Below are 115,343 nucleotides of genomic sequence, written 5' to 3'. Positions count from 1 at the left end.
CCACGAGTGGACAATGGCCGGCCTAGGAACGTTCCCTGTCACCGGGCCCCTCGTCACTTTTATAGGCGACGAAAGCGGGCGGAATGGCGGCTATCGCTCCAAAATTGATAAAACAACCGAAGAGGCTCCATTGGGATATTATAAAGCCGATCTCACGGATTACGATATCCGCGCCGAGTTAACGGCATTAACCCGCAGTAGCTTTCAGCGATATACGTACAATCAGGGTGACACGGGCCGGGTTATGATCGATCTGAAGATTCCGGCCGAATATAACTACGATCTGCAGCGGGTGAAGATTACCAAAGTCACGGACACCCGAATTGAGGGAATGAGCGAACAGCTGTCAAAAAATGTATGGTCTGGCGGAGTGAATCAAGACTACATTATCCATTTCGTAATGGAATTTGATCAGCCAATCATTAACTACGGATCTTGGTTGAATAATCAAGTACGGATCAAACAAAACCTAGAGGCAGACAGTGCCAAAAACGCGGGCTTGTTTGTCGAGTTCGACCTTAGCAAAAATAGAACGGTTCAGCTCCGTACCGGCATATCGTATGTAAGTGTCGAAAATGCGGCGTTAAATTTAAAGGAAGAAATATCCAACCCCTTTGGCTGGTCGTTCGACGCAGTCGTTGCTCAAAACAAGTCTACGTGGAATGCGTTGCTTGGCCGGATAGAAATCAGCAGTAACGACTATCTCAAGAAAGAAAAGTTTTATACCAACATGTACCGGGCACTGGCTAGTCGCAACATTTTCAGCGATGTAGATGGAAGTTGGCGGTCCGCAGACGAAAAGATACGGAGATTCGCTCACCCAGAAGACGTGGCGTTGGGATGTGATGCGTTTTGGAATACGTTCTGGAACCTGAACCAGTTCTGGAACCTCGTTACGCCGGAGTGGAGCAACCGGTGGGTACGTTCGCAGCTAGCGATGTATGATGCGAACGGCTGGCTCGCAAAAGGCCCTGCCGGCATGGAGTACATTCCGGTGATGGTCGCAGAACATGAAATTCCGCTTATCGTAGGAGCCTATCAAATGGGAATACGTGACTACGACGTGGACAAAGCCTTTGAAGCGGTCAAAAAAATGCAGACGACGATGCCCGCCGTTGTAGCGGGAGGCTTCGCCGGGAACCGCGACCTAGCAACCTATCTGAAACATCAATATGTGCCGTACGACGAGGGGAGATTTTCCAATTCACTCGAATATAGTTTCGACGACTGGACAGTCGGACAGTTTGCAAAAGCATTGGGAAAAACGGAGGATTATGCGGTCTTCAATAAAAGGGGGCAGTGGTGGAAGAATGCTATCGACCCAGAGACCGGTTATGCCCGTATGCGGGACTCAAAGGGCAATTGGCTTGCAGATTTTGATCCGTTCAAGTTGGGCGCGAATAAACACTACGTCGAGGGCAATGCCTGGCAGCTGACTTTCTTTGTGCCTCAGGATGTCGTCGGCCTTGCAGAACTGATCGGCCGCGATAAAATGCTGGATCGCCTTGAATGGGGTTTTGAGGAAAGCAACAAATGGCGCTACAACGGGCCCAACGACCAGTATTGGGATTATCCCGTCGTGCAGGGCAATCAGCAGTCCATGCATTTTGCATATCTTTTTAACTGGCTCGGAAAGCCTTGGGCGACACAAAAATGGAGCCGCTCCATTGGCGAACGCTATTACGGATCGGGCGTGTCGAATGCTTACCTAGGCGACGAAGATCAAGGGCAGATGAGTGCGTGGTATCTGATGAATGCCTTGGGGCTGTTTCAGGTAGACGGAGGCACCCGGGTAGATCCGGTGTACGAAATAGGCAGCCCGATTTTTGAGAAAGTTACCATAAGCCTTGGCGGCCGCTACAACCGGGGGGAGAGCTTTACCATTGAGGCTAAAAATACAAGCAGGGCCAATCTATATGTGCAAAAGGCAACGCTTAACGGGAAACCGCTGTACGACTTTAAATTTCCGGCCAGCGAGCTTCTAAAAGGGGGCAGTTTAGTGCTGGAGATGGGGCCGGAGCCAAATAAACATTGGGGTAGGGGAAATCTTCGATAACGCCATTTCCTTAGGTGCGTGCACCTATTAGTTGACAGATAAATTATAAATCCTAACGTTAAATTATGATACGATGAAACAAAAATTAACCAAAAAACTCAAAATCATTCGGTGGTACCTATGCCTCATTTTGCTGGGTATCCAAATGCTTTCAGCGCATGCGCAAGAAAGCCGACATTCCGTCGGGGGTGTCGTGGTCAATACTTCCGGCGCGGCTGTTTCCGGTGCGTCCATAAGAGAGCTTGGAGGGACAAATGCGACACGAACCGACGCCGAAGGCCGCTTCACGTTAGATGTCTCCACGCCCGATGCGACGTTGCAGGTATCCTATGTGGGCTATGTTGCACAAGAGGTTCCGGTAGGCGGAAGGTCTGACCTGCGTATAACGCTTGTTGAAACGCTCGAGGAGCTTGACGAAGTTGTCGTCGTCGGCTACGGTACCCAACGGAAAGCTAATGTAACGGGCGCAATTTCTTCGGTCAATATGAAAGAGCTGGAAAGCAGACCTGTCGTCAATGTGGTAGAGGCGCTTCAGGGCACTACGCCGGGACTAACAATCCAACAGAGCAATTCGCAGCCTGGGAGCCGACCTGCCATCAATATACGGGGTATAAACACGTTGAACAACAACGATCCGATGGTGATCATTGATGGTATATTGGGCGATATCCAAAATGTGAATATGGCGGATATAGAAAGTATTTCCGTATTAAAAGACGCTGCGTCGGCAGCAATCTACGGTTCGCGTGCCTCGAACGGAGTGATTCTTATTACCACCAAGAAGGGGAGCAAAGGCGTCTCGCGTGTGTCGTACGACTATATTTTTGCCGAGCAGACGCCTACGTTTATGCCGCAGATTGTCGATTCATGGGTGTATGCGGAACTACGGAACGAAGCGTTGATCAACTCGGGACGCCCAACGCAGTTCTTGGCCGAACAAATAGCGGGGTTCCGGGCAAATGGCCCCAATACAAATTGGATGAAGGAAATATACCGGGAAGCAGCGCCACAGCAGTCGCACAACCTATCCCTTTCGGGCGGCAGTGAGAAAACGACTTACCTGATTTCGGCGGCGTATCTGGATCAGGAAAGTATGTTCAGAGGGCTAGGATACGGACTGGAGCGATTTAATTTTCGTACGAACGTTGAAACGGATGTATCCGACCGCTTCAAGGTAGGCGTGCGGGCAGCGTACGCGCGAAATACGCTGAAAGACCATGCCTATTGGACAGAGTGGCTCATCGAGCAGGCGACCCGTATGCCGTCTATATATCCAATCCGCAACGCCGAGGGTGGATACAACTATCCAAGCGGCAGCAACTCCAATTCGTTGGCCCGACTCGAGCAAGGGGGGCTGCGGAGAAGTGCGAACGACGATTTATCGGGAATACTGAATGCGGAATATAAGTTGTGGGATGGACTGAAGTTGCGGGGAATGGTCGGTGCGCAACTGTATTACAACCGGATGAAAGAAAACCGCAAAGCGATACCGGGCTCGGGAGATCAGGAGAATCGGATGACGAACGGGTCGCAACGTATACAAAATATAACGACTAATCTTATCCTATCCTATGATAAGACCTGGGGGGACCATACGGTGAACGCCCTGGCCGGCTATTCGTATGAAGGGTCGACAGACAACCGGTTCGAAACGTTCCGGATCATGGAAGAATCGAATTACGATATCATGGGCGGTCTGCAGACGGTGAATACCGGTAATCAGGAGTGGCAGCATGAATGGTCTATTTATTCGGCCTTTCTGCGTATGAACTACAATTTCGCGAATAAGTATCTCTTTGAGTTTAACCTACGGGATGATATATCTTCCAAGTTCAGGAGAGGCAATCGATCGGCGTGGTTTCCTTCGATGTCTGCCGGATGGGTTATATCGGAAGAGGGCTTTTTTCCCGAAGGTTTGAAGAACATTATGCCTTCTGCTAAAATCAGGTCTTCTTGGGGGTTGGTCGGAAACAACCGCATCGCGGACTACCAGTATCAAGCTAATGTGAATATTGCCCAAGGCTATAATTTTGGTAATACCATGTATCCGGTTGCCTCGTTTGACGCGGTGAATCCGGATTTAAGGTGGGAGACAACGCAAATGTTCAATATCGGAGCTGATCTGGGGTTCTTAAACAACGCGTTGACGTTTTCCGGCGAATACTATGTAAACGATACCTACGACATCCTAATCGCTATTCCTGTGCCGGGGTTATTTGGTGGCGGGACGCCGATACAGAACGCGGGTCGGGTGCGCAATAAAGGCTGGGAGATTGCCGCGCGTTACCAATTTAATACGGGCGCGGTGAACCACACGGTATCGGGAAATTTATCGGATAGCAAAAATAAAGTAATTGATACGAAAGGAACAGAGTGGATCAACGGGTCTGACGTGAACACGATCGTTCGTGAAGGGTATCCTATAGATTCGTACTATGCTTACCGTTGGGACGGATACTTTCAAACCGCGGAGGAGGTGGCTCAAGGCCCCCGTTTAGACGGGATCACGCCGAAGCCGGGCGATCTCCGCTATTTGGATAAGAATGGCGACGGCATCGTCAGGGAAGATGACGACCGGTTTGTGTTGGGGAATAGATTTCCCCGGTTCTTATACGGCTTCAATTATGCAGCGGGTTGGAAAGGTCTTGATTTCTCGATGTTCTGGCAAGGGGTGGGGCAACGGCAGGTTTGGTTACGGGGAGAGTCTGTCGAAGCTTTTCACAACAACAACGAAGGTCCAGTGTTTGACTTTCATATCGATCGTTGGACGCCAGCGAATCCAGATGCTACATATCCTCGCCTTACCGTTGGAGCAGAATCTGCAAACAATGCCGCAAAATCAAATTTCTGGATAGAGGATGCCGCTTACTTGCGCCTTAAGAATGTGCAGTTAGGCTACACATTTCCGCAGCACTGGACTAATCGTATTTCAGTAAGTCGCCTTCGCATTTATACCAGTATACAGAACGCCTTGACGTTCGCCAATATGAAGGGTGGATGGGATCCTGAGACGGCCGACGGCGGTGGACGTATCTATCCGGTAAACCGGACCTTTTCCGTAGGGTTGAATCTTAACTTTTAAACGTTAAATTATGAAAAAATACATACAACGATATCGCGTGGCAATCGCTATCACATGTCTGCTTCTGGGGGCGTGCCACAAGCTTGACCTCACTCCGCACGATAGAGAAACGGATACAGAGTATTGGAACAAACCTGAGTCGGCAGCATATATGATCAATAAGTGTTATCAGGGGATGAACAATGCTGAGGAAGTGCTCTACGCCGATGCGATGACCGACAATGCTTACACGAAAGTCAATAGTAGCCACAACCAAGCGATCGGCAACGGTTCGTATTCTACAGCAGATAATTACGTGCGGTCTGTCTGGGGCTATCGGTACAGTGGTATACATCAGTGTAACCAACTTCTTGATAATATAGATCGCGTCCCTGGATTAAGCGACGAGCTGCGCAACCGTTATCGCGGAGAGGCTATTTTTATTCGGGCATACCACTACTTTGAGCTTTATTCGAAGTTTGGCGACGTTCCTTTTTTTACGACGGTTATTTCTATTGACGAATCGAGAACGGTTGGCCGTACAGCCAAGTCTGAAATCGTCACTAGCCTGCTCGAGCAACTGTCTGAGGTTATTGATAACAACTATCTCCCGGCGTCGTACGATGCGGAAAATACCGGACGTATAACGCGCTGGGCGGCCATGGGGCTGAAAGCGCGAATGCTATTGTTTGAAGGAGCTGGCCGATACAATGAAGTGATTCCTATCACAAACAGGATTATAAACGAAGGAGGGTTTTCCTTGCATGGCGACTACGAAGACCTGTTTACCATTGCGCATGAAAATAATGCCGAGGTACTGCTGGACGTACAGTACAAGCCTGTAGATCGCGAACACTCGGTACAATATCATTTTCTTCCACCGTCGTTGGGTGGTTATTCGCAGCTTTCTCCGCTGCAGGAGCTAGTTGATAGCTACATCACATTGGATGGATATCCAATAGCAGAAGCACCGTCATCGAGCTACGATCCCGCGAATCCTTTTTCTAATCGGGATCCAAGATTGGCGGCAACCATTGCGTATACCGGCAATTCGTATAAGCTGGCTGACGGCTCCGAGCATGTTGTCGATAGCAGGAAAGGGGCAGCGCTCGATGGATTCGATTTCTCCTCCGATGCATCGGCTACCGGCTACTATATCAAAAAGTACTGGGATAACACCTACCGGTCTAATCTCATGTCGGGGCTCAATATTATCTTAATGCGTTATGCCGATATTCTATTGATGCACGCCGAGGCACTGGCCGAACAAGACCAGCTTACAGCAGCAGAATGGAATCGAACGATACGACCACTTCGCGTCCGTGCCGGATTTTCGGAACCGAGGGCTCTAGAGTACCCAGCGGGGGGCAACCTCAAAGAGATTGTTCGGCGGGAGCGCCGTAGTGAGTTGGCGCTCGAAGGATTGCGTCATAAAGATATTATCCGCTGGCGGATTGCCGAACATGTGCTGAACGGCTGGAACCATGGTTTATATACCGGAGAGGCCGTCGGGACTGACAATGGATATGTCCGGGTCGAAAACCGGCGGTTCGATGCAGGGAAGCACTATTTGTGGCCTATTCCGCAGAGCGAGCGGGACCTGAATAACAGTCTTACTCAAAATCCACAGTGGTAACCTTAGACAATGAATATCATGAAAAACCTTTTTTTAATTATAGGTCCCCTTCTCCTCCTATTGGGGAGCTGCGGGAAAGAATATACGCTTTCCACCGACTTTACAGTGCCTACTGAGCTCGTCTCGCCAGCGAAGGTGGTGCTCGACGTAACGTCGGGCGAGCATATTGTCCTCTCGTGGAATGGAGGAGGCGCTGACGATGGGTCGTATGTTTTATACGAAGTTGTTTTCGCTAAGAAAGGGGCGGATCTATCCTCCCCAGTAGAACGGATTAAAAGCGATTTCGGTGCCCAGCCAAAACTGACGCTTACCCATGCCACGCTTAATGCGATCGCGCGCAAGGCAGGCATCGCGCCGGGCGAAACGGGAGAGATCTCCTGGTCGGTACTGACTTCCAAGGGTGGCGAGGTGAAGGCGACGGATGGAAGAAACGACATCGAAGTAACACGTGGTGATGGTATAGATAACATGCCTGATAACCTCTATTTGTATGGCGAGGGAAATGAAAGTAACGGGGCCGAAGGTTCTTTATTCCGCAAAGCGGCGGATGGCATTTATGTCCTTTATTCCAAAGTCTCTGGCAATGGCGAGTTGGAGTTAGAAGGAAAAGTTGGGGAGGAAGAATTTGGCTATTATCTCGACGGCGGCAAGCTTAGAGAGGGTACAGGAACAATTCAGATAGCAGCAAATACGAATCCATATCGTATTACGGTCGATTTTAATACGCTAACCATCAAAACCGAAGTTATATCAAACGTCAGGTGCATCTGGGGGGCAACATACGATGTCATCGGTCAGCTGGACTATGTAGGCGGGGGCAGATTTGTTGCCGCTAGCCGGCCGATCCGTTTTATCGACCCGAGCAAGCCGGAAACCAATCCGCCCAGCTGGCTCAGCTGGATTGAGGAGCGGTATTATTTTATTGCCAACGTAAATGGTGTGGACAAATGCTGGGGACGGATGGATGGAGTCAGCAGTGAGCGCCCCACAGGGAATGAGCCTTTATCATTTTACGAAATTGGCGAGTTCAATTGGAGCCAATGGGATCATCTTTGGAAGATGAAAGGGGATCTCGATTCCAAAAGAGCGACCATTACGATTCATACCAACAAGGACAATCTGATGATACATGAATTTTCGAATATTAGCAATTTATAGATTTATAAAAAATGAAGAAGATATTATATATTTTATGGATCGGATTTATTATCGCAGGATGTGATGATGGTTCGGAGCCATACGTGAAGCCCGACGGGAAAGGGCCGATACCGACAGAGACCGTGGATGCCGCTGCCAGGGCGAAAGAAATATTCGACCTGATCAACCAGTACTATAAAGCAGGCAGCCTGTTTAAAGAAAATTACCCCGCACAGCCCGGGGATGGCACTTATTCGTATGCGTGGCCCTATGACGCGGTGGTCAGCGGTGCCTCTCAGCTGCACCAGTTAGGCTATGACGTGCGGTATCACGAGGTCGTAAATGGATTTGAAAAGTATTATACGCAGGGTGCTCACGGAAACAATATTGGTGGCTATGGGTCGTCTACTAACGGCACTACGGGTGGGGGGACACGCTTTTACGACGACAATTCCATTATCGGGATCAACTTACTGGAAGCATATCATATTACACAGGACCAAACGTACATTGAAAGGGCGGCCCGGATATTGCCTTTTCTGAAAAACGGGATCGACGACCGGCTGGGAGGGGCGTTGTGGTGGAATGAAGATTACCGGTACGATCCCTCGTCTGCCGATGCCAATAAGCCGACATGCTCCAACGGATATGCGGCGCTTTTTCTGCTCATGTATTACGAGGTCTGTCCCGTTGCGGAGCGGCCGGATGTGCTGGCGTTGGCGACAGAGCTGTATAGTTGGCTAAGGAATAACCTTTATGATCCGGATACGAAATGCTATTGGAACGATAAACAGGCGAACGGTACGATCAATACGCGCCTATGGACGTACAATGCTGCGGTAATGGTGCAAAATGGTATCCGGTTGGCGGAGATCACAGGGAATAGTCAATACCTCGAAGAAGCCAAAGCGACGGCGCAGGGGGCGTATGATTATTTTGTCAAGATCCGTAACGGCGTTTTATCATATACCGATACTGATCCCTGGTTCAACACCAAGCTGTTGCGTGCATATATTGATTTGGCAAAACATGATGAACGCGCCAAAACCTATATCGATACGTATTATAATTTTATAAACAACGGTTATACGAAGGCACGTACAGATCTGGGTTTTTTCTTTGAAGATTGGACAGGGGGAAGTCAGGGAAGGTACTACTCCCTACTTATGCAGGGTGCGGTGGTTGAGTCTTATGGCGCCTTAGCGATTTACCGTCGGGAGGCGGAAGAATAATGGGGATGAGAAAAGAGTTTTTATTACTGGTGGTGATGTATTTGCTGGGGTCTGTGGCACAGGCTCAGCCAAAAGATATCTATCTCCAGCGTGCTAAAGAAACGTTTCACCTTGTATGGGCCAAATATCGTGTGCCTGAACACGGTCTATTCGCCGAGTATTATCCTAATAGCCATAAGCCGGATCTGACGTACTTTCAGGAGAGCGGGCATAAAGCGCAGGAAGTATCTTATCTCTGGCCGATGAGTGGTGTCTTCTCGTCGGTCAACATACTCATGGAACTGGACCCGAAAGCGTATAAACCTTACCTGGACTCCATGTTGGTTGCGGTAGAACAATATCTGGATAAAACGCGTACACCACACGGATATCAGGCGTACCCCTCAAAATTCGAGCGGGTCGACCGTTATTACGATGATAACGGACTGGTAGGTATCGATTATATGGATGCCTATGTCGTTACTGCTGATAAATCGTACTTAGCAAAGGCCAAGGCGGTCATGAGCTTCATCGAGAGTGGATGGACGCAGGATTTTGGGGGCGGCGTGCCATGGCTGGAAGGAGTACGCGACCAGAAGCCTGCCTGCAGCAATGGTAAGGCGACGGTACTGGCGTTAAAGTTGTATCAGGCAACACGCGACGAGGCGTATCTTCGGTATGCTATAAAATCGTATGATTGGATGCTGAATACCCTTCGTGATGACAGCCTGAACATTATTTGGAATTCGTTACTCATTCCAGATGGTACAGCGGCAGAACGTAAGGACGCGGAAGTGCAGAAACATGCGTATACGTATAATACGGGAACCATGATTCAGTCGGCTGTACGGCTCTATAAGATTACCGGAAAGAAGAGCTATCTCAACGACGCGCGGGCGTTGGCGGAGGGCTCTTACAAATACTATTTTGGTCATACGGACGACGGTGTTCCTTATGTGAAGGACATCCCATGGTTTACGGTGGTGCTGTTCAGGGGCTATCAGGAGCTGTACGAAATCGATCGAAATCCGAGGTATGTGGAAGCGGTGATTGAACGGGCCGAGTGGGCATGGGTGCATGCGCGCGATGAAGAGGGGTTGCCCTATGCGGACTGGACAGGACGAAAAGATGAGAATAAAAAGCCAAAATGGCTACTTGATTCGTCGTGTATGGCAGAATTATATGCACGTATCGCGCTGATCAAAGCGATGACCAGGGAAAAAGAATTGTCAATAAAGTAGATATGAAAAACAAAAATTTATTAATACTGTTAACAGCGCTGAGCATGGGGTTTTTGTCCTGTGCAGGAAAAAAAGAAGCAGCAGAACGATGGACAGGCTATGTAAACCCCAACATTGGCACCGTACATAGCCGGTGGTTTTTTTATACGCCAGCTGCCGTGCCGTTTGGAATGGCCAAGCTGGGACCGTCTACGAACGGTTCCTATGGAAATGCCAACGGCTGGGAAGCTGTCGGTTATGAAGACGGCCACCGTTCTATCGAAGGCTTTGCATGCTTTCATGAATTTCAGATTGGCGGTGTCATGATGATGCCCGTCGTAGGAAGTCTAAAAACTGTTCCCGGAACGCTCGAAGACCCTGCGAACGGTTATCGTTCGCCTTTCAAAAAAGAGAATGAACATGCCACAGCCGGCTACTATAGCGTCCTTTTGGATAAATATCAAACGAAAGTTGAACTTACGGCTACAGATCGGGTAGGCTATCAGCGTTATACGTTTCCGGAGTCGGAAGCGTCCTATATCTTATTCGATATCGGCAACAAGCTGGGGGAGAGCGGCGCCGTGGCCGACGCTTATGTTAAAGCGGTTGATGAAACAACCATCGAAGGATACGTTGTCACGAAACCCGAATACGTCAAAAAATATCAGCCGGAAGCAACGGTGAACATGTATTTTTATGCTAAATTGAGTAAGCCCTTCAAGGATGTCAAGACGTTCGTGCGCGGCGGTTCGGTTGGCGGATCGAAGGAAATCAAAGGAGTGGGAGCTTGTCTGGCCGTACAATACCAGACCTCGGCCGAAGAACAGATTACGGTGAAGGTCGGCCAATCCTATACATCGATCGAAAACGCAAGGTTGAATTATGAAAGGGAGGCCTCCGGGCAGCACTTTGACGCGACCAGGGAAAAGGCGTCGTCGCGCTGGAATGAGATGCTTGGACGTATAAAGGTAGAGGGAGGACGTGAGGAGGATAAAATCAAGTTTTATACCGGCCTTTACCATGCCCTGTTGGGAAGGGGGCTGGCCAACGATGTCAACGGCGCGTATCCGAAAAACGACGGGACAGTAGGCCATCTGGAGGTCGACAGCGATCAAGAGCCAACATTTAATTACTACAATACAGATGCTATTTGGGGCGGATATTGGAACCTTACCCAGCTATGGGCCTTGGCTTATCCCGAGTATTATTCAGATTGGGTACAGAGCCAGTTGCTGGTGTACAAAGAAACGGGGTGGCTGGGCGATGGTATCGCTAACAGTAAATATGTTTCCGGCGTGGGAACGAACTTTACCGGCCTCGCCATTGCTGCTGCATACAATTGTGGAATACGGGATTTCGATTATCAACTGGGATATGAAGCGGCACTGAAGAATGAAGTGGACGGCGAAAACCGGCCGGCCGGCGCAGGCAAACTGGATGTTTCGGCGTTTGTTAAGCGCGGTTATTGTCCCTATATCCCAAGCGATGATTATTTTATTACCAAACAGGACGAAGGTTCGGTATTTGGCGCTTCCCATACCATGGAGTATTCGTTCAGTAGCTATGCTGTTGCACAATTCGCGAAGAGCTTAAACAAAGAAGCAGACTATCAACGTCTTTCCAAAATGGCATCGAATTGGGAGAATCTCTTTGATACCGAAAGTGAACTTATCCGTCCACGTACACTGGATGGAAAGTTTTTACAGCCATTTGACCCGATGGCGGCGTGGGCAGGGTTCCAGGAGGGAAATGCGATTCAGTATACGTTCTACGTGCCGCACGAGCCTGAGAAGCTGGTTGCGAGGGTCGGGAAAGATGTGTTTAACGGGCGCTTGGACAGTATCTTTGTGGAATCTCGGAAAAATACGTTCGGAGGCGGCAGAACGGTGGACGCTTTTGCAGGAGTACATGCTCTTTACAATCACGGTAATCAACCAAATCTGCACGTATCCTGGCTGTTTAATTTTTCTGGGAAGCCCCATTTGACCCAAAAGTGGGTGCGCACCATCTGCGACGAATTTTATGGGGTTGACGGTCTTCATGGCTATGGGTACGGTCAGGATGAGGATCAGGGACAGTTGGGCGCATGGTATGTAATGGCTGGCATGGGGCTGTTTGACGTAAAAGGTCTAACACAGATCAACCCTCATTTCCAAATTGGTAGCCCATTGTTTGACCGCATCGAGGTAACGTTGAACAAAGACTATTACACAGGCGATAAGTTTATTATTGACGTGGAAAATAATGGTCCGGAAAACATGTACATACAAGCGGTAAGTAAAAACGGGAAATCCCAACCATCGGTATCAATACCCTTTGCCGATGTCGTTGGCGGGGGTGTGCTGAAATTGCAGATGGGGCAGAAACCTAACCTCGACTTGCAGCGATAGTTGCCAGAGCGTTCTGCCCGATCAGTCAAGGCCGTTATTTTATAAGTTTAAAGTAACGGCCTTGACCGTTTGTAACGGCATGAGGCTAATTTTCTAGATGCCGGCTGGCGGAGCGGAGGCTTCTGCCGGCGGAAATGGAGACCAGTGTATACAATATACGGCAATCCATAATTAACGCAAATAAAAACCTTATCTTTATGTCCTATTTCAGATGAAGATATGCGGCAACGTAAGCGAATATTGTTTGTTATTAACCCAATTTCCGGAGGAAAAAAGAAAACTGCATTCAATAAGCAGGTGCTGGAAGTGCTGGATCTCGAGAAATTTGACCCGACCTTTAAAATTACAGATCACCCTAATCATGCCTTTGAACTCGGGAAAGAAGCCATCGTCGAGGGTTATGATGCCGTCGTGGCAGTGGGCGGAGACGGGACAATTAACGAACTGGGTTCAGCAATTTTGGGAACGGGAATGCCACTGGGAATTATCCCCGAAGGGTCAGGAAACGGCTTAGCCCTTTATTTGGGCATCCCGCTCAACGAGTCGGCAGCGATTCGGCGCATCAATCGTTTTGAGTCTGTCGAGGTCGATACCGGCGCAATCAATGGCCGTTATTTTTTTAACATTGCGGGCTTGGGTTTCGATGCTTCCGTCAGTGACCACTTTGCAGCCGAAAATGTTCGGGGACCTATCGGTTACCTTCGCTCGGTTGTTAACGTGATCAGCAAATTCAATCCTAGCCGCTATAAGCTTATCATTGATGGTAAGACATACGAAAAAGAGGCTTTTATGATCAGCGTGGCCAACTCGCCGCAATATGGCAACAATGCTTATATTGCGCCGCAGGCGTCGATTACGGACGGTGTTTTGGATGTGTGTGTGGTACATCAATTTCCGCTGTATCTGTTGCCAAAGATGATCTTTCATCTGTTCACGAAAAGTGCAGATCAGTCCGAGTATGTAGAAATCATCCCCGGCAAGGAAATTACCATTATCCGTGACGATAACGGTCCGGTACATGTGGACGGCGAGCCGGTCGATATGGGAGGGAGGTTGGACATCACGATCAAACCGAGGTCATTAAAGGTTATTTGTTAAGGAGGTTAATAAGGATAAGAGGTTAATAAGGATAAGAGGTTAATAAGGTTAATAAGGATAAGAGGTTAATAAGGATAATAAGGATAAGAGGTTAATAAGGTTAATAAGGATAAGAGGTTAATAAGGATAAGAGGTTAATAAGGTTAATAAGGATAAGAGGTTTATAAGGTTAACAACTTTATCAACCCTATGAACATTATAAACCTTATCAACTTAATTACGTTCAACAAGCAAAAGATGAAAAATAAAAAGCAACGTTTTGAAGGTATTGTATACTCTACGGCTGAGGACTTCGCTTATACAGAGAGCGATCCGGAGACGGAGCAGGAAACATTGCCGCCGGCGAAGCAGAAATTAAAGGTACTATTAGATCGGAAATCCCGAAAAGGGAAAGTTGTTACAATCGTGCAGGGCTTCGTGGGAACCGACAGCGACTTAAATGATTTAGCAAAAAAGCTGAAGCAACGGTGCGGCGTCGGCGGGGCAGCCAAGGACGGAGAAATCCTGATCCAGGGAGACTTCAAAGCAAAGATAGCAGAGTTATTGCAAATAGATGGGTACGGCGTGAAAACGGTTGGCGGTTAGTCAGTTACAATCGGTTGCATAACCCGTTCTTTTGACATGCCCGTCGATTGGACAATTAAGAGGTCTGCGATATTCGATATATGGAGCGGCAAAATAGCCGGATTTGTTGTGAGTGAACACTTACTTATTTTTTTGTGTTAATGATTTTTTAATTTGCATAAACCAAAAAAAATAGTTTTCATTGTAAAATATATCGCATTAAACAGCGTTAAACCATGAGTAATGGGCGTATTAGCACGGAAGGAAACCGCTGATGGTTCACTGATACGGACGCGCTTGAAAGATGTATAAATTAATGCTCGGAAAATTTTATTTTTAATACAAAATGGTATATTTGTTTTGCTTTAAGGCAAGATAAATGGCTTTAGATTGCACAAATTGAATTAAACATTATATTAAACAACAGTAAAAATCTAAAAATTAGTAAAAATGGCAAACGCACCAAAAACTACTGCTCCTGCTAAAAAACAAGAAAGCGGAAAATCAGGTAATTTATTTGCGAGTTTAGCAATTATCATTTGTTTTGCGATAGGTATTATCGTATACAAATTCGTAATGGGTAACCCTTCAAACTTTATCGACAACAATCCAGAAAACCAGCCACTTCCTGGTAACTACCTAGGAATGGTTTACCATGCGGGTGTGGTAGTACCTGTCCTTTTGGGATTATTCTTAATGGTATGGGTATTCTCTATCGAGCGTTTCATTGTTATCGGCAGAGCTGCTGGTACAGGTAACGTAGGTAACTTCGTTCGTAAAATCCAAGCCTTAATTAACGGTGGTAACATCGATTCGGCTATCGCTGAGTGCGACAAGCAAAAAGGATCGGTTGCAAACGTGGTAAAAGCTGGATTGTTGAAATACAAAGACGTGTCTGCAAACACAGGATTAGATGCAGAGAAGTCTGTCGTAGCTATTCAGAAAGAAATCGAGGAAACAACAGCATTGGAGATGCCAATGTTAGAGAAAAACATGAACGTTATCGCGACGTTGGTTTCTATCGGTACGTTAACTGGTCTATTAGGTACGGTAACAGGTATGATCCGCGCGTTCTCGGCGTTAGCAACAGGTGGAGCTCCAGACTCTGCAAAATTGGCGAACGGTATCTCTGAGGCCTTGATCAATACAGCGACTGGTATTGCGACGTCTACATTCGCGATCGTTATGTACAACATCTTAACGGCAAAAATTGATAACTTAACTTATTCTATTGACGAGGCTGGTTTCTCTATCGTACAAACGTACGCGGCGAACCACAAGTAAGAAAATGTGATTTTTTCAAATTCTTTTATGGAATTTGTGCGCCAAGATCATCATTAAATTAAAGAATAAGAATAGTTAATCAAAGAAGTAAAGAAAATGGGTAAAGCAAAAGTAAAAAGAGCCAGTACCTCCATCGACATGACGGCGATGTGTGATGTCTCGTTCTTACTTCTTACATTCTTCGTATTAACGGCGACGGCCCGTCAACCAGAGGTTTTGGTTGTGGATACGCCAGCGTCAACAACACCGGATAAGTTGCCAGACGATAACGTGGGGATTATTTCGGTTGCGAAAGGCAAGATATTTTTCGGCGTGAAAAATCCTAATGTTCGGGAGATCACATTGAAGAACATGTCGCAGAAATACAATATTGCCTTCTCTGCGGAAGATTATGAGAAGTTTAAACAATTGGACGAATTTGGTGTTCCGATTAAGAACCTGCGTCAACTGCTTTCATTGCCGAATGAGCAACGTAAGGAGGAGATTCAGCCGGGTATCCCTGTAGATAGTACGGAGACTGCATCCAACGAGTTATATTCTTGGGTACAAGAAGCGCGGAAAGCAACGATCGAGTTTAACCGCTCGCGGGAAGGCGAAAGAGATTTTGTCGATCCAGGACCGATGAAGGTTGCAATCAAAGCTGATGCAGAAGAGAAATATCCAACCGTTAACTTAATTATTGAAACGTTGCGTAACCAGAAGCAGAACAAATTTAGTTTTGTTACCGGTTTAAGAGCGGAGCAATAGTTGTAATACGAACAAAAGAAAATGGCAGAATTAAATCAAGATAGTGGTAAAGGCGACAAAGGCGGGAAGGTAAGAGCCAAGAAAGCCGGCGGTAAAGTCGATTTAACAGCGATGGTAGACTTAGCGTTCTTGTTAATCACCTTCTTCATGTTGACCACGTCATTAAATAAACCACAAGCGATGGATGTCGCGATGCCCGACAAGAACAAGATCGATGCAAACGATAATTTAGAGATTGCAGACAACCGTTCTATTACGCTTTTGTTAGGGTCGGACAACAAGATCTCTTGGTATTATGGACAGCTGTCAAATCCAATCTATCCACCTACTACGGTAGCGTACGGTAAAGATGGGATTCGTCAAGTGCTGCTGAGAATGCAAAAAGAGGTTCCTGCCCGCGCAGGTGGTAAAGATTTGATCGTCGTTATCAGACCTAGCGAGAAATCGGTACAACGTAATCTTGTCGATATTTTAGATGAGATGAAGATTGTAGACGTGAAGCGTTACATGATTTCGAAGATCAATAATGACGAAATAGAGTTATTAAAACGCGAAGGTCTTTTTAACGACTAATCGCATAATCAAGTAAAATATGTTTGGTTCTAAATTAGATATATTCAAAAAAGAATGGCTTGATGTCGTTTTTGCGAATAGAAATAAAGAGTATGGAGCCTATGATCTGCGCAAATTCGCGCCGAAGGCAACCAACATCGGTCTATTCTCAATAACAGTAGCTGTTTTTGTTTTGAGTGCTCCAAAAATGTTTAATATTAAAGTTTTTCCAGACAAGCCTGTAGAGGAAGCTCCCGTTATCACGGAAGTTACGTTGGAAGACTTAGACATACCGGAGCCAGAAGAAGAAGAAGAGCCTCTTCCACAAGAAGAAGAACCGCCTCAACGTATCGCCCAAGAGCCGCCTGCGGAAGATTTGGTGCGCTTTCCTGAGCCTAAGGTCGTACCTCAGAATCAAGTGAAGGAAGAGGTTGTTTCTCAGGAAGAGATAAAAAAGGAGAATAAAACACCAGCCCGTATCACGCTAAAAGGTACGAAAGGGGCCGCTGGGGTGCCGACGGGTGAATTTGGTCCTAAGAAAGTCGAAGGACAGATCACCGGTAGCGCAACAGGGGATCCTGACGGAAATGCGGATGTAGACAAGATCTTTACCGCGGTTGAGGTTAACCCTGAACCAATCGGCGGCCTAAACGCTTTCCGTAAGTGGGTAGGAGACAACTACAGCTATCCGCAGGGAGCAATTGACGCGGGAGTGAAAGGGCAGGTGGTCGTTTCTTTCGTTGTAGAGAGAGATGGTAGCTTGACCGACATTAAAGTGGTGAAAGACTTGTCGTACGGTACAGGACAAGCAGCGGTTAATGTATTGAAAAAAGCGAAAAAATGGAAGCCGGGTATTCAGAACGGTCGTCCGGTACGGGTAGCTTATACATTGCCTATCACCTTAAACCTTCAACAATAATATGAGTGGTTTGCGTAAAAGCACAAATAAATTTAGTCAGAAATCGCCGACCCAGCGATTTCTGTCTATTTTAGGCCTAGCGATGTTTGGCTTCTACTTTGTGTTGGGAATGTTGATCATTTTCTGGGACAACTTCCCGCTGGAGATAAACCCGACATATAGGACGTTTTTCGGCATCTTGCTTATCGTCTATTCGTTTATGCGTTTTGCGAGACTATGGCAAAATAATTTTAACCGTTAGCAGCCCGTCATTAAACTTTTGTTAAACATAAGTACTCTAATTAGTAATGGTAGTAAGAACAAACATAAAACAGCTATTGTATATCGTTTTTCTTCTCGGAATGTTGCCGCTGATGTTTGCCTGTTCCCGTAAGAAAAATACGGACGGCAACTCCCAGGACAGCGTTTCGCAGACGAAGGCTGCCAGAGAAGATATCCTTGTCGGCACATTATATGTGGCGATAGATGAGTCGGTTTATCCGTTGCTGAAGGAACAGGAGGAGGTTTTTCTTTCTGCTTATCCAAACGCGAAGCTTCAGTTTATAGCTAAACCAGAGCTGTTTGCTATCCGTGAGTTATTGGCAGATAAGGCCGGCGTAGCCGTGCTTGCCCGCGAACTGAATGAGACGGAAGCCGCTTATTTTGATAAGCGTTCGATATCGCCGCGGGTATTTCCGGTTTGCACAGATGGAATAGTGGTCATCAACAATACTAAAGCGGCCGATACCAGCGTTACTATGGAGTATTTAACAGAGGCGATGAGGGGCGTGAGCACCGACAGGAAAAAAATAGTCTTCGACAATATTAATTCAAGTACGTTTAGACATTTGCAGGAGATCGGAAAAATCGAAAAGGTAGCCTCTAATTTTGTGGAGGCCGGCAATGGCGCAGCTGGGGTGTTACAGGCGGTGGCAAGCAGCACGGAAAAAGTCGGTGTATTGGGCTATAACCAGTATCTAGATTTAATAGCAACGTTTCCAGATAAAAATAATATTCGTATCTTGAGCGTGCAGAATACGCAGGGAGAGCAGGCTGATCGAAAGTTTTATAAGCCGAGTCAATCTACACTTGCTGCGGGACAGTATCCTTTGCGACGCACTTTTTATGTGCTGAACTATCAACCCAATATGGGGCTAGGGATCGGTTTCTCGGCGTTTTTGACAGGTGATAGAGGGCAGCGGATCGTCCTGCGGTCAGGTCTTGTACCTGCCACCATGCCCGGACGCGAGATTATTGTTAGGGATAATATTTAATAAAGAGAATAAAAAGTAGAACACGATAAATTATGACACACAGCAAATTATTTTTAAGTCTATTATTGGCTGGAACAATAGGTTCTGCGGGTGCACAAAGCTTGAAAGATGCAAAAGCAGCTTTAACTGCTGAGCAGTATGACAAGGCGAAGGGTATCCTTCAGAACTTGGTGGAGAAGAAAGCGAAGGACGGCGAGAACTACTTCTATCTAGGAAAAATTCATTTAATCAACGATAAAGTAGACTCAGCAGCTTACGTATTCAACCAAGGGTTGACAAACGCTCCAAAAGAACAATTAAACAATGTAGGTCTAGGTATTGTTGACCTCATGAATGGCAACCAAAGTGCAGCAGAATCGAAGTTCTCGACAGCGGTTGCGGGATTAGGTAAGAAAGATTATTTGCCGCTTCTATATATCGGAGAGGCTTATATAGACGCACCTAAGCCAGACTATACGAAAGCTATAGAGTACTTAACGCAGGCAAAGGCGAAAAACGAGAAAGATCCTTCTATTTTAGTGGCGTTAGGTGATGCTTACGCAGGTATGGGCGAAAGTAGCCAGGCGTTCGTAAATTACCGCGATGCAGAATATATGGATCCTAATCTGTTGGCACCGAAAATCGGGCAGGCGGTGATCTCGAGACGTGCGCAGGCTTACGATGTCGTTATTGAGCAGCTAACAGCGTTGACACAGGAACATCCGGATTATGCGCCGTTATACCGCGAGCTGGCGGAGACTTATTACTTATCGTCTTTGAAAGCTCCGGAAGAGCAGTACCGTGAGATCAACCAAAAGGGTGTAGAAAACTACAAGAAATATCTAAGCTTAACCGGTGATAACTCCGTAGAAGCGAAGACACGTTATGCAGACTTTTTGGTGTACTCCGGTAACTATGAGGAGTTGAAGACCGTTGCAGAAGAATTGGCGAATGCGCCTGGTGTAGACGCGAAAGTATACCGCTATTTAGGATATATCGCATACAACCAAGATAAGGACTATGCCAAAGCAACGGAGTACATGAATACCTTATTTTCAAAAGTGCAGCCTGAGCGTTTAATCCCACGTGACTACCTGTACGCTGGTTTGGCAAACTTGAGCGCCGGCGATGAAGCGAAAGGTATGGACTTGCTTAAGCAAGCTATGGAGAAGCAGACTGAAGAGGATAACTTAGAGACAGAAATCGCTGAAACGGCATTTGCGAAATATCAAGACGGCGACGTAGAAAATGCTGTAAAGATCTTCCGTTTGCCAGCTTCCATGCCGGAGTCTGACTACTACTACGATGCAAACTATTACTTAGGCTTAGGTCAGTACAGTAAAGGTTCGAAGATCGTCTCTCCTGCTGAGGGCGAGGAGGTAACACCAGAGCTTGGACAGCAAAAGCTGCAGGAAGGTAAGCCGATCTTGGACGAAGCAGTTAAGGCCTTTGGTATTGTAGTGGCAACAGACAAAGAGGATGTGAAGAAAAAATATCTGATCAACTCCCTTTACTACAAGGGATTGTCAGAGCTGGCTTTGGATGGTGTAATGTACGATCCGGAGAAAGCGCAAGGTCTATTTGTAGATTCATTTACGAAGTTATTAGAAGCGGTTAAGAGCATAGAGTCGGATGACGCGAACCTAAATTCGTACATCACAGACGCGAACAACTACCTTGGCTATTTCTATTACTTAAAAGGAGATAACGCAAAAGCGAAAACATATTTCCAGGAGACAATCAAGGTTGATCCGGAGAATGAGTTTGCTGGACAGTTCGTTGATCAACTCTAAAATTAAAATAACATTAAAATATAAAGGGACTGCTAGCGGTCCCTTTTTTTATTGGGAAAAAATGATATATTTGTTAGAGAGAACAGATAATAAACTGATATTATGGAAAGTGTAAACCTAAGTAGCACTCCAGTAGATTACATCCCTATTTTAATACAGCTAGGTGTAGCTGTAAGTTTCGGCGTGCTGACAATTATCGGCACACATTTGATAGGCCCCAAAGTTCGGACGGAGAACAAGCTGGGTGCTTTCGAATCGGGGGTGCAGGTCATCGGAAATGCCAGGCAGCGCTTTTCCATCAAATATTTCTTAGTAGCTATCTTGTTCGTCATATTTGATGTGGAGGTCATATTCATGTATCCGTGGGCCGTCAATTTCCGTGAGTTTGGGGTTGAAGGTCTGATAGAGATGTTCATTTTCATGGGCTTTCTTCTGTTAGGGTTCATCTATGTGATTAAGAAGCGGGCTTTAGACTGGGATTAACTGCTTCCGGCCGCAAGCCGACCGGAAGTATTCTATTGCATATACGCGGCATAACTTGAATGCGCAGGTGCTATCCGGAAATCGTGGGATCATTGACATCCGTCTACCTACCTCCACCAAATAAACTTATGTGTAAACCAAAAAAACGATAGTCATGAGTAAAGTGACATTGGCAGAAGCGCCCCCAGGGGTTGAAGGAGCAGGATTTTTTGCGACGACGTTGGATAAAGCTATCGGTCTTGCGCGGGCAAATTCGTTATGGCCATTGCCGTTCGCAACCTCGTGTTGCGGGATAGAGTTTATGGCGACCATGGGGTCGACGTATGACCTCGCGCGGTTTGGAGCGGAACGCCCGAGTTTTTCGCCGAGGCAGGCTGATATGCTCCTGGTGATGGGGACTATCGCTAAAAAGATGGCCCCCGTATTGAAGCAGGTATATATACAGATGGCGGAGCCCCGCTGGGTGATTGCCGTCGGCGCCTGCGCATCAAGCGGCGGAATTTTCGATACGTATTCCGTTTTGCAGGGGATCGACGAGATTATCCCGGTAGACGTATACGTCCCCGGTTGTCCGCCGCGTCCTGAAGCTATTTTAGATGGCGTTTTGAAGCTGCAGGAGATTGTGAAGAATGAGTCGTTAAACCGCCGTAATACGCCGGAATACAAGGCTTTGCTGGAGAAATATGGGATAGTAACGGATAACGGAAATGGATAAACTCGATAACCAGAAAATTATTACCCGGCTGCAGGATCGCTATGGCGAGGGGCTGGCCGTGATCGGAGAGCCGCACGGCTTGCTGACTGTCGCTGTAAATGTGGAGACGATCATTGACGTGCTGCAGTTTGTTAAAGAGGATCCGGAGCTCCGGATGAATTATCTGACAGATATCACGGCCGTGCATTATCCCAGGCAGGAGCAGGAGTTCTGCGTCGTCTACCACGTGTACAATATGCTTCAGGATGTAAGGCTGCGGATTAAGGTATTTGTGTCCGGCCCTATTCCGACCGTACCTACTGCTACAACAATATGGCATGGGGCAAACTGGATGGAGCGCGAGACGTACGATTTCTTCGGGATAATCTTTGAAGGCCATCCGGACCTGCGGCGGATCTTGAATATGGACGAACTGGATGTTTTTCCGATGCGCAAGGAGTATCCCCTGGAAGATCCAAACCGGGTAGACAAAAAAGATTTTTATTTTGGACGATAATAACCGAAATTAAGATGAGTAAACCAGTAACCAAGATAACACCGAATGCCGCCGTATTTTTCGATAACGATCCACAGGACGAGCTGATCACATTAAACATCGGCCCGACGCACCCGGCTACGCATGGGGTGTTCCAGAACGTTGTGCAGATCGACGGGGAACGCATCGTGAGCGGTGTATCCACCATAGGTTATATACATCGGGCGTTTGAGAAGATCGCGGAACATCGTCCGTTTTATCAGATAACGCCACTTACGGACCGCCTGAACTACTGTTCAGCCCCGATAAACAACATGGGGTGGCATATGACTGTCGAGAAGCTGCTGCAGATCGATATCCCCAAACGCGTTCAATACATGCGTGTTATCGTGATGGAACTGGCTCGCATAGCCGACCATATCATCTGCAATGGAATCCTGGGTGTTGATACTGGAGCATTTTCCGGTTTTCTATATGTCATGCAGGAGCGCGAGTTTATTTACGAAATCTTTGAGGAAATCTGTGGCGCGCGCTTAACAACCAATATAGGACGTATAGGAGGTTTTGAGCGGGATTTCAATGAAGTCGCATTCCGTAAGATAGAGGAATTTATCAAGCGGTTCCCGCCGGTGTTGAAGGAATTCGAAAACCTGTTCGTACGCAATCGGATTTTTATCGAGCGGACGTCAGGCGTAGCAGCGGTAACACCGGAGCAGGCGTTGAGTTATAGCTGGTCTGGTCCTATATTGCGCGCAACAGGCGTTGACTACGATGTGCGTGCGGTGTCGCCGTATAGTTCGTATGAGGAGTTTGATTTCGACATCCCGGTAGGTACCACGGGAGATGTGTACGACCGCTTTATGGTGCGCAACGATGAAATGTGGCAATCCCTGCGCATTATAGAACAGGCATTAGACAAAATTAAGAAGGAACCTGTCGGCGTATTCCATGCCGACGTGCCCGAATTTTATCTGCCGCCAAAAGAACAGGTGTATACCAATATGGAGGCGTTGATCTACCATTTCAAGATCGTCATGGGAGAATGGGAGACGCCGCAGTCAGAAGTATACCACGCCGTGGAAGGTGCGAACGGAGAGCTTGGATTTTACCTTATTCACGACGGAGGCCGCTCGCCCTATCGTCTACACTTCCGTAGGCCATCATTTATCAATTATCAGATGTTTGCTCCAATGAGCAGCGGAATGCTGATCTCGGATGCTATTATCAATATGAGTAGTTTAAATATTATTGCAGGAGAACTAGATGCTTAAGGTTCAGGAAAATATGATCGTCGAGTTTTCTGCCCCGTTGCTTGAGCGGTTTGCAGAAGTCGTGGCCCGGTATCCCGAAGGCCGCCACAAGTCGGCATTACTGCCGATTTTGCACTTGGTGCAGGCCGAATACGGGTGGCTAAGCGTCGACGCCATGGATAAGGTTGCTGCTTATCTAGGGATTCAGCCCATTGAGGTGTACGAAGTGGCAACATTCTACACGATGTTCTTTTTACAGCCGAAAGGAAAGTATGTACTGGAAGTATGCCGTACCGGCCCCTGCTGTCTGGTGGGCGCGGAACGCATCATGAAGCATATCGAAACAAGGCTGGGTGTTAAAGAAGGCGAGGTAACCGCAGACGGTATGTTTTCATGGCGCGGTGTGGAGTGTATTGCGGCCTGCGGCTTCGGACCGGTGCTGCAGATAGGGCCCGAATATACATTCTATGAAAACCTGACAGAGAACAGCGTGGACAAACTTATAGAGGAATTGAGGCATAAAGCAGAAACAAATTAATATGGCACGTAAGTTATTATTAAACCATGTGGATGTTCCGGGGATAAACGGCTTTGATGTGTACCGTCAGTATGGCGGCTACCGCGCAGTAGAAAAAGCGTTGAGAACCATGTCTCCGGACGATGTTGTGGAAGAGGTGAAAAAATCTGGTTTAAGGGGCCGCGGCGGAGCAGGCTTCCCCACAGGTATGAAGTGGGGGTTTCTGGCAAAGCCAGAAGGCGTGCCGAGATACCTTGTATGCAACGGCGACGAATCCGAACCGGGGACTTTTAAAGACCGGTATCTGATGACTAAAATCCCCCATGCGCTGGTAGAAGGTATGATTGTATCGAGCTACGCTTTAGGAGCCAATACGTCCTATATCTATATCCGCGGCGAGATGATGCCGCAGATCCGTATTGTGGAAAGGGCTATCGCAGAGGCTAAGGCCGCAGGGTTCCTCGGCAAAAATATATTGGGAACGGGGTATGACCTGGAAATTTACGTGCAGCCCGGCGGCGGCGCCTACATATGCGGCGAGGAAACAGCGCTGCTCGAATCCCTCGAAGGTAAACGTGGAAACCCGCGTATAAAACCCCCTTTCCCTGCCGTGGCAGGCCTCTATGGTTGCCCCACGGTTGTTAACAATGTAGAATCTATTGCTGCTACCGTGCCGATCATCAACGAGGGAGGCGAGGAATATGCGAAAATAGGTATCGAGCGAAGCACCGGCACCAAACTCATATCAGCCTCCGGCAATATTGTGCGTCCGGGTGTCTACGAGATCGAGCTTGGCTTGCCTGTGGAAGAATTTATCTACTCGGACGAATATTGTGGCGGTATCGCCAATGGAAAGCGATTAAAAGCTGTGGTGGCTGGTGGATCATCAGTCCCTATCCTGCCGGCAAACCTGGCGTTGAAAACGGCCAAGGGCGATGCGCGGCTCATGACGTACGAGTCGTTGGCTGACGGCGGATTTGTGACCGGGACTGCCATGGGATCGGGCGGCTTTATTGCTTTTGACGAGGATCAATGTATCGTACGCAACACATTGAACTTTACACGCTTTTATCATCATGAAAGTTGCGGACAATGTTCTCCTTGCCGCGAAGGCACAGGATGGATGGAAAAAGTGCTGCATAAGATAGAGTATGGTCATGGCGACCTTTCCGACATCGACCTGCTGTGGGATATACAGCGGAAAATCGATGGAAACACGATATGCCCATTGGGAGACGCCTCCGCATGGCCGGTGGCAAGTGCCATCCGGCATTTCCGCGACGAGTTTGAATGGCATATTTTCCATCCGGAAGAAGCGCAGACAAGGAATTATGGCCTGGCGCATTACGCCGACCCGCTGATCATGGCGGAGTAATGGGGGGGCATAAGGGCCAGGGCTGGTGAACCTGCGCCGGCGGAGGTTGTGGCTAAGTAGGCGGAGAATGAATGTCGTTGAACCGTTCGGAGTTCGAAAATTAGGGAAAATTGACAATTAGGGAATTTGAGGATTTGGAATTGAGACGATTTAAATGGTTTAAGGCTTGCTCACTTCCGACTTCTTAATTTCAGACTTTATATATAAGCACTATGGCTGAAGAAGGAAAATTTAAAGTAACCATAGACGGTATATCGATAGACGTTGCGCCGGGGACGACGATTTTAAACGCTGCCCGTCAGATAGGAGGCGATATTGTCCCTCCTGCGATGTGCTACTATTCCAAGCTGGAAGGCAGTGGAGGCAAGTGCCGCACATGCCTGGTAAAGGTCTCAAAGGGGTCTGAGAAAGATCCACGGCCAATGCCGAAGCTGGTAGCATCGTGCCGGACGACGGTGATGGACGGTATGGAGGTACAGAACATCACTTCTCCGGACGTTATTGAAGCGCGTAAGGGTGTCGTCGAGATGCTCCTGATTAACCATCCATTGGATTGTCCTATCTGCGATCAGGCCGGCGAATGTAAATTGCAGGATTTAGGATATGAGCATGGCGCCGAACAGACCCGGTATGAATTTGAGCGGCGTACATTTGAGCGGATTGATATCGGAGACAAGATACAGCTGCATATGAACCGGTGCATTTTATGTTACCGCTGCGTGTATGTTGCTAATCAGCTAACGGGGCGACGGGAACATGGTGTGATCTACCGCGGCGACCATGCGGAGATTTCAACCTTCATCGAGCGGGCGCTGGATAACGAGTTTATCGGTAACGTCATTGACGTCTGTCCGGTAGGTGCGCTAACCGACAAGACCTTCCGGTTTAAAAATCGGGTTTGGTTTACCAAGCCGGTTGACGCACATCGCGATTGTCCCACGTGTTCCGGAAAGGTTACGCTATGGTACAAAGGAGAAGAGGTTTTGCGGGTCACGGGCCGGAAAGACGAATACAATGAAGTGGAAGACTTCATCTGTAACACGTGCCGTTTTGAGAAGAAACACACGGCCGACTGGACCCTTGAGCAACCAACGGACGTGGATAAAGACTCGGTCATCACGGCCAACCATTACACAGTGTTTAATCCTCCGCCCGTGATTAAGAAGAATCCGGCTTTACAGGCAGCGAATGAGGAGCAGCTGAGCAGAACAGAACGGTTAAAATAGACCTTGAGAAGATATGGAAGCTTTTATATTGGAGAAATTGATTTTGGTGGCGATCGTTTTTACGATTTCCCTGGTTATCGCGATGTATTCAACCCTTGCCGAGCGAAAAGTGGCGGGCTTTATGCAGGATCGCTACGGGCCCAATCGGGCAGGTATTGGGGGGATCCTACAACCGCTGTGCGACGGCGGAAAATTTTTCTTTAAGGAGGAGATTATACCGGCAGGAGCGCATAAGGTGCTGTTTGTCGTGGGGCCAACGTTGGCCATTATCACGGCATGTATAAGCTCGGCCGTTATCCCCTGGGGACAGACGCTGACCATCGGAGGGCGCGAGGTTGTATTGCAGGTGGCCGACATCAACGTCGGTGTTCTCTACATCTTTGGGGTTGTTGCGCTTGGTGTATACGGAATAATGATCGGAGGCTGGGCGTCAAACAACAAGTTTTCATTGATGGGCGCGATCCGTGCCGCTTCTCAGAGCATCAGCTATGAAATCGGAATGGGTCTGTCGATTATCGCTCTGCTTATGGTGACGGGCACATTATCGATGGGTGAGATCGTGGCGCAGCAATCGGGGTTTGTGAACTGGAATATCTGGGTACAGCCGTTGGGCTTCCTCATCTTTATGACATGTGCCTTTGCGGAATGTAACCGGGTGCCGTTTGACCTGCCCGAGTGTGAAACAGAGCTGGTGGGCGGCTACCACACCGAGTATTCGTCCATGAAGCTGGGGTTATATATGTTTTCGGAGTATATCAACATGTTCGTATCATCAGCATTGATGGCGGCCTTATATTTTGGAGGCTACAACTTTCCGTTTATGTATGAGCTTGGGCTGTCACAAAACTGGATCACGATTATCGGCGTGTTGGTGTTCTTCCTCAAGATATTTGGTTTTATCTTCTTTTTTATGTGGATACGCTGGACATTGCCCCGTTTCCGCTATGATCAGCTGATGAACCTGGGCTGGAAGATGCTGATACCGCTTGCCATCGCGAATATTGTGCTTACAGGCGTTATAACCATTATCAAGGATACGTATTTCTGAGAAAGTTAAAAGGTTGGGAAGCCAGATTTAGACTTTCTAACAAATTATATAAACTATGCAGTCATTATCAAATAGAAAGAAAGTTATCGAACAAAAGCCCATGACCTTTTGGGAGCGGATGTATTTGCCTGCAATAGCCAAGGGACTGGGGATAACAATCCGTCACTTCTTTAAGAAGATTCCTACCGTGAAATATCCGGAAGAGCAGCGTCCATATTCAAAAAATTTCCGGGGACAGCACTCCCTAAAAAGAGATGAGCAAGGAAGAGAACGCTGTACGGCCTGTGGGCTATGTGCCTTATCCTGTCCGGCAGAGGCGATCACGATGGTGGCCGCCGAGCGCACCAAAGACGAGCTACACCTTTACCGCGAGGAGAAGTATGCGGCTGTTTATGAGATTAATATGCTGCGCTGCATCTTCTGCGGGCTTTGCGAAGAAGCATGCCCGAAGGAGGCCATCTACCTTGACGGCCCACATGTAACGGCAGAATACTTACGGAAAGATTTTATTTATGGCAAAGACAAGCTGGTTGAGCCTGTATTCGATATTAAAAACCTAAAACAAGAAACAACGAACTAGGATGTCTATATTTTATTTTGTCGCTTTTCTCGCTATTTTCTTTGCGCTGATGACGATATTCACGAAGAATCCAGTGCATAGTGTGCTCTACCTCGTGATTACATTTTTCACGCTGACCATTCACTATATCTTATTAAATGCGCAGTTTCTGGCAGTCGTTAACTTTATTGTTTATATGGGGGCAATCATGGTGCTCTTCCTTTTTGTCCTGATGCTGTTAAATCTGAATGAAGACACCGAGCCAATGAAATCGAACTTAGTGAAGATCATTGGAGCTATAGCGGGAATGTGTCTGATCGCTACTTTTTTAGGCGCGTTTCGTGTCATCCAGCCCACCAACGAACTGGTCGCTGGAAACGCTGATATCGGACTGGTCAAGAATCTGGGAAAAGTCCTGTTTAACGAATTCCTCCTTCCTTTTGAAATTTCGTCCATCTTACTCTTGACGGCAATGGTTGGAGCGGTATTATTAGCAAAAAAAGAGGTTAGAAAAGCATAATGGAGAATATTGTATCAAACATTCAAGGCATTCCACTCAACCACTACATCATCTTTTGCAGTCTGATTTTCGCTATCGGCGTAACAGGTGTATTGATCCGGAGGAATGTCATCATCATCATGATGTCCATCGAGCTGATGCTGAACGCTGTCAACCTGCTATTGGCTGCGTTTTCCGCCTATCGGGGCGACGCCAGCGGTCAGGTTTTTGTATTCTTCATCATGGCATTGGCTGCGGCAGAGGTCGCTGTGGGGCTCGCCATCATCATTATGGTGTATAGAAACACAAAATCTGTGGACATTGAATCATTAAGTAAGCTACGTTGGTAATTAAATCGAAGATCCTTTTAGTAAATACGACATGTCGGAATTAATTTGGCTGATACCGCTGATACCTTTTATAGGGTTTGTAATAAATGGTTTAACCTGGAACCGTGCGCCGAAGGCGATGACAGCCCTTGTAGGCTGCGGCGTTGTGCTCGCTTCGTTCGTACTGAGCCTACTGCTCTATCTGGATATTGCGGCGGCCCATGCTGCAGATGCAGCATCCTCTTTTCATGTGCATCTTTTCGACTGGTTTTCGGTAGGAAAGCTACAGGTCGCCTTATCATTCCTGGTCGACCCGCTCAGCGCTGTCATGTTATTAATCATCACAGGAGTGGGCTTTCTTATCCATCTATATTCGTGTAGCTATATGGCGCACGATGCAGGATTCGGTAAATTTTTCGCCTACCTGAATCTGTTTATCTTTTTTATGACGATACTCGTGCTCGGCTCCAACTATCTAGTCATGTTTATCGGCTGGGAAGGGGTTGGGCTTTGTTCATATCTGTTGATTGGCTTTTGGTTTAAAAAATCGGCTTATGCGTCGGCTGCAAAAAAGGCCTTTGTTATGAACCGCATCGGAGACCTTGGCTTCCTGATAGCCTTGTTTCTTATTTTGGAAACATTCGGCAGCCTAGAGTACGGAGCGGTATTTTCGCAGGCCGCGCAGCTGCCGGAGGGAGCATCTGCCCTGGTTGCCATTACGTTGCTGCTCTTTGTGGCCGCAACCGGAAAATCGGCTCAGATTCCGCTCTTCACATGGCTGCCCGACGCGATGGCCGGCCCGACGCCTGTGTCGGCATTGATCCACGCGGCGACAATGGTGACAGCGGGAATTTATATGGTTGTGCGCTCTAATATCCTGTTTGCTTTGTCTCCGGTAACAATGGACGTCATGGCGTTCATCGGCGCCGCGACGGCCCTCATCGCAGCTTTCATAGCCTTAACACAGAACGACATAAAAAAAGTTCTTGCATATTCTACGGTCTCCCAGTTGGGATACATGTTTTTAGGCCTCGGGGTCGGTGCGTTCACCGGGGCCTTCTTTCACGTGCTGACCCACGCTTTCTTTAAGGCGCTTCTTTTCCTCGGGGCCGGCTCGGTCATTCACGCCATGCACCATGAGCAGGACATGCGCCTGATGGGCGGGCTGCGAAAAGCGATGCCCCTTACTTTCTTGACCATGTTCATTGGAACGATCGCTATCAGCGGAATACCGCCATTCGCCGGATTCTTCTCGAAAGACGAAATCCTGGCGCATGCTTTCCAGCAGCAGCCTGTACTCTGGGGAATTGGCTTTGTCACTGCGTTGTTTACCGCATTCTATATGTTCCGTCTGCTTTATCTGACATTTTTTGGCACATTCAGAGGAACGGACGACCAATGGAAACACGTGCATGAGTCGCCTTGGCAGATGACGGTGCCGCTCATTGTACTGGCTGTGCTGTCTATGGTAGGCGGATTTATAAATATTCCTGAAGCATTGGGTGGTCACCACGGATTAGAAAGTTTCCTGGCACCGGTGTTAGAAGGAAGTAAAGCACATGTGGCTTCTCTGACATTGAGCCATACCGTGGAATACGGCCTAATGGGCATCTCCACGCTCGGAGCTATCGTAATGGCTGTAGTCGCTTATAATCGATATGTAAAAAAAGGAGACATACCGGGGGCAGAGGGGCAGCAGCACGGCTTTTTGTACAAGCTGTCCCACCACAAACTTTATGTAGACGAGTTCTATGACGCGGTGGTCGTCCGTCCGTTAAAGGGACTGTCCCTATTTCTATATAAATATATAGACCAGCTGGGGATTGATGGGTTTGTAAATGGTGTCGGCGACTTTTTTGCCGGTACGGGTAAGGGTATCCGACAACTGCAGAGCGGACACGTAGGCTTTTATATTATCATGATGGTGATCAGTATCATAGCGATTCTGATTTATGGTATGGTGAGCATTTGACGAAGTTGATAATAACGATGGTGTTGATTTTGACTTTTAACTTTTGAATTTGATTTTCAATGAATAACCTGTTTATATTACTTTTAGTACCTATTGTTTCAGCTATTGTATTATGCTTCGTCAAGAACGCCGGAATAGCAAAGTGGCTTGCACTGGCGGCGTCGCTACTCGAGATTGGGCTGTCTGTTCCGTTTCTCTGCGCGTTTACGCCCGATGCCAGTGTCCAGTTTGAGCAGGGGTGGACATGGATAGCCTCCCTCGGTATACAGTTTCACATCGGTATCGACGGGATAAGCCTTCCACTGGTGCTGCTTACCAATGGTCTGGTGCCGCTCATTGTATTAAGTTCGTTTGGTAAAAGTTATAAAGGGAATTTCTTTGCGCTGGTTTCGTTTATGCAGGCGGGCCTGTTGCTGGTGTTCATGGCGCTGGATGGCTTCACGTTCTATGTAGGATGGGAAGCGGCACTGATTCCTATCTATTTTATCTGCGCCCTATGGGGCGGCGGCGATCGCATCCGCATCAACCTGAAATTTTTCATCTACACGTTCTTCGGTAGTCTGTTGATGTTGGTAGCGCTGGTTTTCTTATATAATCAAGGCGATACGCGAAGCTTGGAGTGGGACACCCTAGTGGCTCTGCAGCTGCCTGAATCGACCCAGCGCTGGATATTTTGGGCATTCTTTCTGGCGTTCGCAATCAAGATCCCGATCTTCCCGTTTCACACATGGCAGCCCGACACGTATACACATGCTCCTGCAGCAGGAACCATGCTGCTGGCCGGAATTATGTTGAAGATGGGTGTCTATGGGCTTATCCGGTGGCTATTGCCTATCGCGCCATTCGGCGTTTTGGCGTACAGCAACGTCATCATGGTGCTCTGTGTCATCGGCATTGTGTATGCTTCCGTGATAGCGTTTAAGCAGCAGGACGCAAAGAGGCTGGTGGCCTACTCGTCCATTGCCCATGTCGGCCTGATATCGGCAGGTGTGATTTCATGGCATGAGGAGGGACTGCAAGGGGCCATCATACAGATGGTGAACCATGGACTAAGTGTCGTGGGACTGTTTTTTATCATTGATATCCTCCAGGAACGGACCGGTAGCCGCAATCTTTCCGACCTGGGTGGCCTGGCGCACCGCATGCCGAGATTGGCGGCAATGTTTCTGATCATTCTTATGGGCGCAGTAGGTTTGCCGTTGACCAACGGTTTTATCGGCGAATTTTTACTGCTGAAGGGTCTCTTTGACTATAACCTATGGTACGCAGCGGTCGGCGGTCTGACATTGATCCTCGGCGCTGTATACATGCTGCGGTTTTACCAGAAGGCTATGTTGGGCCCTTCCCAGGAGCGGTACATCGTCGCTGATATCCGCGGACATGAAGTTGCGGTACTGGCAGTCATCGTGTTTTTCACCCTATTCCTGGGCGTTTGGCCAATGGCGGTTTTGCACCTGTCGGAGGCGTCCGTAACAAATTTATTAAACCAGATAAAATTTTAAATTGCGATTTTAGACATTATGGGAGCGATAATTACTTTATGTATTCTAGGCATTTTATTGTTGTATTTAGGACTGTTTAAAATGAACAAAGCCTTGCTTCCTGTTGCCCTTGTAGGGTTGTTGGTAGCGTTGGGCTTTACCTTGTCGGCCTGGAATACAGACGCCGCCCCGCTGTATAACGGTATGGTTGTCTTCGACCGTTATGCTTTATCTTTTTCTGCTTTGTGTATCGTCGTGACGGCTCTTATTCTACTGCTGTCTAAGGAGTACTTTCGGAATATTAGCGAACATATCGCCGAATACTACTGCCTGATCATATTTTCCCTGACGGGCGCGTTGCTTGTTAATGCTTACCACAACTTCGCGATGCTGTTCGTGGGGATAGAGATTATGTCTGTGGCACTGTATATTTTGGTGGGTATCCGAAAAAGCGATTTCGCGTCGAACGAAGCGGCGTTAAAGTATTTTCTTATGGGAGCCTTTTCGACCGGATTTCTGCTGTTTGGCATCACATTGATGTATGGAGCTTCGGGAACGTTCGACCTTGGGGCGCTGCGCAATTATGTAACTTCCGCGGAAACTGTTTCACCATTGTTCTATGGGGGTGTGCTCTTGATGCTGTGCGGCCTGTGTTTTAAGGTCGGGGTTGCGCCGTTCCACTTCTGGACGCCGGACGTCTATGACGGGGCACCTATCCTTATTACGAGTTTCATGAGTACCGTGGTTAAAATAGCCTCTTTTGTTGGCTTTTTGCGTCTATTCAGCACCGCGCTGGTTCCGTTGGACGCCTTCTGGACGCCTGTCCTGCTGACCATCGTGATCATTACACTCTTCGTCGGGAATGCGTCGGCGCTGCTGCAGTCGAGCTTTAAACGTATGATGGCCTATTCCAGTATATCTCATGCCGGATATATGTTGTTCGCTATTGTCGTTATCGGCGAAAACTCTGTTCCTAGTATATTTGTATATGCAACAGCGTACGCGCTGGCTTCGGTAATTGCTTTTGCAGCGCTTATTCTTGTTAAGCGGATGTCGGGCTCCGATCAGTTTGAGTCGTTTAACGGGTTGGCGAAACGCGCCCCGTGGCTTGCTTTTGCGCTCACGATAGCGATGCTTTCTCTGGCCGGGATTCCGCTGACCGCCGGCTTTATCGGTAAGTTTATGATGTTCAATAACGTTATGGGCAGCTACAACGTGACGCTTTTGGTATTAGCCGCTATCAATGCAGCTGTTGCGGTATATTATTACCTTCACGTGGTGGTATGTATGTATTTTAAGAATGCCGAAGGAGCACACGCGGGGCACACAACCATGATGCCTGCTCCCATAAACTATAAGGTTGTTCTAGGGGTAGCCGCCGTGCTGACAATCGTACTGGGGGTTTATCCGGATTTACTGCTGGTTTTGTTTGGTGGATAGTCTTTGGTATACCGAACGCGAACTACTGACAACTAACTAAAATTTCCTTACTTTTGAGCATGACAAAAGAACAAATTCAAGACTTGAGGGACCGCGTAACGTCCCTGAGGAGGCATCTTTGACATCGATGCCAAAAAAGCAGAGGTAGAAGCAAAGACCGCCATTACGCTGGCGCCCGATTTCTGGGACGATCCGAAAGCCGCCGAGAAGGTGCTGCACGAGATCAAGAACCTAAAGGTGTGGACAGAACATTACGATAAGGTCTCCACGGCAGTAGAAGACGCGGCAATCATGTACGAGTTCTTCCAGTCGGGCGATGCGGGCGAACAGGATGCCAACGACCAATATAGCGAAGCGTTGGCGCAGGTAGAAGAGCTCGAATTTAAGAATATGCTTAGCGCAGAAGAGGATCAGCTGGACGCCATTCTGCAGATTACTGCCGGCGCCGGTGGAACAGAGTCCTGTGACTGGGCATCGATGCTGATGCGTATGTACATCATGTGGGGCGAGAAGCATGGCTGTAAGGTTACGGAGCAGGATTATCAGGAAGGCGATGTAGCAGGTATCAAGTCCGTGACCCTGCAGTTCTCCGGTAACTTCGCTTACGGATATCTTAAGGGCGAAAACGGGGTTCATCGTTTAGTAAGGATATCGCCGTTCGATTCGAATGCAAAAAGACACACGTCTTTTGCCTCGGTGTATGTGTATCCGCTTGTTGATGATAATATAGAGATTGACGTAAAGGATTCCGAAATCGAATGGGACACGTTCCGTTCCGGAGGTGCGGGCGGACAGAATGTGAACAAGGTCGAGACCGCCGTAAGGCTACATCATAAACCGACGGGGATCATTATTAAGAACCAGGAGTCCCGATCGCAGTTGCAGAATAAAGAAAATGCGCTCCGCCTGTTGAAATCTCAATTGTATGAGATTGAGATGCGGAAGCGGCAGGAAGCGACCGCAGCCATCGAAGGATCCAAGAAGAAGATTGAATGGGGGTCACAGATCCGAAACTATGTATTGCATCCCTATAAACTCGTGAAGGATCTGCGTACCAATACAGAAACCTCGAATACGCAGGCTGTATTAGATGGTGATCTTGATGAGTTCCTGAAAGCTTACCTGATGGAGTTTGGAGGTTAATTGGCCCGAATAGCCACGACCGGAACTTTATATCCCATGTTTGTCTGCTGACCGGCATGGGATATAAAGTCTATTAGAACTTGTTTTTCCACATCATACTTTCCACCGGACGGATCGTCTTGTTATTGTATTTTGCATTTCCTTTGCTATTGTACATGGTTTCGATCTCGCCTTCCACCACAAAATAGATAAGCTGGCCGATCGGCATGCCCATATAAACCCGCACCGGTTGGGCAACCGAGATTTCGAGCGTCCAGGTGTTGCAAAAACCGACGTCGCCTTTTCCCGCCGTGGCATGTATATCGATGCCCAGACGGCCGGTGCTCGATTTGCCTTCCAGAAAGGGAACATGGCCGTGCGACTCGGTGTACTCCAGGGTCACCCCAAGGTAAAGTGTCCCCGGTTGAAGAACATATCCTTCTTCCGGAATTTCAAAGTGCTCGATCTCATTGTGTTTCTTCGCATCCAGCACGGTATCTTTGTACGTCGCCAGATATTTTCCCAGATGCACGTCGTAGGAGTTCGTACCCAGACACTTCCTGTCAAAAGGCTCTATAACGATAGTCCCCTTTTCAATTTCCTCTAAAATTCTTTTATCTGATAATATCATGATTTTTTTACTCAATCCTTGATTTCCGGACGCCGAAAAAAGGAGTTCAAAAATACATTATTGCTTCTATTTCAGCAAGTTTTTGTTTACCTGTCCGCACCCCTCCGCCCGACATGGGGGCTTCGACTACGCTCAGCCTGACATTCAATAAGCTCAGCCTGACATTCAAGAGCTTGTATTGAGCCTGCCGAAGTGCTCCGCCTGACATTCGGCAGGTTCGGCCCGACATGGGGGCTTCGACTACGCTCAGCCTGACATTCAATGAGCTCAGCCTGACATTCGGCAGGTTCGGCCCGACATGGGGGGTGTCACCCTGAGCCCGTCGAAGAGTCTGTACAGCCTTTATCGAATGTGGGGCTTCGCCAAGCCTGTACTGAGCCTGCCGAAGTGCTCCGCCTGACAAAGAGGTTGTCACCCTGAGCCTGTCGAAGGGTCCCTTGTATTTTCCATATAACTTCGCTACATTTAACGGCTATCTGTAAGTACAGTTTGTCATGTACTAATGGCTAACACAAAATGGATCAACATCAGCATGAAATAATATGGGCTTAGTATATCTACGGGAGTTAAATAGCGAGACGAAGCTGGCTATATGGCGGATTGAGGAAACTGCTGATGAGCTGTTGTCCAGGCTGCAGCTGGATGAGCGGGAGAAAGCGAGGCTCGAGAGCCTCGGGAAAGGCAAGCGAACCTTACACTGGCTGGCCACCCGTGTTCTACTTCGGTACCTCCTGAAAACAGAAGACTATATCGCGTGCCCGTCTGATGATAACGGAAAGCCCTTTCTTCCGGACTACCCGTATAAGATATCACTAACCCACTCATTTGACTATGCCGGCGTGTTAATGAGTACGCAAGGGGAATGCGGGATCGATTTAGAGATCGTGAAGGACAAAGTGTTGCGCGTCAAAGAGAAATTTCTAAAGCCAAAAGAGCTGGCCTTTATCCAGGATAATAACATAGAGCAGCTGTATGCCTGCTGGTGCGCGAAAGAGGCGGTGTACAAGCTTCAGGGCAACAAGGGTGTTTCATTTTTGGAAGATATGACCATCCTACCATTCCAGTACAAGCCGCAAGGAATTATGACGCTGCTGCTTCGAAAAGAACGGAAGACACAGTTTTTTCAGGTGTACTACGAGAAGTTTCAGGACTATATGCTCGGGTATGTTGTTGCTGATGAGAAGTGAGAAGTCAGAAATTAGGAGTTAGAAATTAGGTGTTAGGTCTTAGCTCAGCTTAGCTTTACGAATCAGCAACTCAACGACTTTACGGCTAATAGCCATTAGCCATCAGCCATTCGCCTTTCACTTCACGACTTTACATTTTAGAAGTTAGAAGTGAGAAGTTAGAAGTGAGAAGTTAGAAGTCAGAAATTAGGAGTTAGAAATTAGGTGTTAGGTCTTAGGTCTTAGCTCAGCTTAGCTTTACGAATCAGCAACTCAACAACTTGACAGCTTATAGCTATCAGCCATTAGCCATTAGCCATCAGCCATCTGCCATCAGCCATTAGCCATCAGCCATTAGCCATCAGCCATCTGCCATTTGCCATCTGCCATTTGCCATTAGCCATCAGCCATCTGCCATCAGCCATCTGCCATCAGCCATTAGCCATCTGCCATCTGCCATCAGCCATTTGCCATCTGCCATCTGCCATTTGCCATCAGCCATTAGCCATTTGCCATCTGCCATTAGCTATCAGCCATTTATTCCTTAAACAACTCTTCCCGTAGCCGTTGGTATTCTTCCAACGTATCTTCAGCCTTATTATAGTCGTTCTGTGATAGGTAAATAGTGCCCAGCTTATCGGCAATAGCGAGCTGTAACAGTTTATTATCTTCATTTTTAGCGAGTTCATCAGCCGAGAGGAACTCTTTTTGAGCCACCTTATAGTTTTTCTGAACGAACTTGGAGCTGGCCAACATATATTCTATTTCGGCCAGCGCATTGTGAAGGCTTTTGCTTCTGGCAAGATCCCGCGCCTGAATCAGGAACCACTGCGCTTCGGTATGTTTGTTCTGTAGCTGGTAGACTTTGGCCAGTGTTTGCCAGGCCAGGACCTTGCGGTCGTATGCCTTTGCCTTATTCAGCAGTGGAATGGCTTTACGTATAATATTGTTTTCCGCCGAGCGATAGTCTTTATCGTATGCCTGAATGAGCGCTATCTTGGTCAATGAATGGGCCTGATCGATGATATTTTCCTGACGGATAGCCGTTTTGTAGTAAGCTTCCTGAAAGAAGCCCGCCTGTTCAATATTTTTGTCAAACAGGTACACGTTGGCCAGATTAAACTGGATAACCGCCATATCTCCAATGTTAGGCGTTTTCTGCGCGTGCTGGAGTGCGCCCTGCAGCAGTCCAAGAGCCTGATGTACGGCGCCCTTTTTTAAGGAACGTTCTGCATAGGCATGCAGCAGCCCGTAGGCGCTGTTGTAATTGCCCTTTTCGATTTCGCGCTCAACCAGGTTGTTCCAGTCCAGCGGGCTCTGTGGCTCAGGCGACAATAGGTATTGGATGTTGGACAGGTTGCTGGTCGGCCTAAATTCGTCGACGAGCTGTTTAAAGTCCAACGCTTTATAGATGCTGTCCTCGAAGGAAGCTTTTTCCTTGTAGGAATCGACGAGCAGTTCTTCCCGTGTACGTGGTGCAGGTAGTACATATACCTCAGGCCCCACTCCGCGGAAGTCGGGATCATATTTCGTAACATAGCCGGCCGGATCGAGCACCTCATCTTTTTGTTGCGCGCGGGCCGTGGTTGTGAGCAACAGAAAGCCCACAGAGAATAAAATGTAATATCCCGTGTTTTTATTGAATCGCATATAAATGTCCGCCATTTTATCAAACTTAGACAAATTCGGGCTTATATCCAATATAACCGAACCTCGTGGAGAAGGCGGTTTCCAGCAGTCGTGCCGTTTCTACCGTAATAGATTGAGGAGAAGCCCGGGCCTCCTGCAAAATTTAACAATCCTTAACAGGCCTGCTGAGAGCCGTGTAACAGGCCGTCGACGGGGGTTGACGTGATTGGATTACTTGTGCTACTTCGCCTTGGCACAATAATCGATGCATATTTCCGCTATAATATATGTGGCGATGGTAGCAGAAAATGATACAGGTCCGTTTAATGTACCATGCAATACGCCGTGCGTAAAAAATGAATTACGTAGTAGACTTTTGTTGGAGAGGCTTTCGCGAAGCGAAGCATTTTATGTAAGTTTGATTATCTTGAGGCGAAATATTTTAGGATGGTAATTTCCGCTAGAAAAGTAAGCGTTCGACAGCTTTCGAGAGTGAAATAAATCACGTAGCGTCCACGAATGCCTTTGGAGAGTTATATGATGCGCCGAAATACAAGACAAACCTGAAAGCGCCTGAAAATGGGTCATTGCGAGGAGGTACGACGCAGCAACCCAGCGCAGTGAGCTCATGAATGCCGTTGAAAATGAATCATCAGCGGTCTTACCGTCGCCAGATTGGCCGTATCAGTCCACGTGGCCGGCACACAGCTCTCCGGAGCATGCACGGATTTTACCAGGTTTGATCGTATTATTTTTCGCGCGTTGCTATTTTGTGCCGTGTTTTCAGTATTTTTAGCCGAACCAAAAGTCGGCTGAAACGTTAGAGTTGATATAGTAAATGAATTTAAATACACTGTCTTATATGTTTAAAAATCTTGTATTTGGTCTCGCCTTGTTTTCTATTGTAGCTTGCGGATCAAAGCCCCGTGTGAACTTGGATGAAGGGATGTTGGAACTCCGGCCTTCGGCGCAGCACGAAGTGATTGCTTCAGAGGTCGCAAACCTATTGGAAAATTATAGTTATAAAAAGGTGCCCATGACGGATTCGTTGTCGCGGATTGTTTTTGACAATTTGCTTAAATCGATGGATCAAGGGCGAAATTACCTGCTTCAATCGGACATAGAGGATTTTAAGCGGTTTCAGAATACGATTAGCCAGGATTTCCGGAAAGGAGATCTATCCGCTCCGTTCTATATGTTTAATGTGTACTCGAAACGCTATCTGGAAGCAATGGAATATGCGCTCAGCCAGATCGATGCTCCGCATGATTTTAATGTGAACGAAAACTACATTGCCTTTCGGGAGAAGCTACCTTATTTCACGACGGCCGACGAACTCAAAGATCAGTGGCGTAAGCGTGTAAAATATGATTTACTGAATTTACGGCTTACCAGTACAGATAAAGATTCGGTAGATACAAACAAGCACAAAGAAACGTTAAGGAAGCGCTATGAGAACATCATTTCGCAGGCCAAAAAAACCAACTCGAATGATGCCTTTCAGTTGATTATGACCTCCCTTACGGACGCTGTGGATCCGCACACCACGTACTATAATCCGTCTTTTGCACAGGCATTTAACGAAGGGATGTCGAACACGTTTGAAGGGATCGGAGCCCGCCTGCAGATGGAAAACGAGATGGTGACGATTAAAGAGATCATTGCCGGAGGCCCGGCTTTCAAAGATAAGAGCCTGCGCGTGGACGATCGTATCATTGGTGTCGCGCAGGGAGACGGCGAGTTCGAGGATATCATAGGCTGGCGGTTAGATGCGGCGGTAGCGAAGATCAAAGGGCCGAAAGGTACTGTTGTGCGTCTGAAGATCATACCCGCAGGGCAGGAACTGACGGCACAGCCGAAGATCGTGTCCTTGAAGCGCGAAAAAATTGTTGTTGCTGAAGAATCTGCACAGAAAGAAATTAAGCAGGTAAAGGGTGAGGACGGCAAGCTGTACAAAATAGGATTGATCAAGCTGCCTAAGTTCTATATCGACTTTGAGGCATTCCGCAAGCGCGACCCTAACTATAAGAGCACCACCCGCGATGTACGTCTGATTTTAGATACGCTTCGCCAGGAGAAGGTGGATGCGGTGGTTTTAGACCTTAGGAACAACGGGGGAGGTTCGCTGCAGGAAGCGATTGAGCTGACAGGCCTGTTTATTGATAAGGGGCCTGTTGTGCAAGTCAGGGATGTACGTAACCGCGTGGAGATCGACAGTGATGAGGATCCGGGAGTGGCGTGGGACGGTCCGTTCGGCGTATTGATCAACCGTTTCTCGGCTTCGGCGTCTGAGATTTTTGCAGGTGCTATCCAAGACTACGGCCGTGGCATCGTATTGGGCTCCCAGTCGTATGGTAAAGGTACAGTACAGTCGGCTATTGATATGTCCCGGTTTATAAGTGCGACGAATAAGCTGCTGTTAAAGGCAAAGGGAGAAGATAAGGATCCGGATACGCCGAACGGTGCGCCGGAGTTCGGACAGATCAATATTACGATGGGGAAATTCTATCGCGTAACAGGTAGCAGTACGCAACATAAGGGTGTGACGCCGGACATTGTTTTCCCGACACAGTATACGGCGGAAAAGTTCGGTGAGAGCTCGGAGCCTTCGGCCCTACCGTGGGATCAGATCAAGCCTTCGACCTTTACGCGTGTAGCCGATCTGACTTCGGTAAACAAGAAGCTGAACGACATACATCAGGAGCGGATGAAGAAATCGCCGGAATATCAATACCTATTGGAAGATATTGAGGAGTTCCAGAAGCTAGACTCTATACAGGAGATCAGCCTTAACCAGGTGGAGCTCCAGAAAGAACGCGATAAGACCAGGGCGAGAAACAGAGCGCGTATCAATAAAGGGCTTGAGCTTCGCGGCCTTCCACTGTGGAAAGAAGGAGAGCCGCAGCCAAAAACCGAGTTTGACTTTGTTCTTGACGAAAGCTTAAATGTGATGGCGGATTACATCAAAGCAGTTAGATAAGGTTATCAGCTGACAACGAAAAGAGCGTCATTGCGAAGTACGAAGCAATGGCGCTCTTTTTGTTAACGGATTTTAGTCGTGCACTTGATTCACGAGATTAAGAAACCTGAATCCGGTTATTATCCGACTTGTAGACATATATGTCAGCGATAGTCCGGCCCCGACGGGGTCGTATCCAGTACAACACGTATACGGTATAACATAGCGCCTCTGCGAGGTCACACTATCCTTGGTGTGAAGCGGAGCGTGGGTAAGGATCTTACGATAAAAGGGAGTCTCAGACTCCTGTTTATGGGCTGCCCCGTAGAGACGGCTTCGCTAACTCTACGGGCAGTGCGAAGGTTACATAAGTGAGATGCAGCAACTCATTGCCTGTTCTACCCAATTTCTATCCCTAGCTTCCGATTACGGCCCGGATTAATAGCCATATTTATCTTTCCACTTGCTCTTAAGAGACTCCCGCAATTTGGCTTCAGCAGCGTTGTTCCCTGGGTCATAAAGGAGCGTGCCGCTCAATTTGTCGGGGAAGAACTCCTGTTGAACAAAGTTCCCTGGGTAGGCATGGGCATATTTGTATTCTGCTCCGTAGTCCAGCTGTTTCATTAGCTTGGTAGGCGCATTCCGCAGGTGTAGCGGCACGGGAAGGTCGCCACTTTTCCGAACAAGGGCCTGCGCCTTATTGATCGCCTCGTAGGAAGCATTACTTTTGGCCGAAGAGGCCAGATAGGTAACAGTTTGTGACAGGATAATCCGGGATTCGGGCCATCCAATTACGTTGACGGCCTGAAAGCAATTGTTTGCCAGCAGCAGTGCGTTTGGATTGGCATTGCCAATATCTTCTGACGCGAGGATAAGCAGGCGACGGGCGATGAACGAGGGATCCTCTCCCCCTTCAATCATGCGTGCCAGCCAATACACCGCTGCGTTAGGATCGCTCCCGCGGATAGACTTGATAAATGCCGATATGATGTCATAATGTTGCTCGCCTGTTTTATCGTACAGCGCCATGTTCTGCTGTACCTGCTTGAGGACAAATTCGTTGGTTATCTTCGTCTTTTGCGCCTGTGCTGCCTGAACGACGAGTTCAAAGACGTTCAGCAACTTGCGTCCGTCGCCTCCCGACAGACGGAACAGCGCCTCGTATTCCTCGATTTCCACCGGGTGTTCCCGTAAGTAGCTGTCGTATTCCCGCGCCTGATCCAGAATGGCCCGCAGATCCTGTTCCGAAAGATGTTCCAGAACATATACCTGGCAGCGGGAAAGCAGCGCCGAAATTACTTCGAACGAGGGATTCTCTGTCGTTGCGCCGATCAGCGTTACCAGCCCACGTTCCACAGCTCCGAGGAGTGAGTCCTGCTGCGACTTCGAGAACCGATGTATCTCATCGATAAACAGAATCGGCTGTTCCTGATTAAAATTACGGAGCTTCTCGGCCTTGTCGATAACTTCGCGGATGTCTTTAACGCCCGACTGAATCGCGCTCAGCGAAAAAAAAGGCCTTTTTAGCTCGTTCGCGATGAGGAGCGCTAAACTGGTTTTTCCGACGCCCGGCGGTCCCCAAAAGATCATGGACGGGATGTTGCCTTGCTCTATAGCGTTGCGAAGTACCGCTCCCTCGCCGATAATATGTTGCTGTCCGATGTATGCACTTATGCTTTTCGGGCGCATACGCTCAGCTAAAGGTATTGGTGTTGCCATATACAAACTTAGATAAAATAGTTAGATGTGAGAAGTGAGAAGTGAGAAGTGAGAAGTGAGAAGTTAGAAATGAGAAGTGAGAAGTTAGAAATGAGAAGTGAGAAAAGTTAAATGGAGTTACATCTTTACGAATCAGCAACTCGACGACTTTACGGCTTATAGCCATTAGCTATCTGCCATTTGCTATCTGCTATCTGCTATCAGTCGTCGTACGAGGGCTTCGATAAAGCCTGTACTGAGCCTGCCGAAGTGCTCAGCCTGACATCGTCGAAGGATAGACAATGGAAGGACTAGTTAGTATGAAGAAGTGAGAAAAGTTAAATGGAGTTACATCTGTACGAATCAGCAACTCGACGACTTTACGGCTTATAGCCATCTGCCATCTGCCATTTGCTATCTGCTATCTGCCATCAGCCATTCGCCTTTCACTTCACGACTTTACAAATTAACGGCTTTACATCTGCAACTTTATAACTTTCTAAACTTTTACGGTTATCTTTGTAGAAAGATGAGTATGACCTTTACAGCAATAGATTTCGAACTGGCTACCGCCGCCTATACCAGCGTGTGTGCTGTGGGTATTGTAAAGGTAGCGGATGGCGAAGTGGTTGACCAATTCCATAGTTTGGTTCGTCCTCCCAAAAACGAATACATGTGGCAGACGACGCGTGTACACGGCATAAAAGCAAAAGACACGTTAAATGCGCCCACTTTTTTAGAACTCTTTCCCCATATCGAGGCATTTCTGCAGGGAGCGCATATGGTTGCCCACAATGAGAAATTCGACCGGGAGGTATTAATGAAAACCATGAAATTTTACGGGCTAGACTACAACGGGCTAGGACTGTCTCCGTTTTGGGACTGTACCAGTAAGATTTACAGGTCTAAGGGGTTTAAAAAAACAAAATTGAGCATCTGCTGTCATATTATGGGAATCGAACTGAATCATCATGACCCGTTGTCGGACGCCAAAGCAAGCGCACAGCTTTACCTGATGCGCGATCAGATTACGGAGACGTTGATTGAGCGGCATTTCCCCCACGAAGAACAACAAGCAAGCTAATATTTATGGAAAGAACGATCAATGTTATCCTCTCGGGAGGCGTAGGGTCCAGGTTATGGCCCTTATCCCGGAAATCAAAGCCAAAGCAATATCTGCCTATATTTAACAACAAATCACTTTTTGCATTAACAATTGAGCGGAACCAGAAAGTTTGCCAGCACGTCATGCTGGTGGGATCCGTTCAAAATATAGATCTGGCAAAGGATGACCTTGCGCCCGTATCGCACGATATTATTGTCGAAGCTGTGCCCCGTAATACAGCAGCAGCTATCGCTTTTGCAGCGTTCGCCGCAAATCCTGACGATATTCTTATTGTGACACCCTCTGACCATCTTATCGAAGGCGAAGAACAATACCTCCAGGCGGTTAAGCGTGGTATTGAGTTTGCGAAAGAAGGCTACCTCGTGACGTTCGGAATCAATCCAACGCGGCCAGAGACAGGGTACGGGTATATTGAATCGGAAGGCAATGACGTGCTGTCTTTCCGCGAAAAGCCGAACGTTGAAACAGCCAAAGATTTTTTAAAAAGTGGAAACTTCCTGTGGAACTCCGGTATATTCTGTTTTAAAGCGTCTACTTACCTTCATGAATTGGAACGGTTTGATCCTAAAGTATATAATGCTGCAAAGACCGCTTTCGACGCTGCAGAAGACGGGGTGTTAGACGTCGAGCTATCGCGTAAGATTCCGTCGAAGAGCGTAGACTACGCGATTATGGAGCGTAGCGACAGTATTAAGGTTGTGCCCTCCTTCTTCCAGTGGTCTGATATGGGGTCCTTTGACTCGCTTTACGACTATCTGGTTGCCAAAGGTCATCCACGGGACGAACACGGGAATATGGTCATCGGTGAAACAAAACATACGGTGTTCCTTGGGGTAAGAAATTGTGTGGTTGTGAATACCGACGATGCCCTGCTCATCATGGACAAGGCCTTCGCACAGGATGTCAAACACATCTACGAACAGCTAGAGAAGGAAAACTCGGGGTTGGTTTGATGAGGAGTTAATAAAGTTGAGGAGTTAATAAGGTTGATAAAGTTGAGGAATGACCTCTATAAACCTTATCACCGTATTAACCTTATGAACGAGACTAAACCCTATCAACCCTATCAAAAAACAATTAAAATGATCAAAAAAATAGCATGTATCGGTGCGGGTTATGTCGGAGGGCCGACGATGTCGGTCATAGCGCAAAAGAATCCGCATATCCAAGTCACGGTGGTCGACATGAACGAGGCCCGTATCGAAGCTTGGAACGACGACGATTTATCTAAGCTTCCCATCTACGAGCCGGGTTTGGACGCTGTGGTAGGAGAGGCGCGTGGACGTAACCTGTTCTTCTCCACAGATGTAGACCGGGCCATTGACGAAGCCGATATGATTTTTATTTCGGTCAACACACCGACGAAGGCGTATGGAAAGGGAAAGGGTCAGGCTGCCGATCTGAAATTTATCGAGCTTTGCGCACGACAGATTGCAGCGGTAGCGAAATCGGATAAAATTGTCGTTGAAAAGTCAACTCTGCCCGTCCGCACAGCGCAAGCTTTAAAAAGCATTCTGGACAATACGGGAAACGGTGTTAATTTCTGTATTCTTTCTAATCCTGAGTTTTTGGCCGAAGGTACTGCTATTAACGACCTCCATCACCCCGACAGGGTTCTCATTGGGGGGGAGGATGCTGCCGCTATACAAGCTTTGGTTGACGTCTATGCGTCATGGGTGCCCAAAGAACGGATTTTGACAACCAATCTTTGGTCATCCGAACTTTCCAAGCTTGTTGCCAACGCTTTTTTGGCTCAGCGGGTATCTTCTATCAATTCCATTTCTGAGCTATGCGAAGTTACGGGAGCAAACGTAGACGAGGTTGCTAAGGCAGTGGGCCAGGATAGCCGTATCGGTCCAAAGTTCCTGAAGGCATCCGTCGGATTTGGCGGATCATGTTTTCAAAAAGACATTCTAAATCTTGTTTATATAGCACGTTCATACAACCTGCACACCGTAGCCGACTATTGGGAGCAGGTTATCATTTTAAACGATCATCAGAAGACACGTTTTGCCGAACGCATCATTCGAACCATGTACAATACGGTAAATGGTAAACATATCGCGTTTTTAGGATGGGCCTTTAAAAAAGATACGAACGACAGCCGGGAGTCGGCCGCGATTTATGTTGCCGATCATCTATTGGAAGAAGAAGCGCACATTGTCGTATATGATCCAAAGGTGCCTGCCGAACAGATATACCGTGATCTGGATGCATTGGGGACCCGCAGCCCGGCGGACAACCGTCGTTTAGTGAGTGTGGCCAGCGACCCCTTGTCGGCGTTAAACGATGCACATGCTGTAGCGATTCTGACGGAGTGGGATGAGTTTAAGTCGTACGACTGGCGGGAAATAAAGCAACGGATGAAGCGGCCGGCTTTTGTTTTCGACGGGCGGAAGCTGCTCGGCCGCGCTGAACTCGAGGCGCTGGGCTATCAATATTATGCGATCGGAGAGTAGTTGGTTGAAGTTTAGGAGTTAATAAGGTTAATAAAAGTTAATAAGGTTGATAGAGTTGAGGAGTTAATAAGGTTAATAAAAGTTAATAAGGTTGATAAAGTTGAGGAGTTAATAAGGTTAATAAAAGTTAATAAGGTTGATAGGGTTGAGGAGTTAATAAAGTTGAGGAGGTTGAAACAAGAGTAAGAAGTTTAGGAGTTATATGGGAAGTCACAAGGAGTTAAAAGTCTGGGAGGAGTCGATGGACTTGGTTGTTTCTGTTTACGAGGCCCTGAGCTCTTTTCCGAAGAGGAAATGTATGGATTGACTAGTCAAATAAAACGAGCTGCACTTTCGATACCCTCGAATATTGCTGAAGGTGCTGGGCGACAAAGTCGAGCGGAGTTTATTCGTTTTCTTTATATCGCTTTAGGTTCCGCCAGTGAGCTAGAAACACAATTAGAGTTAGCTTATCGCTTAGGGTTTATGGAGGAATTGCACGCATTTCAAATTAAAATGAGCTATATCAAAAGCATGCTCTCTGGTTTGATAAAATCTTTGAAAAGTTAACAAGGTTGATAAAGTTGAGGAATGACCTCTATAAACCTTATCACCGTATTAACCTTATGAACGAGACTAAACCCTATCAACCCTATCAACAAACAAACAAGATGATAAAAAAAATCATTATAACAGGAGGTGCGGGATTTATCGGCTCCCACGTTGTGCGGGAGTTTGTGAATAAATATCCCGAATACCAGATTATAAACATAGATGCTTTGACGTACGCAGGCAACCTGGAGAACTTGCGCGATGTGGAGGACAGGCCGAACTACACGTTTGTAAAGGCGGATATCCGGGACGCACAGCTTGTTTCCAGGATTTTCGAAGCGTTCAAACCGGATGGCGTGATCCATCTGGCGGCCGAGTCTCATGTCGACCGTTCTATCGCCGACCCGCTGGCATTCGTAATGACCAACGTCATCGGTACGGTGAACCTGCTAAATGCGGCAAAAGAAACCTGGAAAGACAACTCGGAAGGAAAGCGTTTTCATCATGTATCGACCGACGAAGTATACGGAACGCTTGGCGAGGCGGGGCTGTTTACAGAAGAAACACCCTACGACCCCCACTCTCCGTATTCTGCGTCTAAAGCTTCCTCTGACCATTTTGTGCGCGCGTACCACGATACCTATGATCTGCCTGTCGTGATAACCAACTGCTCCAACAATTATGGTCCGAACCATTTCCCGGAGAAGCTGATTCCACTTTGTATCCATAACATCCTTCATAATAGGCCCCTTCCCATATATGGAGATGGCAGGTTCACGAGAGACTGGCTGTTCGTTATTGACCACGCCCGCGCGATCGATCTGGTTTTCCATCGGGGCAACACCGGGGAATCGTATAACATTGGCGGCTTCAACGAATGGAAAAATATCGATCTCGTTAAAGAGCTTTGCCGTCAGATGGACGACAAATTGGGTCGCCCCGCGGGCACGTCGGAGAAGCTTATCACGTTTGTTAAAGATCGGCCGGGGCGCGATCTTCGTTACGCTATCGACGCGACGAAGATAAACAGAGAGCTGGGCTATAAACCCTCAGTTACGTTTGAAGAAGGGCTGTCCCGCACGATAGACTGGTACCTAAATAATCAGGAATGGCTGGACCATGTAACGTCTGGCGATTATCAGCGGTATTACGAAAAGCAGTATAGTAAAAGTTGATAAGGTTAATAAAGTTAAGTAGTTAATAAAGTTAATAGAGTTGAGGAACGACCTCTATAACCTTATCACCTTATCAACCTTATGAACTATCTAAACCATATCAACGAAATAGTAAAAGTTGATAAGGTTAATAAAGTTAAGTAGTTAATAAAGTTAATAGAGTTGAGGAACGACCTCTATAACCTTATCACCTTATCAACCTTATGAACTAATCTAAACCATATCAACGAAAAGATGAAAATCACAGAAACCAAGCTACAGGGCTGTTATATTTTGGAACCTACGAAGTACGGCGATAGTCGTGGTTATTTCTTTGAGAGCTTCAACGAGCGGACATTCAACGAGCTGACCGGTACGCAAACGCATTTCGTGCAGGATAACCAATCGTTTTCCACCCGCGGCGTACTTCGGGGGCTGCATGCCCAACGGGGCGAACATGCCCAGGCGAAACTTGTACGCGTATTGCAGGGACGCGTTATCGACGTCTCGGTTGACGTCCGGCCCGGCTCGTCAACCTTTGGCGAACATGTAGCTGTTGAGCTTTCGGACGAAAATAACCTACAACTGTTTGTGCCGCGAGGGTTCCTCCACGGGTTTGTCGTGCTTAGTGAAACGGCTACATTCTTTTACAAGTGTGATAATTTTTATAACAGAGACGCCGAGTGCGGCGTTTATCCACTCGACGGCAAATTGTCGATAGACTGGCGGTTGCCGGCAGAACAATTGCTGCTATCCGACAAAGACAAAGAAGCGCCCTCGTTTACGGAGGTGTTTATTAGGCGTTAGAGTAGCTAGAGAAAGTTAAATCCGTTAGAGTAATCTAACTCATTTCACTCGTCTAACTTTCATTCAAAAAATACAACATGACAGCAAAACAGCGGATACTCGTAACCGGCGCAAATGGACAGCTTGGCTCGGAGCTGAAGGATATACTTCTGCAGCGTTCCGATAAAGAATGCTATTTCCTTGACCGCAAACAATTGCCTCTTGATCAGACCCTACTGATACAGGATATATTGGGTATGTATGAACCGGACCTCATCATACATGCCGCAGCGTATACGGCTGTCGACAAAGCCGAGCAGGAGCCGGAATTGGCCGACCGCGTAAACCATCTGGCTTCCGAAGAGATAGCACAATACTGCCGCCAGCACGGGACGAAGCTCATCGCCCTGTCGACAGACTACGTATTCGATGGCGAGTCACAGGAAGCGCTACGCGAAGATGATCCGGTCGGACCGGTCAGCGTCTACGGCCGTACCAAGTTGCTCGGCGAGCAGGCGATCCAAAAGTGGGCCCCCGACAGCATTATTATCCGTACAGCATGGGTCTATTCCCGTTATGGCGCGAATTTCGTAAAGACGATGGTTCGCCTGATGCAGGAGCGGGATAAGATTGCCGTGGTGAACGATCAGATCGGCTCCCCCACCTCGGCCAGCGATCTCGCGCAGGCTATTGTCGAGATCATCGGAGCGCCAGAATGGATCGGAGGGATTTATCACTATTCGAACGAGGGCGAGCTGTCGTGGTACGACTTTGCCGTTGCGATCCGCGATCTGAAAGGCTTTGCCTGCGAAATCGACCCTATACCGACGTCAGCCTATCCTACTCCGGCAAAACGCCCTCGGTTTTCGCTATTAGATAAATCGAAAATTAAAGCTACTTTTGGAGTAAAGGTCCCCCATTGGAGGGATAGTTTGAGGGGAATGCTGGCAGCGGATGGCAGATAGCAAATGGCAGATAGCCATAAGCTAAAAGAAAATACTAAAATATGAGAGATTTTAAGAAGTACGACATATGGACCTTAAGCCATGCGCTGACGCTTAAAATTTATGAAGAAACGAGCCGGTTGCCGTCTTCTGAGAAATATGGGCTAGTTTCTCAGATGCAAAGAGCGGCCTATTCTATTCCGGCAAATATTGTAGAGGGCTGCGGAAGAGACTCCGATAAGGAGTTTAGTCGTTTTTTACAAATGAGTTTAGGATCTGCAAATGAACTCGAGTATTTTTTGATTTTATGCTGCGATTTAGGCTTGATGGATAAGATTGTTAGTCAAACTTTACAGGGAGAAATTAAAGTAATAAAACGGCAAATAATTAGCTTAAGCAAAAGACTAAAAAATGAATAGGATGGCAAATAGCAGATAGCGAAAAGCCATCAGCCATCAGCCATCAGCCATCAGCCATAAACAAGATATGAAAGGAATAATACTCGCCGGCGGTTCCGGCACCCGTTTACATCCATTGACACTAGCTGTGAGTAAGCAGCTGATGCCGGTTTATGATAAGCCGATGATTTATTATCCGCTGTCTACATTGATGTTGGCGGGGATTAAGGAAATCCTGATTATTTCCACGCCGCAGGATCTGCCAAACTTCCGGAAGCTGCTGGGAGACGGCACACAGATAGGGTGTTCGTTTTCCTACAAAGAGCAGCCCAGTCCCGACGGACTGGCTCAGGCATTTGTCCTGGGCGAAGAATTTATCGGGGAAGATAAGGTTGCCTTGGTGTTGGGTGACAATATCTTCTACGGATCGGGTATGTCCAGGCTGTTGCAAAGCTGTGCCGATCCCGATGGGGGAGTGGTTTTTGCCTATCCCGTACACGATCCGGAGCGCTATGGTGTAGTTGAGTTTGATGCGGAACGGAACGTTGTTTCGATCGAGGAGAAGCCAAAAGAACCGAAGTCGGACTACGCGGTGCCCGGGATATACTTTTACGACAATGACGTGGTGGGGATCTCAAAGGGACTGAAACCATCTGCGCGTGGCGAATTGGAGATAACGGACATCAATAAAGAGTATCTTCGAAGGGGCAAGCTGAAGGTTGGGGTGTTTGATCGGGGAACAGCATGGCTGGATACAGGGACCATCCAATCGCTGATGCAGGCTGGACAGTTTATACAGGTTATAGAAGAGCGTCAGGGCATGAAAATCGGAGCCATAGAGGAAGTGGCCTACCGCATGGGATATATTGATAGGCAACAGCTGCTAGCTCTTGCAGAACCGCTTGTCAAGTCGGGATACGGCGAGTATCTGAAGAGGATAGCAGATGGCAGATAGCAAATGGCAGATAGCAGATAGCAGATAGCAGATAGCAAATGGCAGATAGCAGATAGCAGATAGCAAATAGCAAATGGCAGATAGCAAATGGCTATAAGCCGTAAAGTCGTCGAGTTGCTGATTCGTAAAGATGTAACTCCATCTAACTTTTCTCACTTCTTCATACTAACTACTCCTTCCATTGTCTATCCTTCGACGATGTCAAGCTGAGCTTATCGAAGCCCTCGTACGACGACTGATAGCAGATAGCAGATAGCAGATAGCAAATGGCTATAAGCCGTAAAGTCGTTAATTTGTAAAGTCGTGAAGTGAAAGGCGAGTGGCTGATGGCAGATAGCAGACAGCAGATGGCAGGTGGCAGATAGCAAATAGCAGATGGCAGATAGCTAATGGCTATAAGCCGTAAAGTCGTCGAGTTGCTGATTCGGGTAGTGTAGCTCCATCTAACTTTTCTCACTTCTTCATACTAACTACTCCTTCCATTGTCTATCCTTCGACGATGTCAAGCTGAGCTTATCGAAGCCCTCGTACGACGACGAAGTAATCTCATGGCTGATAGCTAATGGCTAATAGCAGCTATAAGCCTACGTTACTCACTACTCACTACTCAAATCTCACTTCTAATATCTGACTTCTCACTTCTAAAATGTAAAGTCGTTGATTTGTAAAGATATAAAGAGGGGCTAATAGCAGATGGCTGATGGCAGATAGCAGATAGCAAATGGCTATAAGCCGTAAAGTCGTCGAGTTGCTGATTCGGGTAGTGTAGCTCCATCTAACTTTTCTCACTTCTTCATACTAACTACTCCTTCCATTGTCTATCCTTCGACGATGTCAAGCTGAGCTTATCGAAGCCCTCGTACGACGACGAAGTAATCTCATGGCTGATAGCTAATGGCTAATAGCAGCTATAAGCCTACGTTACTCACTACTCACTACTCAAATCTCACTTCTAATATCTGACTTCTCACTTCTAAAATGTAAAGTCGTTGATTTGTAAAGGTGTAAAAAGGCGCTAATAGCGGATAAACAATGGCAGATACGCAATAGCCATAAGCCAGTAGCCATCAACTAAAAACTTTTCTATCATTCTGTTGTTTAAACAGATATATAACGTTTTATAACAAAAAACTGTAGCGTTTTAGGACTATGTGCCGTTATATTTTTGAATATTATTGGGTTCGGTCGTCTATAATAGTAGACAATGTATTGTAACTTTAAAACTACAATGTTAGAAATCTTGTCCGAATTCATGCGGAAAACGTTACCTTTGTGGCATAATTATTAGCCTATAACCAAGGCTTGATTCTTGTAAAAGATAAAAGTATTATGGGATTTTGGAATAACCTATTTGGAAAAAAGCAAAAAGCAGAAATTTTAAAGCACGATCTTTCATGGCTCGGGTGGGATATGCACAACCATCTTCTCCCCGGTATCGACGATGGGAGTCCAGACTTGGAAACTTCGGTCCGGTTGGTGAAAGGGCTTAAGGATCTGGGGATTAAACATGCTGTCGCGACTCCCCATGTTATGCACGGCGTACACAACAACAATCCGGTTACGATTAAGGAGGCCTACCAGAAGCTAACCTCGGCATTAAAGGAGGAGGACGTAACATTCGATTTGCATTACTCCGCGGAGTATATGATCGACGACCAGCTGGCCGAACTGATCCGCACCAACAATCTTTGCCCATTGCCGAATAAGTGTATGTTGATTGAGATGTCTTATTTATCGGAGTCCAAAGCATTATTCCAAACTATAAAAGATATCCAAGAGAAAGGCTATCAACCCATTTTAGCCCATCCCGAGCGATACAATTATTACCACCAGAACTTCAAAGTTTTTAAAGAGATAAAAAAAGCAGGCTGTCTACTTCAACTCAACGTCCTGTCGGTGTCGCGTTACTACGGAGAACATGTAAAGTCGGCTGCGCTGATGCTGATTAAATCGGGAATGTACGACCTTGTTGGAACGGATATGCACCACGAGCGCCACTTACGTGCCATCAAAGAGGTGCTGACCAAATACAATCTGGAAGAGCTCCTTAAGGGAAATGCAATCCAAAACAGAACATTGTTTGGTAAGCAGGATGACCTTTCATTGGCGATTTAGTGTTCGTGATTCGCAAAATTTGCAAAGTCGCGAAGTTGTAAAGTCGTAAAGCGACCCCAAAGGGGTCGTATCCCAATAGCTGCAAAGTCGTAAAGCCTCAGCGCAACAGTCGACCCCGTAGGGGTCGCATCTCAATAGAAAGCCGTACATCAATTACACGACCCCATCGGGGTCGAATATCTTAAATCGTTGATTCGCAAAGTTGTTAAGTCGCAAAGGGCTTAATTTGTACAGCCTTTAACTCCTAACTCCGAGCGCTCCGTCAGCGACAATGATTCATGGAAACAGATTATCGTTTCCCTTTTTAGGTAATAACCATGAAAAACGCACGTTAATTAAAGGAACTATTTATAACGTGTAATGTATTTGTTTGTCCTTTTTATTTTATGTGCGCTTGCTTTCCTTTGGTATTTCTTTTTCCAGAAGTTGCCTTCTCTTCGATTTAAACGTTATTTTGATTTACGGGCTTCTCTACTTTGGCCAGAAGAGCAGCAGGCCGACCAGCTGGTGCGGGGCTCGCTTTTGCTGGAGCTTACACAAAGCTTCGCTGATGGTAAAGGTTTTTTAATCGAATCTGTCCGCTTCTCTAGAAAGGAGCTTCACCTGCGTAATTTTGATAAACTCTATCTGGATGCTGCAAACGAGGGGCAGCAGCTCTCCGTAGCTATTTACATAGCACGGAAGTACTTATCTGCTATCCGCAACAAGGAACTGACGGTCGAACTGACAGGCTATATTGTTCACAAAGAAAATAAGAAAAGTGCAGCTGTCGCGCGCTATTCACTCCGTTTAGATGAACAAGCCTTGCCGGTTGCCGAGGATTTCGCATAAGCACATTTTGTCGATACCTAACTGGCTGGCTATTAACAATTTCTTCATCAAAATAGATAGTTCGCTAAACAATAGTGTGTTATCTTTGTTACAAAGATATAATTTGCCACAACGATGCAAGTACATACTATTTTGGTGCTATTGATTTTGGTTATTGCCGCCGTCTATCTGATCCGCGAGCAACGCCGCTATGTACTTTTTAGAAAGTATCTCGATATGAGCGTACATCTCCAGTTTCATGATGTCCGCCAGTCGATGGATGCGTATAAAAGAGGTTCCGTGGTATTAGAACTGCGGGATATGCATGCGAAGGTGAAGACAGTGGTCATTACGAAATTGCAGTTCAGCACTGCTATCTTTCAGGTGACCGCTTTCGACCAGATCTATTTTAAGTCGAAAACGGATAAGGCGCAAGTGCTGTCTGTAAGCTTTAAAGTCCGGAGAAGCGCACTCTCGGGAAATAAAAGTCACAATGTTCAGGTGAGCCTACAGGGGTATTTTACCGACCAGCATGGCCGCGAGCAGACTTTTAAAGCCCGTATTCCGGTGTCCGAAGTTCGTGGGCCCGAATTTGATGTAGCTATTAGCTAATGGTATCCCAATAGTTGTAAAGTCGCGAAGTTAATAAGGGCAGATAGCTTACGGCAGATAGCAGATGGCTATAAACTGTAAAGTCGTTGATTTGTAAAGATGTAAAGGCCCGAACTCCTAGGATGAACCGAAAATTACCTCATACCTAGTTTCTAACTACTCAAATCTCACTTCTAATATCTGACTTCTCACATCTTTACTGCCCCTCAACCCGGGGCGGGGTTTTACTTGGAGGGACCCAAGTAAACAAGGTCCTTTCCGGCCGAGGTTCTTGATGCTACCGTGCCTTATCCTAGCCTAAACCGTTCCAAACTCACTTCGTTCAGACAAGGAACGGTTCTTAACGGCTATTATTGCGGCCCGCTGACGCAGTCGAACCAATGCCGGTCCTTCCCCGAGCACAGGGCTGCCTTGGAATAGATGTAAAGTCGCGAAGTTGTTGATTTGCAAAGTCGCATATTCGCAAAGTTGCTAATGGCTATAAGCTATAAGCCTTGAAGTGGTTTTTGATAGCAACCGTCACCTATCCATTCTAACTCATCTCACTATTCTATCCCCTAATCCCTAACCCCTAACTCCTAATAGTAGCCGTAAAGTCGTTGATTTGTAAAGATGTAAAGAGGGGCTAATAGCGGATGGCTAATGGCAGATGGCGGATGGCAGATAGCAGATAGCTAGTGGCGGACGGCTATAAATCGTGAAGTGGTTTTTGATAGCAACGAGCGTCATCTAACCATTCTAACCATTCTAACCCATCTAACTTTTCCAACTACTCAAATCTCACTTCTTACATCTAACTATTTTAGTTAAGTTTGTTGTATCTACCTCTATCCAATGAAATCGAACGATACGAAGTTCCGGTACGATATTGCTTTTCTGCGCAGCGTCGCTGTGCTTGCCGTCATTTTATACCATCTACAGGTACCGGGGTTTAGCATCGGCTTTATAGGGGTAGACATATTCTTTGTGTTATCGGGTTATCTCATGACAAAGATCATCCTCGGAGGGTTAGATAACGGAACCTTTCAGCTGTTAGATTTCTATAGGCGGCGTACCTTCCGGATCTATCCGGCCCTGCTGCTGGTCGTAGCCACCTTCTTTATCATACTTTACTTCGTGCTGCCCGTCAAGCTGTATGACTATAGCCGTTTCGGATTATCAAGCAGTTTATTCGTTTCGAATGTGTACTACTACCTTTCGTCAGGATACTTTCAGCCGGCGGCACAGCTAAATTTCCTGCTGCATACATGGTCGTTATCCGTCGAATGGCAGTTTTATATACTCTATCCGCTGCTTTTAATGGGCTGGCGGGTTGTGGCTAAGCGAAAAAAAGTAAGCGACGGCATATTGCTTTTGGCGCTTGTGCTGCTTTCCTTCCTCAGCATGCTTTATTTTTCAGTGCAAAAACCCTCGTTCGCGTTCTATATGCTGCCCACCCGAGTGTGGGAATTTGTTGTCGGCGGTCTGGTCGTTCTCTATGAAGGTGCTTTTGTCTCCCGCCTGACACAGCGTGTCCGCAACATATTGGCACTATGCTGTTTGATGGTATTAACTGCCGCAATCGTAGGAGGTATGGGGATCTCGGGCGCCGTTTGGCCTTCCGCCTGGGCTGCTGTGCCTGTGCTGGCAACGGGCGGTATTCTTATCGCTCAGCCAGACCTGAAAATATTCCGCAGCCGGCTGACCACTTATGTTGGCGCGATCTCATACTCCTGGTACCTGTGGCACTGGCCCATTATTGTTATAGCTGTCTATTTTGGTGTGGCAGACCTATGGGCGTGCAAGCTGGCGATCTTCCTGCTATCTTTCGCACTCGCCACAGGTTCGTATTATGGCGTTGAGCGGAGTGTTCTGTCGAGGCAGCTGATGCCGTTGTCTGCCCTGGCTGCTGTTGTTATTGTCGGTACCTTTCTGGGCACCCGAATTTCCCTGTTGAAATCTGTCCTAAAAGAAGACGACCAAAAGCTTGCAGGCTTTTTTCATGCGTATCCCCGCACCATGGCTCCCGATCAGTTCGGTTTTGACCGGCAGCATCTGTTATCACGGAAGTCGTTCGACGGGTTCGATACTACGGCGCTGTTTCGATTTTCCGAGACACAGCAGAACTACCTTCTGTTAGGCGACTGCCATGCCGGCATGTTCGCCCATACCCTTCGAAAGCTGGCCAGGAACAACAATGTTAATCTTATTCAGGCCACGGGCGATGAGACGTTTCCCAGCCCCGGTGTGACATCCGTATTTGCCGGGCCAACGGACTTAATGAACTACGTCTATAACCGGTATCTGCCGAGGCACGCACCGAAGATAGACAAAGTCATTTTGTCGGCGAACTATGCGGGGTACACCAAGCATCAGGTGGCCACATACCTTGATAGCATAGAGCGGTACTTTCAGCGCTTACAGATCCCCGTGGTGTACATCGGGCAAACGGAGGCTTACACTGTAGAATATCCGGCGATAGAAAATCTGCGCCGGAAGTTTGGGGTGGAGCCACAGGCGTACCTCGTAAAATATCGCACCAAAGTGAATAGCTATTTAAAAAATTCGAGCATATCGAATAAATACATAGACGTGTATCAGTCGCCTTTGCTCCGGAAAGGCGATGGCGCCGAAACCTACATGTACGATGCCGACCATTTCTCTATCTACGGCACCGATCAATACGCAGAACTTTTTCAAAAAAGGATATTTGAAGAACCCGCTGTACATTATTGAAGTACACGGGCGTTCATGTCGCGCTCAGCCTGACAGGGTCGAAGCCCAAGGTAGAATATTGGGCTGATTTCTATCCCCTTTATCTTTTTTTTCGTTTATTTCGAATATTTCGTTTATTTTTGTGATGTAATCAGAAAGGATGGCAGATATGGAAACCATAGATAGAATTAACAGGCCTTCAAAAGCAGAGCAGAAAGTTGCAATGGAATCATACGATTCGTTGGCAACTGTAATTGAGCGCTTAAACACAGAAAAGGCTGAAATTGAGATAGAAGAAACCAAGGACAAAATAGTCGTGCCTTTACGGGCGCTTAAGTTATTCAGCAGTATTCTGAAAGCTATGTCAGAGGGGAAGCCGATCTCGATTGTACCACTCGCTACGGAGGTAACGACGCAAAAAGCTGCTGAGATGCTTGGTTGTTCCCGTCCTCATCTGGTTAAACTACTTGAGGAAGGGAAGATTCAATATACAAAAGTAGGAAAGCATCGCAGAATAGTTTTCGAAGACGTAGTTGAATACAAAAAGCAGATGAAAGCTGAGCAGAAAAACCACTTAATCGATATGATGAATCTTGACGAAGATCTTGGCCTCTATGATTCATAGTGTACGATTTACGGCTGTACTGGATACGAATGTAATCTATCCGGTAGTTATACGCGATCTTTTGCTTTGGTTTGCGCATTATGATCTGTATACTCCGAAATGGAGCGCCAATATATTCGACGAATGGAAAGCGGTGATGGTGCGGAAAGGTATTTCAAAAGAGGAAGCGGAAATGAGAGCCTCGGCTCCGAATAAAGCTTTTCCCGATGCGTTCGTGTTAAACTATGAAGGGATTATTCCGAATCTAACGTTACCCGATTTGAATGATCGTCATGTATTAGCTGCTGCTATCAAGTCTAATGCGAATGTCATCGACGAATAATATCAAGGACTTTCCGAAGGACTATCTAAATTCTTTTGGCCTCGGTATAAAAATCGCGGATGATTTTTTGACGGATATTATAGATCTTAACCATGAGGTGTCTATAAAAGCGTTCCGTGAAATGGTGGTACATAAGAAAAATCCGAAAATGGATATGTATCAAGTTTTGGATCAGTTACGAAAATCCGGTCTAACTGACACGGCCAACTATCTACATTCTTTATTGTAGGGAGTAGCTGAGATACATCGCATGCAATGTATCTAGGCTATTCGCATTATGGTAATGGTGGGGAAGGTTGAGATAGGGGTGAAGGTGGAGACGCAAGATCTTGCGTCTCTGACGGCATCATGGTGTTTATATGTGTTTACATATAATCTTGATTATTTATCTTGTTTTATATGTTTTTGCATATAATTTTTTAAATTTGTGTAATTTCGTTGCAAAAACATATAATCATGAGGAAATTGGCAGATTTTGTAAAAGAAAAAAGGAAGCAGGCAAACCTGACCCAGGAGGCTTTCGCGGAGCGGGCAGGAGTAGCGCTCACGGTAGTCCGAAAAATAGAGCAGGGTAAGGAAAATCTCAACCTCGAAAAAGTAAACCAAGTACTCAAAATGTTTGGGCATATACTGGCGCCTGTGAGCGAAAAGGATATATCCGATATACACAGATAGAGCACATGAGAAAAGCAGCCGTATACTATCAAGACTCTTTAGCGGGAATCCTCACGGAAACCTAGAGCGAGTGTGCTAAACCCTGTTGATCGAAAATAACCAAGAGCCAAGTCAAACTGTATGCTATTTGATAAAGCATCAAACATAAAGCAACTGGGTTCATCATCTTCTCCTGAAGTATATAATAATTTGAAATCAGCGTCTTGAAGGATATACACAATTCTTATTTATAATTCTCTTTATAATAATTATTCCTCCATTCCATAAACCACCCCCTGTTCCCTTAGTACATTTTTCTCCCGTTCAATTTCTGCGATGAGTTCTTCTTCTGACGGTAATTCTAATAAATATTTGCTCACGAATAATTGCTGGTCACTGTCTGCAATGGCATACTCAACCAATGCCCTGTTTTGATTGGTTACCAGTAGTAATCCTACAGGAGGGTTATCATCCTCCTGCATGATTTCCTTTTTATAATAATTTACATAGGTCTTTAGCTGGCCGATATGCTCATGTTTCGCTTCGTCCACTTTCAGTTCAACAAGAACATGGCATTTCAATACCCGGTGGTAAAAGACAAGATCGATAAAGAAATATTCGTCGCCGATCAGGATACGTTTTTGTTTGGCTTCGAAACAGAATCCGTTACCCATTTCGAGTAAAAAATCTTCTAGACGATCTAAAAGAGCCTTTTCAAGGTCATTTTCATAAACCACATCTTTCGCTTTGAATCCCAAGAACTCAAAAGAGAAAGGAGACTTGATCATATCTTCGACCGTCAAACGTTCCGCTCTCTGATTGACAATTTTTGACAGTTGATCCGGTTTTTTACTTATTCCGCTTCGTTCATAGTATAGTGTATTGATCTGTCTTTTCAACTCTTTGACACTCCACGCGTTGTTAATGGCTTCTATCTCCAGAAAAGTTCTTTTTGGTAAGATTGGTGATCGAAGCCAATTCCTGCAGGTGTGAGTACGATAGATTAGCAAGTAGTTTTTCAGCTGGTACCAATAGATGTTTCAATTCATCAGATGGCGTCTGATGAATTGAAACATATTGTTTTTCAGTGTTTTCGAATTGGTCAGATGCGGTCTGACCAATTCGGATGACCTGTATGCTGTTGTTTTCTAATACTTCTTTAACAGCTGAGAAGAAATGCGGATATGCCGTGTAAAACTGTCTACAAAGCCTCAGATTCGTAACAGACAAGCCCCTTATCTTAACAGATTCAGAAAGCTCAGGCAACAACCGTTCGCCATATTTCGCCCGATCTTCACCTTTTTGTTCGAATTCAACGATATATAAGCCGATCAACCAGTTGCGCACGGTGAGCGCTTGGTTCACCGTTTTCACGGCAGACGAAAATCGCACGACGTGATTGATAAAGACGTTATTGATAAAATAGAAATGTATTGGCACGAATTTCATGATACACATCCAGCCTATCAACATGTGGCAGAGAATGAATGAAATATATGACCATTTTCATATGCAGATGCTCAGTGCTGACGGAAAAGCAATCGATTTTTATAGAAAAGTTGGTTTTGAACGAGCTGGCGAAACAGTGCCGATGTGGGTTTATAGTGGCAAAGAGCATTGATAAATTCAACTTGGTGCGATATGTTGTAGTATTAGGAAGTTGCGGAATGTAAGGTTTATCTAAAAGATGTTCAATAGTGCGTCGCCAGATAGAAGAGAAACGATTAGAGCCGACGAACGTTTTGTTTACCGGACGTTTAGTTTAAGTTTAGTTGCATGATACGACAAATTTGGTTTATTATAATAACATGGTCTATTCCATGTCATGCACAGGAAGCAGATACCTCATTGTTTAAGGGATTAAAAGAAAAAATAGTCGACAACACATACTCGAAGGTTGATGCCGTTATAGTTGAACATAATGGTGATATCATTTTGGAAGAATATTTTAATGGATTTAACAAAGACAGCGTTCACGATATTCGCTCATCCTTTAAGTCTGTCACAAGCCTTTTGGCAGGAATTGCTGTCGACCAAAAGTTGATTGCTCTCGATGACTGCTTGGGGCATTTTTTTCTAGAACTTAAAGACGAAAACAAACGGAACATCAGTGTTCTGAATTTACTAGAAATGCGATCAGGATTGAACTGCGAGGAATTTTATGGTCTTGGTCCAGATTTGCAATATCTCAATTCAAAAAAAGATTGGATAATGGCAAATAGGACGGGACAAGATACAGGGCCCTTATAGGCCGACGATAGTGTCAGCACATATCCAATATCATTTGTGCATATTTTCAATAAATTTGTATATTCGCTATAACGACCAATTTGTTAGACATATGAACCATAAATTACCCCATCTTTACTTACGAAACCCGTCAGGCTCAATTCACAAATTCAATAAATCTAGAGCTATTACGGATACTAAACTTGACGACAAAGATCCAGAAGCATACAGGGTTCATAAGCAAAAGCTTCATGCTTCATTTGTTCAGTTGAAACAAGATAGAGAAACTAGACTACAGCAGAAGACACTCGTGCCAGAAAATCTTGCAATCGTCGAGATCAGGTTCTTAATCCCTTTTAGCGATGGTGCAACCTTTAAAACACGCACCCGTTTCTTGAACGAATTTGGGTTAAGTCCCGTTATGCAAAAAGATTTCAATAGGACAGTTCTATTTGCAATCGTCGATGACGTCAAATTCAAAACGTTCGATAGATTACTTAATCAATATATAGAGAGCGATAATCGTACTCCACCCCAAGGAAGTCGATATGCGATAATGACCACTTTGTATGATGTTAAATATAACACCGCTGATGATATCCGTAATAATTGTACGGATGATCTCGTGTTCGAGTTCATTAATAACAATGCCTATGTCGATGCTATCTATGAAACACAGCGTAAAGTTTTAGACGAATATTTGGATACGCTAGCTGTATTCGGCGACATCGACTCTTTCACAATAGATCCCTATGATAAGATGGTGCAGATCAAGGGAGCGAGTAGGGAGGTTGTGATAGAAATTGCTAAAAACTTTGATATTCTTGCTCAAGCACATTCTTTACGTGCCGCGACTGTTAAACCGGATAAGTTTAATACCGCTCAGTTAACATGGGGTCTAAACATCAGAAGAAATGGCAATCCAGCCACTGTTATAGGTATTCTGGATAATGGAATTCGGCCGATCGATCCTATTCGGGAGGTTGTGTTGGACGGACTGGATATTACAACTACTGGTAATGCATTATCCGCAGCTCATCAGCATGGCACCGTCGTAGCAAGTTTGGCTGCTGTGGGTGAACGCTACTTTACAGGCGAAAATGAATTAATAGCAGATGCGCAAGTATATTCAATCAAAATATTGGAAAATATGGATGGTTATATCGATGTGATTAAAGTAGTTGACGCTATCCGAAATGTCCATCGTACGCGGGGCATCCGTCTGTTCAACTTATCAGTCTGTACGCAGAGTAAAGCGTATAACGAATCTCCGTCATTATTCGCCTACTTGCTAGATAAGCTCGCCTATGAGGAAGATATATTGATATTTATTGCGGCGGGTAATATGCATTACGATGATCTGGTTGCCATGCAAGAAGAAGTTCATGACTTACACATTTATCCCAATCATTTTTATAACCCTAGTATATCGTCTGATATACACTCCTGTGAATTTACCAATATTTGTACGCCTGCCGAAAGCATGAACCACATTACAGTGGGAGCACTGGCAGACAACTACCGCCCGGAAACAGCAACTGACCTCAGTCACGACAAAGACCTGCCGGCCTACTATTCACGTAAAAATCACTATGATTTTAAGCAGAAGATCAACGGAGGAAAATTAAGTCCCAATCACGGTAACAAAAATCTTTTTAAACCTGATCTCGTTATGCCAGGAGGTGATCTGTTAAATGATGACGGCGCCATGCAAGTTCTTGGATTTGGAGATACCGGTACGGATTATTACACGTTCGATGCAGGGACGAGCTTGGCAACGCCGTTAGCTTTAAACTTAGCCGCGCAGCTTATCAACCTATATCCAAACATTTCCCTGCAATCTGTCAAAGCTTTAATGATTAATAGCGCGGACAGCTTTTCGCACACGTATTTAGAGGATGGCGTCGACAAACGGAAAGACATGTTAGCTAAAAGGGTATACCGTCGCTCTTTCGAAGACTTGAACAAAGGAGAAAAAACGAATATTACCAAACAGGTACTATCGGCAGAAGATATACACCGTAACATTGCAGGGCATGGGAAGCCAGACCGAGAGAAATTACTTTATTCCTCAGAGGGCGAAGTTTCGTTATTGATAGAAGACGTCATTCCTACTGATCACCATAAAGTAGTTTTGGTAAATATTCCAGAATATCTGTTAGGTAGTGCCAATTCCAAATGTCTGAATATCCAGACGACCTTGTGTTTCAAGATCAACCCAGCATGGGGCAATCATGTTGACTACAATCCCTTACATATATCATTCAATTTTGCCAATAGCGTAATCAAAGATTCTCCAGATGATCTCGCCGCTATTATAGCTGATCGAGATCATGATTTCTATAAAGATTCTTGGACAGACGAAATCAGAACGCTCCAGCGAAAAAAGGACATTGAAGGACTTTCCTTGTCCGAAAAAGCGAAATTAGCCTCTTTGAAGTTAAAAGTAAAAAACCAAGTGCTTGGCGTGAAAACAACGGTAGACTCCTGGTCCGAAGATTTCTTTCCATTGGTTAATAAGCCACTTTCCAATAGGCAACAAATGAGCATCATCTTAGCAAAAAAGGATATCCAAAAAATAGGCAATCAACTCGTTATTGCACTACGTTGCGCTGTGAAGGAAAATTTAGATCATGATCTACAAGCTTGGATACAAAGAACACCAGAACATGCTTTTTCTTTAGCTATTCGTGTAACTGACGAGTCAAAGATCAAAGACAGGCCAAAACTTTACGAGGAATTGCAAGCGGTTAATACACTGGAGGTGGTTAATAATAATATAACCGATCTCGACCAAGATCTCGAAGCCGACGCATAATGAAAGAAGCCTTGGCTTATTCAATCGCCAGGGCTTCTTTTTCCTGTATCAACAGATCTTGCCATATCTGTGTATTGATCTTGGGCTTCAGCGCCCGCGTGTCTTTCATCGCAAAGAGGCTGCGCTTGACAGCGTTGATCAGTGTCTTCTGTATACTGTAGTAGGACAGGCCCTGCGCATGCTGAATCAGCTTCTTTATAGATACTTTGCGGTCAAACGCAAATTTTCCCTCTTTCAGTACCAACTGGATCAATTCCTGTATCTGTTGCTGGTCGGGTAGTTCCAAAGAGATGGCTAAGTCAAATCGACGTAGCAATGCTTCGTCCAACATATCCTTTTGGTTAGTTGCACAGATCACCATACTGCTTTGCGGCAGGTAGTCGAAGAGTTGCAGAATGGTATTTACCACCCGCTTCATCTCGCCGTGATCTTGGCTGTAGTCGCGTACCTTACCTAGTGAGTCAAACTCGTCGATAAAGATGATGCAGTCCTCCTGTGCTGCTTTGCGGAAAATCTTCGCAAGGTTCTTACTGGTCTCGCCCAATTTAGATGAAACGATAGCACCGAGGTTAACCACAATCATCATCTTTTGCAGCTCTCCTGCAATTACATATGATGCTAAGGTCTTGCCACATCCCGATGGACCGTAAAGCAAGAGCTTGTTAGATATCGGTAATTGATATTTAGATAGAAGATCGCTGTTGCGATGTTCTTCCAAAAAATTAACCAGTTGATCTTTTGCCGATGCGGTGCATACCAAATTGTTCAGACTGTAGTCGGAGGTAAGTTTCTCGAGTATCAGTTCGTCCGTTTCACGATCTTGCAAGCTTTGATAGTGTGATGGCGATCCCACCTTTTGCAAGGGATTGTGCTGTTGCCTGCGTAGACTATCTTTAAGCAGGGACTGCAGTTGCAAAGCGAAGTTGACTTTCTTGCTATTCTTGTTGTGCTCGATAAATTCGGTCAACGTAGACAATAGTCTCTCCTGGTCGTTTTCCAACCCGAACCGCGCAATGTCTTTTATATAATCTTGTTGTCCCATTTATCTATCTGCTGGCAGATTTGCTATTGCAAAGTTACGAATTGTATTTTTTGATAGCACAATTAAGTTTACTTAGTTAAATATAGTGAATTTTTGTTAAAGTGATGGCGGTTTCAGAATGTAGTGATAAGTCAGGATTTAATTATTTTACGCTAATTGTCGGGCTTCGAGTTCAAAAGAATCGTAATTAGGAACTATTTGATAAAACCTCACTTGTGCTTTTTGACTTTGTGATATATCGAATATCTTTTTTTTAGTGTCTTCTGTCGTCGCATAACCGAAATATACCTCTTTAATAACATCGGAAGGGATTTTAAAAAGCTCTCGCTTATTATGAGTATCAAATTTGAATCCTCTAGAAATAAGACGTACTTCCTGTTCGTATGCCCAGTCTTTATGCTTTGTCGTAAACCAATAATCAATAGCAACATCTCTTTCTAAGAAATACTTTTTGGGTTGTATTTTGTCAACGTAATTAACCTGCCAAAATGCTGATTCTCGATGATGTTCTACGATTAGGTTTCTTAATTGTAATGTATCATAACCAATACAAACACCACTGTGCCTGCTAGCGTAGTGTGCCCACATCAGCAGATTGTTAGATAACTTTGAGAAACATGTTATACCCCGTTCAGCATTTTCCATTTCGAACAAGCCTCGCATAAAACTTTTATAGTTTGGCCTGATTTTATCCTCATAATTTCTTTTTAAGCGCAACCGTTCCACATAGTTGTTCCCTGTATACTTCTTAGAAATATAAGTAAAGTATGCTCTAGTATCTTCTTCTGTTATGTCAAATAAATTTACATTACAATCAAAAGGATCATTAAATATGCTAGCATGGCTAAATTGAATCGTTCGTTCATTTAATGCCCGTATACTCGTTGCGGCATCATAGTATTTATATATGGTTTCATTGTTCAATACCGCTGAAACATGTTGCCAATTTCTCGATGTTTTCATTTGAAATTTACTTAATTTGAGGAATAAACAAACCGCCCATTCCTATCCTTCTCCTTATTCAGCTTAGGCAGCCCCTTAGTACCATTGCAGGCCTTAAGTGCAGTCGCTAAAAACAACGGTCGTACCACTCCGGTCAATTCCGCCTTGCAATCATTGAAAATCTGCAAAGCATTTTGCGCGACATCAAAGTAACCGGATTCAATCTTGTCCAGCACCCAATCCTGTACTCTTTCTTCCGATATGATATCAATAGATTCTTCGAATTCGAGAAGCAAATCTTTATCCTCCGTTCCGAAATAATCAATAAGGTCCCAATCTTGACCGTCGATCTGTTTCTCTGCTCGGTACAGGATATTGCCATTTTCATCAGTAGCTTCTGATATACGAATGGAAGAGGTAGGCGTGGCGATGATATTCGGAACAATAGCTTGCACATCACAGTTAAAAATCTGACGGAATATATTGGTAAAAGGCACTGCGTAAGTCAGTTTGTGCGCTGGGTTTTCGACGTCACGTACATAATAATCACGTTGCCCCATCAGAAAAGAAAGCTCAAACTGGCTGTATCGTTTTTGTTTTCTCAGGATAAGCAGGTTAAGCATTTTCTCGACCTCTATCTGTGGCATCGTGGTGATCTGTATTTCGTTAAACTCTAAACCGGTATGCATATTGGTCAACAAGACTTCTGTCGAACACAAATATACTAATCCTTTTTGGGCTTCTTCAAGAGGATGTAGGTATTTAAGCCATTATCATTTAGGATTACCTTCAAGCGTTTGTTTTTGCCTTTTACAGCTCGTTCTAATGATCGAGTGAAGTTGCTTGCTTCCCAATTTTGACTTTGCTCTTTGTTGGCTTTTTCGACGATTTCTTTTAATGTTCTAGCTTTTTTGAAAAAATCAGTTGCTTCGATTAATGCGTTTAAGGTGGGCGCAGGACCTGATCCAGAAGGGATGGGAGGAATTTCTTTTATAACTTTTTCGTCACTTAGAATTTCGGTCGGATAGAAGTCGTATATGTTATATTCGGTTTTGATGATTGTACTATCATTTTCTTTAATAAACTCCTTCTGCTTTTCCTTCGCCCTCTCGGTTAGGTAGAGAGCTATACTACTTAGAATCTCATCATTATATTTGGCATTGTGGGCATTACTTTCTATATGTCCAATATATTTGGGATTCTTCTCTAGAAATAATGATATTTCCTCGGCGGTAATGCCCAAATCAAGTCTTATTGCTCTAATTTTAATTATAATATAGAGTTCTATTGGCATTAAAAACCAATTATTTTTTTTCATTCTTAAATGACGGAATAAGCAATGTTTATGATTAGTGTCTTTAATAATTTGTTTTTTACATAAGAGATGCCTATCTTTGATTGAGATAGAAAGCAATAGTGTTTTCTAAAGAACTTAGGTGTTAAAATAAGAGTCTTGCGCCTGTAATTTCTCACGCCACAACGCAAGGCAGTAGTTTAAACACCCGTGTCTATACTTATTATGTTATATTTGCATATAAGATAGATGTGGGTGCTACTGTAAATCCGTGTTGTGTAAGGCGTGAGAAACTTTATATCAGGTACGGTTTGTAGCCCCACATGTATCCACAAGGCTACTCTCCATCAAGACTCGTTATATAAGTAACGAGTATGAACCAAAAGAAAAAACTCTACAAAAATCTAATCTCACCACCCGACTAGGTGGAGCATGCAGCCATTTTGGCTTCTATTAAGTGCGACAGTAAAACCGATCATAAAAACCAAATATGAAAACCCGTATCGTTCGCATCACTTCCGAAACAATTTTACTAACTGCGTGTGGCCTAAGCTAGGTTTAGCCACAAAGGAGATATAGCGAAGAAAGAAAAAAGCAAACCTCTGGGTCACACCCTTAAAACCTTTAAAACCGAGTGAAACGAGCTCTTTCATTCCGTTAAGGTTTAATTAAAACCATGTTAAAAAATGAACAATTTTTACAAGGGTGGGAGAGGACTGTCCTTTTTCAAGCATCTATTCCGCCTTTTCAAATCTAGAAATAATCGAAGCCGAACACTATACGGCATCGCTATACGATTATGCTTTCTAATGACTTTGAGCTTTTCAATACGATCATTTTCCCTGATGGTCTTGAAGAACATAAGAATCCTTTCTTTGGGATTCTTATGTTTCATGTTGTTTAGTCTACCTATGGCCTGGGCGCAGTCCGCGGAAACGCGGGCTGCCGAAAGGCAAAAGACAGTATTAACGGGCGAGGTTCTATGCCGAAAAAACGCTACACCTTTGGAGAGTGTCTCTATAAGTACGAAGTCGGGGGTATATATCGGCAGGACAGGTACTAAAGGACGTTTTGAATTTTCCGTTCCAAGCGGAGTAAACGTATTGCTATTTTCAAGGGTAGGATACAAGTCTTTGGAATATAACATCGATGAAAATGAGCAGAATCCCATTCAGATTACTTTAGATACACTGGAAAATATACTGGACGAAGCTGTAGTGATCGGATATGGTTCAACGACGCGTCGTTTGTCCACCGGATCGGTGACCAAGGTCAGCGCGAAAGAAATAGAGCGCCAACCGGTTTCCAATCCGATGCTTGCGCTGCAGGGGCTGGTTCCGGGTTTGGAAGTGTCGCCCAGTAGCGGTATCAGTGGCGCGTCGGTGAACCTTAAAATACGGGGAACGGGCTCGCTGGCGCAGGGTACCGAGCCACTGGTGGTGCTGAATGGTAATCCCATCGCCGTAAATGGGCAGGAAATATCGCAGTTGGTCAATCCAACCGGATCCAACGGAATAAGTCTTTTCAATGGTATTAACCCAGCCGACATTGAGAGTATCGAGGTGCTGAAAGATGCCGACGCGACTGCGATATACGGTAGCCGCGGTGCGAATGGTGTTATCCTGATCACGACGAAAAGAAACGCCGGTGGTGACTTAAAGGTAGAAATCTATGCGAATAATGGTATCAGCGTGCCTTCCAATCCGATGAAATTGCTCAATACAACAGAATACCTAATGATGCGAAGGGAAGCGTTGGCAAATAGTAACATGGAAATAAATGAAACGAATGCGCCAGATCTCGTTGGGGTTGATACGATGCGCTACACCGATTTTCGAAAACAATTAAGTGGTGCAACCAAGCGAAACCAGGACTGGAACATAGGTCTTAGTGGTGGGAGCGGGCTGACTACCTTTCGTATCAATAGCAATTTCCAACGGGAAAATTTTCAGGTATCCAACGATAGGGGCTCCAAGCGCTACGCGATATCGAGCAATATCCATCACTATTCCAAGGACAGGCGTTTTGATTTAGATCTTGGCGTTAATTTCTCGCAAAATGAATCCAATCTGACGGTCTACGATCCATCTGTTTACCTGACCATGCCGCCGCATATTGTCTTGCAGAATACAGATGGGGGAATGAACTGGATGATGGGGTCTGCGACGTTTAGGAGCCTTGGTCTAACGAATCCTTTGGGGCAGTTTGAGAATACGTACCAAGGAACGTTTAAGAACTTGATATCTAATCTATCTCTTGGTTATCGGGTAAGAGACGACTTGCGTTTGAAGATTTCTTCGGGATACACTTGGGGAAACAATACGGAGAATTCGTTCTATCCGTCTACCGGTATTGATCCTTCCACGGCTGTACTTCCTTCCGCGCAGTCTGCCGCAGGAAGTAATCATAGCTGGATTGTAGAACCGCAATTGTTGTATAATAAGAGGCTTGGCAAACATAATATAGACGGGCTGTTAGGCGCCTCTATACAGCAGAGCGAGGGGCGCAACACGACGTTGATAGGAACAAACTTTGTCGACGATCTTTTCCTCGGAGATATGACCAGTGCCGGTACGTTAAGACCTTCCTTTTCAGAAACGCAATATAAATATGCTGCACTCTTCACACGGCTGGGTTATCAGTATAATAAGAAATATCTCGTCAACCTGTCGGCAAGGAGGGACGGTTCCAGCCGTTTTGGTCCGGGTACGCGGTACGCTACTTTTTATTCGGCTGCTGCTGCATGGATATTTTCGGAAGAACCTATCTTCCGATCCTTGTTGCCAGGCATTAGCTACGGAAAAATTCGGGGAAGTGTCGGGCAGACGGGCAACGATCGCATCGGTAATTATATGTTCATGGACACGTGGTCAAGTTTAGGAGACGCTTATAATGGTATTGCCGGCGTGCAGCCTACACGCTTGTTTAATCCCGATTATTCCTGGGAAAAAAATAGGAAAGCAGAAGTGGCCTTGGAATTAGGTACATGGGAAGATCGGTTATTGTTCAGCCTGTCGCACTATCGTAACGAAAGCAGTAACCAATTAATTTCGTATGCACTGCCATTCCAGACAGGCTTTAGCACGATAAACCGAAATTGGGACGCCACGATCCGGAACCGGGGATGGGAAATAACGCTGGATGGCAGGCTGATCGAAAAGGAGAAGATTTCTTGGAATGTAAGGTTAAATCTTTCTGTGCATAAAAACAGGTTGACGGCATTTCCTGGCTTGGAGACTTCTTCGTATGCAAGGCGTTATGTAATCGGGGAACCACTTTCCGTTCGACGTGTTTATAAATATTTGGGTATTGACCGAGAGGAGGGGATTTACACGTTTGAAGATGTAAACGGTGATGGCGTGTGGAACGTGGATGATCAAACCGTTTTGGTAAATACCGATCCGCAATTTTTTGGAGGATTATCCAGTACGCTGAATTATAAGCGCTGGACGTTAGGCTTGGTATTTGATTTTCGCGTGCAACGGGGTCTTTCCTATATCGCGTCACTGACGAGCCCTCCAGGGTATAGCGTGATGAACCATCCTACGGCAGTGCTTGATCGCTGGAGAGTTCCGGGAGATGAGGCTACATTTCAACGCTTCGCGGCATCTTCAGCCGATCCAGCCTATGCCGCGGCACAGCGTTTCCTCAGTTCGGATGCAGTCATCGTAGATGCTTCCTATGTCAAATTGCGGAATTGTTACCTCAGCTATACCTGGCAACGGTCGGGCACGAATGTTTTTAGAATGGTAAATGTATTTCTAACAGCGCAGAATCTCCTGACATTTTCTGGTTACGAAGGTGGAGATCCTGAAATTCAGAATCCATTTATTACATCCCCGATGCGTGTAACCTCTCTCGGGCTAAAACTTAATTTTTAAAAGATGAAAAGATTCAATATTCATAAGTTGCTTTCGCGGGTGTTCCTATGCTGCTTACCTTTCTTTATTGCTTGCGATAAGCTGGTGGAGGTCAGTTCGGCAGGGAATCTCACCGTATCCGATGACCTATTTGCGACTGAAAATGGCTATAAGTCCGTGTTCGCAGGACTATACCAGAATTTTCGTGGTAATCTTGGGTTGACCAGCGGTGGACTATCGACCTACATGTCCTTAGCGTCAGACGATCTGTCGTCTACCTCGGCAAGCTCTTTTTACCAAACTTTTTTGCAAAACAGTGTACTGAGTTCCAACTCCGTGGTTTCGAATTTTTGGAACCAAGCTTATCGAGGTATATATCGTGCAAACCTTATCCTCGAGAAAATTGATGGTGCATCGTTCATCCCCGAAAGCAGAAGGAATGATTACAAAGGGCAGGCGTTGTTCATCCGTGCTTTCTATTATTTCTATCTCGTACAGTTGTTTAACGACGTGCCCCTCGCATTATCTTCGGATTTCCAGCAGACCGCGACGCTCGGAAGGGAGCAGTCTGCTGTCGTCTGGCAGCAAATAATACAGGATCTCGAACATGCCGAAAATTTGATCGCTGCGGACGAAACAACCGAACGTTCGGTCCCTAACAAATTTGCTGTATGGGCACTTTTAGCAAGGGTATATCTCATGCAGGGAGAACATGATAAAGTTATAGCTGTCTGTGATCAAATTGAAGCCGAAGGTGGATACGCATTGGTGGATGACCTAGACCAGGTATTTATCAAGACAAGCACTGAAACGATATGGCAGATTTCTGCTACAAATTCAAACACGGCTGAGGGCATGTCTTTTCTTCCAGCTTCGCTATCCGCGCGCCCGGTATTTATTCTCTCACCCCAACTGCTCCAATCATTTGAAGAGATGGACTTGCGGCGGGAACACTGGACCGCTACGCAAGAAGTAAGTGGTATCTCGTATGTATACCCTTATAAGTATAAAGTGAGGACAGGTGTGCCGCCTTTGGAATATAATGTTGTTTTTCGATTTGCCGAGGTATTGTTAATGAGGGCCGAGTCAAAGCTGGAAACGGGTGACATTGATGGTGCGTTGGTTGATCTTGGAGCGGTCCGGAAAAGAGCAGGATTGGGCGCTTTATCAGAATATACAATAGGGGAAATGCGCAAAGCGATACATCTCGAAAAAAGACTGGAATATTTCGCGGAGTGGGGACATCGCTGGTTTGACCTCAAACGGATAGGAGATATAGACGCTGTATTATCTGTTGTGAAGCCTACATGGAAAAGTACAGCACAGTGGCTGCCGATTCCGGCATCTCAAAGGCAAGTAAATGTTAATCTTACGCAAAATGAAGGATATGATGACTAAAACAGTATATATAGCTGGAGCACTGCTCATTCTTGCAAGTGGAGCTTTTGGGCAAACATTAAAAAAGGGGGATAGGTTTGAAAAGATGTCGTTTAAAAATGGTAACGGTGATGATCTGATAGAGATCGACCCAACAAAAAATAAGTTAACGATTATCGATTTTTGGAGCCATTCGTGCTCGGCCTGTATTAAGTCGTTCCCAAAAATCGAAGAATACAGAAACGCATATGAAGGAGATGTCGAGATTATTTTAGTAAACCCAGAATCAGCAGATTCTACGGAAAACCTATTTAAAATACGGACATGGATCGAGAAGCCAAAGGTAAAGATGATCAGTGGTGACAGAGTACTGCAAAATATGTTCAATGTAAACGGACGGCCTTTTATAGTATGGATCGATAGCACGGCAACCGTCCGTGCCATGACCGACGGGATACCGTTCAATAAAAAGAATATCTATCGTTTTCTAAGAAATGAAGACTTTGCCATGAACGAACATACGAAGGTAACTTATGTAACGTCATTTTTTGATAAACAATTTGAACATGACTTATTGGCATATAGCTATTTGGCTAAGCACCAGATAGGGATAAACAACGGAGCCAAAAAACATCGTTCTTTTTATGAGAGGGACATTACACTAAGTGGTGGTTATTCTGTTGTTATGCTTTTCCAACATGCATTTGAAGAAGGAGATAAATTTGATTTTGGAAAACCCTGGAGCATTGTTCTGAAATGTGAGGATTCATCAATTTACAAAGTACCAGAATCCAGAGAAGATTATGACTCTTGGCGTGAAGAACATGCGTACGATTATGATATGCGTGTACCATTGGGTAAAGAAAAAGAAAAATATAAGTTAATGAAGGACGACCTGCATCGGTATTTCCCTATCAAAGCGCATATCGATACGATACAGTTACCCGCTTACGTCCTTGTTAAAAATCAAAATCGGGATATGCTCAAAACAAAGGGAGGGACGCCTATAAATACATTTTTCGCTACCCCTAAGATGGCCAATGGCGAAATTATTTCACCAGAGAAACGGCAACTTGTCAACCAGCCTTATGAAAAATTTTCTTTTAGGATAAAAAGTCTGGTGGAGATCAAATTAAATAAGCCATTCATTGACCTCGTGCAGTACAAAGGAAACGTGGATGTAGAATTTGACGAATTGACTTTAGATTTTTTTACGATGGAAGGTCTGGTGGAGGAACTTGATCGGTATGGCTTGAGTATAGAAGAGCGTATTATGCCTATACCGGTTTTGGTTTTGGAAGAGCAACAATAAATAAAGGGGGACAGAAATTCCCCCCTTTATCCTAAATTAATTTCTGTTAATACTATAATCTGCATTTGGAGGTGTTCCTGCTGGATCACCAACGTTTTGAGGCGTGTCGTATCCACGTAGACATGGATTGGTAGTGGCGTCATTACAATCTGTGATCTGTTTTGAACCTCCAGGCATGGATTCCGACTTTGTTTGTGGAACAGACGCATCTAAATTTTGAAGAGGGCCGATGAAGCCATTTTCGTCCACCTCATGCCAAAATAATGCTGGCTCCGAAGGCTGTACTTCAACATGCTTATCAGTCTTCTCAATCGACGCCAATACCAAACCGATACCGGCAATGGCTACAGTTAATGCAGCTACGACACTTTTTAAATTTAATCTTTTCATTTTCGTAATTTTTAATTTTCAACTTTTAGTTAGTCCTATCGATGCTTTGCCCTTCTTAGTACGATGCACGGACATCGCGATCACGATAGTTTGAAATGTCTTTTGGCTGACCTGCCCGCCAAACCGGATAACCTGGACCCGGTTCTTTGATGGTTGTTTGTAAGACAAAGCTATGTTCAAATAAGGCTCTTGTGACTGACCGTTTTCGTAAAACATACGGACAGTTTTTTAAAAGCGAGCTTTTGCGGATAAAAAAAGAAGGAGAGGTGTTGAAGGCAGATCCAGTCTAATCTTTTGGGCTCTTTCCGGTAATGCGCTTGAAAAGCCGATAGAAGCTGCGTTCATGCGTAAAGCCCAGCTGATCGGCTACGCTGATCACGGTTTCACCCGAAAGCAACATCACTTTCGCCTTTTCGATAAGATAGCGCTTTTTGTATTGTGTAGGCGTCATACCGAACTGCTTTTTGAACAACAACGTCAAATTGGCTTCTCCGAGAGGCAATACATCTGTTAATGAGGAGAGATCATAGCGCATGCCACTTTCTTCCACCCCCAATTCGATTAAAGTTTTGACAGTCTTGACCATACCCTCGTTTTCAGTGACGGTTTCCAGTTCCCTATCGATTTTCCGCTTCGACAGCTTGATCAACTCCTTCAGATGGAAAATGATAGCGATCTGGCTGTCCACATCGGCCTTTTTTAGTTTCTTGCAAAGTGATCGGATGTAGATTTCCGTAACCGGGCCAGCCATGAAATCGTTGCTAACCAGCGGCGTGGACGATTTTTGCCGATGTGCTTCCAATAGAGGTTGAAGAAACTGAAAATCAGTATCGGCGCCAGCATCAAAAATACCCACATCAAAATAGCATACGAATAATTGATAGGTTCCGGGCCGCAGGTGAAGGTGGTAGTGCCCGCGAGGCAGATAGATGTATCGCGCTCTTCGTTTGTTCAAAGATGCAATCGGTATGTGTTGGTCATTAGTAAATTGGATACCGCCGCTAGCTTGCATCAAATAGATGATGTACAGATCGGGTTGTTTTACCTTGATGGGAAGGTTTACTATGTCATCCGATACAAGATCGAATTGCTGTAGGTAACCCAGGCGTCCTTTGAAGTCTTGCTCGATACAACTCTTCCTGTTGTTTTTGCTGTAAACGATTTCTCCTTCGCGGAAGGGCAAGGATGGAAATAAACCCACAGATTGCGCATTCGTTAATGGGTTTCCAAATAGCTTTTTGGCTTGTATGAAGAAGCTTTTCCGCACAAAAATAAAGTGTTATTGGAAAAATAAAGGATTTTCAAACCTCCTCCTTTCCTGATTTCGAGGGTGCCTATTGCGGGCTCGGCGAGTTTTAGCTCCAGCACGGCCTTGTACGGCAGCCGGAGGACGGTCCCAGATCGAAGTGCAACGATATTTCCGTTGCTCGCCGTGTGGCTATACAGGTGCGCTGTGGTAGACAGGCCTGCGTTCGGAAGTGCAATGCGTAGAATTCTCCGCCGCTCGCGGCCCAGCTGCTGTTGGGTAGTTGTCTTCGCCAGTACGCCTTCGAGAACAAAGAACAGGTTTCGTTGTAGCTCGCCCTGATAGCATAGCACGTCACCCCGCCGCACACGGATGATTTCCGCGCGTCGATGGATCCACTGGACGTGGAAACTGTCGAGTGTGCAGTACCTGGACCAGAAGGCTATTAGGCGCTTCAGGCCGGCGCTGTTCCGCTGTTTAGGTGCCATGGTTGGTCTAGCTATCGGTTTGTGGTTTAAAGAAAACAGCCGTCACGGGTTTCGGTGCATGACGGCTGATGTAGCGCAGGCAGAGGCTAAGAATAGCGGATCCAAATCGACAGGCTGTACGCCGTCGTATGTTCTTTGCTACGGAAGGAATAGTGCTGCACGGCAGACGGAAAGATAATAAAATCTTTGTTCTGTCGGTCATCTTCCTCCTCTTCGTCCTCCTCTTTCTGGAAGGTTACCAATCCCGCGTGCTCCCAACATTCGGCAATCTGGTCGCCGATATGTTTTTTGAGTTTTGCCGGCATCTCTTCTAGCTGCACCTTTTGTGAAGGCGTCAGGTCGAAGCTATTCAGAAGCCATTCGCTAAAATCTTCGCGGAGCAACGCTAATGTTGCTGCTCGCTCTTCGGGGGTTAATGTGTAGAATCTCCCCTGAACAATTGCCGCCCCTCGACTATCCAGAGGCGGTTTTACGTCATAGTTATTATTAATCTCCATGCCGCAAATAAAACAGTACCGTGTGTTCCTGCAAGGGTTCAGGGCCACCGGAGGTATAAGGTGACCGTATTTATCCATAAGTGTACCGCGATGTGGAAAAGTAATAGCTCGTGAAGTTGTAGGAGTTCGATAAAAATGACCTCGTGGAGGTTCGATGTTTATAGCGTGTACGTGTTGTAATGGATACGACCCCGTCGAACTATAGCAGGCATATATTTCTATAAAGGTGTAAATCATTCGGGTTTTCTTTCCGATAACGGTATGTATATATCCGTCGGATAATAATCGAATTCCGGCTAATAACAAAGCAGACTCCCAATCGCGAATGATGGAATACAAAGCTCATGGGACAAAGAGAGAGGTTGGCAAAATGTTTTATTTCATTAACTGTAGTATAAATATTGTCATTTTAAACGCCTTTTGTTATATTAGCAGATATATGCTGTCAGCCGCCTATCGGTTGGACAGTTTGTTTACTGACCATAAAAACCTTGGCATAATTATGAAAACTGTAACTGTTGGAAACATTTTGGGGCTTGTCTTTGCCGCTTATCTCTGTACAACGAACGAACGTTTCCTTGAAATTGACCGCTATTGGAGCCAGCCCAATTTCCGCCTGTTGCTTGGCCTCACCGTTCTGGTTTTCAACTGCTATATGTTATGGATATCTATTGTTTACGTCGTGCAGGATATGTTTTTTGGCTGGTACCGGAAGCGGGTAACGTCTGCCGGTCGCTTTGCCTGCTACTTTGTCGTCGCTTTTGTTCCCGTTGTGTCAATAAACAGTGCCGCTTTGGAGCTCCTCCTTCGACAAGGCGGCCGTAGTTTGTATACGGTCGGGTATTTTAAAACCGGTATTTTTTTCTTTGTGGTTCCGTTGATCGGCTATATTGGAATGATATATTTACGCCCTGGGTGGTCGATGTATGTGCGCTTATTCCACCGCTTTGCGGTCTACATAGTAGGTGTGGTGAGGGGGCTGTATATGATGGCGTCACAGGCCAGAGTCATCAAGATCAAGGTGCCCTCGCGGATGCATGTCGCAGAACAGAAGGTGCTGCCGGCTCCTCAGACGCGCACGCTTTGGGCGGCCCAGATATTGGCTTTCCGGTTTACGGCCAGAGCCACCACCGCCTACCTTATCGACGGGAGCCAGCTCGCCGTCCGATTTTCTTCAAGTGAGCTTTCACATTGGGCGGCTGCTCCCTGGTTTGTGCTGATCCGCGATGGATTTTACCTCAACATGTACTATATCAGCCACGCAGCCGATTCTATCTATCATCTCGTAGTAGAACATACGGTAGAGCAAACATTCCTGAAAAAGGCCGGATGGAAGAGGGCCGATCTTATTGAGTTTTTGACAGTAAGTAAACGATTAAGAAAAAATGTAGCGCAGCATTTTGAACATAGACCGGACTTGGATCTTAACGTGTGGAACGACAGTTTCCACTATTGACCAGTCTATTTATCATTTATAAACCCGGTGTGTAGGGATCGCGGCCTCGCTTTCCCGGTTTCGGTATGTGCCGCAAATACTGCATCATGTTAGAAATATTAAAGCGAATTGCTGAATTGTTGGCGTGTATCATTGATTTGTTAGGTAAAAATCAATCCCGAGTACCCGGTTCTCCTTCTGTTGCGGTGACGCCGCCCGGAAATATTACGACAGATAGTAAACGGCTGTACGGGGTGACCGAAGTAATGGATATACTCGGTATATCGCACGCGACGTATTATCGCTTTGTGCGATCCGGGCGGCTCGTTCCCCGGAAATTAGGAAAACGTCACTATTACTATCTCGAAGACTTAGAAGCGCAACTGGAAGAAAGTAAGCGACGAGGGAGGATTTAGGTTGGCAAAGCACGTCAAACGGACGGCATTTCTTCGATAGGCGTTCGACTGTTGTTCGACACGCCTTCGACACGTGTTCGGGATATCTTCGACTGCTGTTCGACTGCTGTTCGACTGTGCTTCGACAACTTGCCGAAGCGCAGTCGAAGCGGTCCCGAAGAACATCCGAAGCGGAATCGAAGCCGTCTCGAAGAATGCCCGACGCCGAGCCAAAAAAGTCAGCATATTGCTTCCTGACCGTAAATTGAGTTACAACCGTATGGCAGCTCGGGTTGGGGGCTCCTTGCTTTCCAAGCGACCTTTTTTTGGGAGATGACACAGGTGGATAGCATACCGTATCTTGTCGTATCATCTTGTATCATTGTTCGTTTTCTAATTCCCGGCCGCTTAGCTTCGTTCTTGATATCACTAAATAGAGCGGAGCATGCACGCTATGGTTTAACTTTTAAAATTAAAAAAAGCAATGGCAAGATTTTTAAAGGGTATTCATGGAGCCTACAGCGGAAAGGTAGGTAATGTTATCGGATCACGTTGGCGAGAAGTCGATTATGTGCGAAGTTTGTCACGGCCCAGCGGTAAGAAAGCGTCGTTACAACAACTAGAGCAGCGGGCACGCTTTGCGCTCGGCGTAAGTTTCCTTTCACCGATCAAGGATCTGCTCAACCTCGGGTTTTCTGATATGCTGCAAGGCAGATCTACGGGGTATAATCGTGCGTTGCAGCATTTCCTCAAGCATGCGCTGGTGGGGACGTACCCAAACTATGAACCAGATTTCGCGTCGGTCGCGATATCAAGAGGAACGCTGGCTGGTTTGATGGGTGCTACGTGGGAGGAGACTTCACCTCAACAGGTTGCCGTGACGTGGGATCCACGGAGTAATAAGTTCAACGCTTTCGACGACGACGCTGTCATCCTGCTGATATATAATAAACAGAAGGCGTTTTTCAGCATTCTTGAGTCGGGTCAGCGACAGGATGGTCACCTCGAAGTGAATTTCCCTGCATCTTATTCCGGGGATACCTTGGTGGCATGGATCTTTGCAGGGCACCGCGATGGCGTGAAGACGTCAAACAGCTACTTCCTAGCTGAGATTAACCTTAGCTAGACGGAAGGGGCGAAGGGGGAGATGCCCCTTCGCTTCCCTATTTTTAGTCATTATCCGATTACCATAATCACAAAATATCATGATGAACAATTCACCAACACTTGTTCTCCGGCGTTGTTATGGGGAACAGGGCACTAATGGTGTGCTCACATACGAGGGCAGACATGTCTGCTATACAATTGAACTGCCCGATCGCAACAACTCACGGCGGATCAGCTGTATTCCAGAGGGGCGCTATCAGCTGAAAAAGATCACATGTCCTCGGCACGGGGAACAGATTGGGCTACCTTTTGTTCCGGGGCGTGATGGGATCCTGATCCACGCGGCAAACGATGCAAAGCGCGACCTTTTAGGATGTATAGCCCCCGTGACGCAGCTGACCGGCGAAGGAACCGGAGTCCAGAGCCAACGGGCGCTCTCCGAGTTGAAGGCGCTGGTGTACGCTTTGTGGGAAATGGGTGAAGATGTCTTTCTTTTGATAAGCAATCAGCGTAACAAGTAGAAAATGAATAAGGTGATCAAAAAAATGGGCGATGCGGTGCAGGTGGTGCTGCTCGCTCCGATTAAGCTACCGGGTAAAGTCCGGCGGGTACTACAGTTTGCGGCGGTGAGCCTGGAGATATTAGGGATGGTCGTAGACAAAGAGGAAAATAGTGCCGAAAAACGAAAGGAGGTGGAACATGAAACCGCTGAATAATGTTCGTTCTGGTACGTTAGGGGGGACGCTCTGTTCGTTAGGTAATACTCTGGATTGGACGACTCTGATTGATACGGCCGTGGTGGCAGCTATAGGTGCAGCCGTAAGTTATATCGTTAGTCGCTTGCTAGATAGAAAGCACCGGCGTTGGCGTCGATGATGCCGTGTCGTGGCAGCGATGTAGGTGTCCCTGAAAAGGGGCGCCTCTTTTTTAGATCCCTAAGGCGCTAGGGGGGCGTATTTGTAGAAGCGATCTCAAGGGATAAATTCGTGGCTTGTAATTCTTTGATGCGCCAATCTCGTTTAATGCCAGTTCTGAAGCATAAAGATTGACCCTGTAGGGGGGCATATCGCGATAGAAAATCGTACATCAGGCGACCCCGACGGGGTCGGACATGAGTGATAGATAGCTATAAGCTGTAAAGTCGTTGAGTTGCTGATTCGTAAAGCTAAGATCTAACACCTAATCCCTGATTTCTAACTCCAACCCCAGTTTCTCACTTCTAATATCTCACATCTCACATCTTTATAGCCCCTCAACCCGGGGCAGGGTTTTACTTGGAAGGTCGGAAAAAGTAAAAATTAAAAAGTAAAAATTAAAAAGTAAAAATTAAAAAGGTAGTTGGAAATTAATTGTGAAGTCTCTAATCACGATCTATCCCCTAACTCCCAACTACCAATCACTAGAAATGCTGACGCAGTCGAACCAATGCCTGTCCTTTCCCCGGCACAAGGCTGCCTCGCTATGGCATAGCGGCAAAGTCGTAAAGTTGTTGATTCGTGAGGTCGTGGATTTGTAGGGTGTGGTGCCTAAGCGCAACGGTTGACCTCGTAGAGGTCATATCCCAATAGAAACCGTGCATGAATTTACACGACTCCATAGGGGTCGAATATCTTCGCGATAGGGGAGAATCGTAAGGCCGTTGATTGTGAAGTTTGAAGAAGTAAAAATTAAATAAGCTGTTGAGACGCAAGATCTTGCGTCTCAATCAAGATCTTTCGTCTCAACTATTCAAATCTCAATACTCAAATCTTACTTCTAATATCTAACATCTCACTATTATGAAGATTGACCTCGTAGAGGTCATATTTCAATAGAAAACCACGTATCCAATGACACGACCCTGACGGGGTCGAATAAAAACCGCAAAGACGCGTCTTGGCGCGGAGGCACGACGACGAAGCGATCTCATGGCAGATGGCGGATAGCTAATGGCAGATGGCTATAAGTCGTGAAGTTGTTTTTGAATAGCAACGAGCGTCGTCTAACCATTCTAACCCATCTAACTATTCTAACCCCCAGTTTCTCACTTCTAATATCTCACATCTCACTACTCACATCTCACTACTAATATCTAAATTCTCACTTCCATCAAAACGATAACAAAAAATTAATTTGCATATCTAAATTGTTACGAGTACTTTTGTTACTCAATCCTATTAACTATGTTAGATGCGTTGATCACATCGAAGACAAGGCTTAAACTGTTAATCAAGTTTTTCGTATCAACGGGCAACACAGGCTATCTGCGCGGTATTGCCGAGGAGTTCGATGAGTCAACCAATGCCATAAGGAAAGAACTTAACCAGCTCACCGAAGCGGGGTTTCTGGAGAAAAAGCAAAAACAAAAAAAAGTAGTATATCAAGCGAACACGAAACACCCGCTGTTTAGCCCGGTACAACGTCTCGTGCGGTCGTTCCTAGGGGTTGACAAAGTGGTGGATCAGGTCTTAGAACGGGCGGGAGATGTGCAGGAGGTCATTTTAATCGGCGCATACGCCAAGGGGCTGGATGCCGACCAGCTGGAGATATGTGTGCTGGGCGATAAGTTAAACAGGGAATATTTACAGCAGGCCGCGTTGAAGGCTGAGCCGTTGATCGGTAAGCGTATTCTGTTGAGCTTTGAAAAGCCGGAAGCGGGCGGATACATCGTGGTTTTCCAGCGGGAACACGTTCCGTCAACGGAGGATTAGGAACTTCCGATGCCTAGGTTGGCATGTTTATTGCACTTAGCGGAGCGAGCCGGCCGTATTTGATAACAAAAAAGTGACAGATCTGGGCACTGTAGAAATGATAGGTATGGTGCGGTAGAGTGATTCTATATAATAAAAGATAGGGAAATCAGTAAAAAGTATGGAAGAAAAAAAAGTGATGAGAAAACGAGAGGACTATAACCCCGGTCCCCGTGTTGGTATTACCTTTTCCACGTTTGACTTATTGCATGCCGGACATATTATGATGCTGGCGGAGGCGAAGCGTCAGTGCGATTATCTGATCTGCGGACTGCAGATGGATCCGACATTAGACCGTCCAGAGAAGAACGCACCGACCCAAACGGTCGTTGAGCGATATATACAGCTCCGTGGTTGCCAATATGTTGACGAAATTGTCCCGTATTCTACTGAGCAAGATCTAGAAGACATTCTTCGGTCATTTAAATTAGATGTACGTATAGTCGGCGAGGAATATAAAGACAAAGACTTCACCGGGCGCAAATACTGCGAAGAAAAAGGTATAGAGCTGTATTTTAATAGCCGCGATCACCGTTTTTCGAGTTCGGGGCTGCGGAAGATCGTTTACGAAAAAGAGAACGAAAAGAACGGCAACGGGCAGAAATAGTTAAGCATACATATATATGAGTAAGATACTGATCACAGGAGGAGCTGGATTTATAGGCTCCAATTTAACGGAGTATTTCTTGGAAAAAGGGCATCAGATCATTGTGCTGGACAATTTCGCCACCGGACACCGGCATAATATCGCTCAACATGAAGGAAATCCAAACTTCGAATTAATAGAGGGTGATATCCGTAATATGACCGATTGCGAAAAGGCTGTAAACGGTGTAGACTATGTATTGCACCAAGCGGCATTAGGATCTGTTCCCCGCTCTATTAAAGATCCCCAGACATCGAATGAAGTTAACGTAACTGGGTTCTTGAATATGCTTGTTGCTGCGCGCGATGCTAATGTGAAACGTTTTATCTACGCAGCTTCTTCGTCCACCTATGGCGATTCAGAAGCTTTGCCAAAAGTAGAAGATAAAATTGGTAAACCCCTTTCGCCGTATGCCATTACAAAGTATGTCAATGAGCTTTACGCGGAGATCTTTTCGAAAACATACGGTTTGGAAACAATTGGTTTGCGTTATTTCAACGTCTTTGGCCGTCGTCAAGATCCAAACGGAGCTTATGCTGCGGTGATTCCCCTGTTTGTAAAAAAATTCATGAACCACGAGAGCCCGGTGATTAACGGATCCGGAGACTACTCACGTGATTTTACCTATATAGACAATGTTATTCAGATGAATGAGCGTGCCATGTTGACCGAAAATCCAGATGCGGTTAATACAGTGTATAACACAGCCGTGGGCGATCGTACGACGCTGAACGAGCTGGTTGCTTATCTAAAGGAATTCCTTACGGTATACGATGCTGAAATTGCAAAAATCGAAGTTATTCATGGTCCCCACCGTCAGGGTGACATCCCCCACTCGCTAGCTTCGGTGGACAAAGCACGTCAATTGTTAGGCTATGAACCTACGCACGCGATCCGCGAAGGGTTGCAAGAAGCGGTAAAGTGGTATTGGGATAATTTAAAATAACATCGTCCAAATGTGCTGGACGTGGATTGGTCGCAAAGAAATTCCTGTTCGCTCTTCAAAAATTAGAAAATCAACAAAATGAAAAAAATAGCAGTTATCGGTTTAGGGTATGTCGGATTGCCTTTGGCTCGTTTATTTGCCACAAAATATCCGGTTATAGGTTTTGATATTAATCAAAAGCGGATCGACGAGCTCCGTTCGGGAAAAGATTCGACGCTAGAGGTGGAAGACGAGATTTTACAGAGCGTATTAGTTAAGGAAAATCCAATTTCCACATCTGCAACTGGTTTATATTGTTCGAATCAGCTAGCGGATATCGAAGAGGCAAATTTTTATGTAGTGACGGTCCCTACACCGGTAGACAAGCATAATCGGCCTGATCTAACACCCTTGTATAAAGCTTCAGAAACTGTAGGCAAAGTGTTGAAAAAAGGAGATATCGTCGTCTACGAATCGACGGTGTATCCTGGAGTAACGGAAGAGGAGTGTATTCCAGTACTGGAAAAAGTTTCGGGGTTAAAGTTCAATGTTGACTTTTTCGCAGGATATTCGCCAGAACGTATCAACCCGGGTGATAAGGAGCATACAGTCGAGAAAATCCTAAAAGTCACTTCAGGTTCCACGCCCGAGATCGGTCAAGAGGTGGACGAAGTATACAAATCCGTAATTTCCGCGGGTACCCACTTAGCACCTACCATCCGTGTTGCGGAAGCGGCAAAGGTGATTGAAAATTCCCAGCGCGATATTAATATCGCTTTCGTGAACGAACTAGCAAAAATATTTAACATATTAGACATTGATACACACGCCGTGCTGGAAGCGGCTGGTACAAAATGGAATTTTTTACCGTTTAAACCGGGGCTAGTAGGTGGCCACTGTATTGGTGTGGATCCTTATTATTTAGCGCAAAAAGCCCAAGAACACGGGTATCATCCGGAAATTATTTTGGCCGGTCGCCGTTTGAATGACTCTATGGGCGAATATGTCGCTTCTCAGGTGGTGAAATGCATGATAAAAAAGGGGATCAATGTGAGTGGTGCTGAAGTATTGATGTTGGGTGTAACCTTTAAGGAGAATTGCCCCGATGTGCGGAATACCAAGATAGTAGACGTAATTGCAGCACTGGAAGACTATGGCCTGAAAGTGACGACATACGATCCTTGGGCGAGCCCAGCAGAAGTAGATCATGAATACGGACTAGCCTGTCATAATAGGCTGATAGAAGGAGCGAAGTATGACGCAGTCGTATTAGGTGTTGCGCACAAGGAGTTCTTGACAATCGATTTAGAAAGTTTGAAAAAAGATAATGCCGTTATTTATGATGTAAAAGGCGTTATTGCAGAAAAAGCGGATTCAAGGCTGTAGTTATGAAAAAAACGATCCTTATAACAGGTGGAGCGGGTTTTATTGGTTCCCATGTTGTCCGTGAGTTCGTGAATAAGTATCCAGACTATCAGATTGTTAATCTAGATGCGCTCACGTATGCCGGCAACTTAGCAAACTTAAAAGATATCGAAAACCGGCAAAACTACACCTTTGTTAAAGCGGATATTACGGATGGGGCGCATATCGTGGAACTCTTCAGACAGTTTAAACCGGAAGGTATTATTCATCTTGCTGCGGAATCACACGTTGATCGATCCATTACCGATCCTACGGCGTTCGTGATGACGAACGTGATTGGTACGGTGAATTTGCTAAACGCAGCCAAAGAGATTTGGGCAGGCGATTATACAGGAAAGCGCTTCCATCATGTGTCTACCGACGAGGTCTACGGCACATTAGGAGAAACAGGCTTGTTCACAGAGCATTCGGCCTATGACCCACATTCTCCATACTCGGCATCAAAAGCTTCGTCCGACCATTTTGTACGGGCATATTACGACACATATGGACTTCCTATCGTGATCACGAATTGTTCAAATAACTACGGCCCAAATCATTTTCCGGAGAAATTAATCCCACTTTGTATTCATAATGTTTTAAACGATAAGCCATTACCGATCTATGGCGACGGTAAATTCACTCGAGACTGGTTATTTGTTGTCGATCACGCGCGAGCAATAGATCTCGTATTCCACCAAGGAAAAACGGGCGATTCGTATAATGTAGGCGGATTTAATGAATGGAAGAATATTGACTTGGTGAAAGAGCTCTGTAGGCAAATGGATCAAAAGTTAGGAAGAGCAGAAGGAACCTCTGAACAACTTATAACTTTTGTCAAAGATAGGCCTGGACATGATCTACGTTATGCTATCGATGCTACAAAGATTAATCAAGAGCTAGGGTATAAACCTTCTGTTACTTTTGAGGAAGGGCTTTCAAAAACGATAGATTGGTATTTGAATAATCAGGACTGGCTGGATCAGGTGACCACCGGAGCTTACCAGTCTTATTATGAACAACAGTATAAATGATATAAAGAAGGTTTTGAAATGAAAGGAATTATATTAGCTGGAGGATCGGGTACCCGTCTTCATCCATTAACGATTGCCGTATCAAAACAGTTATTGCCTGTATATGATAAACCAATGATTTATTACCCATTATCTGTGTTGATGCTGGCTGAAATCAGAGAGATTCTTGTGATTTCTACCCCCCATGACCTGCCTAATTTTCAGAAATTACTGGGAGATGGATCGCAGTTTGGAATATCTTTAAGTTATGCTGAGCAGCCTAGTCCCGATGGATTGGCGCAAGCATTTATAATAGGCGAAGAATTTGTAGGCGACGATGATGTTTGTTTGATCCTAGGCGATAATATCTTTTACGGAGCTGGTTTTCAGAAGTTATTAGCAGAATCTGTGAGAAATGTTAGGGATGAAAAAAATGCAGTTGTCTTCGGCTATTATGTCGACGACCCCGAGCGATATGGCGTGGCTGAGTTTGATTCTGAAGGAAAGGTACTAAGTATTGAAGAAAAACCAGATACGCCCAAATCCAACCACGCGGTTGTCGGTTTATATTTTTATCCGAATTCCGTAATCGAGGTTGCAAAAAAGGTGGTACCTTCTCAACGGGGGGAGCTGGAGATAACATCTGTTAATCAGCATTATCTAGCGCTTGGTCAATTAAAGCTAAAAACAATGAGTAGAGGTTTCGCGTGGCTAGATACAGGTACCCACGAATCCCTAACAGAAGCTACAGAATTCGTGAAGGCGCTAGAAAAAAGAACAGGACTTAAAATAGGGTGTTTAGAGGAAATTGGATATCTCTATAAATGGATTAAAAAAGAAGATATCATTCAGCTTGTAGGTAATGCGAAATCTGATTACTATAAATACATAGCCAACAGACTATTAAATGGTAGTAAAGGGTAATTTCCAGCATATATTTTGGTCTTTTTTGCAGCAATTTTCTTCGCAGATTGTGACCTTCTTCGTATCCGTGATATTGGCAAGGCTTCTCATGCCAGAAGACTTTGGAGCAATAGCTTTATTCTCGGTACTAGTTAGTCTTAGCAACGCGCTTGTCGACGGTGGTTTAACGGTTTCGATTATCAGAAGTAAGCATTGTACTGCAGAAGACTATGACACGGTTTTTATCTTTAACACATTAATAAGCGGTTGTCTTTATATTTTAGTTTTTTTTATTTCTGGGATTGTCTCCGATTTTTATGAAATGCCAGAATTAAAAAGCATTATTCAAGTTTATGCTTTGGTTATAGTAGTTAATGCTTTTTCAGCGGTTCAAAAGACTATTTTAATCCGTGATCTCAAATTTAGAAAGCAGTTTAACATCCAGCTCCCAGCACTGATTGTTGGGAGTACAGTAGGAATTATAGTGGCATATGAAGGAAAGGGAGTTTGGTCTCTAGTATTTATGCAACTGACAACAGCAACTTGTGAATCGATTTTATTTTGGATATCATCCAAGTGGTTTCCTAAGATACGTTTTGCGAAGGAGAAATTTATCTATCATTTTAATTTCGGTTTTAAAATAGCTCTTTCAAATCTTTTAAATATCCTTTTTGCAAATGCATATACAATCGTGGTTGGTAAATTTTTCAGCAGGGAGACCCTAGGTTTCTATAACAGAGCAGATACTCTCAAACAATTGCCAGTGAATAATATCTCAAACGCGTTAAATAAAGTTTCCTTCCCGCTTTTTGCAAAGGTACAAGACGATAATATAAAGCTAAAAGCACTTTATGGGACTTTAATGCGTTCTGTTATATATGTAATTGCACCTATTTTGAGCTTTATGGTAGTGACAGCGGAACCGATAATCCGGTTTCTATTAACAGATAAATGGCTTCCTTCTGCTGCGTACCTACAAATTTTGTGTATTTCTGGTTTGCTCTATCCATTACATTCCTATAATTTGAATATTTTACAAGTCAAAGGTAGAGCTGACCTCTTTTTGAAATTGGAGGTCGTAAAAAAAGTGATTATCGTAGTAGTTTTGTTTATAAGTATACGATATGGGATGATTGGACTAGTATGGGGACAAGTCGTTATATCGTTTCTGTCTTATTTTGTCAATTCATATTACAGTGGTAAGTTTTTGGACTATCATTGGTTTAAACAACTTTCGGAAATATCTGGTTCGATAACTCTATCGGTTCTAATTGGAACGGCTACTTTTTTTGTTATAATGCCTGTATTAAATGTTCAATCACAATTTATGTTAATAATATCCAATCTATTCATAATCTTCTCCTCATACTTTTTAATCAGCTACATTATGAAATTTAAAGAAATACACCTAATTCTAAGCCTTCTAAAATTAAAAAAATGATACCTATAACGAAACCATTTCTTCCTCCAATAGAAGAGTTTAAACTTTTGATCGAAGGAATTTGGAAACGGCAGTGGCTCACCAATATGGGGCCCCTCGCATCCGACTTGGAAATGCGCTTAAAAGATTACTTAGCTGTAAAGCATTTGGTTTTTGTAGCCAACGGGACTGTTGCTTTGCAAATGGCTATTAAGGCATTAGAACTCAATGGCGAGATTATAACGACTCCTTTCTCTTTCGTGGCGACTACCAGTAGTATTGTATGGGAGGGATGCACGCCTGTATTCGTTGACATAGATGCTAACTCTTTAAATATTGATCCAAATAGAATCGAAGAAGCTATAACGGAAAAAACAACGGCAATCTTGGCAACACATGTATATGGAAATCCATGTGATGTGGAAAGGATTGATAAAATTGCAAAAAAATATAATTTAAAAGTTATCTACGACGGGGCGCATGCATTTGGGGTTAAGGTTAAAGGAAAATCTATCTTTGAATACGGAGATATCACGACTTGCTCTTTACATGCGACCAAGCTTTATCATTCGATCGAAGGCGGCCTTGTAACAACAGGAAATGCGGAGCTTTTGAAAAAAATTGCAATTATGCGCAATTTTGGTATTTCAGGTTACGATTCATTTGCGGAATTGGGGATTAACGCTAAAAACTCTGAATTTCACGCCGCAATGGGGCTCGTAAATCTTAAATATATCGAAGCAATCGGCGAAAAACGAAAGGAATTAACGGAGTACTATGATGACCGATTGAGAAGTATTCGCGGGCTTAAACCGATTTGGCACAAGGACGCGAACTTAAACTATGCATATTATCCGATATTATTGGAAAATGAAGAATTATTACTTCGAATAAAGAAGGAGCTTGATTTAAACGAGATATTTACTCGGAGGTATTTTTATCCGTCGTTAGCATCATCTTTACCGTATTTGGACAAGCGAAAATTTGAAATAGCAGATGATGCCGCTCGTAGAGTTTTATGTTTACCTTTATATTTTGATCTGACAAGAGAGGAGGTAGATTTAATCACGAGAATCATGTTACGAGCTCAAAACAATTGAATAGTTAATAGGGAAAAAGTACCTGCAATTGATTATGAAAAAAGTCATCCATTTAATTCCTGATGAGAAATTTACCGATTTTGTTATCGATAGCTTTAATAAGGTTAATAATATAAAAAATTATTTTTTTTGCTTTGTATATAATACTGAGAGCCGTTACACCAGGTCGTTAGCTTTGGAAGCAATTTCTCTTGCGGATATTGAAAAAGGGGGACGTTTAAGAACCATTTTTGAAGAAGCAGATATAATTATGGTTCATATCCTTAGTTTAAACCATTCCAAAGCGGTGTTACTTTTTCCCAGCAAGAAGATTGTTTGGTTCTGTTGGGGAGGGGAAATTTATAATCATCATCCTAAGCTAGTTTATAATAATTATAAATATCTTACGCGTAAGATTCGAACTAAATTAAATCCTTTTTTCTTTTTAAAACTACGAGCAAAGTCATTTCTTTCTACTTTCGGAATTCGAAAAGATCTTTTTTTTTATCAAAATAAGGCGGTCAGGTTTATAGATATAATTTGTCCCGTCATATTAGAAGATTATAATATTATTATATCTAATTACCCAGTCAGTAAAGGTGTTGTATGTGGGAAGTTTATATATGGGAATATGGCAACTCTAATAAGTAGGTCATATAAAAATACGGGAAAAAGTGATCGTGTTTTAATCGGGAATTCCGCTACATTGACAAATAATCATTTAGACGTTTTTGAACTTATGAGTCGTATGGATAAAAGCGATCTCCCTCAGCAAATTATAGTTCCACTCACATATGGAGATGACGATTATAAAAAAATCGTTATTGACCACGGCAACCGGATATTTGGTGAAAGTTTTATGCCTCTGGATCAATTCATGGATATCGATGATTATCTGAAGTTGATTTCTTCTTGTCGGTATTTCATCCTTCCTGTGTGCAGACAACAGGGCATGGGAAATGTTTATGCCATGTTATATTATGGAGCGACCATTTACGTGTATAAGGACTCTCCTATATATAGATTTTTGAGAAGAGAGAACTTTAGTTTCCGTACCATTGAAGATTTGTGCATAGAAAAAGTTTTTAAAGAATTAAATGAAACTCAAATATTGAGAAATAGAGAAAAAATAGAGTTATTGTTGGATGAAACCAAGACAGAAGGATATATTAAATCATTAATAGATTTATAATTACTAAACTTCCGGAAGACTTTATGCGAATTCTTTTTTGTTTAAAAAATTGTTTACTTAATAATATTAAGTTTTTACAGGCATCTCGTTGAAGTGAAATGTAATATCTTAGATCTAGTTTAAAAATACGAATAATGATCATCAAGTTATATAATAAGTTTTGAAAAAAATTTCGTTACTAAGTTTGTTGTATAAGCCACATGTCGGCGGGGTAGAAAACTCTTTACAATCTTTAGCACAATCTTATAGAGCGCTAGGGTACGAGGTTAATGTGTATTGCACGAACGAGCCGCGTGAATGGAATTTGCCCAGCTACGAAATTGTTGAGAATACGAAGGTTCAACGCTTTAGTTGGAAAAAAAGCAGGTTGTTGTTTTTCCCGTTTAATATATTATATAATCTATTCTCAATGTCGTTGTGGCTGCATAAGCGTGTTAAAGATTCTACCTGTATCTCGAGACATCATATCATGTGTTTGGCATTATATTTTGCTTCGATTAAAGACTTCGTTTATATAGTCCCGGAAGTTGTCAAAAAAAGTAAGGCTATCAGGGAAAAAATGACCTTCAAAGAGCAGTGCGTTATGTGGGTTAACCACATTCTTCAGCGTATGGCTATTAAATATGCGAAGCAGACCTTTGTCTTTAGTGAGAACGTACAACGCCAACTAAAAGAAGCAGGTATTCAGCGGCAAACGGTTATAGTCGATCCAGGCGTTGATGCTGATAAGTTTCGGATAACAAAAGAACAATCCCGGCGAATACTTAAGTTAGATGACAATGATATTTATCTGCTCGGGTTAGGGCGTATGATTCCTGCAAAAGGATTTCAGTTTGCTATTGAGGCACTAAAAAGAATCGAAAATATTAACGTCAAATTATTGCTAGTCGGCGACGGTCCATATTCGGCCACGTTGAAAACAAGAGCCCAACAATTAGGCCTTGAAGATCGCATTTTATTTTGTGGAAGAACCGACAGGCCAGAGCTATATTTTAAAGCTTGTGATCTATTTTTGATGACCTCACTGAATGAAGCGTTCGGGCAGACAATACTCGAAGCGGTTTTTGCGGGAAAACCTATTATCGCTTTTAATAAGGGTCACTTTGGAAATACACTTGTTGAAACAGCTTCGGGTGAAATATTAGGAACCACTGATGGGGTATACTATTGTGATCCAGATTCTATTTCTTTGGGAAATATGATACAACGTATTATCGGCCAGGCTTCGTTTAGGGAGATAGTTGACTACTCTGCTATAAAAGCAAAATATAATTGGGATACTTTAGCACTAAAGTTGTTATCATGAAAGACGCAAATTTTGAAACTGTTTTTGTGATTGTGTTCATCTTAACCGCTTTTTTAGATGAAGTATTTACAATTCAAATTGGAAGCGTTTTTTTTACACCGTTAAAAGGTTTTTCCGTGTTTGCTACACTGGTTTATTTGTCGCGTATTACGGGAAATGTTCGGCTAAATGCTTACGATAGTAGTACAAGGAAGGGATTTACGTTATTGTACCTTTATATATTGACAGCAATAGTATTTTCGTTAGTGCAGGGAGGGGCTATTGGAGGACTGCTAGAACGTTTTTTTCACTTCCTGTCGTCATTGATAATCATAGACCTACTAATAAGTTATATCAAAAGAAATAAGGTTAACCTGACTGCCATCATTAATACTTTGTTGCTTGTTTATTATATTGAATTAATAGTCGCATTTGGAGAAGTATTATTACAGAGGCCGTTGATCAACGTCGGAATAGTCAATTTGAGTCCTCTCAAAATACGCGGGTTTCATGGAGACCGGATTTTTCTCGCAGAGTATTTGTCGATGGGTTTGTTTCTTTACTTTCATAAAAACGGTATTAACCTTAAGTTATTGGCCTTAGGTGTTATCAGTTTTATAATTGTTATTGTATCTGGATCCAATACCGCAATTATACTTTTCGCAGTTGTTGGCGCCTACATCGCTTATTCGCTAAAAAATAAAACACTGAAAGTGGTTTTGATTATAATGGCATTCCTTGGAGCATCCACATTTTCTGTTTTGCGCAGTAAATTTTTATCAGATGCTGATCAAGTTCAAATTGAAAAAAGGAACGCGATGTATTACAGTGGTGGGAGTAATGCCGATGCCAATTGGAGATTATTCGCTATTACGGAAATATGGGACAATTTCTTAAGCGAACCTACTGTTTTCGGTCACGGGTATGAAAGTTCCAGTGATTTTTTGGAACTAAAATCCAATTATCTGTATAAAATGAAACCGCATAATATCATTTCTGTTCTTTACGATTACGGCGCAATTGGAGGTCTATTTGCGGGCGTGACGTTAATCGGATTATTTACTACAGCCTATAACATGTTTCGAATAAAAAGAAGAGATACTTTAACGGCGCTATCTTTCATCTTTAGCGTATTGATGATATCGAGGTTATTGTTTTATTACCACACGACAATAGTTTGGATATTTATTTTTGGAGTTGCGATTATCACTGTTACCGAGCGCTCGCGTTCAAAAGTCAACCGGACACTATGAGAATTTTGATTTTTACATTGGAATTTCCTCCGATGCTCGGGGGGGCTGGAACTTATGCGCATGAACTCGCCGAGGGATTTCATGAACTCGGACATAGCGTCGTTGTACTTACCTCCACTCGGGCTACAATTACTGGCCAGAACGAAAATTATAACTACCCTGTGATACGAAGGCCCTGGTCTAGGTATTTCTGGTTTCTCGAATGGCCTCTATTCTTAAGGAATTATTTAAAAAGGGAATTTTTCGACTTCGTTGTGTTCGCAAATCAAGGAGCAATCATTATAGGATCAAAGTTAGCCAAGATAGATGCCGCTTATGTTTGTACCTTGCATGGATCCGAAAGATATACTTTTTTGGCGAAGAAGTATGATTTAAAAACCAGCCTGTTGGTAAAAAGAAGGCGGATAGTGAATTTTTTGCATGGAGCGAAAAAAGTTATTTGTGTCAGCCAAGATTTGTTGAATGATGTTGAGAAATTAGTAGACGAGGACGTAGAATTGGTTAGAATTCCGCTAGGCATTGCTAATAGATTCCAAAAGCCATTAAAACTAATGGTAAAGGATTCTGTTAACCTGGTATGTACGGCTCGATTTGTAAAGGGGAAGGGGCAAGATAAGATCCTTTATGCCATGAAGGAACTGCTGCCACTGATGTCTACAACCAAACTAAACTTAACTTTTATTGGTAACGGAGTTAATGAAGGCCATATAAGGCAGATTTCGAGTGATCTTGGTTTGGAAAAGTTGGTCGTTTTTAAAGGACTGCAGTCCCGAGAGAAAATAGCGATCATCTATGAAGATATGGATATATTTATAATGTTGTCTTCTTTCAAGGAAACTTTTGGACTTGTTTATTTAGAAGCAATGTTTGCGGGCATGCCTGTCATCGGAACTAATTTGGGGGCGGTTAGCGATTTGATAAAAGATGATGTAAATGGGTATTTAATTGATCTAGACAAGCAGTCTCCGACTAATATCGCGGAAGTAATTGTAAAAGCAATAAGGAACCGGGAAAGGCTAGGGCGGGGTAGCTTAAAACTATCTTCAGCTTATACGAATACGGCGATGGCGGAGTCGCATTTAAATATTTTATAATATGAGTGTTTTAATTATAGACGGATCAAACCTACGAAGTGGGGGGGGGGTTACACACCTTGTCGAGATACTCAATAATATGAATATCGAAAGATTTCCTTTTGAAAAGGTTATTGTTTTTAGCGGGAAGAAAACACTACAGAAAATCAAGAATAACAGCATCATCGAGAAGCGAAGTCATATATTACTTAATATGTCGTTGCCTTTTATATTACTTTGGAAGTTCTTGTATTTGGAAAGATTTCTGAAAAAACTGAAAGAGAAAGCCGTGTTGTTAGATCCCGCGGGGACTTACAATGGGACGTTTAGGCCTTACATATCCATGAGTAGAAATATGTTAATTTTTGAGGAGCAAGAAAGTAACCGTTTCCAAGAGTGGAAGATGAGAGAGAGATTTCGCATTTTAAGAAAGCAACAAGTTAAAACGTTCAATAAAGCCCAAGGGATTATTTTTATAAGTAATTATGCTAAAGAAACAATATTGCCCTTTCTGAAGCCTCGGGAATTCGATTATAAGCTTATTCATCATGGAGTGTCTAAACGCTTTAGAAGTTTACCGAAAGTACAGTATCCGATATCCAGTTATACAGTCGAGAAACCTTTTAAATTTTTATATGTTTCTCCAATTACAGTGTATAAACACCAAAAGAATGTTTTGAGAGCTTTTCATGAGTTATTCCATGTTGACAAACTTCCGGTCAAAATAACTTTTGTCGGAGATTATTACGAACCAGAATATAAGGAATTCTTGGAAGTTAAAAGTCGGCTGGATCCAAAGAATGACTTTTCCGAATATGTCGGCAAAATCGACTATCAAATGTTGGATGTGTACTATAAAGAAGCAGATGGAATAATTTTTGCTTCCACGTGTGAGAATATGCCCAACGTACTGATAGAATCCATGACTTCAGGAAGTCCTTTGCTTTGTTCAAATAAAAAACCGATGTCTGAGTTTTTAGGACCGAATTTCCCTTTCAGTATTGATCCGACAAGGGTCAGTTCGATAGTCGAGACGACGCGTTATTTTCTAAATAATCCAAAAACGCGCATGCAATCGATAATGGATAATCTTGAGAACTCTGAAAGCTACGACTGGGCTATATGTTCAAAAGAAACGTTTAGCTATTTAAGTCGATTTATAAATTAATGAAAATGAGAAGCATATTTTTACTGATCAGTGCCTCGTTGGCACTCGTTGACATGGCGTTTGCCCAAAAGCTTTATTTCGTGGTGGAAGATAATAATTTGGTAAAGCGGAATCCGGCTCAGGTGAACTTTGTAAGGTCGAATCAGCTTTCCGAAGCTATTGTTTTCTATCAGGACGATTTTGTTACGCATGATCTCAAGCAAAATTACAAGCGGCAACTTTTGGAGAAATCCATCGAAAAGAGAATCCCTGATAAAATGGCTTCTGGCTTAGCGTTATTGGATTGGGAGGGAGAGAAGGCTCAAATACTATATGGGTTAAGAAATGTTTCTAGGCAGCGGTATCAAGAGGTTCTTAATGAGTTTATAACTTGTATCCGCGATGCCAAGAAGATGCGTCCCAATATTAAATGGTCCTTTTATGGGTTGCCTGTAAGAGTGCTGAATAACCATACATACGCGCAGTGGTCAGGCAAAATGCTTAAGTTAAAATCTCTGTTTAGCGAAATGGATTATATTTGCCCCAATCTCTATATGTTTATCCGCAACGATAAAAGTAAGTATAAAGAAGACATTAGGCAACATCTTCTTTTATCATTAAAGTTAGGGGCGGAACTAAATAAAGACGTATTACCTTTAATATGGCACAGATATCAGACCAACAGCGAATTAATTAAATTGGATGACTTTGGAGCTCATTTAAATATAATAAATAGTGTATCATTCCAAGGCAGAAAAATTACGGGCATAATTTGGTGGAACAGTGAAGAATTTAACTTCATAAGAAGGCAAAGGTATCCAAAAATAAATGCCGAATATAAAACGGTAAAAGATAAAGGCTCCTATCAGACCAGCCTTCTGAGATCATATTTAAAAGAAACGCGCAAACATAATATCAAATAATGAAAATCTCTAATAAAGTACTTTTAATCACTGGCGGAACGGGTTCTTTTGGGACCGCGGTTTTAAATCGGTTTCTACAGACTGACCACTTCAGCGAGATCCGTGTTTTTTCCCGCGATGAGAAGAAGCAAGACGATATGCGTAATTTGTATAAAAACGATAAAATAAAGTACTATATCGGTGACGTGCGAGATTACTCGTCTGTTGAGCCCGCCACCCGCGGTGTCGATTATATTTTTCATGCAGCAGCTCTAAAGCAGGTGCCGTCATGCGAGTTCTTTCCCATGCAAGCTGTAAAAACCAATGTGGAAGGGACGCAGAATGTGATTCGCGCCGCGGCATCGAATAGTGTAAAAAAAGTCATTTGTTTAAGTACGGATAAAGCTGCGTATCCTATTAACGCGATGGGCATTTCAAAGGCTATGATGGAAAAGGTAGCAGTAGCGGAGTCAAGAAATTTAAAAGACACAGTCGTATGTTTAACACGCTATGGCAACGTCATGGCCTCGCGCGGATCAGTGATACCTTTGTTTTTGAACCAGATTCAAAAAGGCGATCCTATCACTATTACAGATCCGAATATGTCCCGTTTTTTTATGTCGCTGGAGGACGCTGTGGACCTGGTCCTTTTTGCTTTCGAACACGGGAACCCAGGTGATCTTTTTGTGAATAAAGCACCGGCAGGGTCTATAGGAGACTTAGCTAAGGCGCTGATTGAATTAACAGGCCGGGAAGTACCTATTAAGATTATTGGAACACGCCATGGCGAGAAATTGTATGAAACACTGTGTACTCGTGAAGAAATGCTGAAGGCGGAAGATATGGGAGATTTTTACCGGGTGCCGGCGGATAACCGCGATTTAAATTATGCAAAATACTTCTCAGAAGGCGAGAAGGACGTGTCAAGAATAGAAGATTATCACTCGCACAATGCTGAACAACAAGGTGTTGAGGGTTTGAAGAAGCTGATTTCAAAACTGCCATTGATCCGCAGGGAAGTATTTGGTGAGGATGTCATGCAATACCCTTATTAAAAGAATCGTTATTATGATAGAGTTTATCCAAGGCGGGGCGGCCAAAGATCATCGGGGACAAATTCGATTTGTCAATGACTTTGACATGTCTTCCGTGAAACGCTTTTACATTATAAAGAATAGTGATTTGGAATTGGTACGAGGCTGGCGGGCGCATCGTCTAGAACAGCGTTGGTTTTACGTGCTATCCGGTAAGTTCGCAGTGGATCTAGTAGCGATTGATAACTGGGAACGGGCGTCGTCGGAACTACCCGTAGAAAAAATAATATTAGACGCTGAAGAAAACAAAGTACTGCACTTATCTACAGGATATGGAACAGCTTTTCAGGCACTTGAGACTAATTCTGAATTGTTGGTGTTTTCGGATTACGGAATAGAGAATGCGCCACACGATGATTATACTTATCCATTGGATTATTTTATAAATAGAAAGCCGGTAATATCTATCTGATAATCAAGGGAAACACAATGAAAGTAGGAATAACGGGACAAAATGGATTTGTCGGACGCCATTTATACAATACATTGGGGCTTTACCCAGACGAATTTGTGCGGGTAGATTTTCGAAAGGAATATTTCGACGATGAGAAGAAATTAGACCAATTTGTGTCCCAATGCGATACGATCGTACATCTGGCGGCCATGAATCGACATGAAAGCGAGCAAGTAATTTATGAGACCAACGTGGAGCTGGTTAGGAGGCTAATAGCTGCTCTTGAAAGAACCGGTTCAAAAGCTCACGTACTTGTGTCTTCCTCTACTCAAGAGGAGCGGGACAACCTCTACGGCCGATCAAAAAAAGAGGGACGGGAGGCGCTTATTTCATGGGCACAAGCAAACGGAGGTAAGCTAACGGGATTACTTATACCAAATGTGTTTGGAGCGTTTGGAAAGCCATTCTACAATTCGTTTATTGCTACATTTTGTTTTCAGCTAACACATGGAGAAATACCGACAATCGCGAACGACGGATTCGTGAATCTCATCTATGTACAAGAGCTTGTGGAGGATATTATCCGGCAGATCCGGGAGAAAGTCCATCAGCCCTTGTATACCGTTCAGTCCACAGCGACAAAGAAAGTCTCCGAGGTCTTGGAACTTTTGGAAAACTTTCGAGACCTGTATCTGTATAAAGGGGAGATCCCCGTTTTACATGATCGCTTTGAGCTAAACCTGTTTAATACGTATCGGTCTTTTATCGACCATCAAGCGATCTACCCAAGAAAGTTTCAATTACATACTGATCCACGAGGTACGTTTGTGGAAATTATTCGGATGGGTATTGGTGGGCAGTCCTCGTATTCAACAACGGTGCCCGGCATTACCCGTGGTAATCATTTCCATACGAGGAAAATCGAACGCTTTGCGGTCATCCAAGGAAAGGCGCGTATTCAATTGCGGAAAATGGATACAGATGAAGTGATGGACTTCTACTTGGACGGAACAGAGCCATCTTTTGTGGATATGCCCATTTGGTATACACATAATATTACGAACATTGGAGACGTAGAGCTAATAACCTGCTTTTGGATCAATGAACCGTATGATCCGGCAGACCCAGATACCTATTTTTTGGAAGTATAATTGATTTAATTAGAAGATATAAGAAGCCTTTCGTGGCATAAAGAATATGAAAAAAATAAAAGTAATGACGGTCGTGGGGACGCGTCCGGAGATCATTCGGCTTTCGAGAGTTCTATCAGCATTAGATGCTTCAGAGGCCGTAAACCATGTTATTGTACATACGGGGCAAAATTATGATTATGAGTTGAATCAGATCTTCTTTGAAGATCTCGGACTACGCAAACCGGATTACTTTTTGGACGCGGCTGGTAAAACGGCGACAGAAACGGTCGGCAATATTTTAATCAAAATTGACCCTTTGCTAGAAGAGTTGAAACCGGATGCCTTCTTGGTATTAGGAGATACCAATTCCTGTTTATGTGCCATCCCGGCGAAAAAGCGCCATATCCCGATTTTTCATATGGAAGCCGGAAATCGTTGTTTCGATCAACGTGTTCCCGAAGAAACGAACCGCAAAATTGTTGATCATACGGCGGATGTCAATTTGACCTACTCCGATATCGCTCGGGAATATCTTTTACGAGAAGGGTTGCCTGCTGATCGCATTATCAAAACAGGTTCACCTATGTTTGAAGTATTGAATCATTATCTTCCGCAAATCAAGGCGTCGGATGTACTGACCAAACTCAATCTAGAAGAGGGTCAGTTTTTCGTAGTTTCGTCGCATAGAGAAGAAAACATCAATAACGAAAAGAATTTTAGAGGGTTAATGGACTCGCTCAATACAATTGCCGAAAAATATGGCTATCCAGTTATTGTTTCCACACACCCACGTACAAGGAACATGATTGACAGGATGCAAATCCAGATGCGTCCAGAAATTCAATTTCTAAAGCCTCTTGGCTTCCATGATTATAATGCGCTACAAATGCGTTCCTATGCAGTTTTATCCGATTCAGGAACAATTTCTGAGGAATCTTCTATTTTAAATTTCAGGGCGCTTAATATCCGTCAGGCCCATGAGAGGCCAGAAGCGATGGAAGAAGCTTCTGTTATGATGGTCGGCTTGTCGCCGGAACGCGTATTGCAAGGATTGACACAGGTACTAAAACAGCAGGTCGGAGAAAACCGTAACTTTCGCCAAGTAGCCGATTATTCTATGCCCAACGTGTCCGAAAAAGTGGTGCGTATTATTTTGTCGTATACGGACTACGTCAAACGAGTAGTATGGTCAGAAGATGTATAGTCAGATGAAAGTTCTTTTTTTGACGTTAGTTGAGATCCATTCTATTGATGAGCGAGGGATATACCAAGACCTGTTACGCAAATTCCGTGACGAGGGCCATGACGTTACTATCGTAACACCTATCGAAAGAAGACGGCGAATTCCGACTAGAATTGAATCTAAAAATGGGGTAACCATTTTAAAAGTAAAAACGTTTAATATCCAAAAAACTAATGTGGTTGAAAAGGCTATTGGCACTCTTGCGATAGAGCATCAATACATTTGGGCGATAAAAAAACATCTATCAAATATTCGATTTGATTTAATATTATACTCTACTCCTCCCATAACTTTTGCTAGTGTTGTTGATTTTGTTCGGAAAAGAGATAAAGCTCGAACGTATTTGTTACTCAAAGATATTTTTCCTCAAAATGCTGTAGACATGGACATGATTAAAGAGGGTAGCATAATACACAGGTACTTTCTGCGAAAGGAAAAGACGCTATATCAAATATCAGACACTATTGGTTGTATGTCTCCCGCAAATCTTGATTATGTGTTACGACACAATCCTGAGATTGTTCCCGAGAAACTTGAGGTGAATCCCAATACGATAGAGCCCATTTCATTTATGTATTCAGCCGATGAAAAGAACGAGATTCGAGGGAAATATAGTATCCCAGAAGATAAGAAGGTTCTTGTTTACGGCGGTAATCTCGGAAAACCTCAGGGTTTAGATTTTCTTATGGAAACCATTACTGCTACAGAAGATGATAAAATCTTCTTCTTAGTTGTAGGAAACGGAACGGAATTTTCTAAGATAAAACAATGGTTCGATATAAATGAGCCAGTAAATGCTAGGTTGCTACAACGATTGCCAAAGGACGATTATGATAGACTATTGGCCGCCTGCGATGTTGGCCTGATTTTTTTGGATAAGAAATTTTTAATTCCGAATTTTCCATCGAGGCTTTTGTCCTATTTAGAGATGGCAAAACCTGTTATAGCAGCTACTGATCCCAATACAGATATTGGTGACATAATCGAGCAAGCTAGATGCGGATACAAAGTGTTAGCGGGAGACCAAATAGCTATGCAAACTGCAATATACCGGTTGTTGTACGTTGATGACCTACAAGAGATGGCCGAAAACGCGGTGAAATTATTGAGAGCGGAGTACTTAGTAGAAAAGTCATATAGGTTAATTAAGAGGCGGTGCGGAAATGTATAAAAGTATAATAAAGCGAATTGTTGATGTCTTAATGGCTGGAATTGGTTTGGTGGCCGTAAGCCCCATTTTTATCATCGTCACGATTGGCCTTTTTTTCGCTAATCAAGGTCGGCCTTTTTTTTATCAACAGCGCCCGGGGAAGGGCGGAAGAATTTTCAAAATCGTTAAATTTAAGACGATGAATGATAAAAAGGATGCGGAGGGTAACCTTTTACCCGACGCAGATCGGCTTACTTCGATAGGTGCTTTCGTGCGTAGGACTTCGTTAGACGAGTTACCGCAACTAATCAACGTGTTGAAAGGCGATATGTCGTTGATTGGACCACGCCCGCTACTGGTACAATACTTACCTTTGTATAATGTACATCAAGCTCGTAGGCACGAAGTGAAGCCGGGCATTACCGGTTGGGCACAGGTTAATGGGCGTAACGCCATATCTTGGGAACAAAAATTTGATTATGACGTGTGGTATGTTGATAATGTGTCTTTAGGCCTCGATATCAAAATTTTCTTTCTGACGATAAAAAAGGTATTTGTTCGGGAAGGAATTTCCGCCGAAGGACAGGCAACTATGGAGCCGTTTAAGGGAAACAGCGATGAGTAAACTAGTTTTGTACGGAGCAGGCGGACACGCAAAAGTGGTTGCTGAAATAGCCGAACTTAACGGTTACGACGATATTATCTTTTGCGAAGATGAACCAACGAAAGAGAAGTTGCTAGGTTATGAAGTGGTAGCTACCCTCGAAAAGACTGAAAGCTGTTTGTTAGCAATTGGTAACAACTTGACACGGAAAAAGCTCGCATTGTCACTTTTCAATAAATTTGTTAAACTGATTCATCCACGAACAAGTATTTCAATTCGAGGGGACATTGGAGAAGGTACAGTGATTATGGCCGGTGTCACCATTAATGCTGACGTAACTATTGGCAAACATTGTATCATAAACACCAATGCCTCAATTGATCATGATTGCGTTGTCGAAAATTATGTACACCTGTCGCCGAATGTAGCTTTGGCCGGAAATGTAACAATAGGAGAGGGGACACACGTTGGGATCGGAGCATGTGTGATACAAGGTGTAAAAGTAGGAAAGTGGTGTACGCTGGGAGCGGGTACAGTTGTTATTCGGAATGTACCTGACGGCGCGACCGTTGTGGGCAACCCGGGGAGGATTATAAAACAGAAAGAATTATAGCATAAAGTTAAACGGAAATGAACGAGAAAATTTGGCTATCCTCGCCACATATGGGAGGTAGTGAGTTGAAATACATTCACGACGCGTTCGACGCAAATTGGGTAGCACCATTGGGACCAAATGTGAATGGCTTTGAAAAAGATATCGAATCTTTCTTAGGGGCTGACGTTAAAGTAGCGGCACTATCTTCTGGCACTGCGGCATTGCATTTAGCATTGATTGCATGTGGCGTCGGATATGGAGATGAAGTGGTTTGCCAGTCTATCACCTTTTCCGCTTCTGCAAATCCGATTGCTTATCAGGGAGCGGTTCCAGTATTCGTGGATTCGGAGTGTGATACTTGGAATATGTGTCCGAACCATTTGCGCGAGGCTATCCGAGATCGACTTTCGAAAGGTAAGAAGCCAAAAGCGATTGTCGTTGTTCATCTATACGGCATGCCAGCGAAGATGGACGAAATTCTTTCAATAGCTGAAGAGTTCGGTATTCCGTTGATAGAAGATGCTGCGGAGGCGTTAGGATCCACATATAAAGGTAGGGCTTGTGGTACGTTTGGGCGATTTGGAATACTTAGTTTTAATGGAAATAAGATTATAACGACCTCGGGTGGGGGGGCACTAGTATGTCATTCCGAAGCTGATAAAGACAAAGCCGTTTTCCTTTCTACGCAGGCGCGAGACGATGCACCCCACTATCAACATTCGCATATTGGATACAATTATCGTATGTCCAATATCTGTGCAGGTATTGGGCGCGGACAAATGGAGGTGTTGGTAGAGCGTGTTGCTGCAAGACGTGCGATGCACGATTTCTATGTAGGGTTACTTAAAGGAGTGGCTGGTGTTCAGGTCCTGTCAGAGCCGTCAGCGGATTATTTTTCAAACCATTGGCTGTCAGCTATCGTAATCGATCCTGTCGTACTGGGAAAGACAAGAGAGGATCTTCGCCTCGCGTTTTTAGAAGATAACATTGAGTCCCGTCCCTTGTGGAAGCCAATGCATCTACAGCCTGTTTTTGAAGATACTCCATATTATGGAAAGAGTGTAGCGGAAACTTTGTTCAATAACGGCCTTTGTTTACCCTCAGGTTCAAATTTGACGGAAGAGGAGAAAGACCGGGTTAAAAGGATCATAGCAGAGTTTTTTAGTCAAGTATGACTTATCCCATAATAATTCGTGTTAAATAACGAGCATTAACGAAAAAACACTATTTTTGCTCGGAATAAGCTAATTTTGGAAAGCTTTTTGCCATCTCATATAAAAGTAAGAAATATGTCTAAGCGTATCTTCGGAGGAATAACATCGCTCGTGCTTATGGCCGTGCTGTTGTGTACCTCATGTGCTAGCCGGAAAGATCTGGTATATTTTCAACCCGACTCTGTGGAATTAAATACCTCTTATGAACTTAATGCTCCAAAGTTGCAGCCGGGGGATATCTTGACCATTTCCGTGACGGCGGATGATGTGCGGGCTACGCAGCCTTTTAACCAAGTCTCTCCTTATCAGATGGGAGCATTACAGACGACAAATCCTTTTATTCCTACGTATGCTATAGATGTGAACGGAGAAATCGATTTTCCGAAGTTAGGTAAAATCAAATTAGCAGGTAAGACCCGTACGCAGGCGATAGACTTCCTACGTCGCGAGGTCGGACGTTTTATTGTTGATCCAGGAATTAGCATTGAAGTCCGGAATTTTCGTGTAACGGTATTAGGAGAAGTTCGGACGCCTGGTACATTTACAATTAATAATGATCGCATCACGTTGTTGGAGGCATTGGGACTGGCCGGTGATCTGACCATCAACGGTGTGCGGAAAAATATTTTGGTGATACGAGAGCAGAATGGGCAGAAGCAGGAGTTTCGTGTGGATTTAACCAAGCGCGACGCACTGAACTCGCCAGCGTATTACTTAGCGCAGAATGATGTGGTTTATGTGGAACCCAATGGTGCCCGAATTCAATCGTCCAAGTATACACAAAACACGTCGATTTTTGTTTCCGTAGCGAGTGTAATCATTACGGTTATCTCCGTATTAACCCGAAACTAGTTGTGAGCAGTCCTGACAAACATATGAGCAATACGTCCTACCCTAAAGTTAAGGAAAACCAAGAGCAAGAGATTAATCTTAAACAGCTATTTGAGCAGTATGCTTTTTATTGGAGATGGTTTATTGTTTCTGTAATAGCCTGTCTTTTTATTGCATTTGTTTATTTGCGCTACGCTCAGCGCATTTATAACGTGAATGCGAAGATTCTATTGCAGGACGAGAAACAGGCCTCGGGCGAAATGGCCGGGCTCGCGGAGTTGGCTACTTTGTCCGGCATGGGGAGTTCCTCTGCGGCGTTCGTTAACGATCAGATGGAAGTTTTACGTTCACGCCGGCTAATGCGTAAGGTCGTCGATACAAACCGGTTATATCTTTCTTATTATGTGAAAGGAAATATTAAGTCGGCGGAGTTGCTGGAAAAGAACGCACCGTTAAAAGTTATGCTATTAGAGCCGAATCATGAGCGTCTGGATTCGATAGGTTACACTTTTACGGTGAGTAAACAGGCTGGGCAATATAAGATAAAAGACGAGGTAGAGGGGACACGGGATTATGTCTTAGGAAGTAAAATCGAAACCCCGCTGGGCCCGATCAGCTTGGTGCCGCAGGAAAGCAACAAAAATTGGGAAGGCGATCTGCAGATCAGCTATATTCCTTCGGATATTACAGTCGACATTCTGCGGTCCATGGTACAGATTACGCCTAATAAAGAAGCCCAGTCTTTTTTGGTTAACTTCTCCATGGATTATCCGTTGATCGCAAAGGCAGAGTTGATTATAAATTCATTGATTGACCAGTATAACCAAGATGTTACTTACGACAAGGCACAGGTGACACGTGCGACCTCGAAGTTTATTACTTCTAGATTAGAGCTTATTTCCAGAGACCTTGCTGAAGCCGATTCAAAAGTCGCTGATTTCAAAGATCGGAATAGCTTGATGGATATGCAGGAGGAGGCGCGTATCTACATGCAGAATGCGACTGAAAATGAACAGAAGCTTGTCGAATATCAGACGCAGCTGAGCTTAGCCGATATGGTACGACAGGAGACGTCCTCGCAGGAATATAATCTGCTGCCGTCGAACATCGGTCTAACAGACCCGTCGATACAAGCCAATATTCAAAGTTATAACGACTTGGTGTTGGAGCGGGATGACCTATTAAAATCGGCAACACCGGATAATCCGGTGGTACAGCAATTAAATAAGAATATTGCACAGATTAATAAGACCTTACAGGTTTCTTTAGACAACTACCGGAATGTGCTGCAAAGCAATGTGAACGCGCTTCAAAGCCAAAAAAGCAAGTTTGAAGGTAAGCTAAATCAATTGCCTAATCAGGAGCGTGGTTTTAAGGACATTTCAAGGCAGCAGCAAATTGTCGAGACGTTATACCTGTTCCTGCTACAGAAGCGTGAGGAAACAGAGATTAAGGCGGCGGCGACGCCAGCTAATTTGAAGATCGTGGACTCTGCATACGGGTATAAAGCTCCTGTTGCACCGAGAAAATCTGTTATCATGCTCGGGGCATTAATCTTGGGGTTCTTAATTCCTTTTGCTATCCTTTATATTAAATTCTTACTTGACAACAAAATTCATTCAAGGAAGGATATCGAAGATAAATTCAATGCGCCTATATTGGGCGAGGTGCCATCTTCGGATCATCCGATTATCGAGGATAACGACCGCTCCTCGTTGGCCGAGGCTATCCGTATCTTGCGTACGAATATTTCCTTTATGCTCGGGCATAAGAAGGATCAATCTTCTGTATTATATGTTACGTCGACGACTTCGGGAGAAGGAAAATCCTTTATATCAACCAACTTGGCAAAAATACTGGCCATGTCCGGCAAGAAGGTGCTATTACTTGGCGCAGATATACGCTCGCCAAAAGTGCTTGACTATTTAGGTTTGTCGCATTTACAGCACACCAATATTGGTATAACCCAGTACTTGATTAACCCCGAAATGTCGGTATCTGACATTGTTATCCGCAAGCCGGAACCTTATAACTTTGATATTATTTATTCGGGTTATGTTGCGCCAAACCCTGCCGAGTTGTTGATGAACGGCTACTTTGCGGATATCATTGCCTATGGCCGTATGCAGTATGATTATGTGATTGTGGACACGGCGCCGGTAAGCTTGGTAACGGATACATTGTTGATTGCCGAACATGCCGATTTAACGATCTATGTTGCACGCGCTAATTACCTCGACAAACGCTTGTTGAATGTCCCTGCTGAGCTTTATGAGGAAGGCAAGTTGAAAAATATGGCTGTCGTTGTTAATGACGTCGACTTCAAGCGAGGCTACGGCTATGGTTATGGCTACGGTTATGGTTATGGGGAAGGACATGAAGTATCGTTGCGTAAGCGGATAGCGAAATTCTTTAAGAACCCATTGGGAAAGAAGAAGATATAAGGTGAGTTGGGAGGTGAGAGGCTAATAGCTGATGGCTATAGACGTAAAGTCGTGGATTTGTGAAGTCGTAAAGCGAGAGGCAGATGGCGAATGGCAGATAGCTGATGGCTGTGGAGACGCAAGATCTTGCGTCTCAATACTCAAATCTCACTTCTGATATCTGATTTCTCACTTTTTTATAGCCCCTCAACCCGGGGCGGGGTTTTACTTGGAAGGACCCAAGTAAACAAGGTCCTCCGGCCGAGGTTCTTGATGCTACCCTGCCTTATCCTAGCCTAAACCGTTCCAAACTCACTTCGTTCAGACAAGGAACGGTTCTTGACGGCTATTATGGCGGCCCGCTGACGCAGTCGAACCGATGCCGGTCCTTTCCGACGCACAAGGCTGCCTTGGGTTTAGATGTGAAGTTGTTGATTTGTGAAGTCGTGAAGTGAGAGGCTAGCTGATGGCTATAGACGTAAAGTTGTTGATTTGTGAAGTCGTGAAGTGAGAGGCTAATAGCCGATGGCTTATGGCAGATGGCTATAGACGTAAAGTCGTAAATTTGTGAAGTCGTAAAATTCGTAAAGGTTTTACTCTTTTAACGCCTAAACTTCCCACTACTCTTTACTAACTACTCATTACTAACATCTCACTTCTAATATCTAATTTCTCACTTCTTCATTGCCCCTCAACCCGGGGCGGGGTTTTACTTGGAAGGTTGGAAAAAGTAAAAAGTAAAAATTAAAAAGTAAAAATTAAAAAGGAAGTTGGAAATTAATTTGTGAAGTCTCTAATCACGATCTAGCCCCTGACTCCTAACCACCAATCACTAGAAATGCTGACGCAGTCGAACCGATGCCGGTCCTTTCCTCCGCGCGTGGCCGTGGAACCGTAAAGTGAAAGGCTAATAGCGGATGGCTAATGGCAGATAGCTGATGGCTATAAGCCGTAAAGTTGTTGATTTGTGAAGTCGTGAAGTGAGATAAGGTTGATAGGGTTAAATAAGGTTGATATGGTTAGTGAAGGAAAAGTCGAAGATGTAAAGTCGTTGATTTGCTGATTCGTAAAGTTAAGATCTAACACCTAACCCTTAACGCCTAATTTCTGACTTCTAACTTCTCACTTCTAAAATGTAAAGTCGTTGATTTGTAAAGTCGCGAGGAGATACGACGACCGCCGAAGGCAGCTGCGAAGCAAACCGATCTAACCTGCTAACTATTCTCACTTCTCACTTCTCACTTCTCACTACTCATATCTAATTTCTTTATTGCCCAACAGCTATATGTTAAACATTTGTAAAGTATCAGGAATGTTACCGTGATGGCATAATCCTTGTTAAGGCTTCATATCTATTTTGAGAGAATTAACTATTTTAAAACAAACAGAACAAACATGTGTGGAATTGTTGGCTACGTCGGTAGCAAAGCCGCTTATCCTATATTGATCGAAGGCCTTAAGCGCCTCGAATATAGGGGATACGATAGTGCGGGTGTCGCGCTGTTGGCAAATAATAAAATCCAGGTATTTAAGAAAGAAGGTAAAGTAGCCGCTTTAGAGGAGCTGGTCGGAGAACAGGAGGTGCCCGCTTCCATCGGGATCGGGCATACGCGCTGGGCGACGCATGGCGAACCGTGCGATCGTAACGCTCATCCGCACGTGTCAAACGATGGCTCGATAGCGATGATCCACAACGGAATTATTGAAAACTACGCACAGCTTAAGGCTGAGTTGGAAAAAAAAGGATATACATTTAAAAGCGACACCGACTCTGAGGTGCTGGTGAACTTTATTTCCGACATAAGAACAAACAACGATTGCACGCTCGAAGAGGCTGTGCGCGTTGCCCTTAACCGGATCACAGGTGCGTATGTCATCCTGTTGCTCGATGAGAACCTGCCAAACACGATAATCGCCGCCCGCAAGGGATCTCCGCTGGTGATCGGTATTGGTGAAAAGGAGCATTTTTTAGGATCCGACGCATCACCTATGTTGGCCTATACGAAGGACGTAGTGTATATAAATGACTACGAAATGGTTATCGTCCGTCCTGACGAGTTGATCTTAAAGAACCATACCAACGAAAAATTAACGCCCTATGTACAGCGTTTAGATCTCGATCTTGCCGCTATTGAGAAAGGTGGGTATGAGCATTTTATGCTGAAGGAGATATTTGAACAGCCCCAAACGATATACGACTCCTTTCGCGGGCGTCTTGATGTAGAGCAGGCGCGGCTGACCTTGAGCGGACTAGATGCTATCCAGGATAAGCTGCTGGCTGCCCGACGGATAATCATTGTAGCCTGTGGAACCAGCTGGCATGCCGGGCTCCTGGCTGAATACCTGATCGAGGAACTATGTCGGGTGAACGTTGAGGTGGAATACGCCTCCGAGTTCCGTTACCGCAACCCCATCCTCGACGAAAATGATGTGATCATTGCGGTGTCGCAGAGTGGCGAGACGGCCGATACGCTCGTGGCCTTGGAAAACGCGAAGAAAAAGGGTGCCACGGTGTTCGGTATTGTAAATGTGGTAGGTTCTTCCATAGCACGTCTGGCCGACGCAGGTGCGTATACGCATGCCGGGCCGGAAATCGGCGTAGCCAGCACCAAGGCGTTCACGGCACAGCTGGTGGTACTGCAGCTCTTTGCACTTAAACTGGCGCAGCTGAAGGGTACCGTATCTCCAGAACGGTTTACAGAGCTCGTTAAAGCGTTGCATGCCGTGCCGGAACAGGTCGAGTGGATTTTAAACAACCAGCTCGACAGAATTAAAGAAGTGGCCCGTAAATACCGCGGAGCTCGCGATTTCCTGTTCCTAGGTCGGGGATACAACTTTCCTATCGCACTCGAAGGCGCACTTAAGCTAAAAGAAATATCCTATATACATGCCGAAGGCTATCCGGCTGCAGAGATGAAGCACGGCCCGATCGCTCTGGTAGACGAGCACCTGCCTGTGGTATTTATCGCGACCAAAGACCCATTTTACGAAAAGGTGGTCAGCAACATGCAGGAAATCAAAGCGCGGAAAGGTCGCTTGGTTGCAGTTGTATCGGAAGGCGACAAGGTCGCGGAGACACTGGCCGAGGATCTGCTGGTCGTTCCGCAATCGGACGAATTGATATCGCCGTTGCTTGCTGTGATCCCGCTGCAGCTGCTTTCTTACTATATCGGCGTAGAACTGCAATTGGATGTGGACAAGCCACGCAACCTGGCAAAATCGGTGACGGTCGAGTAATATGGGAAAGGTACAGAAGAAAGCGATAACGAGTTTTGGCTATGGGTTTGTTCCGCCGGAGTACTTGCAACCCGGCGAGACCGAATACAGCCGACGGTTTGAGCAACAAACGGTAGATGCCTCCTACAGGAGCCTTACCGAGACGGAAAAGCAAACCTTAATCCGCAACGGCAATCAGGCCACAGATTGGGACATGTTGCTGGTAACCGACAGGTTTTTACCGGAACAGATCCGAAACTCGTCTTTTTCGGGCTTGGTCCGCATTGGAGATATGTCGCCGTCGGTGCTGGAACATAAAAGTTTGGAGCTTCCTGTCGGGATTTACGACAGCTGTGTCGTAAGCTGCGATATCGGTGCCGACGTGGCTATTCATAAAGTGAACTACCTGGCCCACTTTATTCTGGAGCGGGAAGTCATGCTATCGTCGGTTCACGAGATGGTCACGAGCAGTGCGGCAAAGTTTGGTAATGGAGCCATTAAGGAGGGCGAGGAGGAATCGCAGCGTATCGTGCTGGAGCTATGTAACGAAAACGGGAAGCGTGCGGTCACAGCGTTCGAAGGGATGCAGGCGTCGGACGCTTATCTCTGGACGCGTTTCCGGGACGATTCCGTGCTCCAACGTCGCTTCCAGGAGATCACGGACAAACGCTTTGACAAAAGGCGCGGATTCTACAGTGTAGTCGGAGAGGGGACCGTTATCAAGAACTCCAAGATCATTAAAGACGTGCGCATCGGCGCCCATGCGTATATCAAGGGTGTAAACAAAATAAAAAACGTGGCGGTCAACTCCCGCATCGATGCGATGACGCAGATCGGCGAAGGTTGCGAGCTCGTCAACGGAATTATCGGCTTTGGCTGCCGGGTGTTTTACGGCGTCAAGGCGGTGCGCTTTGTCTTGTCCTCGTTCTCACAGCTGAAATACGGCGCCCGGCTGATTAACTCGTTCTTAGGCGACAACTCCACCATTTCCTGTTGCGAGGTGCTCAACGCGCTGATTTTTCCTGCGCATGAGCAGCATCATAACAACTCATTCCTCTGTGCGGCCTTAGTAAAAGGGCAGAGCAATATGGCTGCCGGCGCCACCGTTGGTTCTAACCACAACTCCCGCGGCGCCGATGGCGAGATTATTGCAGAACGCGGATTTTGGCCGGGGCTTTGCGTGAGTCTCAAGCATAATTCCCGTTTCGCATCTTATACATTGATCGTAAAAGGGGATTTTCTATATGAGTTAGACGTGAGGTTACCCTTTTCGCTGGTAAGCTTGGATCTGAAGAACGACCGCCTGGTGCTGGTTCCTGGCTACTGGTTTTTATACAATGCCTATGCATTGATGCGTAACACCGACAAGTTTGCGGCGCGTGACAACAGGAAGCTTAAGAACCAGTATTTTGAATATGATGTTCTGGCTCCGGACACGGTGAATGAGATGTTCGTCGGGATGGCGCTTATCGAAAAGGCTGTAGGTAAGTCGATTTACAGTAGCGAACAGTTGTCGGATGGGGAGGCTCAGGAGCGAGGAAGAGCGCTTTTGTCGCGTGAGGAAAAGCCAGAATTAGGCGAAATTTTTATAGAAGGTGTGGAGTGCTCCAAGCGGCCCGTCGTGATTGCAAAAGCGTACGAGGCCTATCACGTTTATCGGAGAATGATTGCGTACTACGCCGGAACGGAAATCTTCAAGGCATTGTCATCGATGCCTTTTGAGGAGTTTGCGCTACTATTGGATCAATGGAAGGACGGTTCTCGGGCCACTTTTGACAATGTGGGCGGCCAGCTGGTAGATACCGAGGCGTTGAACAGCATCCTGGAACGCCTTAAAGTGGGCGAAATCGATTCATGGGAAGAAATCCACGCTTGGTATCATGACGCGAGCGCGGCCTATCCCATGGCAAGGCTGCAACATGCTGTGGTATCGTATCTGGAGTTGATGGGTGGGGTTGCCGTATTGGGCGACGAAGTGGACTGGTTATTGCTGTTGCTGCAGGAAACGCTGAAAACAAAGAAATGGCTGTATCAGCAGATTGCAGGCTCCCGTGAAAAGGACTATACAAACCCGTTCCGAAAAATGGTCTATGCCAACGAACAGGAGATGGACATTGTGGTCGGCAGTTTGAAAGACAATGCGTTTATCAATAAGCAGGCGCAGGAGTGTGCCGCGATGGAAGAAGAGTTAAGTAGATTGGAAAAGCAAATTATAAAATTAAAAAAACATGTTGAATAAGAAACCTATTCTAGTCATTTTGGCGGCTGGAATGGCTAGTCGTTATGGTTCCGCCAAACAGGTAGACGGCTTTGGGCCGAACAATGAAAAGATAATCGATTACTCGATCTATGACGCGATCAGAGCGGGATTTGGAAAGGTTGTCTTTGTTATTCGGGAAGAATTCTTAGGTATTATGAAAGAAACCTTCGACGAGAAGTTGAGAGGAAAAATAGAAGTGGCGTATGCATTTCAGGATTTTAACTTACGTAAGTTTGGTATAGATCTGGAGATAGAGCGTCAGAAACCGTGGGGAACAGCCCACGCGGTGATGAGTGCCGAGCCGGAGATTGATGGTCCTTTTTGTGTGATTAATGCGGACGATTTTTACGGCTTCGACGCTTTCAATAAAATGGCAAAATTCTTAACGAGCGAGGTGCACGACGGTAAGATGGCGTTGGTAGGCTTTGAAATTGGAAACACATTGTCCGACTTCGGATTCGTGTCGCGCGGCGTCTGCCATGTGGACGATGCGGGTTACATGCAAGGGGTTACCGAGCGTACCAATATCTACCGGCGAAAAGCAGATGATCAGGACGATATCGTGTATAAGGAGGGGGATGAAGAGGTGATCCTTCATCCGCAGACGCGCGTGTCAATGAACTTCTGGGGATTTACACCGAAGGTGTTGGCCGTAGCGAAAGAGTTGTTTCCGGCTTTTGTTGATAAAAACAAAGATAACCCTAAAGCCGAGTTTTTTATCCCCGATATTCCGGACTATATGGTGAAGAATAATATAGCCAGCTTCGCGGTACTTCCCACTTCAGCGAAGTGGTTTGGTGTCACCTACAAAGAAGACAAGGAGGCTGTACAGCAGAGCATCAGTACGCTGGTTGCTTTGGGAGAATATCCCGCCGCACTTTGGGGATATGTGAAGGAAGTTGATCCTAGCTTGTATTTAGATAGGTGAAATCGTGAAGTGAGAGGCTAATGGCAGATAGCTGTTGGCTAATGGCAGATAGCTATAAGCTGTAAAGGTGTTAATTCGTAAAGTCGTGAAGGGAGAGGCAAATGGCAGATAGCAGATGGCGGATGGCAGATAGCTAGTGGCGAATGGCAGGTGGCATATAGCAGCTATAAGCGATACTCACTACTCAAATCTCACTTCTAATGTCTGATCTCTCACTTCTTTATAGCCCCTCAACCCGGGGCGGGGTTTTACTTGGAAGGTCGGAAAAAGTAAAAATTAAAATGTAAAAATTAAAAAGGAAGTTGGAAATAATTTGTGAAGTCTCTAATCACGACCTAATCCCTAACTCCCAACTACCAATCAGTAGAAATGCTGACGCAGTCGAACCGATGCCGGTCCTTTCCGACGCACAAGGCCGTGGAATCGTGAAGACTACTTCGTAGTTAGATGAGATTAGATGAGTGAGTAAAGTCGTGGCTCTAAGCGTAAAGATTGACCCCGTAGGGGTCATATATGTATAGAAAAATGTGACATCCATCAGACGACCCCGAAGGGGTCGAATATATTCGCCATAGGGGGATAATCGTAAAGCCGTTTGTGAAGCGTAGGTATATATGCAACGGATTGATCCCGTAGAGGTCATATCCCGATAGCTAATAGCCGATGGCATATAGCAGCTATAAGCTATGGGCCAACAGCCATAAGCCTAGACTTCTCCATACTCACTACTCAAATCTCACTTCTGATATCTGACTTCTCACTTCTTCATTGCCCCTCAACCCGGGGCGGGGGTTTTACTTGGAAGGTCGGGAAAAGTAAAAATTAAAAAGTAAAAATTAAAAAGGAAGTTGGAAATTAATTTGTGAAGTCTCTAATCACGATCTAATCCCTAACTCCCAACTACCAACCAATCAGTAGAAATGCTGACGCAGTCGAACCGATGCCGGTCCTTTCCGACGCACAAGGCCGTGGAATCGTGAAGTCGTTGATTTGTGAAGTCGTGAAGGCAGATAAGGTTGATAGGGTTAATAAGGTTGATATGGTCAGTGAGTGAGAAATCGAAGATGTAAAGTCGTTAAATTGCTGATTCGTAAAGTTAAGGGTAGTGTAAACTGAACTGTGTCACATCACTCCTTTTAGGGTTCGCACTAGAGGCTTTCAGCCTCTAGTGCGAACCCTAAAAGGAGTTGCCGAAG

General features: G+C 44.9%; 101 protein-coding genes (1 of these 101 running past the window's edge). 88 read left to right on the top strand and 13 right to left on the bottom strand.

Annotated elements, in window-relative coordinates; all coding sequences use genetic code 11:
• From BC792_RS09745 to prfB, 31 genes are all read left to right on the top strand, one after another.
• Positions 1 to 2,056, top strand: partial view of a GH92 family glycosyl hydrolase gene (locus BC792_RS09745; protein ID WP_148908812.1) — the 3' portion only. 1,178 nt of this gene lie to the left of the window's left edge; only the last 2,056 of its 3,234 coding nucleotides appear in the window; its start codon lies beyond the left edge, outside the window; the stop codon is at positions 2,054 to 2,056.
• 73 nt (positions 2,057 to 2,129) lie between these two features.
• The gene (locus BC792_RS09740; RefSeq protein ID WP_211357516.1) at positions 2,130 to 5,138 is read left to right on the top strand and encodes a SusC/RagA family TonB-linked outer membrane protein; all 3,009 of its coding nucleotides are present in this window, start codon (positions 2,130 to 2,132) and stop codon (positions 5,136 to 5,138) included.
• A 10-nt stretch (positions 5,139 to 5,148) separates the two neighbouring features.
• On the top strand, positions 5,149 to 6,753 hold the full coding sequence (locus BC792_RS09735) for a RagB/SusD family nutrient uptake outer membrane protein (RefSeq protein WP_148908811.1): 1,605 nt from the start codon (positions 5,149 to 5,151) through the stop codon (positions 6,751 to 6,753).
• A gap of 18 nt (positions 6,754 to 6,771) precedes the next feature.
• Positions 6,772 to 7,911, top strand: coding sequence for a SusE domain-containing protein (locus tag BC792_RS09730; protein WP_148908810.1), 1,140 nt, complete (start codon positions 6,772 to 6,774; stop codon positions 7,909 to 7,911).
• Between the two features lie 11 nt (positions 7,912 to 7,922).
• A complete protein-coding gene (locus BC792_RS09725; protein WP_148908809.1) occupies positions 7,923 to 9,122 on the top strand; it encodes a glycoside hydrolase family 76 protein in 1,200 nt (399 codons plus the stop codon).
• A 5-nt stretch (positions 9,123 to 9,127) separates the two neighbouring features.
• Positions 9,128 to 10,342 (top strand): glycoside hydrolase family 76 protein, encoded by a 1,215-nt coding sequence (locus BC792_RS09720; RefSeq protein WP_148908808.1) that lies wholly within the window; start codon positions 9,128 to 9,130, stop codon positions 10,340 to 10,342.
• A 2-nt stretch (positions 10,343 to 10,344) separates the two neighbouring features.
• Positions 10,345 to 12,711 (top strand): GH92 family glycosyl hydrolase, encoded by a 2,367-nt coding sequence (locus BC792_RS09715; RefSeq protein WP_148908807.1) that lies wholly within the window; start codon positions 10,345 to 10,347, stop codon positions 12,709 to 12,711.
• A gap of 219 nt (positions 12,712 to 12,930) precedes the next feature.
• Positions 12,931 to 13,809, top strand: coding sequence for a diacylglycerol/lipid kinase family protein (locus BC792_RS09710; RefSeq protein ID WP_148908806.1), 879 nt, complete (start codon positions 12,931 to 12,933; stop codon positions 13,807 to 13,809).
• Between the two features lie 189 nt (positions 13,810 to 13,998).
• A complete protein-coding gene (locus BC792_RS09705; RefSeq protein WP_246154963.1) occupies positions 13,999 to 14,394 on the top strand; it encodes a translation initiation factor in 396 nt (131 codons plus the stop codon).
• A 429-nt stretch (positions 14,395 to 14,823) separates the two neighbouring features.
• Positions 14,824 to 15,657 carry a MotA/TolQ/ExbB proton channel family protein gene (locus tag BC792_RS09700; protein ID WP_148908805.1) on the top strand — a complete coding sequence of 278 codons (834 nt, stop codon included), beginning with the start codon at positions 14,824 to 14,826 and terminating at the stop codon, positions 15,655 to 15,657.
• A gap of 96 nt (positions 15,658 to 15,753) precedes the next feature.
• Positions 15,754 to 16,404 carry an ExbD/TolR family protein gene (locus BC792_RS09695; RefSeq protein WP_148908804.1) on the top strand — a complete coding sequence of 217 codons (651 nt, stop codon included), beginning with the start codon at positions 15,754 to 15,756 and terminating at the stop codon, positions 16,402 to 16,404.
• A 21-nt stretch (positions 16,405 to 16,425) separates the two neighbouring features.
• Complete coding sequence (locus tag BC792_RS09690) at positions 16,426 to 16,977, top strand: ExbD/TolR family protein (protein ID WP_148908803.1); 552 nt, start codon at positions 16,426 to 16,428, stop codon at positions 16,975 to 16,977.
• Between the two features lie 19 nt (positions 16,978 to 16,996).
• A complete protein-coding gene (locus BC792_RS09685) occupies positions 16,997 to 17,875 on the top strand; it encodes an energy transducer TonB (RefSeq protein WP_148908802.1) in 879 nt (292 codons plus the stop codon).
• Position 17,876: 1 nt separating this feature from the next.
• On the top strand, positions 17,877 to 18,116 hold the full coding sequence (locus BC792_RS09680) for a hypothetical protein (protein WP_148908801.1): 240 nt from the start codon (positions 17,877 to 17,879) through the stop codon (positions 18,114 to 18,116).
• A 46-nt stretch (positions 18,117 to 18,162) separates the two neighbouring features.
• Positions 18,163 to 19,128, top strand: a complete 966-nt coding sequence (locus BC792_RS09675) for a PstS family phosphate ABC transporter substrate-binding protein (RefSeq protein WP_148908800.1) — start codon at positions 18,163 to 18,165, stop codon at positions 19,126 to 19,128.
• Positions 19,129 to 19,160: 32 nt separating this feature from the next.
• Complete coding sequence (locus tag BC792_RS09670; RefSeq protein WP_148908799.1) at positions 19,161 to 20,900, top strand: tetratricopeptide repeat protein; 1,740 nt, start codon at positions 19,161 to 19,163, stop codon at positions 20,898 to 20,900.
• 102 nt (positions 20,901 to 21,002) lie between these two features.
• Positions 21,003 to 21,383, top strand: a complete 381-nt coding sequence (locus tag BC792_RS09665; protein ID WP_148908798.1) for an NADH-quinone oxidoreductase subunit A — start codon at positions 21,003 to 21,005, stop codon at positions 21,381 to 21,383.
• 154 nt (positions 21,384 to 21,537) lie between these two features.
• Entirely contained in the window at positions 21,538 to 22,098 is a 561-nt protein-coding gene (locus BC792_RS09660; protein ID WP_148908797.1) for an NADH-quinone oxidoreductase subunit B, read from the top strand.
• The gene (locus tag BC792_RS09655) at positions 22,091 to 22,594 is read left to right on the top strand and encodes an NADH-quinone oxidoreductase subunit C (RefSeq protein WP_148908796.1); all 504 of its coding nucleotides are present in this window, start codon (positions 22,091 to 22,093) and stop codon (positions 22,592 to 22,594) included. The genes BC792_RS09660 and BC792_RS09655 overlap by 8 nt, the downstream gene beginning before the upstream one ends.
• Before the next feature lie 14 nt (positions 22,595 to 22,608).
• On the top strand, positions 22,609 to 23,844 hold the full coding sequence (locus tag BC792_RS09650; RefSeq protein WP_148908795.1) for an NADH-quinone oxidoreductase subunit D: 1,236 nt from the start codon (positions 22,609 to 22,611) through the stop codon (positions 23,842 to 23,844).
• Positions 23,837 to 24,361, top strand: coding sequence for an NADH-quinone oxidoreductase subunit NuoE family protein (locus tag BC792_RS09645; RefSeq protein ID WP_148908794.1), 525 nt, complete (start codon positions 23,837 to 23,839; stop codon positions 24,359 to 24,361). Before BC792_RS09650 ends, BC792_RS09645 begins: the two co-directional genes overlap by 8 nt.
• A gap of 1 nt (position 24,362) precedes the next feature.
• Complete coding sequence (nuoF, locus tag BC792_RS09640) at positions 24,363 to 25,715, top strand: NADH-quinone oxidoreductase subunit NuoF (protein WP_148908793.1); 1,353 nt, start codon at positions 24,363 to 24,365, stop codon at positions 25,713 to 25,715.
• A gap of 212 nt (positions 25,716 to 25,927) precedes the next feature.
• Complete coding sequence (locus tag BC792_RS09635) at positions 25,928 to 26,941, top strand: NADH-quinone oxidoreductase subunit G (RefSeq protein WP_148908792.1); 1,014 nt, start codon at positions 25,928 to 25,930, stop codon at positions 26,939 to 26,941.
• 13 nt (positions 26,942 to 26,954) lie between these two features.
• Entirely contained in the window at positions 26,955 to 27,989 is a 1,035-nt protein-coding gene (gene nuoH, locus BC792_RS09630; RefSeq protein WP_148908791.1) for an NADH-quinone oxidoreductase subunit NuoH, read from the top strand.
• Between the two features lie 55 nt (positions 27,990 to 28,044).
• Positions 28,045 to 28,569: a NuoI/complex I 23 kDa subunit family protein gene (locus BC792_RS09625; RefSeq protein WP_148908790.1), complete on the top strand. Its 525-nt coding sequence runs from the start codon at positions 28,045 to 28,047 to the stop codon at positions 28,567 to 28,569.
• Between the two features lies 1 nt (position 28,570).
• A complete protein-coding gene (locus BC792_RS09620; RefSeq protein WP_148908789.1) occupies positions 28,571 to 29,068 on the top strand; it encodes an NADH-quinone oxidoreductase subunit J family protein in 498 nt (165 codons plus the stop codon).
• Positions 29,068 to 29,397, top strand: coding sequence for an NADH-quinone oxidoreductase subunit NuoK (gene nuoK / locus BC792_RS09615; RefSeq protein ID WP_148908788.1), 330 nt, complete (start codon positions 29,068 to 29,070; stop codon positions 29,395 to 29,397). The genes BC792_RS09620 and nuoK overlap by 1 nt, the downstream gene beginning before the upstream one ends.
• A 31-nt stretch (positions 29,398 to 29,428) precedes the next feature.
• The gene (gene nuoL, locus BC792_RS09610) at positions 29,429 to 31,348 is read left to right on the top strand and encodes an NADH-quinone oxidoreductase subunit L (protein WP_148908787.1); all 1,920 of its coding nucleotides are present in this window, start codon (positions 29,429 to 29,431) and stop codon (positions 31,346 to 31,348) included.
• 59 nt (positions 31,349 to 31,407) lie between these two features.
• Complete coding sequence (locus BC792_RS09605) at positions 31,408 to 32,850, top strand: complex I subunit 4 family protein (protein WP_148908786.1); 1,443 nt, start codon at positions 31,408 to 31,410, stop codon at positions 32,848 to 32,850.
• 18 nt (positions 32,851 to 32,868) lie between these two features.
• On the top strand, positions 32,869 to 34,269 hold the full coding sequence (locus tag BC792_RS09600) for an NADH-quinone oxidoreductase subunit N (RefSeq protein WP_148908785.1): 1,401 nt from the start codon (positions 32,869 to 32,871) through the stop codon (positions 34,267 to 34,269).
• A gap of 59 nt (positions 34,270 to 34,328) precedes the next feature.
• Positions 34,329 to 35,412, top strand: a protein-coding gene (prfB, locus tag BC792_RS09595; protein ID WP_148908784.1) for a peptide chain release factor 2 whose coding sequence is annotated in 2 segments (ribosomal slippage) — positions 34,329 to 34,388 and positions 34,390 to 35,412 — 1,083 coding nt in all. Because the reading frame shifts where the segments join, the coding sequence is not laid out codon by codon here.
• A 73-nt stretch (positions 35,413 to 35,485) separates the two neighbouring features.
• Here the strand turns inward: prfB and dcd are convergent.
• Complete coding sequence (gene dcd / locus BC792_RS09590; protein WP_148908783.1) at positions 35,486 to 36,022, bottom strand: dCTP deaminase; 537 nt, start codon at positions 36,020 to 36,022, stop codon at positions 35,486 to 35,488.
• A gap of 542 nt (positions 36,023 to 36,564) precedes the next feature.
• Between dcd and BC792_RS09585 the strand changes: the two genes are divergently transcribed.
• The gene (locus tag BC792_RS09585; protein ID WP_148908782.1) at positions 36,565 to 37,209 is read left to right on the top strand and encodes a 4'-phosphopantetheinyl transferase family protein; all 645 of its coding nucleotides are present in this window, start codon (positions 36,565 to 36,567) and stop codon (positions 37,207 to 37,209) included.
• 516 nt (positions 37,210 to 37,725) lie between these two features.
• On the opposite strand, the gene BC792_RS09580 is transcribed toward BC792_RS09585, so the two are convergent.
• Positions 37,726 to 38,838 carry a tetratricopeptide repeat protein gene (locus tag BC792_RS09580; RefSeq protein WP_148908781.1) on the bottom strand — a complete coding sequence of 371 codons (1,113 nt, stop codon included), beginning with the start codon at positions 38,836 to 38,838 and terminating at the stop codon, positions 37,726 to 37,728.
• Between the two features lie 841 nt (positions 38,839 to 39,679).
• Here BC792_RS09580 and BC792_RS09575 point away from each other — a divergent pair.
• Complete coding sequence (locus BC792_RS09575; RefSeq protein WP_148908780.1) at positions 39,680 to 41,797, top strand: carboxy terminal-processing peptidase; 2,118 nt, start codon at positions 39,680 to 39,682, stop codon at positions 41,795 to 41,797.
• A 417-nt stretch (positions 41,798 to 42,214) separates the two neighbouring features.
• Here the strand turns inward: BC792_RS09575 and BC792_RS09570 are convergent, their stop codons facing one another.
• Complete coding sequence (locus BC792_RS09570; RefSeq protein WP_148908779.1) at positions 42,215 to 43,495, bottom strand: replication-associated recombination protein A; 1,281 nt, start codon at positions 43,493 to 43,495, stop codon at positions 42,215 to 42,217.
• A gap of 508 nt (positions 43,496 to 44,003) precedes the next feature.
• Here BC792_RS09570 and BC792_RS09565 point away from each other — a divergent pair.
• From BC792_RS09565 to BC792_RS09485, 17 genes are all read left to right on the top strand, one after another.
• Complete coding sequence (locus BC792_RS09565) at positions 44,004 to 44,558, top strand: 3'-5' exonuclease (RefSeq protein ID WP_148908778.1); 555 nt, start codon at positions 44,004 to 44,006, stop codon at positions 44,556 to 44,558.
• A 5-nt stretch (positions 44,559 to 44,563) separates the two neighbouring features.
• A complete protein-coding gene (locus tag BC792_RS09560; protein ID WP_148908777.1) occupies positions 44,564 to 45,553 on the top strand; it encodes a mannose-1-phosphate guanylyltransferase in 990 nt (329 codons plus the stop codon).
• Between the two features lie 84 nt (positions 45,554 to 45,637).
• Complete coding sequence (locus BC792_RS09555; RefSeq protein WP_211357515.1) at positions 45,638 to 47,059, top strand: nucleotide sugar dehydrogenase; 1,422 nt, start codon at positions 45,638 to 45,640, stop codon at positions 47,057 to 47,059.
• Between the two features lie 294 nt (positions 47,060 to 47,353).
• Positions 47,354 to 47,608, top strand: a complete 255-nt coding sequence (locus tag BC792_RS09550) for a four helix bundle protein (protein ID WP_246154960.1) — start codon at positions 47,354 to 47,356, stop codon at positions 47,606 to 47,608.
• 101 nt (positions 47,609 to 47,709) lie between these two features.
• The gene (gene rfbB / locus BC792_RS09545; RefSeq protein ID WP_211357518.1) at positions 47,710 to 48,765 is read left to right on the top strand and encodes a dTDP-glucose 4,6-dehydratase; all 1,056 of its coding nucleotides are present in this window, start codon (positions 47,710 to 47,712) and stop codon (positions 48,763 to 48,765) included.
• 234 nt (positions 48,766 to 48,999) lie between these two features.
• Complete coding sequence (gene rfbC, locus BC792_RS09540) at positions 49,000 to 49,551, top strand: dTDP-4-dehydrorhamnose 3,5-epimerase (protein ID WP_148908776.1); 552 nt, start codon at positions 49,000 to 49,002, stop codon at positions 49,549 to 49,551.
• A gap of 77 nt (positions 49,552 to 49,628) precedes the next feature.
• Positions 49,629 to 50,495, top strand: a complete 867-nt coding sequence (gene rfbD, locus BC792_RS09535) for a dTDP-4-dehydrorhamnose reductase (protein WP_148908775.1) — start codon at positions 49,629 to 49,631, stop codon at positions 50,493 to 50,495.
• 41 nt (positions 50,496 to 50,536) lie between these two features.
• Positions 50,537 to 50,893 carry a four helix bundle protein gene (locus BC792_RS09530; protein WP_148908774.1) on the top strand — a complete coding sequence of 119 codons (357 nt, stop codon included), beginning with the start codon at positions 50,537 to 50,539 and terminating at the stop codon, positions 50,891 to 50,893.
• Positions 50,894 to 50,960: 67 nt separating this feature from the next.
• Entirely contained in the window at positions 50,961 to 51,827 is an 867-nt protein-coding gene (rfbA, locus tag BC792_RS09525) for a glucose-1-phosphate thymidylyltransferase RfbA (RefSeq protein WP_148908773.1), read from the top strand.
• Between the two features lie 1,329 nt (positions 51,828 to 53,156).
• Positions 53,157 to 53,942 carry a tyrosine-protein phosphatase gene (locus BC792_RS09515; protein WP_148908772.1) on the top strand — a complete coding sequence of 262 codons (786 nt, stop codon included), beginning with the start codon at positions 53,157 to 53,159 and terminating at the stop codon, positions 53,940 to 53,942.
• 360 nt (positions 53,943 to 54,302) lie between these two features.
• Complete coding sequence (locus tag BC792_RS09510; RefSeq protein ID WP_148908771.1) at positions 54,303 to 54,773, top strand: hypothetical protein; 471 nt, start codon at positions 54,303 to 54,305, stop codon at positions 54,771 to 54,773.
• A 114-nt stretch (positions 54,774 to 54,887) separates the two neighbouring features.
• Positions 54,888 to 55,364, top strand: a complete 477-nt coding sequence (locus BC792_RS09505) for a hypothetical protein (protein WP_148908770.1) — start codon at positions 54,888 to 54,890, stop codon at positions 55,362 to 55,364.
• 834 nt (positions 55,365 to 56,198) lie between these two features.
• Positions 56,199 to 58,079: an acyltransferase family protein gene (locus tag BC792_RS09500; protein ID WP_148908769.1), complete on the top strand. Its 1,881-nt coding sequence runs from the start codon at positions 56,199 to 56,201 to the stop codon at positions 58,077 to 58,079.
• A gap of 139 nt (positions 58,080 to 58,218) precedes the next feature.
• A complete protein-coding gene (locus tag BC792_RS09495) occupies positions 58,219 to 58,683 on the top strand; it encodes a helix-turn-helix domain-containing protein (RefSeq protein WP_246154958.1) in 465 nt (154 codons plus the stop codon).
• Positions 58,673 to 59,005, top strand: coding sequence for a PIN domain-containing protein (locus tag BC792_RS18500; protein ID WP_211357514.1), 333 nt, complete (start codon positions 58,673 to 58,675; stop codon positions 59,003 to 59,005). The genes BC792_RS09495 and BC792_RS18500 overlap by 11 nt, the downstream gene beginning before the upstream one ends.
• Positions 58,989 to 59,234, top strand: a complete 246-nt coding sequence (locus tag BC792_RS18495; protein WP_211357513.1) for a VapC50 family PIN domain-containing toxin — start codon at positions 58,989 to 58,991, stop codon at positions 59,232 to 59,234. Before BC792_RS18500 ends, BC792_RS18495 begins: the two co-directional genes overlap by 17 nt.
• A gap of 227 nt (positions 59,235 to 59,461) precedes the next feature.
• Positions 59,462 to 59,680, top strand: a complete 219-nt coding sequence (locus BC792_RS09485; protein ID WP_148908768.1) for a helix-turn-helix domain-containing protein — start codon at positions 59,462 to 59,464, stop codon at positions 59,678 to 59,680.
• Positions 59,681 to 59,928: 248 nt separating this feature from the next.
• Here BC792_RS09485 and BC792_RS18490 read toward each other — a convergent pair whose 3' ends face one another.
• On the bottom strand, positions 59,929 to 60,558 hold the full coding sequence (locus BC792_RS18490; RefSeq protein WP_211357512.1) for a PDDEXK nuclease domain-containing protein: 630 nt from the start codon (positions 60,556 to 60,558) through the stop codon (positions 59,929 to 59,931).
• A gap of 22 nt (positions 60,559 to 60,580) precedes the next feature.
• A complete protein-coding gene (locus tag BC792_RS18485) occupies positions 60,581 to 61,108 on the bottom strand; it encodes a DUF1016 N-terminal domain-containing protein (protein WP_211357511.1) in 528 nt (175 codons plus the stop codon).
• A gap of 34 nt (positions 61,109 to 61,142) precedes the next feature.
• On the opposite strand from BC792_RS18485, the gene BC792_RS18335 reads away from it, so the two are divergent.
• The 3 genes from BC792_RS18335 to BC792_RS09470 all read left to right on the top strand — a co-directional run bounded on the left by BC792_RS18335 (position 61,143) and on the right by BC792_RS09470 (position 64,706).
• On the top strand, positions 61,143 to 61,280 hold the full coding sequence (locus BC792_RS18335) for a hypothetical protein (protein WP_170250001.1): 138 nt from the start codon (positions 61,143 to 61,145) through the stop codon (positions 61,278 to 61,280).
• A 155-nt stretch (positions 61,281 to 61,435) separates the two neighbouring features.
• Positions 61,436 to 61,909: a serine hydrolase gene (locus BC792_RS09475; RefSeq protein WP_148908767.1), complete on the top strand. Its 474-nt coding sequence runs from the start codon at positions 61,436 to 61,438 to the stop codon at positions 61,907 to 61,909.
• A gap of 91 nt (positions 61,910 to 62,000) precedes the next feature.
• Complete coding sequence (locus BC792_RS09470) at positions 62,001 to 64,706, top strand: S8 family peptidase (protein ID WP_148908766.1); 2,706 nt, start codon at positions 62,001 to 62,003, stop codon at positions 64,704 to 64,706.
• Between the two features lie 16 nt (positions 64,707 to 64,722).
• Here BC792_RS09470 and BC792_RS09465 read toward each other — a convergent pair whose 3' ends face one another.
• The 4 genes from BC792_RS09465 to BC792_RS09450 all read right to left on the bottom strand — a co-directional run bounded on the left by BC792_RS09465 (position 64,723) and on the right by BC792_RS09450 (position 68,008).
• Positions 64,723 to 65,748, bottom strand: coding sequence for an AAA family ATPase (locus BC792_RS09465; protein WP_148908765.1), 1,026 nt, complete (start codon positions 65,746 to 65,748; stop codon positions 64,723 to 64,725).
• Between the two features lie 147 nt (positions 65,749 to 65,895).
• Positions 65,896 to 66,711 carry a DUF2971 domain-containing protein gene (locus BC792_RS09460; RefSeq protein WP_148908764.1) on the bottom strand — a complete coding sequence of 272 codons (816 nt, stop codon included), beginning with the start codon at positions 66,709 to 66,711 and terminating at the stop codon, positions 65,896 to 65,898.
• Positions 66,712 to 66,722: 11 nt separating this feature from the next.
• Positions 66,723 to 67,409 carry a hypothetical protein gene (locus BC792_RS09455; RefSeq protein ID WP_211357510.1) on the bottom strand — a complete coding sequence of 229 codons (687 nt, stop codon included), beginning with the start codon at positions 67,407 to 67,409 and terminating at the stop codon, positions 66,723 to 66,725.
• A 5-nt stretch (positions 67,410 to 67,414) separates the two neighbouring features.
• Positions 67,415 to 68,008: a hypothetical protein gene (locus BC792_RS09450; protein WP_148908762.1), complete on the bottom strand. Its 594-nt coding sequence runs from the start codon at positions 68,006 to 68,008 to the stop codon at positions 67,415 to 67,417.
• An 827-nt stretch (positions 68,009 to 68,835) separates the two neighbouring features.
• Here BC792_RS09450 and BC792_RS09445 point away from each other — a divergent pair.
• The 3 genes from BC792_RS09445 to BC792_RS09435 are packed head-to-tail and all read left to right on the top strand — an operon-like array spanning position 68,836 to position 74,533.
• Complete coding sequence (locus tag BC792_RS09445; protein WP_170250007.1) at positions 68,836 to 71,865, top strand: SusC/RagA family TonB-linked outer membrane protein; 3,030 nt, start codon at positions 68,836 to 68,838, stop codon at positions 71,863 to 71,865.
• A gap of 3 nt (positions 71,866 to 71,868) precedes the next feature.
• On the top strand, positions 71,869 to 73,242 hold the full coding sequence (locus BC792_RS09440) for a RagB/SusD family nutrient uptake outer membrane protein (RefSeq protein ID WP_148908760.1): 1,374 nt from the start codon (positions 71,869 to 71,871) through the stop codon (positions 73,240 to 73,242).
• Positions 73,232 to 74,533 carry a TlpA family protein disulfide reductase gene (locus BC792_RS09435; protein WP_170250006.1) on the top strand — a complete coding sequence of 434 codons (1,302 nt, stop codon included), beginning with the start codon at positions 73,232 to 73,234 and terminating at the stop codon, positions 74,531 to 74,533. The genes BC792_RS09440 and BC792_RS09435 overlap by 11 nt, the downstream gene beginning before the upstream one ends.
• 36 nt (positions 74,534 to 74,569) lie before the next feature.
• Here BC792_RS09435 and BC792_RS09430 read toward each other — a convergent pair whose 3' ends face one another.
• From BC792_RS09430 to BC792_RS09415, 4 genes are all read right to left on the bottom strand, one after another.
• Positions 74,570 to 74,923, bottom strand: a complete 354-nt coding sequence (locus BC792_RS09430; RefSeq protein ID WP_148908758.1) for a hypothetical protein — start codon at positions 74,921 to 74,923, stop codon at positions 74,570 to 74,572.
• 286 nt (positions 74,924 to 75,209) lie between these two features.
• On the bottom strand, positions 75,210 to 76,124 hold the full coding sequence (locus tag BC792_RS09425) for a helix-turn-helix domain-containing protein (protein ID WP_148908757.1): 915 nt from the start codon (positions 76,122 to 76,124) through the stop codon (positions 75,210 to 75,212).
• A 14-nt stretch (positions 76,125 to 76,138) separates the two neighbouring features.
• Entirely contained in the window at positions 76,139 to 76,657 is a 519-nt protein-coding gene (locus tag BC792_RS09420; protein ID WP_148908756.1) for a cyclic nucleotide-binding domain-containing protein, read from the bottom strand.
• 86 nt (positions 76,658 to 76,743) lie between these two features.
• Positions 76,744 to 77,154 carry a hypothetical protein gene (locus tag BC792_RS09415; protein WP_148908755.1) on the bottom strand — a complete coding sequence of 137 codons (411 nt, stop codon included), beginning with the start codon at positions 77,152 to 77,154 and terminating at the stop codon, positions 76,744 to 76,746.
• A gap of 502 nt (positions 77,155 to 77,656) precedes the next feature.
• Here BC792_RS09415 and BC792_RS09410 point away from each other — a divergent pair.
• From BC792_RS09410 to BC792_RS09255, 32 genes are all read left to right on the top strand, one after another.
• The gene (locus BC792_RS09410) at positions 77,657 to 78,610 is read left to right on the top strand and encodes a hypothetical protein (protein WP_148908754.1); all 954 of its coding nucleotides are present in this window, start codon (positions 77,657 to 77,659) and stop codon (positions 78,608 to 78,610) included.
• Between the two features lie 86 nt (positions 78,611 to 78,696).
• The gene (locus BC792_RS09405; protein ID WP_170250005.1) at positions 78,697 to 79,005 is read left to right on the top strand and encodes a helix-turn-helix domain-containing protein; all 309 of its coding nucleotides are present in this window, start codon (positions 78,697 to 78,699) and stop codon (positions 79,003 to 79,005) included.
• 463 nt (positions 79,006 to 79,468) lie between these two features.
• Positions 79,469 to 80,110 carry a DUF6266 family protein gene (locus tag BC792_RS09400; protein ID WP_148908752.1) on the top strand — a complete coding sequence of 214 codons (642 nt, stop codon included), beginning with the start codon at positions 79,469 to 79,471 and terminating at the stop codon, positions 80,108 to 80,110.
• 79 nt (positions 80,111 to 80,189) lie between these two features.
• Entirely contained in the window at positions 80,190 to 80,612 is a 423-nt protein-coding gene (locus BC792_RS09395) for a DUF5675 family protein (protein WP_246154955.1), read from the top strand.
• A 3-nt stretch (positions 80,613 to 80,615) separates the two neighbouring features.
• Positions 80,616 to 80,807: a hypothetical protein gene (locus tag BC792_RS09390; protein WP_148908751.1), complete on the top strand. Its 192-nt coding sequence runs from the start codon at positions 80,616 to 80,618 to the stop codon at positions 80,805 to 80,807.
• A 1,446-nt stretch (positions 80,808 to 82,253) separates the two neighbouring features.
• Entirely contained in the window at positions 82,254 to 82,781 is a 528-nt protein-coding gene (locus BC792_RS09385; RefSeq protein ID WP_148908750.1) for an ArsR family transcriptional regulator, read from the top strand.
• A 160-nt stretch (positions 82,782 to 82,941) separates the two neighbouring features.
• Positions 82,942 to 83,427, top strand: a complete 486-nt coding sequence (locus BC792_RS09380) for an adenylyltransferase/cytidyltransferase family protein (protein ID WP_246154953.1) — start codon at positions 82,942 to 82,944, stop codon at positions 83,425 to 83,427.
• A gap of 16 nt (positions 83,428 to 83,443) precedes the next feature.
• Positions 83,444 to 84,412 carry an SDR family oxidoreductase gene (locus tag BC792_RS09375; RefSeq protein WP_148908749.1) on the top strand — a complete coding sequence of 323 codons (969 nt, stop codon included), beginning with the start codon at positions 83,444 to 83,446 and terminating at the stop codon, positions 84,410 to 84,412.
• A 78-nt stretch (positions 84,413 to 84,490) separates the two neighbouring features.
• Entirely contained in the window at positions 84,491 to 85,777 is a 1,287-nt protein-coding gene (locus tag BC792_RS09370) for a nucleotide sugar dehydrogenase (protein WP_211357509.1), read from the top strand.
• 2 nt (positions 85,778 to 85,779) lie between these two features.
• Complete coding sequence (gene rfbB, locus BC792_RS09365) at positions 85,780 to 86,829, top strand: dTDP-glucose 4,6-dehydratase (protein ID WP_148908747.1); 1,050 nt, start codon at positions 85,780 to 85,782, stop codon at positions 86,827 to 86,829.
• An 18-nt stretch (positions 86,830 to 86,847) separates the two neighbouring features.
• A complete protein-coding gene (gene rfbA, locus BC792_RS09360; protein WP_148908746.1) occupies positions 86,848 to 87,732 on the top strand; it encodes a glucose-1-phosphate thymidylyltransferase RfbA in 885 nt (294 codons plus the stop codon).
• Entirely contained in the window at positions 87,716 to 89,152 is a 1,437-nt protein-coding gene (locus BC792_RS09355) for a lipopolysaccharide biosynthesis protein (protein WP_148908745.1), read from the top strand. The genes rfbA (BC792_RS09360) and BC792_RS09355 overlap by 17 nt, the downstream gene beginning before the upstream one ends.
• Complete coding sequence (locus BC792_RS09350) at positions 89,149 to 90,231, top strand: DegT/DnrJ/EryC1/StrS family aminotransferase (protein ID WP_148908744.1); 1,083 nt, start codon at positions 89,149 to 89,151, stop codon at positions 90,229 to 90,231. Before BC792_RS09355 ends, BC792_RS09350 begins: the two co-directional genes overlap by 4 nt.
• A gap of 34 nt (positions 90,232 to 90,265) precedes the next feature.
• The gene (locus BC792_RS09345; protein WP_148908743.1) at positions 90,266 to 91,402 is read left to right on the top strand and encodes a TDP-N-acetylfucosamine:lipid II N-acetylfucosaminyltransferase family protein; all 1,137 of its coding nucleotides are present in this window, start codon (positions 90,266 to 90,268) and stop codon (positions 91,400 to 91,402) included.
• A 160-nt stretch (positions 91,403 to 91,562) separates the two neighbouring features.
• The gene (locus BC792_RS09340) at positions 91,563 to 92,708 is read left to right on the top strand and encodes a glycosyltransferase (protein ID WP_148908742.1); all 1,146 of its coding nucleotides are present in this window, start codon (positions 91,563 to 91,565) and stop codon (positions 92,706 to 92,708) included.
• Positions 92,705 to 93,940: an O-antigen ligase family protein gene (locus BC792_RS09335; protein ID WP_148908741.1), complete on the top strand. Its 1,236-nt coding sequence runs from the start codon at positions 92,705 to 92,707 to the stop codon at positions 93,938 to 93,940. The genes BC792_RS09340 and BC792_RS09335 overlap by 4 nt, the downstream gene beginning before the upstream one ends.
• On the top strand, positions 93,937 to 95,034 hold the full coding sequence (locus tag BC792_RS09330) for a glycosyltransferase family 4 protein (RefSeq protein ID WP_148908740.1): 1,098 nt from the start codon (positions 93,937 to 93,939) through the stop codon (positions 95,032 to 95,034). The genes BC792_RS09335 and BC792_RS09330 overlap by 4 nt, the downstream gene beginning before the upstream one ends.
• Before the next feature lies 1 nt (position 95,035).
• Positions 95,036 to 96,181: a glycosyltransferase gene (locus BC792_RS09325; protein ID WP_148908739.1), complete on the top strand. Its 1,146-nt coding sequence runs from the start codon at positions 95,036 to 95,038 to the stop codon at positions 96,179 to 96,181.
• 5 nt (positions 96,182 to 96,186) lie between these two features.
• Positions 96,187 to 97,083, top strand: coding sequence for a hypothetical protein (locus BC792_RS09320; protein ID WP_170250003.1), 897 nt, complete (start codon positions 96,187 to 96,189; stop codon positions 97,081 to 97,083).
• Positions 97,083 to 98,117, top strand: a complete 1,035-nt coding sequence (locus BC792_RS09315) for a polysaccharide biosynthesis protein (protein WP_148908737.1) — start codon at positions 97,083 to 97,085, stop codon at positions 98,115 to 98,117. Before BC792_RS09320 ends, BC792_RS09315 begins: the two co-directional genes overlap by 1 nt.
• A 13-nt stretch (positions 98,118 to 98,130) precedes the next feature.
• Positions 98,131 to 98,568, top strand: coding sequence for a WxcM-like domain-containing protein (locus BC792_RS09310; protein ID WP_170250002.1), 438 nt, complete (start codon positions 98,131 to 98,133; stop codon positions 98,566 to 98,568).
• A 17-nt stretch (positions 98,569 to 98,585) separates the two neighbouring features.
• Complete coding sequence (locus BC792_RS09305) at positions 98,586 to 99,701, top strand: polysaccharide biosynthesis C-terminal domain-containing protein (protein ID WP_148908735.1); 1,116 nt, start codon at positions 98,586 to 98,588, stop codon at positions 99,699 to 99,701.
• A gap of 46 nt (positions 99,702 to 99,747) precedes the next feature.
• On the top strand, positions 99,748 to 100,887 hold the full coding sequence (wecB, locus tag BC792_RS09300) for a non-hydrolyzing UDP-N-acetylglucosamine 2-epimerase (protein WP_148908734.1): 1,140 nt from the start codon (positions 99,748 to 99,750) through the stop codon (positions 100,885 to 100,887).
• 4 nt (positions 100,888 to 100,891) lie between these two features.
• The gene (locus tag BC792_RS09295) at positions 100,892 to 102,097 is read left to right on the top strand and encodes a glycosyltransferase family 4 protein (RefSeq protein ID WP_148908733.1); all 1,206 of its coding nucleotides are present in this window, start codon (positions 100,892 to 100,894) and stop codon (positions 102,095 to 102,097) included.
• Positions 102,090 to 102,701, top strand: a complete 612-nt coding sequence (locus tag BC792_RS09290; protein WP_148908732.1) for a sugar transferase — start codon at positions 102,090 to 102,092, stop codon at positions 102,699 to 102,701. The genes BC792_RS09295 and BC792_RS09290 overlap by 8 nt, the downstream gene beginning before the upstream one ends.
• Complete coding sequence (locus BC792_RS09285; protein WP_148908731.1) at positions 102,694 to 103,293, top strand: acetyltransferase; 600 nt, start codon at positions 102,694 to 102,696, stop codon at positions 103,291 to 103,293. Before BC792_RS09290 ends, BC792_RS09285 begins: the two co-directional genes overlap by 8 nt.
• A gap of 17 nt (positions 103,294 to 103,310) precedes the next feature.
• On the top strand, positions 103,311 to 104,450 hold the full coding sequence (locus tag BC792_RS09280; protein WP_148908730.1) for a DegT/DnrJ/EryC1/StrS family aminotransferase: 1,140 nt from the start codon (positions 103,311 to 103,313) through the stop codon (positions 104,448 to 104,450).
• Between the two features lie 114 nt (positions 104,451 to 104,564).
• Entirely contained in the window at positions 104,565 to 105,341 is a 777-nt protein-coding gene (locus BC792_RS09275) for a polysaccharide biosynthesis/export family protein (protein ID WP_148908729.1), read from the top strand.
• Between the two features lie 23 nt (positions 105,342 to 105,364).
• Complete coding sequence (locus tag BC792_RS09270) at positions 105,365 to 107,764, top strand: GumC family protein (protein WP_148908728.1); 2,400 nt, start codon at positions 105,365 to 105,367, stop codon at positions 107,762 to 107,764.
• Positions 107,765 to 109,138: 1,374 nt separating this feature from the next.
• Positions 109,139 to 110,980 carry a glutamine--fructose-6-phosphate transaminase (isomerizing) gene (gene glmS, locus BC792_RS09265; RefSeq protein WP_148908727.1) on the top strand — a complete coding sequence of 614 codons (1,842 nt, stop codon included), beginning with the start codon at positions 109,139 to 109,141 and terminating at the stop codon, positions 110,978 to 110,980.
• Position 110,981: 1 nt separating this feature from the next.
• Entirely contained in the window at positions 110,982 to 113,198 is a 2,217-nt protein-coding gene (locus tag BC792_RS09260; protein WP_148908726.1) for a DUF4954 family protein, read from the top strand.
• Positions 113,188 to 114,147 (top strand): nucleotidyltransferase family protein, encoded by a 960-nt coding sequence (locus BC792_RS09255; RefSeq protein ID WP_148908725.1) that lies wholly within the window; start codon positions 113,188 to 113,190, stop codon positions 114,145 to 114,147. Before BC792_RS09260 ends, BC792_RS09255 begins: the two co-directional genes overlap by 11 nt.
• The last annotated feature ends 1,196 nt before the right edge of the window (positions 114,148 to 115,343 follow it).

Origin of the sequence: Sphingobacterium allocomposti (assembly GCF_008124885.1) — a bacterium.
GTDB lineage: Bacteria > Bacteroidota > Bacteroidia > Sphingobacteriales > Sphingobacteriaceae > Sphingobacterium > Sphingobacterium allocomposti.
This window is presented reverse-complemented; position numbering and strand designations above follow the sequence as displayed.

What these genes read in the sequence shown, in the direction of transcription:
- BC792_RS09740 (WP_211357516.1), top strand. Translation starts at nt 2,130, where the DNA reads ATGAAACAAAAATTAACCAAAAAACTCAAAATCATTCGGTGGTACCTA.
- BC792_RS09735 (WP_148908811.1), top strand. Translation starts at nt 5,149, where the DNA reads ATGAAAAAATACATACAACGATATCGCGTGGCAATCGCTATCACATGT.
- BC792_RS09730 (WP_148908810.1), top strand. Translation starts at nt 6,772, where the DNA reads ATGAAAAACCTTTTTTTAATTATAGGTCCCCTTCTCCTCCTATTGGGG.
- BC792_RS09725 (WP_148908809.1), top strand. Translation starts at nt 7,923, where the DNA reads ATGAAGAAGATATTATATATTTTATGGATCGGATTTATTATCGCAGGA.
- BC792_RS09720 (WP_148908808.1), top strand. Translation starts at nt 9,128, where the DNA reads ATGAGAAAAGAGTTTTTATTACTGGTGGTGATGTATTTGCTGGGGTCT.
- BC792_RS09715 (WP_148908807.1), top strand. Translation starts at nt 10,345, where the DNA reads ATGAAAAACAAAAATTTATTAATACTGTTAACAGCGCTGAGCATGGGG.
- BC792_RS09710 (WP_148908806.1), top strand. Translation starts at nt 12,931, where the DNA reads ATGCGGCAACGTAAGCGAATATTGTTTGTTATTAACCCAATTTCCGGA.
- BC792_RS09705 (WP_246154963.1), top strand. Translation starts at nt 13,999, where the DNA reads ATGAACATTATAAACCTTATCAACTTAATTACGTTCAACAAGCAAAAG.
- BC792_RS09700 (WP_148908805.1), top strand. Translation starts at nt 14,824, where the DNA reads ATGGCAAACGCACCAAAAACTACTGCTCCTGCTAAAAAACAAGAAAGC.
- BC792_RS09695 (WP_148908804.1), top strand. Translation starts at nt 15,754, where the DNA reads ATGGGTAAAGCAAAAGTAAAAAGAGCCAGTACCTCCATCGACATGACG.
- BC792_RS09690 (WP_148908803.1), top strand. Translation starts at nt 16,426, where the DNA reads ATGGCAGAATTAAATCAAGATAGTGGTAAAGGCGACAAAGGCGGGAAG.
- BC792_RS09685 (WP_148908802.1), top strand. Translation starts at nt 16,997, where the DNA reads ATGTTTGGTTCTAAATTAGATATATTCAAAAAAGAATGGCTTGATGTC.
- BC792_RS09680 (WP_148908801.1), top strand. Translation starts at nt 17,877, where the DNA reads ATGAGTGGTTTGCGTAAAAGCACAAATAAATTTAGTCAGAAATCGCCG.
- BC792_RS09675 (WP_148908800.1), top strand. Translation starts at nt 18,163, where the DNA reads ATGGTAGTAAGAACAAACATAAAACAGCTATTGTATATCGTTTTTCTT.
- BC792_RS09670 (WP_148908799.1), top strand. Translation starts at nt 19,161, where the DNA reads ATGACACACAGCAAATTATTTTTAAGTCTATTATTGGCTGGAACAATA.
- BC792_RS09665 (WP_148908798.1), top strand. Translation starts at nt 21,003, where the DNA reads ATGGAAAGTGTAAACCTAAGTAGCACTCCAGTAGATTACATCCCTATT.
- BC792_RS09660 (WP_148908797.1), top strand. Translation starts at nt 21,538, where the DNA reads ATGAGTAAAGTGACATTGGCAGAAGCGCCCCCAGGGGTTGAAGGAGCA.
- BC792_RS09655 (WP_148908796.1), top strand. Translation starts at nt 22,091, where the DNA reads ATGGATAAACTCGATAACCAGAAAATTATTACCCGGCTGCAGGATCGC.
- BC792_RS09650 (WP_148908795.1), top strand. Translation starts at nt 22,609, where the DNA reads ATGAGTAAACCAGTAACCAAGATAACACCGAATGCCGCCGTATTTTTC.
- BC792_RS09645 (WP_148908794.1), top strand. Translation starts at nt 23,837, where the DNA reads ATGCTTAAGGTTCAGGAAAATATGATCGTCGAGTTTTCTGCCCCGTTG.
- nuoF (WP_148908793.1), top strand. Translation starts at nt 24,363, where the DNA reads ATGGCACGTAAGTTATTATTAAACCATGTGGATGTTCCGGGGATAAAC.
- BC792_RS09635 (WP_148908792.1), top strand. Translation starts at nt 25,928, where the DNA reads ATGGCTGAAGAAGGAAAATTTAAAGTAACCATAGACGGTATATCGATA.
- nuoH (WP_148908791.1), top strand. Translation starts at nt 26,955, where the DNA reads ATGGAAGCTTTTATATTGGAGAAATTGATTTTGGTGGCGATCGTTTTT.
- BC792_RS09625 (WP_148908790.1), top strand. Translation starts at nt 28,045, where the DNA reads ATGCAGTCATTATCAAATAGAAAGAAAGTTATCGAACAAAAGCCCATG.
- BC792_RS09620 (WP_148908789.1), top strand. Translation starts at nt 28,571, where the DNA reads ATGTCTATATTTTATTTTGTCGCTTTTCTCGCTATTTTCTTTGCGCTG.
- nuoK (WP_148908788.1), top strand. Translation starts at nt 29,068, where the DNA reads ATGGAGAATATTGTATCAAACATTCAAGGCATTCCACTCAACCACTAC.
- nuoL (WP_148908787.1), top strand. Translation starts at nt 29,429, where the DNA reads ATGTCGGAATTAATTTGGCTGATACCGCTGATACCTTTTATAGGGTTT.
- BC792_RS09605 (WP_148908786.1), top strand. Translation starts at nt 31,408, where the DNA reads ATGAATAACCTGTTTATATTACTTTTAGTACCTATTGTTTCAGCTATT.
- BC792_RS09600 (WP_148908785.1), top strand. Translation starts at nt 32,869, where the DNA reads ATGGGAGCGATAATTACTTTATGTATTCTAGGCATTTTATTGTTGTAT.
- dcd (WP_148908783.1), bottom strand. Translation starts at nt 36,022, where the DNA reads ATGATATTATCAGATAAAAGAATTTTAGAGGAAATTGAAAAGGGGACT.
- BC792_RS09585 (WP_148908782.1), top strand. Translation starts at nt 36,565, where the DNA reads ATGGGCTTAGTATATCTACGGGAGTTAAATAGCGAGACGAAGCTGGCT.
- BC792_RS09580 (WP_148908781.1), bottom strand. Translation starts at nt 38,838, where the DNA reads ATGCGATTCAATAAAAACACGGGATATTACATTTTATTCTCTGTGGGC.
- BC792_RS09575 (WP_148908780.1), top strand. Translation starts at nt 39,680, where the DNA reads ATGTTTAAAAATCTTGTATTTGGTCTCGCCTTGTTTTCTATTGTAGCT.
- BC792_RS09570 (WP_148908779.1), bottom strand. Translation starts at nt 43,495, where the DNA reads ATGGCAACACCAATACCTTTAGCTGAGCGTATGCGCCCGAAAAGCATA.
- BC792_RS09565 (WP_148908778.1), top strand. Translation starts at nt 44,004, where the DNA reads ATGAGTATGACCTTTACAGCAATAGATTTCGAACTGGCTACCGCCGCC.
- BC792_RS09560 (WP_148908777.1), top strand. Translation starts at nt 44,564, where the DNA reads ATGGAAAGAACGATCAATGTTATCCTCTCGGGAGGCGTAGGGTCCAGG.
- BC792_RS09555 (WP_211357515.1), top strand. Translation starts at nt 45,638, where the DNA reads ATGAACGAGACTAAACCCTATCAACCCTATCAAAAAACAATTAAAATG.
- BC792_RS09550 (WP_246154960.1), top strand. Translation starts at nt 47,354, where the DNA reads ATGTATGGATTGACTAGTCAAATAAAACGAGCTGCACTTTCGATACCC.
- rfbB (WP_211357518.1), top strand. Translation starts at nt 47,710, where the DNA reads ATGATAAAAAAAATCATTATAACAGGAGGTGCGGGATTTATCGGCTCC.
- rfbC (WP_148908776.1), top strand. Translation starts at nt 49,000, where the DNA reads ATGAAAATCACAGAAACCAAGCTACAGGGCTGTTATATTTTGGAACCT.
- rfbD (WP_148908775.1), top strand. Translation starts at nt 49,629, where the DNA reads ATGACAGCAAAACAGCGGATACTCGTAACCGGCGCAAATGGACAGCTT.
- BC792_RS09530 (WP_148908774.1), top strand. Translation starts at nt 50,537, where the DNA reads ATGAGAGATTTTAAGAAGTACGACATATGGACCTTAAGCCATGCGCTG.
- rfbA (WP_148908773.1), top strand. Translation starts at nt 50,961, where the DNA reads ATGAAAGGAATAATACTCGCCGGCGGTTCCGGCACCCGTTTACATCCA.
- BC792_RS09515 (WP_148908772.1), top strand. Translation starts at nt 53,157, where the DNA reads ATGGGATTTTGGAATAACCTATTTGGAAAAAAGCAAAAAGCAGAAATT.
- BC792_RS09510 (WP_148908771.1), top strand. Translation starts at nt 54,303, where the DNA reads ATGTATTTGTTTGTCCTTTTTATTTTATGTGCGCTTGCTTTCCTTTGG.
- BC792_RS09505 (WP_148908770.1), top strand. Translation starts at nt 54,888, where the DNA reads ATGCAAGTACATACTATTTTGGTGCTATTGATTTTGGTTATTGCCGCC.
- BC792_RS09500 (WP_148908769.1), top strand. Translation starts at nt 56,199, where the DNA reads ATGAAATCGAACGATACGAAGTTCCGGTACGATATTGCTTTTCTGCGC.
- BC792_RS09495 (WP_246154958.1), top strand. Translation starts at nt 58,219, where the DNA reads ATGGCAGATATGGAAACCATAGATAGAATTAACAGGCCTTCAAAAGCA.
- BC792_RS18500 (WP_211357514.1), top strand. Translation starts at nt 58,673, where the DNA reads ATGATTCATAGTGTACGATTTACGGCTGTACTGGATACGAATGTAATC.
- BC792_RS18495 (WP_211357513.1), top strand. Translation starts at nt 58,989, where the DNA reads ATGTCATCGACGAATAATATCAAGGACTTTCCGAAGGACTATCTAAAT.
- BC792_RS09485 (WP_148908768.1), top strand. Translation starts at nt 59,462, where the DNA reads ATGAGGAAATTGGCAGATTTTGTAAAAGAAAAAAGGAAGCAGGCAAAC.
- BC792_RS18485 (WP_211357511.1), bottom strand. Translation starts at nt 61,108, where the DNA reads ATGAAATTCGTGCCAATACATTTCTATTTTATCAATAACGTCTTTATC.
- BC792_RS18335 (WP_170250001.1), top strand. Translation starts at nt 61,143, where the DNA reads ATGAATGAAATATATGACCATTTTCATATGCAGATGCTCAGTGCTGAC.
- BC792_RS09475 (WP_148908767.1), top strand. Translation starts at nt 61,436, where the DNA reads ATGATACGACAAATTTGGTTTATTATAATAACATGGTCTATTCCATGT.
- BC792_RS09470 (WP_148908766.1), top strand. Translation starts at nt 62,001, where the DNA reads ATGAACCATAAATTACCCCATCTTTACTTACGAAACCCGTCAGGCTCA.
- BC792_RS09465 (WP_148908765.1), bottom strand. Translation starts at nt 65,748, where the DNA reads ATGGGACAACAAGATTATATAAAAGACATTGCGCGGTTCGGGTTGGAA.
- BC792_RS09460 (WP_148908764.1), bottom strand. Translation starts at nt 66,711, where the DNA reads ATGAAAACATCGAGAAATTGGCAACATGTTTCAGCGGTATTGAACAAT.
- BC792_RS09450 (WP_148908762.1), bottom strand. Translation starts at nt 68,008, where the DNA reads ATGAAAAAAAATAATTGGTTTTTAATGCCAATAGAACTCTATATTATA.
- BC792_RS09440 (WP_148908760.1), top strand. Translation starts at nt 71,869, where the DNA reads ATGAAAAGATTCAATATTCATAAGTTGCTTTCGCGGGTGTTCCTATGC.
- BC792_RS09435 (WP_170250006.1), top strand. Translation starts at nt 73,232, where the DNA reads ATGATGACTAAAACAGTATATATAGCTGGAGCACTGCTCATTCTTGCA.
- BC792_RS09430 (WP_148908758.1), bottom strand. Translation starts at nt 74,923, where the DNA reads ATGAAAAGATTAAATTTAAAAAGTGTCGTAGCTGCATTAACTGTAGCC.
- BC792_RS09420 (WP_148908756.1), bottom strand. Translation starts at nt 76,657, where the DNA reads ATGGCACCTAAACAGCGGAACAGCGCCGGCCTGAAGCGCCTAATAGCC.
- BC792_RS09415 (WP_148908755.1), bottom strand. Translation starts at nt 77,154, where the DNA reads ATGGAGATTAATAATAACTATGACGTAAAACCGCCTCTGGATAGTCGA.
- BC792_RS09410 (WP_148908754.1), top strand. Translation starts at nt 77,657, where the DNA reads ATGAAAACTGTAACTGTTGGAAACATTTTGGGGCTTGTCTTTGCCGCT.
- BC792_RS09405 (WP_170250005.1), top strand. Translation starts at nt 78,697, where the DNA reads ATGTTAGAAATATTAAAGCGAATTGCTGAATTGTTGGCGTGTATCATT.
- BC792_RS09400 (WP_148908752.1), top strand. Translation starts at nt 79,469, where the DNA reads ATGGCAAGATTTTTAAAGGGTATTCATGGAGCCTACAGCGGAAAGGTA.
- BC792_RS09395 (WP_246154955.1), top strand. Translation starts at nt 80,190, where the DNA reads ATGATGAACAATTCACCAACACTTGTTCTCCGGCGTTGTTATGGGGAA.
- BC792_RS09390 (WP_148908751.1), top strand. Translation starts at nt 80,616, where the DNA reads ATGAATAAGGTGATCAAAAAAATGGGCGATGCGGTGCAGGTGGTGCTG.
- BC792_RS09385 (WP_148908750.1), top strand. Translation starts at nt 82,254, where the DNA reads ATGTTAGATGCGTTGATCACATCGAAGACAAGGCTTAAACTGTTAATC.
- BC792_RS09380 (WP_246154953.1), top strand. Translation starts at nt 82,942, where the DNA reads ATGGAAGAAAAAAAAGTGATGAGAAAACGAGAGGACTATAACCCCGGT.
- BC792_RS09375 (WP_148908749.1), top strand. Translation starts at nt 83,444, where the DNA reads ATGAGTAAGATACTGATCACAGGAGGAGCTGGATTTATAGGCTCCAAT.
- BC792_RS09370 (WP_211357509.1), top strand. Translation starts at nt 84,491, where the DNA reads ATGAAAAAAATAGCAGTTATCGGTTTAGGGTATGTCGGATTGCCTTTG.
- rfbB (WP_148908747.1), top strand. Translation starts at nt 85,780, where the DNA reads ATGAAAAAAACGATCCTTATAACAGGTGGAGCGGGTTTTATTGGTTCC.
- rfbA (WP_148908746.1), top strand. Translation starts at nt 86,848, where the DNA reads ATGAAAGGAATTATATTAGCTGGAGGATCGGGTACCCGTCTTCATCCA.
- BC792_RS09355 (WP_148908745.1), top strand. Translation starts at nt 87,716, where the DNA reads ATGGTAGTAAAGGGTAATTTCCAGCATATATTTTGGTCTTTTTTGCAG.
- BC792_RS09350 (WP_148908744.1), top strand. Translation starts at nt 89,149, where the DNA reads ATGATACCTATAACGAAACCATTTCTTCCTCCAATAGAAGAGTTTAAA.
- BC792_RS09345 (WP_148908743.1), top strand. Translation starts at nt 90,266, where the DNA reads ATGAAAAAAGTCATCCATTTAATTCCTGATGAGAAATTTACCGATTTT.
- BC792_RS09335 (WP_148908741.1), top strand. Translation starts at nt 92,705, where the DNA reads ATGAAAGACGCAAATTTTGAAACTGTTTTTGTGATTGTGTTCATCTTA.
- BC792_RS09330 (WP_148908740.1), top strand. Translation starts at nt 93,937, where the DNA reads ATGAGAATTTTGATTTTTACATTGGAATTTCCTCCGATGCTCGGGGGG.
- BC792_RS09325 (WP_148908739.1), top strand. Translation starts at nt 95,036, where the DNA reads ATGAGTGTTTTAATTATAGACGGATCAAACCTACGAAGTGGGGGGGGG.
- BC792_RS09320 (WP_170250003.1), top strand. Translation starts at nt 96,187, where the DNA reads ATGAGAAGCATATTTTTACTGATCAGTGCCTCGTTGGCACTCGTTGAC.
- BC792_RS09315 (WP_148908737.1), top strand. Translation starts at nt 97,083, where the DNA reads ATGAAAATCTCTAATAAAGTACTTTTAATCACTGGCGGAACGGGTTCT.
- BC792_RS09310 (WP_170250002.1), top strand. Translation starts at nt 98,131, where the DNA reads ATGATAGAGTTTATCCAAGGCGGGGCGGCCAAAGATCATCGGGGACAA.
- BC792_RS09305 (WP_148908735.1), top strand. Translation starts at nt 98,586, where the DNA reads ATGAAAGTAGGAATAACGGGACAAAATGGATTTGTCGGACGCCATTTA.
- wecB (WP_148908734.1), top strand. Translation starts at nt 99,748, where the DNA reads ATGAAAAAAATAAAAGTAATGACGGTCGTGGGGACGCGTCCGGAGATC.
- BC792_RS09295 (WP_148908733.1), top strand. Translation starts at nt 100,892, where the DNA reads ATGAAAGTTCTTTTTTTGACGTTAGTTGAGATCCATTCTATTGATGAG.
- BC792_RS09290 (WP_148908732.1), top strand. Translation starts at nt 102,090, where the DNA reads ATGTATAAAAGTATAATAAAGCGAATTGTTGATGTCTTAATGGCTGGA.
- BC792_RS09285 (WP_148908731.1), top strand. Translation starts at nt 102,694, where the DNA reads ATGAGTAAACTAGTTTTGTACGGAGCAGGCGGACACGCAAAAGTGGTT.
- BC792_RS09280 (WP_148908730.1), top strand. Translation starts at nt 103,311, where the DNA reads ATGAACGAGAAAATTTGGCTATCCTCGCCACATATGGGAGGTAGTGAG.
- BC792_RS09275 (WP_148908729.1), top strand. Translation starts at nt 104,565, where the DNA reads ATGTCTAAGCGTATCTTCGGAGGAATAACATCGCTCGTGCTTATGGCC.
- BC792_RS09270 (WP_148908728.1), top strand. Translation starts at nt 105,365, where the DNA reads ATGAGCAATACGTCCTACCCTAAAGTTAAGGAAAACCAAGAGCAAGAG.
- glmS (WP_148908727.1), top strand. Translation starts at nt 109,139, where the DNA reads ATGTGTGGAATTGTTGGCTACGTCGGTAGCAAAGCCGCTTATCCTATA.
- BC792_RS09260 (WP_148908726.1), top strand. Translation starts at nt 110,982, where the DNA reads ATGGGAAAGGTACAGAAGAAAGCGATAACGAGTTTTGGCTATGGGTTT.
- BC792_RS09255 (WP_148908725.1), top strand. Translation starts at nt 113,188, where the DNA reads ATGTTGAATAAGAAACCTATTCTAGTCATTTTGGCGGCTGGAATGGCT.